Raw genomic sequence first — 115,343 nt, 5'->3', positions numbered from 1 at the left:
AGAGGACCGACATGGCGCGGGTGTGCCAGCCGACCATCAGCAGCGCGGCAGAGAGCAGAGCAACCGCGTACACGATCTCGAACCAGGCCGTGCTGTCCGACCACATGAGCGCGGTGAAGGCTTGATTGCCCGATATGAGCTGCTGCGCCATGTCCCAGCTCCATGGCGCGTCGGGTCCGTACATCTCGTGGCGGTGCGGCAGTTCGCGCAGCAGGAACAGCAGATAGGTGGCGGAGAAACCGATGCGGATGACAGCGCTCTGGTACGGGCCCAGTGCCGAGGATGTAATGCGCTGGATGCCGCGGGCGAGCTTGCGGTCGAAGGTGAACGTACTCACTTGTCCGCCCCCTTGGCGTTCTCGGGGAGGTCGGCGGAAGTTACGGTCCACCACGGCAGCACCCGGTAGGACGGCTTCGTGCTGATCTTCTCCTCGCTCCATTCGGGCGCCGCGATGGACCGCACCTCGGAACGGATCTGGATGCGCTCGATGGTGCCGCCGTAGTCGTGTTCGCTGAGACGCAGCATCGCAATGCGGCGGATGTAGCGCTCGGAGAGCTCACCGCGCAGGCCATTCGCCCGGTTCTCGTTGTCATGGGAACTGAGATAGAAGTCCCAGCTGCGACGGAGTTCGTTCTGATGGACGTGGCTGGGAAGCGGATTGCCGCGTATCGCCTTGCCGTCCTCACCGGAAAGGCTCATCCAGGGGGTGGTGCGGCGGCCGTCGGCTCCGACTATCTCGGCTCGTACATGGACGGCCACGTTCTGCTGAAGCGGGTTCGGGGCGAAGAGCTTCCAGTTCTGCTCGAACTCGGGATAGATCCAGTCGTCGACCGCTTCGCCGTGCTGCTTGGTCAGTGTGTTGGAGGGTGCGACGTGCAAAAACACCATGGCCAGCTGAATGCAGACCACCAGCCCGATGACCGACAGTGCGATCGCTGCAACGATCTGATACGGAATTGACAGGGCAGCCATGCCGACACGGGTGCCTGGACCCGGCCCCCGACCGGCGTCGGACGCCGCGTCCTCGCACTGTCCCGGCCCTGGCCCGACACCCCCCTTCCCGCTCCCGCTCCAGACACCCCTGTCGTCGTACGAATCCATCCCGCCCCGATCCCCGTCGATCCCCGGTGAGTTATCCACAGGGTTGACACCCTACGGGCCACCGACCCACCATTGAACACATTGAACCGAACGATCGGTCGGTCGGTAGGGAGTCCGGGATGACGGCAGTGACTGCGGACCAGACAGCGCAGGCAGGAGCAGGCAGGCCCGAAGGGGCGGACGAGGCCCTGGAGGCAGCTTTCGATGCCGCGGTGGCGGCGGACGAGCGCATCGAGCCGCGTGACTGGATGCCGGATGCGTACCGTGCCTCACTGGTCAGGCAAATGGCCCAGCATGCCCACTCCGAAATCATCGGAATGCAGCCGGAGGCCAACTGGATCTCGCGAGCCCCCTCGCTTCGCCGCAAAGCGATCCTGATGGCCAAGGTGCAGGACGAGGCGGGACACGGCCTCTATCTGTACAGCGCCGCAGAGACCCTCGGCACCGGCCGCGAGGAGCTGCTCGACAAGCTCCACGCAGGCCGCCAGAGGTATTCATCGATCTTCAATTACCCGACGCTGACCTGGGCGGACGTCGGCGCGATCGGCTGGCTCGTGGACGGCGCCGCGATCACCAACCAGGTACCGCTCTGCCGCTGCTCCTACGGCCCGTACGCCCGGGCGATGGTCCGTATCTGCAAGGAGGAGTCCTTCCACCAGCGTCAGGGTTACGAGCTGCTGCTCACCCTCAGCCGCGGCACCCCGGCGCAGCGCGAGATGGCACAGGACGCGGTGAACCGCTGGTGGTGGCCGTCCCTGATGATGTTCGGTCCGCCGGACGACGCATCGGCCCACTCGGCGCAGTCGATGGCCTGGAAGATCAAGCGGCACTCCAACGACGAGCTGCGGCAGCGCTTCGTGGATATCTGTGTCCCACAGGCCGAGATGCTGGGGCTGACCCTCCCGGACCCGGATCTCCGGTGGAACGAGGAGCGTGGTCAGCACGACTTCGGGGCGATCGACTGGCAGGAGTTCCAGGAGGTCCTCAAAGGCAACGGCCCATGCAACGAGCAACGCCTCACCCAGCGCCGCCGGGCGCACGAGGAGGGCTTCTGGGTCCGGGACGCGGCGGTTGCGTACGCCGAGAAGCACGCAGCAGTACGGAACGGGGAGGCGACAGCGTGAGCAGTTCGACCGAATGGCCGCTGTGGGAGGTGTTCGTGCGTTCACGCCGCGGGCTGTCCCACACCCACGCGGGCAGCCTGCATGCCCCGGACGCGGAAATGGCCCTGCGCAACGCGCGCGATCTGTACACGCGCCGTTCCGAGGGCGTCTCCATCTGGGTAGTCCCGTCCACACAGGTCACGGCCTCCTCGCCGGACGAGAAGGACTCCTTCTTCGAGCCGGCCGGTGACAAGCCGTACCGACACCCGACGTTCTACGAGATCCCGGAAGGGGTGAAGCACCTGTGACCGCAGCCCTCGCCCTGGGCGACGACGCGCTGGTGCTCTCGCATCGGCTGGGGGAGTGGGCGGGCCATGCCCCCGTGCTGGAAGAGGAAGTGGCCCTGGCCAACATCGCCCTGGACCTGTTGGGGCAGGCCCGGGTGCTGCTCTCCCTCGTCGGGGACGAGGACGAGCTGGCGTATCTGCGCGAGGAGCGCGCCTTCCGCAACGTCCAACTGGTCGAGCAGCCGAACGGCGACTTTGCCCACACCATCGCCCGCCAGCTCTACTTCTCCACCTACCAGCGACTGCTCTACGAGCAGCTGGAGGCCGGTGAGAGTCCATTCGCCGGGCTGGCGGCGAAGGCGGTCAAAGAGGTCGCCTACCACCAGGACCACGCGGAGCACTGGACGCTACGGCTCGGCGACGGCACGGCCGAGAGCCATGAGCGGATGCAGCGCGGGGCCGACGCCCTGTGGCGGTTCACCGGCGAGCTGTTCCAGCCCGTCGAGGGCATGGAGATCGACTGGCAGTCGCTGCACAGCGACTGGCTGGAGTCCGTCACCGCAGTGCTGCGGCAAGCCACGCTGACTGTGCCGGCCGGCCCGCAGTCCGGAGCGTGGAGGGCGGGGGCGGGACGCCAGGGCATCCACACCGAACCATTCGGCTGGATGATCGCCGAGATGCAGCACCTGCATCGCAGCCACCCGGGGGCGTCATGGTGACCGAAACGCTCCTGGAGGAGGAACTGCACCGATTGGCAGGCTCCGTACCTGATCCCGAACTGCCCGTGCTGACCCTGGACGAGCTGGGGGTGCTCCGTGGCGTGGACGTGGTGGCGCCAGGCAAGGTCACCGTGCGTCTCACCCCGACCTACACCGGCTGCCCGGCGATCGAGGCCATGTCTGCCGACATCGAGCGGGTGCTGCACGACCACGGCATACCGGAGGTCTCCGTGGTCACCGTGCTCTCGCCTGCCTGGTCCACGGACCACATCAGCGCGGAAGGACGGCGCAAGCTGGCCGAGTTCGGCATCGCGCCCCCGCGTCCGCACGACGCCACGGCCTCCGCAGGCGGCCCGGTGCCGCTCACGCTCTCGGTCCGCTGCCCGCACTGCGGCTCGACCGATACGGAGCTGCTGAGCCGGTTCTCCTCCACTGCATGCAAGGCACTGCGCCGCTGTGTGACGTGTCGTGAACCGTTCGACCACTTCAAGGAGTTGTAGATGTTCCATCCGCTCCGGGTCCGCGCGATCGAACGGCTCACGGACGATTCGGTGGCCGTCGCCCTCGCCGTGCCGCCCGAGCTGCACGAGACCTTCCGCCACAAGCCCGGCCAGCACCTCAATGTGCGCTACACCGTCAATGGCGAGGAGATCCGCCGCTCGTACTCGATCTGTTCCCCGGCCGTCGAGGAACAGTCGGATCCGGTGCTACGGGTGGGCATTCGCCTCGTCGACGGCGGCGCGTTCTCCACGTACGCGCTGAAGGAACTCGCCGTCGGCGACCTGATCGAGGCAATGCCTCCGATGGGCCGCTTCGTGCTCACGCCCCGCGCCGGACATTTCGCGGCGATCGTCGGGGGCAGCGGGATCACCCCAGTGCTGTCGATCGCGGCGACACTGCTTGCGCGGGAGCCCGGCGCCAGTTTCTGTCTGATCCGCAGCGACCGGACGGCAGTGTCGACAATGTTCCTGGACGAGGTCGCCGACCTCAAGGACCGCTATCCGGACCGGTTCCAGCTGGTCACAGCGCTCTCCCGGGAAGAGCAGCAGGCAGGTCTCCCGTCCGGTCGGCTGGACGGGAACCGGCTCACCGAGCTGCTGCCCGCGCTACTACCGGTACCAGAGGTAGACGGCTGGTATCTGTGCGGGCCGTTCGGACTGGTACAGACCGCCGAGCGCGCACTGCGTGGCCTCGGCGTCGACCGGGCCCGTATCCACCAGGAGATCTTCCATGTGGACGACGCCCCGAACGCACCTGCCCGCACCCGGGCCGAAACGCCTGCTCACAGCAGCCTCACCGCGACCCTGGACGGCCGCTCCGGGACATGGCCGGTGCAGGAGGGCGAATCGCTGCTGGAGACCGTGCTGCGCAGCCGCTCCGACGCGCCGTACGCCTGCAAGGGCGGTGTGTGCGGGACCTGCCGGGCATTCCTGGTCTCCGGCGAGGTACGGATGGACCGCAACTTCGCGCTGGAGCCCGAGGAAACGGGCGCCGGCTATGTGCTGGCGTGCCAGTCGCATCCCATCACTCCCGAGGTGGAACTCGACTTCGACCGCTGACCGCACCCCTTCTCGCCCACCCCACCTCCCATTCCTCCACCTCGCCTCCCACGCCTCCTGCTACGCCCTCTCTCTGTTCCTTCCTTCTGTTCCCTTCTCATAGAACCTGTTCTATCTTGACGAACCATCAGGTCGGGGTACGGAAGCCAGTGGTTGGCAGGAGGCCAGGGCAGTGGACTTCACCTTCACCGAGGAACAGCAGGCAGCCACTGAGGCAGCGAGAGCGGTCTTCTCGGGCGTTGTGCCCGACGGGGTGCCCAGCCCCGCTCTCGTGCCGGGAGCGGTGGCCGAGGACATCGACCGGCCCCTGTGGGCCAGGCTCGCCTCAGGCGACCTACTGAGTCTGACGCTGTCGCCGGAGCACGGCGGGGCCGGCCTGGATCTCGTCGCGCTCTGTCTGGTGCTGCGCGAGTCCGCAAAGGTACTTGCGCGGGTGCCGCTGCTGGAGACGTACGCGGTCGCAATGGCACTCCAGCGCTACGGCGACGCGAGGCTGGCCGCCGAGTTGCTGCCGCGGGTCGGCCGGGGCGAGCTGGTCCTCACCGTCGGGGCCAACGGCAGCACCGGTCACGATCCGGCCGAGCTGGCCGTCACTGCCCGCCGGGAAGCCCACGCGAAGAGCAACCGGCCTGGCGAAGCCGACGGTGACGCTGCGGGCTGGGTGCTCGACGGGGTGCAGTCAGGAGTGCCGTGGGCGCAGGCCGCGGACTGGATCGCGGTTCCCGCCCACACGGGCAAGGGCCAGGCCGTTGTGGCCCTGATCCGGCCCACCCACGACGGCGTCACTCTGGCCGAGCAGGTCTCCACCAGCGGTGAGCTGTTCGCCGAGCTCCGGCTGGATTCGGTACGGATCGACAGCAATGCTCTGATCGACACCGCCGGGGCCTGGGAGTGGCTGCGCGCCCTGCTTACCACCGGAACGTGCGCGCTCGCCCTGGGCCTGGGCGAGGCCGTGCTCACCATGACGAGCGAATACACCGGCAAGCGCGAGCAATTCGGCTTTCCCGTCGCGACCTTCCAGTCCGTCGCCGTACAGACCGCGGACCGTTACATCGACCTGCGCGCCATGGAGGTGACGCTCTGGCAGGCGGCCTGGCGGATCTCCACCGGGGCCGGCGGCGCACTGCCCGCCGAGGGCGACACTGCCGTGGCGAAGATCTGGGCGTCGGATGGTGTCCGCCGGGTCGTGCAGACGGCACAGCATCTGCACGGCGGCTTCGGCGCGGACACCGACTACCCGCTGCACCGCTTCCATGCCTGGGCGAAGCAGATCGAGCTCTCCCTCGGCCCGGCAGCAGCACACGAGCAGGCATTGGGCGACCTATTGGCCACGCATCTCCTCAGCTGACACCGGCCAGCCCCTCGACCAACACGGGCCGAGCGGCAGCCCCAGCATCCCAGCAGCCGAGCAGCCTCCGGGCCCAGCGGCCACCGACAGCCTCTCAGCCTCAGAGCACGAAAGGCGGGTTGCCGTTGTCGGTGACCATCGGACGTCCGGCACCGTCCCAGGCGAGCATCCCGCCGTCCAGGTTCACGGCGTCGATGCCCTGCTGCACCAGGTACTGGGTGACCTGGGCGGACCGGCCACCGACCCGGCACATCACATGCACGCGCCGACCGTCCTCGGCGGCTTCGGCCAGCTCACCGAAACGGCCCCTCAAGTCACTCATCGGAATGTGCAGGGCGCCTGCGACATGCCCGGCCGCCCATTCGTCGTCCTCCCGGACGTCCAGCACAAAGCCGTCCGACGGAACCGCCGCGACGTCCACCGAGGGCAGCGGGGCGAAATTCATGGGTCATGCCTTCTCTCGTATGTACGCTCCAGAGTCACCAGGAACGCTACTGCACCAGACCTGCCAGCTCCGCCTCACGCTGAGCGACCTCGCCCAGCAGCTGATCGGCGATCTCGTCGAGCAGCCCGTCCGGATCGTCGGGCGCCATCCGCAGCATGGCCCCGATCGCGCTCTCCTCGAGTTCCTGGGCGAGCACCGTCAGAAGTTCCTTGCGCTGGGTCAGCCAGTTCAGCCGGGCATAGAGCTCCTCACTCTCGCTGAGCTCCGTCTCCGGCACCACCGGCCCCGCCGCCCACTCCTGCGCCAGCTCCATGAGCAGCGCCTCGTCCCCGCGCCCATAAGCAGCGTTGACGCGGGTGATGAACTCTTCCCGCCGTGCCCGCTCTGTCTCGTCCTGCGCCAGATCCGGGTGGGCCTTGCGCGCCAGCTCGCGGTAGAGCTTGCGCGCCTCCTCGGTCGGCCGGACCCGCTTGGGCGGCTGGACCGGCTGCTCGGTCAGCATCGCCGCCGCCTCGGGAGACAGCCCGTCGGAGTCGATCCAGTCATGGAACAGCTCGTCGACGCCAGGCATCGGCATCACGATCGCCCGGGCCTCCTGCGCCTTGCGGAGGTCTTCGGGGTCACCGGTCCTGACGGCCCGGGCTTCCGCGATCTGCGCATCGAGCTCATCCAGGCGGGCGTACATCGGCCCGAGCTTCTGGTGGTGCAACCGGGAGAAGTTCTCGACCTCGACCCGGAAGGTCTCCACCGCGATCTCGAACTCGATCAGCGCCTGCTCCGCCACCCGCACAGCCCTCGCAAGCCGAGCCTCGGGCCGAGCCCCCTCAGCAGCCCCTTCGGCGGCGTCGGTCTCCGAACCGGCGCCAGCATCGGCACCGGCCGCCCCTCCGTGCTGCGCATCCTGCTCGTGCTGCCGGTCGTTTTCCTGCCGGTCATCGTCGTTCCGGGTGGTAGGCACCCCGGCGGCTTCGTGGGTCACTCGTCCAGCGTATGGCCACCGCCCACGCCCTGCGGACACGCGGTCGCCTCAATGCCCCTCACACGCCCGGTTCGGCGGCTATCCGCCCCGAACCGACGGCCCGCACCAGCTCCGCGTGGTCTGCCTCAGTACGGTCCGCGTACGTCACCGCGAACGCCGCCACCGCCTCGTCCAGCTCTTCGTTCTTGCCGCAGTAGCCCGCGATCAGCCGCGGATCGGCACTGTGCGCATGGGCCCGAGCCAGCAGCGCACCGGTCATCCGGCTGTAGTCGTCGACCTCGTCAGCTGCCAGGGCCGCCGGATCCACACTGCCCTTGCGGTTTCTGAACTGCCGCACCTGGAACGGGCGCCCGTCGACGGTGGCCCAACCCAGCAGGATGTCGCTGACGACCTGCATCCGCTTCTGCCCGAGCACCACCCGGCGCCCCTCGTGCGAAACCTCCGGCACATCGAACCCGACAGCCGGGAGGTAGGGCGCCAGCACTGAGGGCCGCGCCTCCTTCACCTGCAGCACCAAGGGCTCGCCGAGGTGATCGAGCAGGAGCACCACATACGACCGGGTGCCGACGCTCCCCGTGCCGACCACCCGGAACGCCACGTCCTGGATCGCGTATCTGGCGAGGAGCGGTACCCGGTCCTCCGAGATCGTGCCCAGATAGTCACCGAGTCCCGCCGCCACAGCGGCGGCCTCCTCGTCCGGCACCCGCCGCAGCACCGGTGGCGCGTCCACGAAGCGGCGTCCGCCGTCCCCGGAATCCTTGGTGGATTTGGCCGCGAAGCGGGCGCTGGTGTTGTTACGGGCCTTCTCCGAGACCCGCTCCAGGGTGCCGAGCAGATCCCGCGCATCCGTGTGCGAGACCAACTCCTCGTCCGCGATGGCGTTCCAGGCATCGAGCGCGGGCAGTTTGGCCAGCAGCCGCATCGTCCGCCGGTATGCGCCCACTGTGTCGTATGCGCCCTGGCGGCAGGAGTCCTCGTCCGCCCCAGCCTCGCGCCCGGCGAGCACGAGCGAGGTGGCGAGGCGCTTGAGGTCCCATTCCCAGGGGCCGAACACGGTCTCGTCGAAATCGTTCAGATCGATGACCAAGCTGCCACGCGCATCGCCGTACAGCCCGAAATTGGCCGCGTGCGCATCGCCACAGAGCTGGGCGCCCACCCCGCTGACCGGTGTGCCCACCAGGTCATGGGCCATCAGCCCGGCCGAGCCACGCAGAAACGCGAACGGTGTGGCTGCCATCCGCCCCACCCGGATCGGGGCGAGACCGGGCACCCTGCCCCGGCTCGACTCCTCGACCGCCAGCACGGCATCGGGCCGCCCGGCCGGAAGGTCAAGGGCGGAGTGAGAGGCCCTGGGCACCCTCTCCCGCAGCGCCTTGCCCGCCTTCCTGGGCGACTGCAGCTCACTCTTGCCCGCCACAGTCGCCCGGCGCGCGAATCCGGGTACGACCGGAATGCGCGGATCACCTGTCACAGCCCGCTGAACCGGCATTGTCGCTTCGATTTCACCCATGGCGCGCAGTCTCTCTCCCCTCACTCTCGCCCTGCGTTCCTGACCCCATGCCCTGTCGCAGATCAATTGCGACGAAGGTACCGTCGTCCGCCGAAAGCCGTCTGCCCCTGTGGAAATCCTCACGACTTGTGGACAACGCCCTGCCCCTGTCAGCACACCGAAGGCCCGACCCGGCAGAACATCCTCCGGCCCGCCACGACCAGCGCGACGGCCAGGACGCATCCACGGACTCCCGCCCGCCCCGGCATCCGGTACATCCCAGCAGAGGCCGCCGGAGGTCAGATACGTCAATGTCAGCGCCGCCTCTGTCAGGCCTGGCGTGAGCAGCACCCCGGCGAGCTCATTCCGCTCACCGACACCTCAAGGCCCCCATAAACCCCTTAAGCCCCATAGGCCTCACACCACCCTGAGAGACCAAAAATCCGGTGTTTCACGTGAAACCAAACCCGGGAACGGAGAAGCCCCACAGGCCGTTGGCCTGTGGGGCTTCTCTCTTGTGCGCGAGGGGGGATTTGAACCCCCACGTCCCTAAGGACACTGGCACCTGAAGCCAGCGCGTCTGCCGTTCCGCCACTCGCGCAAGAGTGGTGTTTCCAGACTCTCTCACCGCTTGGTGTGAGCGCCTGGCGACATCCGGAAGATTAGCACGCTGGACAGGGTGGATTCACATCCGTTGTTTCACCGAACGCCTGGCGGGAACCGGGAACGTCAGATGGCCGCCCCCACTCCTCCTCAGTGCACCCCAGGTGCGGGACACTGTCAGGAGGCCGCCTCTACGATCCCTGTGAGAGGTGACACTCATCCACAGGGCAGACAAGGGGAACCAGCCGTTTTCCCCATGCGTGGATACGATCAGTAAGCAGTACAGGGACGACTACAACGGAGGAGGTGCCCCATGGGAGTCATGAAGCGTTTCGAGCAGCGTCTCGAAGGTCTGGTCAATGGCACCTTCGCCAAGGTCTTCAAATCCGAGGTCCAGCCGGTCGAGATCGCGGGAGCCCTCCAGCGCGAGTGCGACAACAACGCAACGATCTGGAACCGTGAGCGGACCGTCGTCCCCAACGACTTCATCGTCGAACTCAGCACCCCGGACTACGAGCGACTCAGCCCGTACTCCGGCCAGTTGGGCGACGAGCTCTCCGGCCTGGTCCGCGACTACGCCAAGCAGCAGCGGTACACCTTCATGGGGCCTATCAAGGTCCATCTGGAGAAAGCCGACGACCTCGACACCGGGCTCTACCGGGTGCGCAGCCGCACCCTGGCGTCGAGTTCGTCACAGCAGCAGGCCCCCCAGGGCCGGCAAGAACCGCAGAGCCACCCTGGACAGCACGGCCAGCCCCCCTACCCGGGCCCGGGGCGGCCACCGCAGCCCACCGGCGGCTACGGCTACCCGCCCAGCTCCGCCCCGCCCATGCCTTCGGCCCCGCCGCCAGGCGCGGGCAGGCCCGGAGCGCCCAGTACCGACCGAAACCCACCGACCGGACCCGGCCCCCTGCCGAACGCGCAGGTGCGGCGCTGGATCGAGATCAACGGCACCCGCCATCAGATCTCCCGCCCGACGCTGGTGCTGGGACGCAGTACCGACGCCGACGTGCGGATCGACGACCCCGGCGTATCGCGTCGGCACTGTGAGATCCGGACCGGAACGCCCTCGACGATCCAGGATCTCGGGTCCACCAACGGCATCGTGGTAGACGGGCAACACACAACCCGCGCTACGCTCCGCGACGGCTCGCGGATCGTCGTGGGCAGCACCACCATCGTTTACCGGCAAGCCGAGGGGTGAAGCGGGGGCAATGTCAGAGCTGACCCTGACGGTCATGCAGCTAGGTTTCCTGGCTGTTCTGTGGCTGTTCGTGATCGTGGCCGTCCAGGTCATCCGCAGCGACCTGTTCGGAACGCGCGTCACGCAGCGCGGCTCACGCCGCACTGCGACCGACGCACGGCCGCCACAGGCACGCCAGAGTGCCGCGGCACCGCCGCAGCAACGCCAGCAGTCCGGCCGCCAGCGCCGGGGGGCACCCACAAAGCTGGTCGTCTCCGAGGGCACCCTCACCGGCACCACGGTGGCGCTCCAGGGACAGACCATCACGCTGGGCCGGGCCCACGACTCAACGATCGTCCTGGACGACGACTACGCGTCCAGCAGGCATGCCAGGATCTACCCCGACCGTGACGGTCAGTGGATCGTCGAGGATCTCGGGTCCACCAACGGCACGTATCTCGACCGGACCCGACTCACCACCCCGACACCTGTTCCGCTGGGCGCGCCGATCCGGATCGGCAAGACCGTCATCGAGCTGCGGAAGTAGTACGACAATGAGCGAGCGGAGCGAGCGAGCCGCGGCGGTCCGGGCAACGGACCCGGACCGGCTCCCGACCGGAGGGTGGGCAGTGTGGCTCGAGACCGGCTGTACCCCGAGCCGACAGGCGAGGTGCGCATGAGTCTTTCCTTGCGCTTCGCCGCCGGATCGCACAAGGGCATGATCCGGGAAGGCAACGAGGACTCCGGCTACGCCGGTCCGCGCCTTCTCGCCATCGCCGACGGCATGGGCGGCCAGGCAGCCGGCGAGGTCGCCAGCTCCGAGGTGATCTCCACACTCGTCCAGCTCGACGACGACGTCCCGGGTTCGGACATCCTCACTTCGCTCGGTACGGCGGTCCAGCGGGCCAACGACCAGCTGCGCATGATGGTCGAGGAGGACCCCCAGCTGGAGGGCATGGGCACCACGCTCACCGCCCTGCTCTGGACCGGCCAGCGCCTCGGTCTCGTCCATGTCGGGGACTCCCGCGCGTATCTGCTGCGCGACGGCGCACTCACCCAGATCACCCAGGACCACACCTGGGTACAGCGGCTGGTCGACGAGGGCCGGATCACCGAGGAAGAGGCCACCACCCACCCGCAGCGCGCCCTTCTGATGCGTGCGCTGGGCAGTGGCGACCACGTCGAACCTGATCTCTCCATTCGTGAGGTCCGAGTCGGCGACCGCTATCTGATCTGCTCCGACGGGCTCTCCGGCGTCGTCTCCCACCAGACGATGGAAGAGGCCCTCGCCAGCTACCAGCGCCCCCAGGAGACCATCCAGGAGCTGATCCAGCTCGCCCTGCGCGGCGGTGGTCCGGACAACATCACCTGCATCGTCGCCGACGTCCTCGACGTCGACAGCAATGACACCCTGGCCGGACAGCTCAACGACACCCCGGTCATCGTCGGTGCGGTCGCAGAGAACCAGGCCGCCCAGCTGACCGCCGCCGAAACCACAGCCGCCATGCAGACCCCTGCCGGACGAGCGGCCGGCCTCGGCCGCCCCGTTCCGCCGCCCGCAGGTGGCTTCGGCCCACCCGGAAGCGGCGACGGCGTCGGCTACGACGGAATGCCGGACGGCTCCTTCGACGCGTACACCGACGAGGACTTCATCAAGCCCGGCGGCGGCCGCAAGTGGCTCAAAAGATCCTTCTTCATCGTCCTGACGCTCGCCGTCATCGGCGGCGCCGTGTACGGCGGCTACCGCTGGACCCAGAACCAGTTCTACGTCGGTGCGAATAACGAACATGTCGCGCTGTACCGCGGCCTCAGCCAGGACCTCGCCTGGGTCTCGCTCTCGAAGGTCGAGAAGGACCACCCCGAGATCGAACTCAAGTACCTCCCGCCCTACCAGCGCAAGCAGGTCGAGGCGACCATCGCGGAGGGCAACCTCACCTCCGCACGCGAGAAGATCGACGAACTCGCGCTCCAGGCCTCCGCCTGCAAGAAGGACGCCCAGCGACGCGCGGCCGAGCAAGCCCGCTCCGACGAGGGCCAAGCCGGCGGTACGGGTGCGGAGACCACCGGGAATTCCGCCACGTCCAACACCACCAAGACCAAGCCGACCACATCGACCCCCACTCCTGGTCCCAGCCTCTCGGAGGAAGAGAAAAAGCTGGTCCCGCAGTGCGGTAAGCAGTAGCCGTAGGGGGCCTTCAGCACCATGAGCGTTGTCACCAACACGACCACGATCGGCGCGATCGAAGCACCGAGCCGGCGCAACACCGAACTGATGATGATGGTCTTCGCCGTCGCCATCTCCGTATTCGCGTACGCCAATGTGGGCCTCGCCCTCCATGGCGAACTGCCGTCCGGCATGCTCGGATACGGACTGGGGCTCGCGCTGCTCGCAGCCGTTGCACATCTCGCGGTCCGCAGATTCGCGCCGTATGCGGACCCGCTGCTGCTGCCGCTCGCCACCCTGCTCAACGGCCTGGGCCTGGCCATCATCTGGCGTCTGGACCAGTCCGAGAGGTTCCAGTCGCTGGAGACCTTCGCGCCTGCCGCATCCAAGCAACTGATGTTCTCAGCGGTCGGCGTCGGGCTACTCGTCGTCGTACTGGTGGCCCTCAAGGATCACCGCATCCTGCAGCGCTACACCTACATCTCCATGGTCGTCGCGCTGATCCTGCTGATCCTGCCGATGTTCTTCCCCGCCGTGAACGGCGCCAAGATCTGGATCACCATCCCGGGTATCGGCACCATCCAGCCCGGCGAGTTCGCGAAGATCATCATCGCCGTATTCTTCGCGGGCTATCTGATGGTCAAGCGCGACGCACTCGCTCTGGCCAGCCGCCGATTCATGGGGCTGTACCTGCCGCGTGGCCGTGACCTCGGACCGATCCTCATGGTCTGGGCCTTCTCCATCCTGATCCTGGTCTTCGAAACCGACCTGGGCTCCTCCCTGCTGTTCTTCGGCATGTTCGTCGTGATGCTCTACGTGGCCACCGAACGCACCAGCTGGATCGTCTTCGGTCTGCTGATGTCCGCAGTCGGCGCCATCGGTGTCGCCTCGTTCGAACCGCACGTCCAGCAGCGTGTCACCGCCTGGCTCGACCCCTTCGCAGGCTGGGGCAAGGAGGCCGCGAGCGAGCAGATGGCCAAGTCCCTGATGGCCTTCGGCTCCGGCGGCATGTTTGGCACCGGACTCGGCCAGGGCAACTCCGACCTGATCGGCTTCGCTGCGAACTCCGACTTCATCCTCGCCACCGTCGGCGAGGAGCTCGGCCTCGCCGGAATGATGGCGATTCTCCTCATCTACGGTCTGATCATCGAGCGCGGCGTCCGTACCGCCCTCGCCGCCCGCGACCCCTTCGGCAAGCTCCTCGCAATCGGCCTCTCCAGCTCCTTCGCCATTCAGGTCTTCGTCGTTGCCGGCGGCGTCATGGGACTCATCCCGCTCACAGGCATGACCATGCCGTTCCTCGCGGCGGGCGGGTCGTCAGTGATCGCCAACTGGGCCCTGATCGGCATCCTGCTCCGCATCAGTGACACCGCGCGACGCCCCGCGCCGGCCCCGGCACCGTCACCCGACGCCGAGATGACCCAGGTGGTCCGACCGTGAACAAACCCGTTCGCAGCATCGCGGTCTTCTGCGGGCTGCTCGTCTTCGCGCTCCTGATCCGCGTCAACTGGCTGCAGTACGTGCGAGCCGACGAACTGAACGCGAATGAACACAACCGTCGCGTACAGATTGAGCGGTACGCACATGAGCGCGGCGACATCATCGTCGACGGCAACCCGGTCACCGGGTCGGTCGAGACCACGGACAGCGACTTCAAGTACAAGAGGGTCTGGAAGGACGGCCCCATGTGGGCGCCCGTAACCGGCTACTCCTCGCAGGCGTTCGATGCATCGCAGTTGGAGAAGCTCGAGGACGGAATCCTCACCGGCAACAGCGACCAGCTGTTCTTCGACCGCACGCTGTCACTCTTCACCGGTGAGAAGAAGACCGGCGGCAACGTCGTCACCACCCTCAACAGCGCCGCCCAGAAGGCCGCCTTCGACGGACTCGGCGACAAGAAGGGTGCCGTGGCCGCGATCGACCCGCAGACCGGCGCCATCCTGTCTCTGGTCAGCACTCCCTCCTACGACCCTTCGGTATTCGCGGGCAATTCCCTCAAGGACGCCGACGCCCGGCAACAGCTTCTGGAGGACAAGGACAAGCCGATGCTCAACCGGGCATTGCGCGAGACCTACCCCCCAGGATCAACCTTCAAGGTCGTCACCGCCGCGGCCGCGCTGGAGAACGGGCTGTACACCAGCATCGACGAGCCCACCAAGTCACCGCTGCCCTACCGGCTCCCGCTGACCACCGGCAACCTGGAGAACGAGGGCAACATCCCGTGCGAGAACGCTTCGCTCCGGGAAGCGCTGCGGTGGTCCTGCAACACCGTCTTCGGCAAGATCAGCGACGACCTCGGCAACGAGAAGATGATCGAGCAGGCCAACAAGTTTGGCTTCAACAAGGAAATCTTCACCCCGGTACGCGCCGACGCCAGCGTCTACCCCAAGGACAACCGGCCGCAGAACGCCATGGCCGGCATCGGTCAGGCGTCCAACCGCGCCACCCCGCTCCAGATGGCCATGGTCGCCGCCGCGGTCGCCAACGACGGCAAGCTGATGCAGCCGTACATGGTCGCCGAACGCCAGGCGCCCAACCTCGACGTCATCTACACCCACAAAAAGGAGCAGTTCAGCCAGCCCCTCTCGGCTGAGAACGCGCAGAAACTCCAGCAGATGATGGAGACCGTCGTCGAGACCGGCACCGGGCAGAAGGCCAAGATCCCCAACGCCACCGTCGGCGGCAAGACGGGTACGGCCCAGCACGGTCTCAACAACAGCGAGAAGCCGTACGCCTGGTTCATCTCCTATGCGAAGACGGACAGCGGCTCCCCGGTCGCCGTCGCCGTTGTCGTCGAGGACGGCCAGGCCAACCGTGACGACATCTCCGGCGGCGGTCTGGCCGCGCCTATCGCAAAGTCTGTAATGAAGGCGGTCATCGACAGTGAGAAGTGACACACATCACATCGGGCGCCATACCTGCACATTGGGATACCGGTCAGATATCAGGTCCGGACTCCGGGCCGATCAGGTAATGCGCGGCCGGTAGCGTATGCGCCAGCAGCACACCGCCGGACCGCACACCGGTGCGGTCGGGACTGACGGAGAGGGCTGGAACAGTTATGGAAGAGCCGCGTCGCCTCGGCGGCCGGTACGAGCTGGGCTCGGTGCTCGGCCGTGGTGGCATGGCCGAGGTCTACCTCGCACACGACACCCGGCTCGGCCGCACCGTAGCTGTGAAGACGTTGCGGGCCGATCTGGCCCGCGACCCGTCCTTCCAGGCCCGGTTCCGCCGTGAGGCCCAGTCCGCCGCCTCGCTCAACCACCCGGCGATCGTCGCTGTCTATGACACCGGTGAGGATTACGTCGACGGGGTCTCCATCCCGTACATCGTGATGGAGTACGTCGACGGGTCAACGCTCAGGGAACTTCTGCACTCCGGCCGCAAACTGCTGCCCGAGCGCACCCTGGAGATGACCGTCGGCATCCTCCAAGCGCTGGAGTACTCGCACCGCGCAGGCATCGTCCACCGCGACATCAAGCCGGCGAACGTCATGCTGACGCGCACCGGCCAGGTCAAGGTCATGGACTTCGGCATCGCCCGCGCCATGGGTGACTCCGGTATGACGATGACCCAGACCGCGGCCGTCATCGGCACCGCCCAGTACCTCTCCCCGGAGCAGGCCAAGGGCGAGCAGGTCGACGCGCGCTCCGACCTGTACTCGACCGGCTGCCTGCTCTACGAGCTGCTGACGGTCCGACCGCCGTTCATCGGGGACTCACCCGTCGCGGTCGCCTACCAGCACGTACGGGAAGAGCCGCAGAAGCCCAGCGACTTCGACCCCGAGATCACGCCCGAGATGGACGCGATCGTGTTGAAGGCCCTGGTCAAGGACCCCGACTACCGCTACCAGTCGGCCGACGAGATGCGCGCTGACATCGAGGCCTGCCTCGATGGCCAGCCGGTCGCCGCCACCGCGGCAATGGGTGTGCCCGGTTACGACGGTTACGGCAACGACCAGGCCACCACCATGCTGCGCGCCACGGACCAGAACGGCGCGCCCACGTCCATGCTGCCGCCGGTCAACCCGGACGACGGCGGCTACGGCTACGACGACCGCCCGGACCGCCGCCGCCAGAAGAAGAACAACATCTCGACGATCCTGCTGATCGTCGCGGGCATCCTGGTGCTCATCGGCGCGATTCTGATCGGCCGGTCGGTGTTCAGCGAAACCAACAGCAGCAGCGACACGGTCGATGTGCCGAGCATGGTCGGCTCGACCGTTAGCGAAGCACAGAAACTCGCGGAAAACTCCGGCGTCATTCTCAAGGTCGGCTCGCGCGAACCCTGCGAGGACCAGCCCAAGGGCAAGATCTGCAGCCAGAACCCGACCGCCGACGGCAAGATGGCGGAGAGAGAGACCGTCACGGTCGTCGTCTCCACCGGTGCGCCGAAGGTCGAGGTCCCGGACGTCGTGGAGAAGACCGAGGAGACTGCCCGAAAAGAGCTCGAGGACAAGGGCTTCACGGTGAACGTCACCGCGGTCGAGTCCGAAAAGACCGCGGGTAGGGTCATCAAACAGGACCCTGAGGGCAACACGAAGGCCGAGAAGAACTCCGAGGTCACGATCACGGTCGCCAAGCAGGCCACCCAGAAGGTGCCGCCCGTGGTCGACCGGGACTACGACGCTGCGGTGGCTCAGCTCAACGGCCTAGGCTTCACCAACATCTCCAGGACCGACGTCGATTCGGACAAGCCCGCGAACCAGGTGATCAGCCAGACTCCGCCCGGCAACTCGATGCAGCCGCCGACGACCCAGATCGTGCTGACGGTCTCGAAGGGCCCGCAGCAGCAGCCGCAGGTCGCGGTTCCCGAAGTCAGGGCCAAAAAGGTTTCCGAGGCCAAGCAGATGCTCGCCCAGGCCGGCTTCACGAATATCCAGTTCGCGAACGGCAGCTCCCAGGACGACAACGCCATCGTCGCCGGCATCGACCCTCAGCCGGGTACCCAGGTGGACCCGGCGAACACTCCCATCACACTCACGACGGTGGGTGGCAACGGAAACGGAAACGGAAACGACAAATTCTTCGGCGGCCCGTCCGGCTCACGGGACTGACCCCGAACCGCACCACCCATCGGGCCTCGGTCACCACAACGGTGACCGAGGCCCTTTGCTGTGTCCGCCGCACCACCCGGTATACGGCACATTCAGCCCTAAACTGATCGTGTCTTCATACGCACTGATTCGTTGGACCGGTGCGGTGGCGTGGGGTCCAGGCCCCACTCCCTGACCCAGATCACAACCCCAGACAGGCCCCAGTGCCGCGACCAGCACGGTTTGCCGCGGAGTTCGGCGTGACAGCCTGCCACGCTAACGCAGCTCTGCCGGCTTCGTACGGTCCTTGTCCACTTTCTCCGTACGCACCAGCTCGCCCCACACGATGTAGCGGTACTTCGACGTGTAGACCGGTGTGCAGGTCGTCAACGTGATGTAGCGGCCGGGCTCCTTCGCTCCCGATCCCTTCGGTACCGCCTGCAGCACATCGACGTTGTACTTCGACGTCTGGGGAAGCTCCTTGAAGACCTTGTAGACGTACCAGGTGTCCCTGGTCTCGAAGACGACCGCGTCCCCCGTCTTCACCTTGTCGATGTTGTGGAACTTGGCACCGTGCCCGTCTCGGTGTGCCGCCAGGGTGAAGTTGCCCTTCTGGTCCGAGGGGAGAGCCGACTTCACCGGGTCCGTGTAATAGCCCGCGATGCCGTCGTTGAGGTTCTCGGTGTCGGTGCCTTTCTTGACCAGCACCTCGCCGTTCTTCATCGCCGGAACGTGCAAGAAGCCGATGCCGTCCTTGGTGTCCAGCGCGCCCGGTCCGCTCGCCCAGCGGTGGCGGACAGTGTGGCCCTGTTCGGTGGCTTCGCGATCGGCGAGCACATTTGTCCACCAGAGGGAGTAGACGACGAAGAGACCCAGCACCACGCCTGCGGTGATCAGCAGTTCGCCGAAAACACTGACCGCGGTCGCGACGGGATGGCGGCCGCTGCGCCGCGGCGGGGGCGCAAACTCACCGATTCGCTCTTCGTACTCGGCCCTCGCTGTCACCGCACCCCTCCCTGTCGTGATGATGTTTCAGCCGACGAGCGCGTCGGGCTTCCCCTTGCTGCGTGGGCGTTCGTCGACCATCTTGCCCCAGACGATCAAGCGGTACGTACTTGTGAATTCCGGCGTACAGGTCGTCAGCGTGATGTACCGCCCCGGCTCGGTGAACCCCGAACCGGGCGGCACCGGGCCGATCACCGAGACATTGGACGGCGATGTCTGCGGAAGGGTTTTCGTCGCCTCGTACGTGTAGTACGCACTCTGCGTCTCGACCACGATCAGGTCACCGGGGTGGAGCTGGTTGATATAGCGGAACGGCTCGCCGTGCGTGTTGCGGTGGCCCGCCAGCGCGAAGTTGCCCTGCTTGGCCGACGGCATCGCGGTGCGGAGCGCGCCCTCGCCGTAGTGGCCGACCATGCCTCGGTCGAGGACCTTCTCCTTGCTGATGCCCTCGGCGATCGGAGCGACCACGTCCAGTTTGGGGATGTGGATGATGGCGAATCCCTGCCCCGCTTCGAACACACCCGGATCGCGGTCGCCCTTCGCCCAGTCGTCCTGGATCTTGTGCGTCTCCTTGCCGGTGTACTGGACGGCGCGCACATTCGTCCACCACAGCTGGTACGTGACGAAGAGCAGCATGGTCACGCCGAGGGTGATGAACAGTTCCCCGACGACCCTGCTGGCAACAACAGCCGGGCTGTCCTTGGCAGCGCGCGCCGCACGCCGTGCCTCGACGCGTGACATCGGCCTCGCGGTCGGCGCCGCGGCTGACGCCGTTGTCTCCGGCCGCGGTTCGGTGCGTCGGCGGCCACGCCCCTTGGCAGCGCGTCGGCGCTCGGCGCGGCCTCCGGTGCGTGGTTCCGTATCGGCCCGGTCGGGCCCCGTGCCCGGTTCTGCGAAGCTCTCCGTATCGCTCGCCGACCCCGTACCCGACTCCAGCTCCGGCTCGGAATTCGGCTGCCGGGTCGTCACCACCCGGTCGACCAGAGGCCGGAGGTTCGCCGTCCGAAGACCGACCGTCTCGTCATCGAGCGGGAAGGAATGGGTGACGGGTTGCGCCCAGTGCGTCGGCGCGGGCGTCGGCGCGGGCGTCGGCGCGGGCGTCTGATGCCTATACCAGTCCCGTTCGAATCCCTCGGGGTCGTACCACTCCCGCAGAGTCTCCTCGGGCTTCTGCTCCCCTTGTGGCGGCTGCGCCTGCGGGGGCTGATCCGGCGCCCTGTGCAGCCCCCGTCCTCGCGCCTGCCTCTGTTCCTGCCCCGCCGCCGGCTCCTCCGACGGGATGTTGCCCGCCCGGAACCACGGCGAGGCATGCTGCCCCGGCAGCGGATCGTTCAGCGGATCCGCCAGTTGATCGACCGCCGCCTCGAACGCGCCCGCGGTCTCGTACGCTCCTTGCTCGTACGGGCCGTCCTGTCCGGCGTCGTATTCGGGGCGGAGTGCGGTCACGCGACGGCCTTGCCCACCACCGGTGCGAGCCCCGCCGACCTCGCGACGGCTCCTGTGTCGCCACACTGTGCCAGCCAGTTGGCCAGCATCAGATGGCCGTGCTCGGTCAGCACCGACTCCGGGTGGAACTGCACGCCCTCCACTGCCAGTTCGCGGTGGCGCAGCCCCATGATGATGCCGTCGGCGGTGCGCGCGGTCACTTCCAGTTCCGGTGGAACTGTGTCGGGTTCGGCGGCGAGCGAGTGGTAGCGGGTCGCGGTGAAGGGGGACGGCAGACCGGTGAAGACCCCGGTGCCCTTGTGGGTCACCAGCGAGGTCTTGCCGTGCAGCAGCTCGGGGGCGCGGTCCACCACACCGCCGTACGCCACCGCCATCGACTGCATCCCGAGGCAGACCCCGAAGACCGGAACGCCCGTGGCCGCGCAGTGACGCACCATCTCGACGCAGACGCCTGCCTGCTCCGGGGTGCCGGGGCCGGGTGACAGCAGCACGCCGTCGAAGCCGTCCTGGGCGTGTGCCGTGGTCACCTCGTCGTTGCGCAGCACTTCACACTCGGCGCCGAGCTGGTAGAGGTACTGGACGAGGTTGAAAACAAAGCTGTCGTAGTTGTCCACGACAAGGATGCGGGCACTCACTGGCCGGCCCCCGATCCGGTCGAGCCGTCGACCGTCGCCTCGCCGAACGGAAGCAGAGGCTCCGCCCATGGGAAGACGTACTGGAAGAGCGCATAGACGACAGCCAGCACCAGCACCAGCGAGATGAGCGAACGCACCCATGTGTTGCCCGGCAGATGCCGCCAGATCCAGCCGTACATGCTGTCCCCTCCATTCGGTACGGGACCAGACTAAAGGGCCGGGGCAGGAGCGTGGGTCAGCTGTGGAAAGCTGCCGGTTTGCCATCGGTCACAGGCTGGGTCGCATCGAGGTGCGCCCAGGCGATCAGGCGGTGGCTGCTGCCCCATTCAGGGTCGCAGGTGGTCAGCGTCAGATAACGGCCGGGCCCGTCGAAGCCGGACTTGCGGGGGACGGGGTCGATGACCCCGATGTCGCTCGGCAGCGTCCGGTAAGGCTTCTTGTCGATGCGGTACGTGAACCACGTCTCCCCGTCCGTCAGCACCACCGCGTCTCCCGGGCGCAGTTTCGGGAAGTCCTTGAACGGGTCCCCGTATGTGCGACGGTGTCCGGCCACCGCGAAATTGCCCTTCGCGCCGAGGCGGGCGGTCCCGGTGTAGTGGCCGAGCCCCTTCTGCAGGGTCCTGACTTCGGTGTTCTCCAGGACGGGCCACTCCCAGCGCTTGCCGAAGCGGGGTATGTACAGCATCGCGAACGGCTTGCCGTCCCGGTACGCCACGGGCGCGGTGGGCGCCGACGGCGTCGGGGATGTGTGCGGCGCGGGTGCGGACACCGTTCCCTGCGCCCACTGGTCGCGCAGGGAATCGATCTGTCCCTCGGTCGCGCCGGCGGCCTTCACTCCGGTCCAGAACAGCACATACACCACAAAGAGCATGATCAGGGCACCGGCAGTGATGCAGAGTTCACTGAACGTCCTCACGATCAGTCGCACCGACACCCCGTCGGCCTCCCCACAGCTGCTCGCTACTTCACCGGCTCCGCATAGTGGAGATCCACTGTGCCCGAGTAGCCGGGAAGAGTCACCGCCTCGTGCTCGTCGACTTTCCAGCCGAGCCCGTACGCCTTCACATACAGCAGGTAGTTGCTGATCGCCGGGGAGTTGTCGAGTGCCTGCTTGAGCCTGGCCGGGTCACCCACAGCGGTGATCTTGTACGGCGGGGAGTAGACCCGGCCCTGGAGGATCAGGGTGTTGCCGACGCAGCGCACCGCGCTGGTGGAGATCAGCCGCTGGTCCATGACCTGGATGCCCTGGGCGCCCCCCTGCCAGAGGGCGTTGACGACTGCCTGCAGGTCCTGCTGGTGAATGACCAGGTCATTGGGTTGCGGATCGGGGTAGCCGGGGCTGGCGGTGGCGTTGGGCGGGGCGTCGTCGAGCGTGACGGCCACGGACCGGCCCGAGAGCTTTGTCGTGCCCGCGGCCCGCTCCAACTCCTTGAGCCGGGCGTCCTCCGCCTGGGTACTGCCGTCGTCACGCCGGGCGAGGGTGTCGATGTCCTCGCGCACGGATGCGTTGGCCTCGTCCAGCTGTGCGTTCTTGCCGCTGCGCTGCTGGATGAGGTCGGAGAGCTTGAGCAACGAGGAGTCGGTGCGGATATTGGTGCCCTTGGCCGTGTTGGCGCTGGTGACGAAGATCAGTCCGGCGAGGGCGAAGACGGCAGCGGTGAACACCCGGCCCGGGTGGCGGAAGATGCGCTGGACCGGCCCTTGGGGGAAGTCGGCAGAATTGCTCAACGTACCCTTATCTCCTTCGGCGCCACGGAAGCACTACGCTAACGGAGACCCGGGGGAGGCAGGATTCCCCCTCGCGCCCTGCCCCGGCGCCAGCCACAGTTCCCTGCGCGGTCACGCAGCGCATCGACAGGAGAGTTGCTCGTGCCGAAGTCACGTATCCGCAAGAAGGCCGACTTCACGCCCCCTCCGACGAAGCAGGCAGCCAACGTAAAGCTGACCAGCCACAGCTGGGTGGCGCCGGTGATGCTGTCGCTCTTCCTGATCGGTCTGGCCTGGATCGTCGTTTTCTATGTGACCGACGGTTATCTGCCGATCACGTCACTGGGGAACTGGAACATCGTCGTCGGCTTCGGCTTCATCGCCGGCGGCTTCGGTGTCTCCACGCAGTGGAGGTAGCACCGCCGGGCACGTGATCCCACAGCAGAGCCCGGCCCTGCAACCCTTGCCCCGAGTTACCCACAGAGTTATCCACAGGCAGGGGAAAAGGTCAGACGATCTGTGGATAACTCCCTGGCTGTTGACGCCGATGTGACTGCAGCCTCCCTCATCGAGGGCTGGCACGCCCCTTGTCTCTGCTGGAAAAACCCAGTTCAGCGACAAGGGGCACAGCTGTTCCCACAGAATGCACAAGATCCCGCACGCGCTGTGGACAACTGACTGAGGGAGCACCCAGGGAGCGCCCAGGGAGCAGTCGTCCCGCTCAGGTCAGCGCGGCTGTTCTGGCGATGACGATGCCGACCACAGCCACCAGGACCAGGGCGCAGGTGCCGTACTGCACCAACGCGCGCCGCTCACGAGGTGCGTGCACCATGGCGATCGCGATCAGCGTGCCCGCGATCAGACCACCGACATGTGCCTGCCAGGCAATTCCGCCCCAGGGGTTGAAGGTGATGACCAGGTTCACCGCAAGGAGCACCAGGACCGGGCGCATGTCGTAGTTGAGCCGTCGCATGAGTACGGCGGTGGCACCCAGCAGGCCGAAGATCGCTCCGGAGGCTCCGAGCGAGCCCTGTACAGGCGCGGAGAGCCAGTAGGTGAGGGCACCGCCCGCCAGGCCGGAGAGCATGTAGAGCGTGAGATAGCGGGCACGGCCGAGCGCCGCCTCCAGCGGCCCGCCGAGCCACCACAGACCCAGCATGTTGAACACGATGTGCCACATCTCCTGATGCAGGAACATCGACGTCACCAGCCGGTACCACTGGCCCTCGGCGACGCCTTCCAGCGGACCGCCGAGCTCGGTCGTGGCGCGGCCGAGCAGCATCAGCTCGTCGATCAGCGCGCCGTTCACCTGCACAGCGATGTACACGGCGACATTGATACCGAGAAGGATCTTGGTGATGAGCCGGGGATCGGCCGTGATGCTGCCGCCCGCGAGGGTGCGCGGCCGACTGGCGGCCGGGCCGTGTCCCGTACCGGATCCCTGGCGGACACAGTCCGGGCACTGGAAGCCGACCGCGGCGTTGACCATGCACTCGGGGCAGATCGGTCGGTCGCAGCGGGTGCAACGGATGTGCGTCCCACGACCGGGGTGGCGGTAGCAGCTGAGCGAGCCGTCCGTGGTGGCGGACCGATCCTGGTCTTGCGGCGGCTGCTGGTCCATCGGTCCCATCGCTTCCCGGTCCCCTCGGTGCTCGTCGTGGCGGCAGCACGCACAACGCAGCCCTGCTCGTCCGCTATCTAACGTACGGACGAGCAGGGCGGTTGGTTCCCCGAAAGGACAATCAGAGTGTGATCACTTATTTACCACTAGTGATCATCGGTTCTCGATGACGACCGACTCGATCACGACGTCCTGAAGCGGACGGTCGGTGCGGGCGTTGGTCTTGGTGGCCGCGATGGCGTCCACGACCTTCTTGCTGGCGGGGTCGACGACCTCACCGAAGATGGTGTGCTTGCCGGTCAGCCAGGCTGTCGGCGAAACGGTCACGAAGAACTGCGAGCCGTTGGTGCCCGGGCCGGCGTTGGCCATGGCCAGCAGGTACGGCTTGTTGAAGCTGAGGTCGGGGTGGAACTCGTCACCGAACTCGTACCCCGGGCCACCGGTGCCGTTGCCCAGCGGGTCGCCGCCCTGGATCATGAAGCCACTGATGACACGGTGGAAGACGGTGCCGTCGTACAGCCTGTCCGTGGACTTCTTGCCGGTCTCGGGATGCGTCCACTCGCGCTCACCCTTGGCGAGCTCGACGAAGTTCTTGACCGTCTTTGGCGCGTGGTTCGGCAGGAGCCGGATCTCGATGTCGCCCTGATTGGTCTTCAAGGTGGCGTAAAGCTGCTCAGCCACGATCTGCCTTCCGTAAGTCTTCAGTGTCGTTCAGTAACGTCAAGTCTTCAGTGACGTTCACCGATCCTCGCACGGACCGTCCGCTCCGTCGCCCGGCCGCCACCGCCGACGCACTGCACTCACCCTTCTCGCCTGATTCCGCGCCCGTGCGCCGAGGCCGCTTTCGCCCACTCACCAGCGACTTCCCCCAAACTCTCACGCCCGCCCACGGGAACAAATGCAGCCAAGTGCGTGACGAACCGGCGTGGGCTGAACCGAACCGTGGCATTGTCGTCGAAAAGATACCTTTTCACCGTATTGCCGGAAGACATCACCAATGAACTGAATAACCCGGATGCCCGCCCCGCATGCCATACAGGCCCACGGCAGGCATGATCTCGAAATGGGTGGAAAGGCGGAGTATCTACCCGCCACCAAGGAGGAGGATCCCGTGACCCGCATCGACAGCGTGCGCGCCGCAACCGACTCGGCGAAGGACACCATGCAGCACGCCGCGGAAGTGGTGGCGCCCTACGCCGGCACGGCCAAGGACCAGGCCGCACATCTTGCGTACGAGACCCGCACGCGGCTCGCGCCGAAGGTGTCGAAGGCAGCCCAGCAGGCCCGCGTCCAATACGACGCGCATCTCGCACCACGTATCGAACTGGCCCGTTCTCATGTACCCCCCAAGGTCGACGAGGCCGCCCAGCGCGCCGCGCTCCGCACCCGCCGGGCCGCCCGTACCGCCGCGGACTACACCGTGCCGCGCGTCGAGCACGCGAGGGCCATCGCCCAGCCCATGGCCGAGGAGGCCTCGGCCCGCAGCGCCGCCGCGCTGGCCGCGCTGCGCAGTCAGGTCACGGCGAAGGAGATCAAGCAGCTGGCCAGAAAGCACGAGCGGCGGGCGAAGGCCGGGCGGCTGTTCAAGAGGTTCGTCGTGGTCGGCGTCGTGGCGGGCGCTGCCTACGCCGCCTGGAGGTGGTGGGACAAGCAGGCCAACCCGGACTGGCTGGTCGAACCGCCCGCTCCCACGGAGGTCTCCGACCGCGCGCCCCTGTCCTCGGTCGACGGCAGTGGTCCGAGCTCCCTCGACCCGGAGTCCCAGACGGAGACCAAGCGGACGGACGGCCCGGAAGGCGTGGACGGCACCGATCTCGACGACCGCCGCTGAACAGCCCACACGACGAACGGGCGCTGGAGGACCTGAGGTCTTCCAGCGCCCGTTCTGTCATCAGTGGAGCCTAGGAGATTCGAACTCCTGACATCTGCCTTGCAAAGGCAGCGCTCTACCAACTGAGCTAAGGCCCCGAAAAAGCGGACAGCACCGGACGCTTCAGCGTCTCGGCAACCGCCGCAGACCAGAGTACCGGGTACCCCCCGGAATCTCGCAATAAAGATGGGGACTCCCGGTCGGCAACCGCTCTCCGTAAGATGCTCGACGAGGTTCGCAGCAGCGAAGCCGCAGCGAAGGGGAGACGCCATGGATGCAGCTCAGCAAGAGGCAACAGCAAGAGCCAGGGAGCTTCAGCGCAGTTGGTACGGAGAACCTCTCGGGGCGCTCTTCCGCCGGCTGATCGATGATCTCGGCCTGAACCAGGCCCGGCTCGCTGCGGTCCTCGGGCTGTCCGCCCCCATGCTCTCCCAGCTGATGAGCGGCCAGCGGGCGAAGATCGGCAATCCTGCGGTCGTCCAGCGTGTCCAGGCTCTGCAGGAACTCGCCGGTCAAGTCGCCGACGGCAGCGTCAGCGCGGGAGAGGCCACCGACCGCATGGAAGAGATCAAGAAGTCCCAGGGCGGCTCCGTCCTCACCGGCACCAGCCAGACCGCCAACACCGGCGGCGCCCCGACCGTCCGGCGTGTGGTGCGTGAGATCCAGTCGCTGCTGCGGTCGGTCGCGGCCGCCGGCGACATCATCGATGCCGCCGACTCCCTCGCCCCGACCCACCCGGAACTGGCAGAGTTCCTCAAGGTGTACGGCGCAGGGCGCACTGCGGACGCGGTGGCGCACTACGAGGGAAACCAGAGCTAGTGCCGCGACCGGCAAGGTTTGCCCGTCAAGGAGCGGCGGCTGGTGCGTGTGATCGCAAGGCGGCCAGAAGCCCTTGTAGCGGAGCTACATGGGCTTGTGGCCAACGCCGCGAGCGCGCGTACCGGCCGCCGCTCCTTGACGGGCAAACCTTTGCCGGTCGCGGCACTAGGGCCTGTCCCTCCCATGCCGCTACCCGAGAACCGGGCACGAGCCGAAGAAGGAACTGGGAGCGGGCGCAGCGCAATGGGTGAGGTCTTCGCCGGTCGGTACGAACTGATCGATCCGATCGGACGTGGTGGGGTCGGCGCCGTCTGGCGTACCTGGGACCACCGGCGCCGCCGCTATGTGGCGGCCAAGGTCCTCCAGCAGAGCGACGCACATACGTTGCTGCGCTTCGTCCGCGAGCAGGCGCTACGGATCGAGCATCCGCATGTGCTCGCCCCGGCCAGCTGGGCCGCGGATGACGACAAGGTCCTATTCACCATGGATCTGGTGAGCGGCGGTTCGCTGGCGCATGTCATCGGCGACTATGGACCGCTGCCCCCTCGTTTCGTCTGCACGCTGCTCGATCAGCTGCTGTCCGGACTGTCGACGGTGCATGCGGAAGGCGTGGTGCACCGGGACATCAAACCCGCCAACATCCTGATGGAGGCCACCGGCACCGGACGGCCGCATCTGCGGCTGTCCGACTTCGGTATCTCCATGCGCAAGGGCGAGCCGCGGCTCACCGAGACCAACTACGTGGTGGGAACGCCCGGTTACTTCGCGCCCGAGCAGATGATGGGCGCGGAACCCGATTTCCCCGCGGACCTCTTCGCAGTCGGACTGGTCGCGCTGTATCTGCTGCACGGGAAGAAGCCGGACGCGCAGGCCCTCATCGAGTACTTCGCCTCGCACGGCACTCCCGGCGCCCCGGAGGGGATTCCTGAGCCGCTGTGGCAGGTCCTTGCGGGGCTGCTGCAACCGGATCCCCAGGCCCGTTTCCGTACGGCCACGGGCGCGCGCAAGGCGCTGACGGCCGCGGTCGACATGCTGCCCGAGCCCGGCGCCGACGACGAGCCGGTGGAGGTCTTCGACCAACTCGGGCCACTGCCCGCCGGCTTCGGCCCCGCCGGACCGATCAAGGCCCCCCGGGCGGTCGCACAGGACGCGCGGCCCGCACAGACGGACCAGGCAGCCCAGCAGCCCGTACAGCGGCCCTACACCCAGCCGCCGGTCCCGATGTCGGAAACGGGCAGCTTCCGCCTCCCGCCACCTCCGCAGCAGCCCACACCGGCGGAGCCGGCCACGCCCCCCACACCGATCCCGGCGCACACGGCCGCCCCCTTCCCCACGCGCGTGCCGGATCCTTCGCAGGCACCCACGGCCGCGGCGCAGCACGAACCGGCTCTCACCCGTGCGTACACCGCCGGGCAGCCGCAGGTCCCCACTCCCGGAGCAGGGGTTTCCCCGCACCTCTCGGCCGATTTTCCCGCGCACGCACCGCAGAAGCGTCCGGGACCGCCCCCGACGGTAGCGGTCCCGGTCCTGCTGGTGGCACTGATCTGTTTCGCCGTGGGCATCTGGGCGCTGACCCAGAGCTAAGCACGGCCGACCGGAGCCCCAGTCGTACGCGGCAGCGGCTCCGGCCCCGGCTACCAGGCCTGCGGAGGTCCTCCGTGCGGCGGCTGCCCGCCCCCGGCCTGGCCTCCCGCAACCGGACCGTTCGAACCGATCGGGGCCACCGGGGCGGTCACCGCGCGGCGCCGTGCCAGCAGCGTCCACACACCCAGCCCGAGCACCAGCACCGCGCCCACGCCGATCCCGGCCACGCCGACCGTCCTCATGGTGTCGCTCCTGGCCGCCTCGGGGCCGCTCTGGCCGCTCCTCGCCATGTCCCTGTCGTGCTGTGTGACCGAGAAGTTCCCGGCATCCCCCGCGTACGGCGACTTCCCCGCCGTCCCCTCGACCTTGATCCTGAGGGTCAGCGGTATCGCCTTGTCGCCGTACGACTTCGCGACCTCGGGGCTGAGGGACACCGACAGGTAGTACCAGCCGGCAAACCGCATGGCACTGACACTGCTGGTGGACTCGTAGCGGTTCTCGTACGCCACCGGAGGCAGCGGGTCCAGCGACACGGACGCGGGCTTGCCGGAGTACGACAGCGGCGACGCGTCATCGACATGGCCGTGCGCCGGATTGTCCAGAGACATCGCGAGCGCGTTGCCGATGTATTCGTCCGAGGCGTTGTTGTTGCTCAGGTCGGCGGTGGCGAAGATCTGCTGGCCCCAGTCCACCGGTACCTGGTAGAAGCGGGTCTGCCCGGGTGCGATGTTGTCGTGCCACTCGCCGGTTTCCAGGCTGGTCGCGTCGAAGTAGCTGGTACCGCCCGACCGCTTCTGCGGGGCTGCGGTGGGCGGCACGGGCGACGCCGACGGCCAGTTCTCCGGCGCCTGGGTCGGCATCGAACTGCCCGACTTCAGCTGCGGCTCCGACGCGTACCGCAGTTCCAGGTCCCACTCGTCGGGTGCCGAGGTGGCCTTGCTCTCCCGCTCGATCAGGACGTTGTACGTTCCGGCTTCCTGACAGGTGCTGCTGTCCTTCTCCATGATCCGGTAGGCGTACGCCGCGATCGGACGCGGAAATTCCGCCGACTCGAACCGCGCATCCTCCGAACTGCACTGCCTGTCCGCACTGTCCCTGATGCTGACCGTGATGCCGTCCCCGTAGGCGACCTGGCCGCCGCCCTTGGGCACGGCCACCGCCGAGACGTAGGCGTTCGTCTTCTCGTCGAGGTCCAGACGGTAGTAGAGCTTCTCGCCTCGCTTGATCGAGCTCTTGTGGACCGATCCGGGCGTGAGCGCAGACGCCTCGGTGCTGGTCTCCGTCCCGCTGACCTTCTTCGCCTCAGGATCGAAGGTGTACGCAGCGGGCTCCTCGGCCGCGTAAGCCTGCCCCGGCAGCGCCACCACCGCGCACATCGCCGCGACCGTGGCCAGCGCCACCCGGCCCCCGTTGCGCTGCCTCATCACGCGCTTCCCCTCGTCGTCTCCGTGGCCCGCCTGCGACTCCCCCGTACGAAGACGAGCCCCGCGATCAACACCACCACGGCGCCCGCCCCGGCAGCGGCCGCAATGCCGGTCCATCCTGCCCCGCCCGTACCACTGCTGTCTTCGGCACCGCGCGAATTGCCCTTCTTGTCTGCCCTCTTGGCTACGGCAGAAGCACGGTGGTGCCCGGGGCCGGCCGGCTTTTGCCGAGCTGCTCGGCGACCTCGCAGGCTGCGGCGCACGGGTGAAGGCACGGGACCACCACCGTCGTACCGCAGCTGCGGGGGGCACAGGTGTCACGGTCCCGCAACAGCACGAAGCCCCGGCCGCTCAGCGACCGGGGCCCGTAATCAGGCTGTTCTGTCTCACACACCCGAACCTGAAGGCACGGAGTCAGTCGCCTCCGTCCACAGATCCTGCTCGGCGCGATCCGCCTGGATCTGGCGGTACACGAGGAGCCCGCCGATGGCGGCCAGTGCGACCAGGAGAAGCTTCTTCACCGCGCGACCTCGTCTTTCCTTGACGTAGGGGACTTCTGCCGCCCGACTATACACACCGGCCGATATCGATCGGTGACCTACCTGCGGCCCAACTGCTGCCAGGGAGGAGAGAGCGATCACCAAAGAGCGCTCCGAGGGTCGTCCCGGCCAAAGGACCCGGCCGGGACGATCGCCCCCGCACAAGCCCGTCAAGGCCGGTTGAACCATACGAGTGGTGTTCATCTGAAGATCGGCGGATCGGTGGCGTCGGTCCACGAAATCGCGAGCCACATCCACATCATCGGGAAGGTAAGCAAACCGGACTACCCGAAAGCGAGGGGTCATGAGCACCTTCAAGGCCAAGAACATCTGGACCGCCTTCGTCACCGCCTTCTTCGCACTCCTCGCCGCACTGGGGCTCATGAACACCCCGGCGGCGGCCACGGAGTCGAGCACCACGGAGCCGACCACCACGAACCATGTGCACACGGGTGCGACCGCGGCAACCGCGACCACCCCGTCGGTGCGATGGACCCTTCCGCGTGACAGGGCGCTGCCACCCACGATGAAGCAGCGCATCCGCGCCGAGGCTCACGGCTCCTCACCCGCCACCCGGCATCTGTCCGCAGACACGACGGACGCCATGGCGGCCAGGAACACCGCCCGCGCCGCCTACGGGGCCCCGGCAGGGGACACATCCCTCCTCCCACCATGAGAGCCGCGTAACTGACGCACAGAGCCCCCGGGGCCGGTTCACGCCGACCGGGGGCTTCTTCATGCGCTCAAGCCCGGCCACGCACGCACATCCGGGAACACGCCGCACCGGCCACACGCAGAAGGTCCGGTACCTCCGAAGAGATACCGGACCTTCAACTGTCACTGTGGGGCTAACAGGATTTGAACCTGTGGCCTCATCCTTATCAGGGATGCGCTCTAACCAACTGAGCTATAGCCCCGCCGCGCTGTGCGCTGACTTCTGAAGATTAGCGCACGTCGGGGCCAGTCCCAAAATCGATACCCGGTGCCCTACTCGTCCTCGGCCAGTGTGAGCTCGATACCGCCCACAAAGCCCGCCGACAAGTTGTAGATGAAGGAGCCCAGCGTCGCCAGCGCGGTCGCCAGAACCACATCGATCACAGCGATGACCGAGGTGAAGATGAGGACCCGCGGCAGCGACAGGAACGACTGGAGATCGAAGCCGTTGTTCTCGTTCGAGCCGGTGGCCTCGCTGATCGTGCTGCCCACGGTGGAGAAGACGCCCATCGCATCCATGACCATCCACAGCACCGCGGCCGCCACCACCGTGCAGATGCCGAGCGCGATGGAGAGCAGGAAGCTGACCTTCATCACCGACCACGGGTCGGCCTTGGCCACCCGCAGGCGCGCCTTGCGGGTACGCGGAGTGGTCCGCGCCCCTGTCCGCGGCCGCCGGGCCGCCTGCGCGGCGTCGGCGCCCTGCGTACCCTGCGGCCGGCCGCCCTGCCCCTCGCCCGCGGGCGAGGGGTATGCCTGCGGCGGATGGTACGGCCCGCTCGCCTTCTCCGATGCGGGCTCGCGCTCACCCGGCAACGGCCCGGTCGCGGAACCTTCGTACTGGGGCCGAGGCCCCCGGGTGTCCGTCACAGTGCCCCCTTGGGAGTCCGTGGCAGGGCCACGGGCACCGTTCGCTCCAGCTCCGGAAGCGGCCGAACCGGCGCCCGTGGCTCCACTCACGCTCTTTACTCCTCGTGCTCATCCCCAGCCGAAGGCGGCGTGCCTTCGACATTGCCCTCAACCGTGCTCTCGACAGCTTCTGCCGTCGCGGCCTCGGCGTCCTCGGACCCCTCGACCTCTTCGGCCTCGCGGCCGGCTTCGGCGTTACGAGCGATACCGACGACGGCATCGCGCTTGCCCAGATTGATCAGTTGGACGCCCATGGTGTCACGGCCCGTCTCCCTGACTTCACTGACCCGTGTACGAATCACACCACCGCCGAGCGTGATGGCAAGGATCTCGTCCGTCTCCTCGACCACCAGCGCACCGACCAGCGAGCCTCTGTCCTCCACGATCTTGGCAGCCTTGATGCCCAGGCCGCCACGACCCTGAACTCGGTACTCGTCGACCGGAGTTCGCTTCGCGTACCCCCCATCGGTGGCAGTGAACACGAACGTACCTGGCCGGACAACATTCATCGAGAGCAGTTCGTCGCCTTCGCGGAAACTCATGCCCTTGACGCCCGAAGTGGCACGGCCCATCGGGCGCAGCGCCTCGTCCGTCGCAGTGAACCGGATCGACTGGGCCTTCTTGCTGATGAGCAGCAGATCGTCCTCCGCCGACACCAGCTCCGCACCGATCAGCTCATCGGCCGTGCCTTCGGCACCATCGGCCAACTCCCGGAGGTTGATGGCGATGACACCACCGGAACGCGGCGAATCGTAGTCCTTCAGCGCGGTCTTCTTCACGAGACCGCCCTTCGTGGCCAGGATCAGATAAGGCGCGGCCTCGTAGTCACGGATCGCCAGGATCTGGGCGATCTGCTCGTCCGGCTGGAAGGCCAGCAGGTTGGCGACATGCTGACCACGGGCGTCGCGGCCGGCGTCCGGAAGCTCGTACGCCTTCGCCCTGTACACCCGGCCCTTGTTGGTGAAGAACAGCAGCCAGTGGTGCGTCGTCGACACGAAGAAGTGGTCGACGATGTCGTCTTCCTTGAGCTTCGTACCGCGCACGCCCTTGCCGCCGCGCTTCTGCGAGCGGTAGTCGTCCGTCTTCGTACGCTTCACATAGCCGCCACGCGTGATCGTGACGACGATGTCCTCCTCGGCGATCAGGTCCTCGATGGACATGTCGCCCTCGAAGGGCACCAGCTTGGAACGCCGGTCGTCGCCGAACTTCTCGACGAGCGCGCCGAGTTCCTCACTGACGATCTGACGCTGTCGCTCCGGCGACACCAGGATCGCGTTGTACTCGTTGATCTTCGCCTGGAGCTCGTCGTGCTCGGCGGTGATCTTCTGGCGCTCCAGCGCGGCCAGCCGGCGCAGCTGCATCTCCAGGATCGCGTTCGCCTGGAGCTCGTCGATCTCCAGCAGGCCCATCAGGCCCTCACGCGCCACCTCGACCGTCTGGCTGCGCCGGATGAGGGCGATGACCTCGTCGATCGCGTCCAGCGCCTTGAGCAGACCACGCAGGATGTGCGCCCGCTCCTCGGCCTTGCGCAGACGGAACCTCGTACGCCGGACAATGACCTCGATCTGGTGCGTCACCCAGTGGCGGATGAACGCGTCGATCGAGAGGGTGCGCGGCACACCGTCGACCAGCGCCAGCATGTTGGCGCCGAAGTTGGTCTGCAGATCGGTGTGCTTGTACAGGTTGTTCAGAACGACCTTGGCGACCGCGTCCCGCTTCAGTACGACGACCAGACGCTGCCCCGTACGCGACGAGGTCTCGTCACGGACGTCCGCGATCCCGCCGACCTTGCCGTCCTTGACCAGGTCGGCGATCTTCTGCGCCAGGTTGTCGGGGTTGGTCTGGTACGGAAGCTCCGTGACGACCAGGCACTGCCGGTTCTGGACCTCCTCGACCGCGACGACCGCACGCATCGTGATCGAGCCACGGCCGGTGCGGTACGCCTCCTCGATGCCCTTGCGGCCCACGACAAGCGCACCCGTCGGGAAGTCCGGGCCCTTGATCCGCTCGATCAGAGCGTCCAGCAGCTCCTCCTGCGAGGCCTCCGGGTGCTCCAGGTACCACTGCGCACCGGCCGCGACCTCACGCAGGTTGTGCGGCGGAATGTTGGTCGCCATACCGACCGCGATACCCGCGGAGCCGTTGACCAGCAGATTCGGGAAGCGCGCCGGCAGAACCGTCGGCTCCTGGTTGCGGCCGTCGTAGTTGTCCTGGAAGTCGACGGTCTCCTCGTCGATGTCCCGGACCATCTCCATGGACAGCGGCATCATCTTGCACTCGGTGTACCGCATGGCGGCGGCCGGGTCGTTGCCCGGAGAACCGAAATTGCCGTTGGAGTCCACCAGCGGCATGCGCATCGACCACGGCTGTGCCAGTCGCACCAGTGCGTCGTAGATCGACGAGTCACCGTGCGGGTGGTACGTACCCATGACGTCACCGACGACACGGGCACACTTGTAGAAGCCCTTCTCGGGCCGGTAACCGCCGTCGTACATCGCGTACAGCACCCGGCGGTGGACGGGCTTGAGACCGTCCCGCACGTCAGGCAGCGCACGCGAGACGATCACGGACATCGCGTAGTCGAGGTAGGAGCGCTGCATCTCCGTCTCGAGCCCCACGGGCTCGACACGCATGCCCACACCGGCGGCGGATTCCTCTTCAGGTGTCACAGGGGTGTTCTCGTCGGCCATTGCTGGTCAAAGTCCTTTCGAGCGGCGGCTTACTGATACGCCGACTCAGATGTCGAGGAAGCGGACGTCCTTGGCGTTGCGCTGGATGAACGAGCGCCGCGCCTCGACGTCCTCGCCCATCAGCACCGAGAAGAGGTCGTCGGCCTGCGCCGCGTCGTCCAGCGTGACCTGGCCGAGGACCCGGTGGTCGACGTCCATCGTGGTGACGCGCAGCTCCTCGGCGTTCATCTCGCCGAGACCCTTGAAGCGCTGGATCGAGTCTTCCTTGATCCGCTTGCCGTTCTGCTTGCCCAGTTCGACCAGGGCGTCGCGCTCCCGGTCCGAGTACGCGTACTCGAAGTCGTCCCGGCCCCACTTGATCTTGTAGAGCGGTGGGCGGGAAAGGAACACGTGCCCGGCCTCGACCAGCGGACGCATGAAGCGGAAGAGGAACGTCAGCAGCAGGGTATTGATGTGCTGGCCGTCGACGTCGGCGTCCGCCATCAAGATGATCTTGTGATAGCGGAGCTTCTCGATGTCGAAGTCCTCGTGGACCCCGGTACCGAAGGCCGAGATCAGCGCCTGGACCTCGGTGTTCTGCAGGATCTTGTCGACCCGGGCCTTCTCGACGTTCAGGATCTTGCCGCGGATCGGCAGGATCGCCTGGTACATCGGGTTACGGCCGGACTTCGCCGAACCACCGGCGGAGTCGCCCTCGACGATGAAGATCTCGCACTTCGTCGGCTCGTTGGACTGGCAGTCACTCAGCTTGCCCGGCAGCGAGGCACTCTCCAGAAGCCCCTTGCGACGGGTCAGATCACGCGCCTTGCGGGCCGCGACACGGGCCGTGGCCGCCGCGATCCCCTTGCGGATGATGTCGGCCGCCTCATTGGGATTGCGGTCGAACCAGTCCGTGAGCTGCTCGTGGACGACCTTCTGGACGAAGGTCTTCGCCTCCGTGTTGCCCAGCTTGGTCTTCGTCTGGCCCTCGAACTGCGGCTCGCCCAGCTTCACCGAGATGATCGCCGTCAGACCCTCGCGGATGTCGTCACCCGTGAGGTTGTCGTCCTTCTCGCGCAGCAGCTTCTTCTCGCGCGCGTACTTGTTGACCAGCGTGGTCAACGCGGCGCGGAAGCCTTCCTCGTGCGTACCGCCCTCATGCGTGTGGATCGTGTTGGCGAAGGAGTACACGCCCTCGCTGTACTGCGTGTTCCACTGCATCGCGATCTCGGCCGAGAGAAGGCGCTCCTTGTCCTCGGCCTCGATGTCGATCACCGACTGGTGAATGACATCGCCCTTGCGGGAGTTGAGGTACTTCACGAAGTCGACGATGCCGCCCTCGTAGTGGTACGTGACCGTGCGGGCCTGCTGCTCCTCGGCGGCCTCGGCCACCTCGGCGACGTCCGCGCCCAGCGTCGCCTTCGCCGACTCGCGCTCGTCGGTGAGCTTGATCGTCAGGCCCTTGTTGAGGAACGCCATCTCCTGGAAGCGGCGCGACAGGGTCTCGAAGGAGTACTCGGTCGTCTCGAAGATGTCCCCGTCGGCCCAGAAGGTGACGGACGTGCCCGTCTCGTCGGTGGCCTCGTTGCGGGCCAGCGGAGCGGTGGGCACACCGAGCTTGTAGTCCTGGGTCCAGCGGTAACCGTCCGTCCGGACCTCGACCGAGACCCGCGACGACAGCGCGTTGACCACGGAGACACCGACACCGTGCAGACCGCCGGAGACGGCGTAGCCGCCGCCGCCGAACTTGCCGCCGGCGTGCAGCACCGTCAGCACGACCTCGACCGCGGGCTTCTTCTCCGACGGCACGATGCCGACCGGGATGCCTCGGCCGTTGTCGATCACACGGACCCCGCCGTCGGGGAGGATCGTGACGTCGATCGTGTCCGCATGCCCGGCCATCGCCTCGTCGACCGAGTTGTCCACGACCTCTTGTACGAGGTGGTGGAGGCCGCGCTCACCGGTGGAACCGATGTACATGCCAGGTCGCTTGCGGACTGCGTCCAGGCCCTCGAGGACGGTGATCGCGCTGGCGTCGTACGAGGCTGTGGCCTCGCCGGACACCGATGCCTCGCCCGAAGCGTTCAGCTCGCCGCTCTCACCAGGTGTGGATGGAATGTTCTCGTTGGGGTTGCCGGAATCGGCCACGAAGCGCCCTCTCTGGCACAAGCACAGGCCGTTCTCCGGACAGGTCGGGAGCGGCTGCGTCGTTCGGCTTGTATCGACGACTCCCGCGAAGATGCGGGATTGGACACCAGTCTACCGGTAGCGCCGACACGAATGGGGGTTTGCGGGCACCTGAGTACGCATGTGCCGCCCTGAATGAGCGCCTGACGACTCCCCATATTCAGGAAGGGCCCCCAAGAGGCTCACGCGGGCATTGAGCGCTTCGGCCTGTCAACCTCCCGCTACCGTGAGGGACGCCCCGCTCTCCCCGCATGATTTAAATCACTAAATACCGACACAATATGGACACGGCGGACAGTGCCGCCGAGGGAACAACACAGGGCCAGGACTGAATCCGAAACACAGGACCGCACACGCGGAAGTAGGAAGAAGGCCAGCTCAGAGGCCTCAGAGGCTGTCGGGTGGCCTCTCAGCCGTACGTATCGCCAGGACCGATGCTCCCCGGCGCCCGCAGCGGACCGAACCTGCGCTGGGGACCCCCCGGCCCCAACACTTTGATCAGCCGCACCGTGCCATGCCCCAGCTCCGCGTTCAGCCGGGCCACCAGTTGGGGCGCCAGCAACCGCAGCTGCGTCGCCCACGCCGTCGAATCGCACTGCACCGTCAGCACCCGCTCGTCCGGATCCTCGTCATACCGCAACGGCACACAGTGATTGGCCAGATTTTCACCGACGATCTGAGGCCAGCGCCCCATCACCCCGCCCACCGCCGCAGGCGTCTCCCAGCCGCGCTCAGTGATCAGACGATTGATCGCAGCACCCAGCGGCAACGGATCACGCCCATCCGCCCGCGCCCCCGAACGCAGCCCACCACCCCGCCTGGCCTGCTTCTTCTGCTGCGCCGCAGCACCACGCGCCCGCGCCTGCTCCTTGGCCGCACGCAATGCCACCCGCGCCAGATCGACACCCGACGGCTCTGGCTGCATGCCTTCCACCGGCCGCACCTGCGGCTGCTCCGCAGAAGCCCCGGACGCCTCACCACGGCCGCTCACAGCCGCTCCACCTCACCCGCGGACACCGCATACCGCGTCCCCGTCAGCACACCCGGAACATCGTCGTCCACCGCAGCCGTCACCAGCACCTGCTCGCCCGGAGCCACCAACTCCGCCAACCGCTCACGACGACGCGCATCCAGCTCGGCAAAGACATCGTCCAGCACCAGCACCGGCTCATTGCCCTCGCTGCGCAGCAAATCGTACGAAGCCAGCCGCAGCGCCAACGCATACGACCAGGACTCACCATGGCTCGCGTACCCCTTGGCCGGCATCCCACGCAACCCCAGCAACAGATCATCACGGTGCGGACCGACCAACGTCACACCCCGCTCGATCTCCTGCTTACGCACATCCACCAGGGCCGCGATCAGCTGCTCGTACAGCTCCTCACGCGTACGCGCCGAATCCGCACCCGCACCGACCGAACTCCGGTACTCCAACGCCACCGGACCACCGCCCGGCGCCACATCCCCATAAGCCTTGTCAGCCAGCGGCTGCAACGCAGCGATCAGATCCAGCCGCTGCGCCAGCAGCTCCGCCCCCACTCGGCCCAGATGCTGGTCCCACACATCGAGCGTGGACAGATCCATCGACCGGCCACCGTGCCTGCGCGCCATCGCCGCCGACTTCAGCAGGGTGTTGCGCTGCTTCAGCACCCGCTCGTAGTCCGAACGCACCCCCGCCATCCGCGGCGAACGCGCTGTGATCAGCTCGTCGAGAAAACGCCGACGCTCCCCGGGGTCTCCCTTGACCAGCGCCAGATCCTCCGGCGCGAACAGCACCGTACGTATGATTCCCAGCACATCACGCGGCCTGACCTGCGACGATCTACTGATCCGGGCCCGATTGGCCTTGCCCGGATTGAGCTCCAGCTCGACCAGCTGCGAACGCTCGCCCTGCGTCACGGCAGCCCGGATGACAGCCCGGTCCGCGCCCATCCGCACCAGCGGCGCATCGGAGGAGACCCGATGGCTGCCGAGCGTCGCAAGGTAGCCGACGGCCTCCACCAGATTCGTCTTGCCCTGGCCGTTGGCCCCCACGAAAGCGGTGACGCCCGGATCAAGAGGTACCTCGACCCGGGCGTACGAGCGGAAGTCGGCCAGCGAGAGATGCGTGACATGCATGGGTGTGCGCCGACCTTCCCGGCTTCCGGCTCCGTGCTCCGTAGTTACGGGTCGGGCGCCTTGGCCCGGCCCGCTCCTCGTTGCGGCTACTTCTTGTTCTCGACCGCGTGGCCACCGAACTGGTTGCGCAGCGCGGCGATCATCTTCATCTGCGGGGAGTCGTCCTGCCGCGAGGCGAAACGCGCGAAGAGCGACGCCGTGATCGCGGGCAGCGGCACCGCGTTGTCGATCGCGGCCTCCACCGTCCAGCGGCCCTCACCGGAGTCGGCGGCGAAACCACGGAGCTTGTCGAGGTGCTCGTCGTCGTCCAGCGCGTTGACCGCCAGGTCGAGCAGCCAGGAACGGATGACCGTGCCCTCCTGCCAGGAGCGGAAGACCTCGCGCACATCGGTGACGGAGTCGACCTTCTCCAGCAGCTCCCAGCCCTCGGCGTAGGCCTGCATCATGGCGTACTCGATGCCGTTGTGGACCATCTTCGCGAAGTGGCCGGCGCCGACCTTGCCCGCGTGGACGGAACCGAAGTCGCCCTCCGGCTTCAGCGCGTCGAAGACCGGCTGGACCTTCGCCACGTTCTCGGCGTCGCCGCCGTACATCAGGGCGTAGCCGTTCTCCAGACCCCAGACGCCGCCGGAGACCCCGCAGTCCACGAAGCCGATGCCCTTGATGCCCAGCTCGACCGCGTGCTTCTCGTCGTCCGTCCAGCGGGAGTTTCCGCCGTCCACGACGATGTCACCGGGCGAGAGGAGCCCGGCCAACTCGTCGATGGTGGCCTGGGTCGGGGCGCCGGCAGGGACCATCACCCAGACGACCCGGGGGCCCTTCAGCTTGCCCACAAGCTCTTCGAGGCTGTGGACATCGGAGACGTCCGGGTTGCGGTCGTAACCGATGACGGTGTGGCCTGCGCGGCGGATGCGTTCGCGCATGTTGCCGCCCATCTTGCCGAGGCCGACGAGACCGAGCTCCATCAGAGATTCCTTAAGCGTTGTGCCGATTCGTACCCAAGACCGAGCCTACGCCCGGCCGGGAACAGCACGACGGGCATGCTCGGCGCTGAGCGTGCCCGTCGGGAGCTGCCGTTGCAGGGCCGATGGCCGGATCAGCCGGAGAGGCGGACCGGCATGATCAGGTACTTGTACGCGTCATCCGCCTCGGCATCCACGGCCGGACGGCCACTGAGCAGCGCAGGCTTGGTGGACGTCGTGAACGAGAGCTGGGCGACCGGGGAATCGATCGCGCTCAGCCCGTCCAGCAGGAAGGTCGGGTTGAAGGCGATCGAGATGTCGTCGCCCTCAAGCACCGCGTCGACCCGCTCCACAGCCTGTGCATCGTCGCTGGAACCCGCCTCCAGGATCAGCACACCCTGCTCGAAGCTGAGCCGCACCGGAGTGTTCCGCTCGGCGACGAGAGCCACACGCTTGACAGCCTCGACGAACGGAGCGGTCTCGATGACCGCGACCGAATTGAACTCGGTGGGAAACAGCGTCCGGTACTTCGGCAGATCGCCTTCGAGCAGTCGCGTGGTCGTACGCCGGCCCGCGCCCTCGAAACCGATCAGGCCCTCACCGGCACCCGAGCCGGACAGCGCCAGAGTCACTGTGTCACCGGTGGTCAGAGCCTTGGCGGTGTCCAGCAGCGTCTTGGCGGGCACCAGGGCGACAGCCGAGGCATCCGGGTTCTCCGGCTTCCAGAGGAACTCACGGACCGCGAAGCGGTAGCGGTCGGTGGAGGCCAGGGTGACGGTCTCGCCCTCGATCTCGATCCGCACACCGGTCAGGACCGGCAGCGTGTCGTCACGGCCTGCGGCGATGGCGACCTGGGCGGCGGCTGAGGCGAAGACCTCACCCGAGACCGTGCCGGTCGCGGTCGGCATCTCCGGCAGCGCCGGGTATTCCTCCACAGGAAGGGTGTGGAGTGTGAATCGCGAGGAGCCGCAGACCACGGTGGCCCGCACACCGTCTGTGGAGATCTCCACCGGGCGGTTGGGAAGGGCGCGGCAGATGTCGGCGAGCAGCCGGCCGGAGACCAGCACCGTGCCGTCCTCCTCGACCTCGGCATCCACCGAGACCCGGGCCGAGACCTCGTAGTCGAAGCTGGAGAGGCTGAGGGCGCCGTCCTCAGCCTTCAGCAGCAGGCCCGCAAGAACGGGCGCCGGCGGACGGGCCGGGAGACTACGGGCCACCCAGGCCACAGCCTCCGCGAGTACATCGCGCTCCACCCGGATCTTCACCGGAACCGCCTCCTGCTGTTGCTCGCTCGCCCTGCTGGCCTTCGTCGTCTGATCGGGTCTCCCGCCAATGGCAGCAGGAGGACGCCGGGGACCAGTCTGACGTACGGCACCGACACTCGGTGCTGCTCGGGGTCAAGTCGCGACAAGAGGTTCGGAGAGCTCCGGCCCCGAGTTGTGCACAGGCCCCACTTCGAAGCGGATTCCGGGCTAACTCTAGGTGGCAGTAGTAGTAGGGCCTGTGGAAACCGTGGATAACGTCGTTTTCGCAGGTCAGACCCAGTTTTTTGTCCACCGACCCTGTGGGTGGCACCGGTGGACAACCCGGCGCTTCTGTGGACACACGAAAGTTTTGCACACCCGATGCACAGGACAGGGGGGTTTCTCCCCAGGGCTGTCCCCAGCTTTACCCAGGTTCCCCACAGCCCAACCGGACCTCGTGGTGTGACGCCTTTCACTCGGCGCAGTGAAAGGCTGTGTTGCGTTGCCGAACAGTGGACAGAGGTGTGGAGAAGCCTGACGAAGCTGGGGACAACACGGCCCGGGCTGTGGGCCGACGGTGGACAACATCGTCGGCTCCCTGTGGGCGAACATTTTGTCCACAGGCTGTGGATTGTTGTTGACCACAAATCCCCAGGCCCTTGACCTGGCCTGATGGAGTATCGGCAGTCACCCCTGTGGAAGCAATATGGACAACTTCCCGATCCCCAGGCTGTGGAGGGGAAAATCTTCCCAGATCTGTGGAGAAGTGACGGCTGACGCCGGGTATTCGAACACCGCGACTGCATCGGAGCCTCGGAGAGCGGGGTCGGAGGGGACTTCCGAGGCTCCGGGAGGGCTCGGGAAGAGCGCCGGGATGCCTTCGAGAGGGTTCCGCGGCGTCACCGGGAGGCTCCGGGGGACGCCTTCTGGAAAGGCTTCGGGCAAACCTTGGACAACGAAGAAGGGCGCCTGGGAACCCTGCGAGGGTTCCCAGGCGCCCTTTCGACGCGTACAGAGCGTGTGCCGGTGGTCCGTCAGCCGTTCTTGATGCGGTTGGTGAGCTCGGTGACCTGGTTGTAGATGGAGCGTCGTTCCGCCATCAGCGCGCGGATCTTCCGGTCCGCGTGCATCACCGTCGTATGGTCGCGGCCACCGAACTGCGCACCGATCTTCGGCAGCGAGAGATCGGTCAGCTCCCGGCAGAGGTACATGGCGATCTGGCGGGCCGTCACCAGCACGCGGCTGCGCGAGGTTCCGCAGAGATCGTCGACCGCCAGACCGAAGTAGTCCGCAGTCGCCGCCATGATGGCCGTCGCCGTGATCTCCGGAGCCGAGTCCTCACCACCCGGGATCAGATCCTTCAGCACATGCTCGGTCAGCCCGAGGTCCACCGGCTGGCGGTTGAGACTGGCGAAGGCCGTGACCCGGATCAGCGCCCCCTCCAGCTCCCTGATGTTCCGGGAGATGCGGGACGCGATGAACTCCAGTACCTCCGGCGGGGCGTTGAGCTGCTCCTGCACCGCCTTCTTACGGAGGATCGCGATCCGCGTCTCCAGTTCTGGTGGCTGCACATCGGTGGTCAGACCCCACTCGAAACGGTTCCGCAACCGGTCCTCCAGGGTCACCAACTGCTTGGGTGGCCGGTCCGAGGACAGCACGATCTGCTTGTTGGCGTTGTGGAGCGTATTGAAGGTGTGGAAGAACTCCTCCTGTGTCGACTCCTTGCTCGCCAGGAACTGGATGTCGTCGACCAGCAGGATGTCCACATCGCGGTAGCGCTTGCGGAAGGTGTCGCCCTTGCCGTCGCGGATGGAGTTGATGAACTCGTTGGTGAACTCCTCGGAGCTCACGTACCGCACCCGGGTGCCCGGGTAGAGACTGCGGGCGTAGTGCCCGATGGCGTGCAGCAGGTGGGTCTTGCCGAGTCCGGACTCCCCATAGACGAAGAGCGGGTTGTACGCCTTGGCGGGTGCTTCGGCAACGGCGACCGCTGCGGCGTGCGCGAATCGGTTGGATGCACCGATGACGAAGGTGTCGAACAGGTACTTCGGATTCAGCCGGGCAGCCGGCTCGCCGGGGCCCGGCGAGGAAGCGGGCTGTGCGCCCATCGGCCCGGTGGCGCCGCCGGGCCGTCCGGTGCCGGCCCCGCCAGGGCGGTGCTGGGGCTGGGTGTCCTGCATGTCGTGGCGCTCGGGGCGCTGCTGCTCGTAACTCTGGTGCTCGGGCGACTGCGACCTGTAGTCGTGCTGCGGCAACTGAGGGCGGCCGCCTGCGTACGGCTCGCGCCACTGCTCCGCCGAGGTGTCGCGGTCCTGGAATCCGCCGAGCCGGGGCTGCTGCCAGGAGAGGTCCTCCTGGGTGCGCGGCCACGCACCGGGGTCCGGGCGCTGCTGCTGGTAGTCGGGGTAGGCCGGCCGGGCGGTCGGCATGCCGTCGTCGGAGGGTCGGTGTCCGTATCCGTCGTACGCGTCGTTGTGCTGACGCTCATCGTGCTGCGGTCCCTGGTAGCGGTGCTGCTGATGCTGCTGGGACTGGTGCATCGGAGGCGCGGGTGGGCTCGGAGGTTCGCCCGCGGAATCGTCGACGGTGATCGCGATGCGGATCGGGCGGCCGCATTCGCGGCTCAGCGTCTCGCTGATGAGCGGCGCGAGCCGGCCTTCCAGGACTCGCTTGCCCCATTCATTGGGGACGGCGAGCAGTGCCGTGTCGGCGACCAGCGCGAGCGGCTGGCAGCGCTCGACCCACTGCTTGTCCTTCGGCTCGATGCCCTGCTGGCCCTCCTCGAGCAGTTGCTCCAGTACTCGCGGCCACACTGCGGCAAGATCGGCAGGTACATCAGCCACAAGGCACGCTCTCTCGCTGGTCCCACGAATGTGTGGTTCTCGGGACGGGGTGGGTCGGGATGGGTGAGGACCGGCAGGCAGGAAGAAAAAGAACCGGAGTCGAGCCACGGTAGTCAGGCCGACCCGCGTGGTTCAAGTCGTTGTCCACAGGCTGTGCACGGCGGGGGTGCTCTGGAGTCGGTTTGACCGGATGGCGTAGCCGCGCGTACCGTGACCAGGTCGAGTTGTCGATGGCTGCTGCCGCCTGCCTCCGATGGGCAAAGATCACGATCTGTGATTGTGAAGCGGTGCACTAGAGCGTTTACGCGAGTCTCTCGTGGGCGCACGGTGACAGCCAGGCGATGTCCCGCCAACACACGAGTCATTTCTGGAGCCCCCGAGTGAGCAAGCGCACCTTCCAGCCGAACAACCGTCGTCGCGCGAAGACCCACGGCTTCCGGCTGCGTATGCGCACCCGTGCCGGCCGCGCGATCCTCGCGTCCCGCCGTGGCAAGGGTCGCGCCAACCTGTCCGCCTGATCGCTTACAGGTCATGACGTGCTGCCTACCGAGAATCGGCTGAGGCGGCGCGAGGACTTCGCGACCGCAGTACGTCGAGGACGCCGGGCCGGTCGCCCGCTACTCGTTGTTCATCTACGCAGCGGTGCAACGGACCCGCACGTGACTGGGGAGAACGCTCCCCCGCCGCGTGCGGGTTTCGTTGTCAGCAAAGCTGTGGGTGGAGCGGTTGTGCGCACAGCGGTGAAGCGCAGGCTTCGCCATCTGGTCCGCGCGCGGCTGGCCCTGCTGCCCCCCGGTAGCCTGGTTGTCGTACGAGCGCTGCCCGGAGCGGGCGACGCCGATCATCAACAGCTGGCCCGAGACCTGGACGCCGCTCTGCAGCGGCTGCTGGGAGGGGGCGCGCGATGAAGTACCCGCTGCTAGCTCTTATCAAGCTGTATCAGTGGACGATCAGCCCACTTCTCGGGCCTGTCTGCCGTTACTACCCGTCGTGTTCCCACTATGGATATACGGCGATCGACCGCCACGGAGCGATCAAGGGAACTGCGCTGACGGCCTGGCGCATCCTGCGGTGCAATCCGTGGTCACCCGGCGGCGTGGACCACGTTCCACCACGTAAACGTCCGCGTTGGCACGAACTGTTGCGTAATGCCATGCGCGGCAGCAAGGGCGGGGACTCCGCCGCTGATGTGCCTCCCGGGGGGGCGGTTTCCGAACCTCCGAGCCCGGCCGCAGAGACTTCGCCCAATGCTCAAGGAGCCTGATTAGTGGACGCGATTGCCAGTCTGTTCAGCATTATCACCTGGCCTGTTTCATGGATCATCGTCCAGTTCCACAGTTTGTACGGAGCGATCTTCGGCGATGACACGGGCTGGGCCTGGGGCCTGTCCATCGTGTCCCTGGTGGTCCTGATCCGGATCTGCCTGATCCCGCTTTTCGTCAAGCAGATCAAGTCGACCCGGAACATGCAGGTGCTCCAGCCGAAGATGAAGGCGATCCAGGAGCGCTACAAGAGCGACAAGCAGCGTCAGTCCGAAGAGATGATGAAGCTGTACAAGGAGACGGGCACCAACCCGCTCTCCTCGTGCCTTCCCATCCTGGCGCAGTCGCCGTTCTTCTTCGCCTTGTATCACGTGCTCTCGGCCATCGCCTCGGGCCAGACGATCGGTGTCATCGATCAGGCGCTGCTCGACAGCGCCCGTCAGGCACACATCTTCGGTGCTCCGCTCGCTGCCAAGTTCGTGGACACCGAAGCGAAGGTCGAGGCACTCGGCGCCTCGCTGACCGACGTGCGGATCGTCACCGCGGTCATGATCGTGATGATGTCGGCGTCGCAGTTCTTCACTCAGCGCCAGCTGATGACGAAGAACGTCGACCTGACGGTCAAGACGCCGTTCATGCAGCAGCAGAAGATGCTGATGTACATCTTCCCGGTGATGTTCGCCGTCATGGGTGTCAACTTCCCCGTCGGTGTCCTCGTCTACTGGCTGACCACCAACGTCTGGACCATGGGTCAGCAGATGTACGTGATCAACCAGAACCCGACCCCTGGCAGCAAGGCGCAGGACCAGTACCTGGGACGTCTGCTGAAGAGCGTCGCTGCTCACGGTGAGATTCGGGGCAGGACCAGGCGCAATATGGTCAAGCGGATCGTGTCCAAGGGCCCGGATCGCAATGACATCGAGCGGAAGTTCATCACGGGACTGGCCAAGCTGGGCTTCGCCGCCCAGGAGGACGGCACGGTGATCAAGAGCGACACGGCTCTTGCCGAGTCCGAGGGCGGAGCGCAGCGGCGTCAACAGCCCAAGCGTCAGACCAAGGCCCAGCGTCAGACCGGTGCAGCCCAGCAGACGGGAGCCAAGGGCACCGACTCCACCGAGTCGGGTTCCAAGGCCTCTCTGCAGAAGCAGGGCACATCGCAGGACGATAAGCCCAAGCCGGCGAGTAAGCCCGCGTCCGGCTCCTCACGCCAAGCCAAGTCCGGACAGCGCAAGGGCCCGCAGCGGCCCAAGCACCCGTCCAAGAAGTAAGAAGGAGTCCATCCGTGACGGAAGGCACCACCTCCACGGCCGCTGAGGGCAGCGACACCTTGACCCGCCTTGAGCAGGAGGGCGAAATCGCAGCAGACTACCTCGAGGGCCTGCTCGACATCGCAGATCTCGACGGCGACATCGACATGGACGTCGAGGCGGACCGGGCCGCGGTCTCGATCATTAGCGACTCGGCACGTGATCTGCAGAAGCTCGTGGGCCGCGACGGTGAGGTGCTGGAGGCGCTTCAGGAGCTGACGCGGCTTGCTGTGCACCGGGAGACCGGTGACCGCAGTCGGCTGATGCTGGACATCGCAGGCTTCCGGGCCAAGAAGCGGGCTGAGCTCGCCGAGCTGGGCGCCAAGGCCGCGAACGAGGTCAAGAGCACCGGTGAGCCGGTGAAGCTGGACCCGATGACGCCGTTCGAACGCAAGGTTGTGCACGATGCGGTCGCGGCCGCTGGTCTGCGCAGCGAGTCCGAAGGCGAGGAGCCGCAGCGCTTCGTCGTCGTTCTCCCGGCCTGACCGGACCCTTGTTCTGTCGGCCCCGTCTGTTCGCAGGCGGGGCCGATCCTTATCAGCCTGATAGTCAGCCACCCACAGCGCGATAGTGCGGTATGGAAGGACGGTTCCCGTGACGGCGGAAGTGGAGCTTCCCCAGGCCCCCGAAGGGGCGCGGGCAGTTTTCGGCGAGTTCTTCCCGGAGGCTGTCCGGTACGCGGAACTACTGGCGGATGCCGGGGTGAAACGGGGGCTGATCGGCCCGCGTGAGGTGCCGCGGCTGTGGGAGCGGCATCTGCTGAACTGTGCGGTGCTCTCCGAGGTCGTGCCTGAAGGCGTCACAGTCTGCGATGTGGGCTCCGGCGCGGGCCTTCCCGGTATCCCGCTGGCGCTGGTGCGGCCAGATCTCAAGATCACCTTGCTGGAGCCCCTGCTTCGGCGGACGAATTTCCTCCAGGAAGTCGTCGAACTGTTGGGCCTGGAGCACGTGACGGTGGTGCGTGGTCGGGCCGAGGAGGTTCTTGGGACGCTTCAGCCGGTTCACGTTGTGACGGCTCGGGCCGTGGCACCGCTCGACCGGCTGGCCGGCTGGGGGGTTCCGCTGCTACGTCCGTACGGAGAGATGCTGGCGCTCAAGGGGGACACGGCCGAGGAGGAGATTGTCGGCGCGCGTGCGGCCTTGAGCAAGCTCGGTGTGGTGGAGACCGAGGTGTTGCACGTCGGAGAGGGCATTGTTGATCCGATGTCCACGGTGGTGCGTGTGGTGGTCGGGGAGAGTCCGGGCGGTGTGAGGTTCGCGGCCAAGAGAGCCAAGGCCGCGAGGACGAGCCGTACGAGGCGTCGCCGCTGACACGTCCGCCGCGCTGCGAAATCGACCGTTACATGTGGTTCGCATCACCTGTCGGTGATGCTCCCGACAAGCAGCCATACATGCCCCATGCGGAGTGTCGTGCCCCTGTAGCTAGGCTGCAGGGGCATCGTGTTTCACGTGAAACGTCGCTCTCTGTTGCATGGGATCATCAGCCGCGGTCGCGCGGCTGCCGCGCCGCGGCATCGCAGGCCCGTTGGGGCTATGGAGTTGTCCACAGAAGTGGATTCATCCACAGAAGAGCGGGCCTCGCTGGTTCACGACACCGAAAGCATGGCAGGCTCTGCTCATTGCGAGTCTGAAGTCGAGGAGAGTGAATCCTTGCGGTCCGACGCCAACACCGCGGGACCGATGACCGAACCGGTCCCCGGTCCCCGAACCGAATCGGCGAGGGACGGTGTTTCACGTGAAACACCGCCGCCGATGGATGACACACCCATCGGTCGCGCGGCCCAGCTGGCGGTCGAGGCCCTGGGCCGCGCAGGCGACGGCATGCCCCGGCCTGACCGGACGCGCGTCATGGTGGTGGCCAACCAGAAGGGAGGGGTGGGCAAGACGACCACGACGGTCAACCTTGCCGCCTCGCTGGCGCTTCACGGCGCACGTGTTCTGGTGGTCGACCTTGACCCGCAGGGGAACGCCTCTACGGCTCTGGGGATTGATCACCATGCGGAAGTCCCCTCCATCTATGACGTCCTGGTGGAGAGCAGGCCGCTCTCCGAGGTGGTTCAGCCCGTCCCGGATGTCGAAGGGCTCTTCTGCGCCCCCGCCACCATCGATCTCGCCGGGGCGGAGATCGAGCTGGTGTCGCTGGTGGCGCGGGAGAGTCGACTACAGCGGGCGATCCAGGCGTATGAGCAGCCGTTGGACTACATCCTGATCGACTGCCCGCCTTCGCTTGGCCTGCTGACCGTCAATGCCATGGTCGCCGGTGCCGAGGTGCTGATCCCTATTCAGTGTGAGTACTACGCGCTGGAAGGGTTGGGGCAGTTGCTGCGCAATGTGGACCTGGTGCGCGGGCATCTCAATCCCGGTCTTCATGTGTCGACGATTCTGCTCACCATGTACGACGGCAGGACCAGGCTCGCTTCGCAGGTTGCGGAGGAGGTGCGCAGTCACTTCGGCAAGGAGGTGCTGCGGACGAGTATTCCGCGTTCGGTGCGGATTTCGGAGGCACCGAGCTATGGGCAGACTGTGCTGACTTACGACCCGGGTTCGAGTGGGTCGCTGTCATACCTAGAAGCGGCGCGTGAGATCGCCCTGCGGGGTGTCGGAGTGCAGTACGAGGCCCAGCATGCCCACACGGGCAATGGGAACAGCCAGCAGAGCATTTCGGAGGGGATCCAGTGAGTGAGCGTCGAAGAGGGTTGGGGCGTGGGCTAGGTGCCCTGATCCCCGCCGCTCCGCAGGAGAAGCAGGTGCCGCACCCGGGCTCGGCCTCTCCTGGGGCGGGTCCTGTTATGACGACAGAGCGGGGTGTGGCTGCTGCGAAGGTGGCCACTCTTGCGTCCGCTCCGGTTGTGCCGGAGCCGAGTGCGCGGGTTTCGGAGCCCGAAGCAGCTGCAGAATCTGCGGGAGCCGCAGGAGCGTACTTTGCCGAGGTTCTTCTCGGCTCCATCACCCCGAATCCTCGCCAGCCCCGTGAGGTGTTCGATGAGGACGCGCTTGCCGAGTTGGTGACGTCCATCAAGGAGGTGGGTCTTCTCCAGCCCGTTGTGGTGCGGAAGGCGGGGCCCGAGCGCTATGAGCTCATTATGGGTGAGCGGCGCTGGAGGGCCTGCCGTGAGGCGGGGCTGGAGCGGATCCCGGCCATCGTCCGGGCCACGGACGACGAGAAGCTTCTCTTGGACGCGCTGCTGGAAAACCTTCACCGGGCTCAGCTGAACCCGTTGGAGGAGGCAGCCGCGTACGACCAGCTGCTCAAGGACTTCAAGTGCACGCATGACCAGCTGGCCGACCGGATCGGGCGTTCCCGCCCGCAGGTGTCCAACACGCTGCGACTGCTGAGGCTGTCGCCTCCGGTGCAGCGGAGGGTCGCGGCCGGTGTGCTGTCGGCCGGTCATGCGCGGGCGCTGCTGTCTGTGGACGACTCGGAGGAGCAGGACAGGCTGGCACATCGCATTGTGGCCGAGGGGCTGTCGGTGCGTGCGGTCGAAGAGATTGTGACCCTCATGGGCTCCGGGCCCACGAGCGCTGCCAAGGCCAAGGGGCCGCGGGCCGGCGGCCGGGTGTCGCCTGCGCTGTCCGATCTTGCTTCCCGGCTCTCGGACCGCTTCGAGACCAGGGTGAAGGTCGACCTCGGACAGAAGAAGGGAAAGATCGTCGTCGAGTTCGCGTCGATGGAGGATCTGGACCGCATTCTCGGCAGCCTGGCACCGGGCGAGTCGCGTGTTCTGGATCGGGGCCCCTCTCAGGACCCTGCCGAGGGTGACGAGGACTGACCTCTGCCCGATGGGCTGGGGGCGGGCTGTGTTCCGATGGATACCGGAACACGGTCCGCCCTTTGCTTTCTCTCGGTGTCGGCTTCAGCTCTGGGTGGATACGATGCGTTCTGGTATGGCACATCCGGCTTGAGCCACCTCAGCGGAGGGAGGGCCATGCGATCGGTGAGCCGCAGCCGACTGGTGACAGTGGGGCTCGGCCCAGGGGCTGTCGGAGGGTTCGTCGGCAGCCTGCTCCCTGAACGGAGTGCACTGACTGTCGCAGGTGATGCGGCGGGCGAAGGAAGCGAGGAACAGCCTTCATGGGGCGTCGGCTCGTACCGCTCACACTGGACAACCTTTCCGATCTCCCCAGGCGTTGCCGCTCGTGTGTCTTCTGGGAGCTTGACCCGGTCAGCGGGGAAGCTGCAGTAAAGGCGGGAACACCCGAGCTGGAGAAAGAGGCATGGATCTCGGCCGTTCTGCTGGAGTGGGGATCGTGCGGCCGCGTTGTCTATGTCGACGATGTGCCGGCGGGGTTCGTTCTCTATGCACCGCCTGCCTACGTACCGCGCTCGACGGCTTTTCCGACGAGCCCCGTCTCCCCTGATGCCGTGCAGTTGATGACTGCCTGGATCGTGCCGGGATATCAGGGGCAGGGGCTGGGCCGGGTCATGGTGCAGACCGTCGCCAAAGACCTGCTGCGTCGGGGATGCAGGGCGATTGAGGCTTTCGGCGACGCCCGATGGAAGGAGCCTGCCTGTGTGCTTCCCGCGGATCATCTCCTTGCTGTCGGCTTCAAGACCGTACGGCCGCATCCCGTTCATCCGCGGCTGAGACTAGAACTGCGTTCGACGCTCTCCTGGAAGGAGGACGTCGAGCTGGCACTGGACCGGTTGCTGGGTGCCGTCCAGAAGGAGCCGGCGCTGCGGCCGCTGTGATCCGAGAGTCCACGACAACGTGAAACGGGTCCATCCCCCGGGGGATGGACCCGTTTCACGTGAAACAGCGGACCACGGTCCTACTCGCCGATGAAGCCTTCGAGGTCGCGGAGAATCGCGGCCTTCGGCTTGGCGCCGACGATGGTCTTGGCGACCTCGCCGCCCTGGTAGACGTTCAGGGTTGGGATGGACATGACGCCGTACCTGGCGGCCGTGGCCGGGTTCTCGTCGATGTTGAGCTTCACGATCTCGATCTGGTCGCCGTGCTCAGCAGCGATGGCCTCCAGGGACGGCGCGATCTGGCGGCACGGACCGCACCACGCGGCCCAGAAGTCCACCAGCACAGGCTTGTCGCTCTTCAGGACGACCTCGTCGAAGGAGTCGTCGGTCACGTTCTTCAGGGCGCCGGCCACGGCGGCCTCCTTAACTTCTTGGGGTGTGGGGTAAAAGGCGTGGATCAGACGGTGGCCGCTGCGGCCTTCTCGTCGTCGGCGAGCGCAGCGAGGAAGCGCTCGGCGTCGAGAGCGGCCGCGCAGCCCGTGCCAGCAGCGGTGATGGCCTGCCGGTAAGTGTGGTCGACGACGTCACCGGCGCCGAAAACACCGGTCAGGTTGGTGCGCGTCGAGGGAGCTTCGACCATGAGGTAGCCCTCTTCGTCAAGGTCGAGCTGGCCCTTGAAGAGCTCGGTGCGCGGGTCGTGGCCCACTGCGATGAACAAGCCGGTCACCGCGAGCTCGGACATCTCGCCGGTCTTGGTGTTCCGAAGGGTCAGGCCGGACAGCTTCTGCTCGCCGTGCACTCCGGCAACCTCACTGTCCCAGGCGAACTTGATCTTCGGGTCCGCGAACGCTCGGTCCTGCATGGCCTTGGAGGCACGCAGCGAGTCGCGGCGATGGACGACGGTGACCGACTTCGCGAAGCGGGAGAGGAAGGTTGCCTCCTCCATCGCCGTGTCGCCGCCGCCGACCACGGCGATGTCCTGGTCCTTGAAGAAGAAGCCGTCACAGGTGGCGCACCAGGAGACGCCGCGTCCGGAGAGGGCATCCTCGTTGGGCAGGCCGAGCTTGCGGTGCTGTGAGCCGGTCGTCACGATGACGGCCTTGGCGCGGTGCACTGTGCCAGCCGTGTCGGTGACCGTCTTGACGTCTCCGGTGAGGTCCACGGAGACGACATCGTCCGGCACGAGCTCGGCGCCGAAGCGTTCGGCCTGGGCGCGCATGTTGTCCATGAGCTCCGGGCCCATGATCCCGTCCTGGAAGCCCGGGAAGTTCTCCACGTCGGTGGTGTTCATCAGCGCACCGCCCGCGGTGACGGCGCCCTCGAACACCAGCGGCTTCAGCGAGGCGCGTGCGGTGTAAAGGGCGGCGGTGTAGCCCGCGGGGCCGGAGCCGATGATGATCACATTACGGACGTCGCTCACGGGTCTCTTCCTCGTCTCTGCAGACTGCCTACTGTCCACGCCTACTGGGGTCGGTTCAACGACTCTCACCCCACCCAACGGATCCTACGGGGGATGCATTCCCGACGTGCCGAGGCGGCGTCCGGCGCGACTCTCAGGGGCGTGCGTAGGCGTGGGTCAGCAGTAGCTTCCCCTTGGCGGTGGGACCTTGCCGGATGCAGGCCGCGTCGACGACATACGCCTGGACGCGGGTCGGGTCGGAGGAGTGGGGCAGTACGACGAGGAAGGCATCCGAGCCTTCGTAGGTGCCTTCCTCCATGGCGAGGGCCGCAGTCTTCCGCCCGATGCCCTGCTTCACGCAGCTCGGGACAGACACGACGGGTGCGCGCAATGGCGTTTGAGATGACTCGGACGCGAGAGAGTCGCTCTTGGGCGTCGATTGCGCTTCGACGGATGGCGCCTGCTTCTCAGCGCCGACAGCGTCTGAACCCGATCGCTTCGTGCCGGCACTCAGAAGGAGCGTTTGCACCCGGCCTTCTAGCGTGGACTCCGAGAAGGCTGCGGCGTCTTTTGCCGCTGAGCTGGAGCCGTGGTCCGACGCCTTGAGGGCGGCGTCCTCCTGGGACGGCTGGACGTTCTGCAGCACGAAGACGCTCACACCGACCACGGCTGCACCGAGAGCGGCGCCGAGTACGGCTGTGCGGCGGCGCCGCCGGACCGGTCGGCGGCCGGGGCCGGTGGTCGCCCTGGGATGCCCTGCGGGGCGGTTCGAGGAACTGGGCTCTGAGTCCGGCTTCTGTGCCGGGGGCAGTTCTGTTTCACGTGAAACATGCGCCGATTCAGCGGGCGCCGTGGTGCTGAGGGCTTCGGCGGCGAGCGCGGCGTCGATGCGGCCTGCGACGTCATCGGGCATGTGCCGTGGCGCGGGCACAGTGCCGAGCAGCTCGCGGATCTCCATGAGTGAGGCGTGGACATCGCCGCAGAGTTCGCAGTCATCCACGTGGCTGCGTACCTCTGCTGCACGTGATGGCGGGAGCAGCCCTTCTGTGAGGTCGGAGATCTCCGAGACATCCGGGTGCTGGGTCGTGTGGTTCGTTGACGTCATGTGCGCCCACCTCCGCCCTTCACTGCAGCAGCATCGCTTGTCCCCGCATCCCTCGGCCCTGATGGGGGTGGGACGGATGCGCGTGGTGTCCGGTTCCTTCCCACGCTGGGTTCACCGGCTTCTGTGCCCTTGCTGCGGAGGTGGGTGAGCAGAGGGGCCAGCCTGGCTCTGCCTCGTGCACAGCGGCTCTTCACGGTGCCTGTCGGCACACCGAGGATGCGGGCCGCCTCGGCCACGGGGTAGCCCTGCATGTCCACGAGGACAAGTGCGGCACGTTGCTCGGCAGGCAGCGTGGCGAGTGCGGCCAGGAGCTCGCGGTGCAGGTCTCGACGCTCCGCCGGTGCCTCCGCGGACTCGTGCGGCTCAAGGAGCTGCTCTAACCGTTCGGTGTCGTCGATCGGTGAGGTCTTGCGGGTGGCCGCCTTGCGGACCCGGTCGAGGCAGGCATTGACCGTGATGCGGTGCAGCCATGTGGTGACGGCGGACTGACCGCGGAAGGTGTGGGCGGCCCGGAAGGCGGAGACCAAGGCATCCTGGACGGCGTCGGCGGCTTCCTCGCGGTCCCCCAGGGTCCGGAATGCCACGGCCCACAGCCGGTCGCGGTGGCGCCGTACGAGCTCGCCAAAGGCGTCGGGATCCCCAGCGACGTGGCGGGATATGAGAGAAGTGTCTGTAGATCTGGAATCAACAAACTCATTATCCATATATATCCCCCTAATCTGCGCTCAGGCGACACGCGTGTGCCGTCAATTGAGGCCCCCCTCTGGTCGACATAGCTTCAGAGTATCGCTAAGGGCTGTCCCGTAATCCCTGACGGGCGCGCGACGACAGCTACGGCACCTCGCCGCGTTGTCGGAATGTTCGCATACGTCCAATATGTGGACGTCCCTCCGCCTTGCGATGCACCGCATCTGACGCCGCGGGCTGATCCACCACGGATTACGGGACAGCCCTTAGGTCGGCATGCATCACAGCCAGATTCCGGGCAAATACGGAAGCGAAATCCGCGTAAAGTTCTCACTTAATTCTGAAGGGGGACTCTTCTTCGGCGCGTGAAATCCTCGGCCTGAGGGGCTCGCGGCATTGACCTCGATTCGTCAGTGCCCGCGATTGCCTGATCGGGTTGCTGCTTAATTCCGTTTGTTCTGTGTGATCGCGGGCGGGGCCTTGGCTGCGCCGGGGTTCCACGGCACCCGGAGGTCGGTGTAGACATGGCAATCCACACCGAACCCGGAAGGCCCTCATCCGTTCAAGATCCCTCAGCCGAGATCTCGCTCACCTGTCCACAACCCCCTGGACAGAACAGCCGAACAAACCCCGGTGGTGCAGGCCGAGTTATTCGGCCTCGCTCAGGTTCGTCGCGCCGAGCACGATGGCTACCACATCCTCCACGCCGCCGCCCGCCTCGTGAGAGGCCGACGTAAACGGCGCCTGAAACTCCCCGATACCTGACTGTGCGTGCAACGTCAGCCCGTAAATTTCACATCAGTAATGCCTTGTTTGTAGCCTGCGTCGCTGTACCGGTCGCCAGGTGAATTCGGCATATCGGTAAGCCATACGAGAAGAAATTTTGTTTCTGTCGACTTCTCTGTCTGCAGTTTTGCCTCCGTGCCAGTTGTTTTGGTTGTTGCGATTTTCTTCATCGAAGAAAGCGGTGCTGACGAGTTGAGGGAGTCGGCTGCATAGAGCGAGACCGTCGTGTGATCACCTCCGAATTGAAGTTTTATGGAGGCCGTTGACACGGGTTGAGTAGATTGAAGTTCGTATAGGATTCCGACTCCCTGTTTGAAGGGGGCCAGATTGGGGCCGTCTATGTAGCTTTTGGACCGCCAATATGTGGAGCTGTCTCCGTCATAGGTCAGGCCGACATCCTCGGGATGCTGTGCTTTTCCGTCCGGAAAATACTCGGCCGCGTTCTTGATCGTGAGAGGTTGGCCCGTGGGCTCACTCTTGTTGTCGCCGTTCTCCGGGGTGGTCTGCGTGGTGTCCTCAGTCCCGGAGTCGTTTCTGTGGTCGATGAGTGTCTCGGCGAGCTGCCAGCTGCCGAGGCCCAGGGCGGCAATGAGCAGCGCGGAAACCGTCCACTTGAGGACCTTGCCGGTGCGACTCTGGAGAGGGGCCGGAGGCACGGTGACCACGGGCTGCGTGGCGGAGCCAGGGCCTGTGGGCGGGCGTCCGTAGGTGCCCTGCTGGTAGGTCGTGCGCTGGTACTCCGGGGGCGCCGTGAAAGCGGGCTCCGGAGGGCGGATGCGAGGCATCGCGGCAATGGCCTTGGCCAGCTCGTCCGGGGTGGTGCACGGCTGCTCCTGGCGGGAGGCAGTGGCGCCGTCATTGGCGAGCGCGCGCATGGCGAGTTCGGAGAGGCCGCGGTGAACACCGGCCCGCACCTGGTCGGGGGCGATCAGCCCCACTCCCTTGGGCAGCCCGGGCAGGCCGTAGGCATCGGTCTCGTAGGGCCAGCGCTGCGTCAACGCGGCGTAGAGAAGAGCACCGATAGCCTCGGTGTCCGCACGCTGCGGCCCGTCGGCGGTGATGCCTCGCAGGGCTGCGTTCACCGCGAGGCCGCGGATCCGGTACTGCCCGGTCGAACTCCGCAGCACCGCGCCCGGGGTCAGCCGCAGATGCGCGAGACCTTCTCGATGCGCGGCTGCCATGGCCTGGGTGACCTGGCTGACGAGCTGGTATGCGTCGTGCGCGTCCATCGGCCCGGAGGCCAGCAGGGAGGTGAGCTCGGTGGCGTCAGGGAGCCACTCATGGACGACGTAGACGAGGTCGTCCTCCTCCACCGCGTCGAGTACCTGCACGAAGCGCGGGTCGCCGAGCAGGGCGGAGGAGCGGGCTGCGGCCAGCACGGAGCGGGCTCGGGGGTGGCCGGCGGGGAGCAGATGCACGCCCACCGCGCGGCGCAGCTTCTCGTCCACAGCGCGCCAGCTGCTGAATCCGTCCAGACGGGTGACGCACTCTTCGAGCCGGTAGCGTTTGGCGAGTTTGTGCCCGCTGTGCAGATCCGGGGTCGGCAGGGTGGCCTCGGCGCTGATGCGTTCACCGTCCGTGTCCTGCGGCTTTGTGCCCGTTGTGTCCTGAGCTTCTGCCGTCCCGTCGGTCGTGGCCTCGTCCGCCTTGGCGGCCAGCGGTTCATCACCGCTGTTGTCGGCCACGTCGACGGCAGCCGTGCTACGTTCCGCCACCGTCGTTCCTGCCTCCCCATCCGTTGCGCGATGCCAGCCAGCTCTGCACAGTTACGCCAATTGTGCCCACACTCCGGCGCTATGCACGACACGCAGAGGGCGGTGATGGTTGTGCGGCCGCTGATCCTCAGCGCCCGAGCCGCCCTCGCACCATGCCGACCATGCCGTTGATCTCCGCGATCCGCATCCGCTTGGCTGCGACGAAAAAGACGCCCAGCAGAACGGCCCCACCGCAGATCAGCGCGACGAGTGACCCGAAGGCGCCTTCGCCGAGGCCTCTGAGAACAGCGAAGCCGACGCCGCCGCCAAGCACCGCTGCCGGGATGGCAGCCAGGCACAGACGGGCGTAGGTGCGTACGACGTTGGCGCCGTCCAGATCGCCGCCCAGCCGGTTGCGCAGCCGTCGCCAGGCGACGCCCACGCCGACGGCGTAGGCGAGTCCGTACGAGGCAGCCATGCCGACCACGGCCCACTGGGCCGGCAGCACCACATAGCAGAGAGCCGAGGCGGCCGCGTTGACCGCGGCGACGATGACCGTGTTGTAGAAGGGCGTCCGGGTGTCCTCGTAGGCGTAGAAGCCTCGTAGCACCACGTACTGCACGGAGTACGGGATCAGGCCGAGACCGAATGCCATGAGGATGAAGCCCATGGAGCGGGCGGCTTCGGTGCCCGCGGAGGCGTACAGCAGGGTGCACATCGGCAGGCCGAGAGCGAGGAACATGAAGGCTACCGGCACGATCGCCACGGCCGAGTTCCGCAGCCCCTGAGAGATGTCGTCGCGGACGGCGCCCGGGTCGTTGTCGTGGGCGGCGCGGGAGATGCGGGGTAGCAGTGCCGCCATGACCGACACGGTGATGATCGCCTGCGGCATGCCCCAGATGAGCTGGGCGTTGGAGTACGCGAGGAAGCCGGTGCCGTCCTTGCCGGACAGTTTGCCTGCCGAGGTCGCGAGCTGAGTGACGACGATCACGCCTGCCTGGTTGGCCAGGACGAACAGGACGGTCCACTTGGCCAGCTTGATCGTTTTGCCGAGCCCGTGTCCCTTCCAGTCGAAGCGTGGGCGGAAGCGGAATCCGGCCTCACGCAGATACGGGACCATGGCCAGGGCCTGGACGACCAGACCGAGCAGTGTGCCGATGCCCAGGAGCCGGACGCCCTCCGGCGGGATCGTCTCGACCCCCATGTGGGATTCGGCGGAGGTGCCGTAGACCCAGATGAACATGCCGAACGTGAAGATCATGACGATGTTGTTGAGGACCGGGGTCCACATCATTGCGCCGAACCTGCCACGGGCATTGAGGATCTGCCCCATCACGACATGCACGCCCATGAAGAAGATGGTCGGCAGGCAGTACCGGGCGAACGTCACGGCGACGCTGTTGGCGGCCTCGTCCTGGGCGATTGTCGGCGACATCATGTGGATCAGCCATGGCGCGGCGAACACCGCGATGGCGACGATCACACCGAGGGCGACCATCACGAGCGTCAGCAGCCGGTTGGCGTAGGCCTCGCCGCCGTCCTCGTCGTCCTTCATGGAACGGACCAGCTGGGGAACGAAGACCGAGTTCAGCCCGCCGCCGACGGTGAGGATGTAGATCATCGTCGGCAGGGTGTACGCGATGGTGAAGCTGTCGCCGAGCAGTGCCGCACCGAGTGCGGCAGTGATCACGAGGCTGCGGACGAATCCGGTGAGCCGGGACACGAGCGTGCCGGCTGCCATCACTGCACTGGACTTCAGAAGTCCGGAGGCCCGCCCACCGGACTTGGGCGGTTTGGGCGCCGGCTCGGGCTCGGACGGAACGGGAGGGGATCCTGTCGGGCCCTCCTGGTCCCGGAGCAGGTGCGCGAAGGCGTCCGGCTGTCCGCGGTCCTGGGACGTCTGGCTGACGAGATCGTCCACACCGACGAACTGGGTGGTCGCCGGGGCATCGCCGTACGGGAGGTGTCGCGACGGCCCGTCGGGCTCGGGCGGCGGGGTCTGCGCCCAGATACGGGGATCGGGTGCGTGCTGCGCCGCGGGCGGCTGCTGGGAGAGCGGCTGCGGCTGCTGGTAGGCGCCAGGGGGCGGCGGCGGGTGCGCGGCGCGGTCGTACAGCGCCTCGGTCACCGGGTCCTGGACGGACAGATCCTGGGCCCGGTAGGGATCGTGGTCGTACGCGGCCTGCAGGTACGGATCGGGCGTCGGCGGAACCTGGCCCGGCCCAGGAGGCGTAGGGGACCCGCCGGAGGACCCGGCTCCGCCCGCACCCTGACCGCGGTCACCGTCATACGGCGCGTTCATCGAAACCCCACCTCATTGTCCCCGGCCGACCGGCCACGACAGACATCGCTCAACGTTTCACTTTCTCACCCGGGCCGGACGGCTCCGCGCTCCCCGGACCGGTGTCCGGGGTGGGGTCACTCGGCTGCTCGGGTTCACCGCCGTTGTCCCCGTTCGCGCCGTCGGCGTTGGCCCGCTTGCGCTGGGTGTACATCCTGATGCCTGCGAGGACCAGAAGCAGCAGCCCGCCGGCGATCACCAGCAGGACGGTCGGGGTGAGCTCGGAGACCTTCACGGTGAAGTTCATCTCTCCGCCGTAGGGCGTGCCGTCCTCGGTGTAGAGCTGTGCCGTCATCTGCACCTGGCCATTGATGTTGGCCTCGGCGTCGAACTTCACGGACTGGCTGTGGCCTCCGGCAATACTGATCGGCTGCTCCGCCACAGCCCCGCCGTCGTTCAGCTTGAGCCGGGTCGCGTTTTCCGACTTGAGGCGGAGGACCAGATGGTCCACTCCCTGCAACAGACTGTTCTGCACGGTCACCGGGATCGTGGCGCTGCGGCCGGACAGGGTGACGTCCGACTTCGAGATGAGCTGAACCTCGTTGATGAGGCCCTGCAGATAGGTGCGTACCGAGTCCCGGTACTGCTCGGCCTCCGGCGGCCTGCCACGCCATGACGTCGAAATGGACCGGTTGACCGCGTTGCCGAAGGGGGTCACCACCCGCTCGGGCTGGGTGAGGATGACCTGGAAGTTGTTGAGCGAGGCCTGGATGGACTTGATGTCCTGGAATGCCTGGGTGGGCAGCTCCTGGCTGCGGAGCTTCTTCGGGTACTGCGATGTCCCGGGGATGCTTGTCGTCGCGTCCGCGTCAGGCTTCTCCTCGGCCGCGTCCACGAGCCCGAGGGGCTTTGTCCAGCGTTCGTCATCGAGGGCGTGCAGGGCCGCGGCCATCGACTGGGCCTGGGTAACTGTCGGCATCCGCTGTGGGGCGACGACGATGCTTCGTTCCGTATCCGTGTCCTGTTGGCTCAGAGCGAGGGTCTGAGCGAGGAAATTCTGCACGGCGAGGGTGGAGTTCTCCGCCTTCGACATATCGCCCTGGAAGGCCGTGGAGAGCTGGGCGTCGGAGACCACCGCGGTGGTGCCGCCGCCGATCGGCCGGGCGGCGGTCGGTGTGTACGGCAGGCCGCCGGTCTCCTGGAGGCTGTCGCTGCGGGCGATCACGTTGTGCGCGCCCGCCGAAGTGGCGACATCGACGACCGACGGGTCGATCGCCCCGTCGACGGGCCAAGCGAAGTCGGTCGACGGCTTCACGTGCAGGATGGTTTGTACCGTCGTCCCGGCCATCTCGGTGGCGGTCTGCAGGTGGCTGAGAGTGCCCGACACGTTCTTGCCACGGTGCGCGATGGACGCCAGATCGGGATCGGCGAACGGCAGCGCGATCACCTCGCTGTCCGACACCGCGGCTTCCAGTGAGGTGAGCCACTGCTTGGCGAGGGCCTGGTTCTCCTTGCTCCCCGCGACGGTGGTGTCGCCGGACTTGACGCGATAGTTCCTCGCCATCGCATCGACGCTGGCCAGCAGATCCGGGTCGATGACCCACGTCACGGGCAGCTGACTGCCCAGTGAGACCAGCTGTTCGAGGCGTCCGCCCGGAGCGAGTTCGGCGGCCAGGTCGTCGTCCGCGAACACAGGCGTCTGCTGATCGTCGGAGGCTGTCTCGGCAGTGACATGGGGCGATGCGATCAGCGGCCAGAGGTAGGTGACCTTCGTCTTGGAGTCACGCTCCTTTTCCTGCCAGGGCAGGAAGGTGCGCTGGATCCCCAGCACCTGTTCGTTCGGGGCCAGGGAGGTCTGCCCCGACACCGAGACACCGAGCTGGTAGACGCCGTCGTCGCCGAGACCCAGTTTGCCGACCGGTACGGAGAGTGTGAAGTCCTGGCTTATCCCGGGAGGAAGCTTTGCGAACTTCACCGTGTACTTGCCGCCGAGCGGGGCGGGGTCGCTGCCGAGGACGTAGCCGGTGCGCTTGGCAGCGGTGTCGATCGATGTCCTGTCGGAGAGCTTCGGGCCCACTCGCAAGTCGACCTTCGCCTGCCTGATCGCGTCCTTGCCTCTGTTGGTCACGGTGCCGGAGACGGTCAGGGTGTCACCCTTCACCGGTGCGCTCGGAGCGACGGTGTTCAGGGACACATCGACTGTTTCGGAGCCGGTGGGGGCCTTGGCGGCCCCGTCGGCCTGTGCGGTGGGCGCGGCCGGTCCGGCCAGCAGAACTACGGCGAGCTGCGCCCCGATGATCAAGGAGGCTGTGCGCCGCAGCCACCGGCGGGCAGGAGAGGGACCGATCCCCTGAATGTCTGCCGCCTTGGCCACGCGCCTACCCGTCCCTCGTCGTTGTCAGCTGCTGTCGATGATTGTCGGTTGCTGCGTCCCCGCATGGTAACGATGTGCGCGGGTGCCAAGTGCTAAGGAGTCCGCTACACGATCGGAAGAGTCTCGCAGGGCGGGACGAAACCAGGACCACCGGGCCGGTCCGGGCACGTACCCTTTTCTGTTGTGTCGAATGCCAATGAAGACAGCTCCCGTGCCCTGACCCAGGTGCAGCACCGCGCAGTCAGTGAACTGCTGCGGGTGTCCCCGGTCGCCGACGACCTGGCCCGTCGTTTCCAGGATGCCGGATTCAGTCTCGCCCTTGTCGGCGGCTCGGTCCGGGACGCGCTTCTCGGCAGGCTCGGGAACGACCTGGACTTCACGACCGATGCCCGCCCCGAGGCGGTACTGAAGATCGTCCGGCCGTGGGCCGACTCGGTATGGGAGGTCGGGATCGCCTTCGGCACCGTGGGCGTCCAGAAGGACGGCTACCAGATCGAAGTCACCACATACAGGTCGGAGGCGTACGACAGGACCTCGCGCAAGCCCGAGGTGTCCTACGGCGATTCCATCGAGGAAGACCTTGTCCGTCGTGACTTCACGGTCAACGCGATGGCCGTAGCGCTTCCGCAGAAGGACTTCATCGATCCTCACGGCGGTCTTGAGGACTTGGCCGAGCGTGTACTGCGCACTCCCGGCGCACCCGAGGAGTCGTTCTCCGACGATCCGCTACGCATGCTGCGTGCTGCTCGCTTCGCCGCGCAGCTGGGCTTCGATATCGCCCCCGATGTGATCATGGCGATGACTGAAATGGCCGGGCGCATCGAGATCGTCTCTGCCGAGCGGGTCAGGGAGGAGCTCAACAAGCTGTTGCTCTCCGCTAATCCCCGCAAGGGTCTGGCGCTGCTCGTCGACACGGGGCTGGCGCAGCAGGTGCTGCCTGAGCTCCCCGCTCTGCGCCTGGAAAGTGACGAGCATCACCGTCACAAAGATGTCTACGAGCACTCGCTGACTGTTCTGGAGCAGGCGATCGGCCTGGAGGAGGACGGCCCTGATCTAGTTTTGCGCCTTGCTGCTCTCCTCCATGACATCGGCAAGCCGAGGACGCGGCGCTTCGAGAAAGACGGGCGCGTCTCGTTCCATCACCACGAGGTGGTGGGCGCCAAGATGGTCAAGAAGCGGATGGCCGCGCTCAAGTACTCCAACGACATGGTCAAGGACGTCGCGAAGCTCGTGGAGCTTCATCTGCGCTTCCACGGTTACGGCGACGGTGAATGGACCGACTCCGCGGTGCGCCGGTATGTGCGTGATGCCGGGCCCCTGCTGGGGCGACTGCACAAGCTGACCCGCTCGGACTGCACCACGCGGAACAAGCGCAAGGCCGCTGCACTCTCGCGGACCTACGACGGGCTTGAGGAGCGCATTGTGCAGCTGCAGGAGCAGGAGGAGCTGGATGCCATCCGGCCCGACCTTGACGGCAACGAGATCATGAAGACCCTGGGGGTCGGTCCTGGGCCGGTGGTCGGTAAAGCCTACGCGTTTCTGCTGGAGCTGCGGCTGGAGCACGGGCCGATGGAGCATGATGCGGCGGTCGAGAAGCTCAGGAAGTGGTGGGCCGCGCAGAACTGAGGTTGCTGGTCGTTCGACCGGCAAGGGTGAGGAACGGGTCGCGGTCCTGTTTCACGTGAAACAGGACCTGATACGTGCGAGGGGCGCTGTTTCACGTGAAACAGCGCCCCTCGCACGTATCGCGCACGCTAGAGCGCCCTACCGACGCGGCTCCACCGGAACAGCAGTACGGCGATGACTGCATAGAGCACGGCTACCCCGATCACCACCGCGAACGACTGCCCATCGGGGGGCAGCAGCAGGGCAGAGACTGCGGCAGCGCCCACGAATGCCACGTTGAACAGCACGTCGTAGAGGGAGAAGATCCGGCCGCGGAAGCCGTCGTCCACCGAGCTCTGCACCACCGTGTCCGTTGCGATCTTCGCCCCCTGAGTGAACAGTCCGAGAGTGAACGCCATGGCGAGTGTTGGTACGGGGACGAACCACAGCCCCAGCGCGGGTTCAAGGACGGCAGCCGCCGCCGCGCACACCCCCATCCAGCGGAACCGGCCGAGCCGCCCCACAGTCCAAGGTGTCACCACGGACGCCGCGAAGAAGCCCGCACCGGAGCTCGCCACAGCCAGTCCGAGGAGGGCCAGGCCTTCGGATTCGCTGTCGGACCAGGCGTACCGGCACAACATCAGCACCATCACCGTCAGCATCCCGTAGCAGAAGCGGATCACGGTCATGGCCGCCAGTGCCCGGGTTGCTTGCTTCCGTTCCGCCAGATGGCGCAGCCCGTCAATGAGCCCCCGTGCGGTGATGACCAGAGCCTTCCTCAGTCGGACGCGGTGCCCTTCCTGATCTGGTCCGAGAAGCCCGATGGCAAGGCTCAGGGATGTCAGCGCCGAAGCGAGGTAGAGAGCTGCGCCCAGCAGTACCACCGCTGCATCGGAGTCGGCGAGTACCAGCCGCACGATGAAGGCGAGGCCGCCGCCGGCCGTGGCGGCGAGAGTGCCCGCGGTCGGTGAGAGCGAGTTCGCCAGCACGAGTCGGTCGCTGTCGACGACACGCGGCAGCGCGGCCGAGAGCCCGGCCAGCACAAAGCGGTTGACCGCGGTGACGCACAGCGCCGAGGCGTAGAAGAGCCAGTCGGGTGCAGAGCCGAGGATCAGGAGCGCGGTGCAGCAGGCGAGTGCGGCGCGCAGCAGGTTGCCGTACAGAAGAACCTGACGGCGTGGCCAGCGGTCCAGCAGTACGCCGGCAAAGGGGCCGATGAGCGAGTACGGCAGTAGCAGCACGGCCATGGCGGAGGCGATAGCGCCCGCCGACGCCTGTTTCTCCGGGGAGAAGACGACGTGAGCCGCCAGCGCCACCTGGTAGACGCCGTCAGCCGACTGGGAGAGGAGTCGTACGGCGAGTAGACGACGGAAGTTCCGCAGGCGCAGAAGTACGCGCAGATCACCTACGACAGGCATGTGGTCAAGGGTCACATACGTTGAGGGTCCCCGGGCGGATTGCCCGGGGACCCTCAACAGCGCGAAAGTAAAGGAGCGTTGCCGCTCATCACCGAGTCGCGCCGACGCACCGTGTCCGGTCGCGTCAGTTGGCGACCTCGCCCTTGATGAACTTCTCGACGTTTTCGCGGGCCTCGTCGTCGAAGTACTGGACCGGCGGGGACTTCATGAAGTACGAGGACGCGGACAGGATCGGGCCACCGATGCCGCGGTCCTTGGCGATCTTCGCGGCGCGGAGGGCGTCGATGATGACACCGGCGGAGTTCGGGGAGTCCCAGACCTCGAGCTTGTACTCCAGGTTCAGCGGAACGTCACCGAAGGCGCGGCCCTCGAGGCGCACGTACGCCCACTTGCGGTCGTCCAGCCAGGCCACGTAGTCCGAAGGACCGATGTGGACGTTGTTCGCACCGAGCTCGCGGTCACGGATCTGGGAGGTGACGGCCTGCGTCTTGGAGATCTTCTTGGACTCCAGGCGCTCACGTTCGAGCATGTTCTTGAAGTCCATGTTGCCGCCGACGTTCAGCTGCATCGTGCGGTCCAGGATGACGCCCCGGTCCTCGAAGAGCTTCGCCATCACGCGGTGCGTGATGGTGGCACCGACCTGCGACTTGATGTCGTCGCCGACGATCGGGACACCGGCCTCGGTGAACTTGTCCGCCCACTCCTTGGTACCGGCGATGAAGACCGGGAGAGCGTTGACGAACGCTACCTTGGCGTCGATGGCGCACTGCGCGTAGAACTTCGCAGCAACTTCGGATCCGACCGGCAGGTAGCAGACGAGGACGTCGACCTTACGGTCCTTGAGGACCTGGACGATGTCGACCGGGGCCTCGGCCGACTCCTCGATGGTCTGGCGGTAGTACTTGCCCAGCCCGTCATGGGTGTGGCCGCGCTGGACGGTGACGCCGGCGTTCGGCACGTCGCAGAGCTTGATGGTGTTGTTCTCGCTGGCACCGATGGCGTCCGCGAGGTCGAGGCCGACCTTCTTCGCGTCGACGTCGAAGGCGGCGACGAACTCGACGTCCCGCACGTGGTAGTCGCCGAACTGGACGTGCATCAGGCCGGGCACCTTGCCGGCCGGATCGGCGTCCTTGTAGTACTCGACGCCTTGGACCAACGAGGCGGCGCAGTTGCCCACGCCGACGATGGCTACGCGAACCGAACCCATTCCGGTTGCTCCCTGTGTGTAATGGATGTTCCCGATGAAGCCCCGCGGGTCTGCGGGGACTTCACTTTGAGGTGTCGTCGGACGGATCCGGCGGGGTGATACCCCGGTGCCGGGGCAGGCCGTCCGTCTCTCCTGCTGTGTTCTGCTGAGCTTCGCTCCCCGGCGAGGATCGTCGCTGATCCCGTCCCGACCGCTCACTCTCGATGAGCTCGTTCAGCCAGCGCACTTCGCGCTCCACGGACTCCATGCCGTGTCGCTGCAGCTCAAGTGTGTAGTCGTCGAGGCGCTCGCGGGTGCGGACCAGAGAGGCCCGCATCTTCTCCAGGCGCTCCTCCAGTCGGCTGCGCCGGCCTTCCAGCACCCGCATCCGCACCTCGTGCTCCGTCTGCCCAAAGAAGGCGAAACGGGCTGCGAAGTGCTCGTCCTCCCAGGAGTCGGGGCCGGTATGCGAGAGCAGATCCTCGAAGTGCTCCTTACCTTCTGCCGTCAGCCGGTAGACGATCTTGGCGCGGCGCCCGGCCAGTGAGGAGGTGGGGGCGACCGCACGGCCGGTAGTAGGTGGAAGGTCGGCCGGGGCGCTTCCCGGCTCCTCGATCAACCAGCCATTGGCGACCAGCGTCTTGAGGCAGGGGTAGAGGGTGCCGTAGCTGAAGGCGCGGAAGATTCCCAACGAGGTGTTGAGGCGTTTGCGCAGCTCGTACCCGTGCATCGGGGACTCGCGGAGCAGACCGAGAACGGCGAATTCGAGGATGCCTGAGCGTCTGCTCAATTTCGCCTCCTCCTTCTCCGAGTGCTCCTGCGGAGCCCTGTGCCGAGCTGATGTACCGAGCTGATGTATCGACTCGATACATCACGACGATAGATCGGTCCTCGCGCTGCGACAAGAGGGGACATCGTGAACGGCGTCACATCGTGAATTCATAGGCGCCGACTTGCGTCGTTTGGGGTGAAGTTCGGCCCTAGAAGGGTTTTGACCGTGCGTAGTCTGTGCGGCATACAGACCACCGGGAACCGTGAGGCGCCTGTGCACGTCAGTCTTCGCGGACTAGTCGGATGCGCTGCGGATGAGCCTTTCGCAGGGCTGGTCCGTAATTCGGGGGGACCGGATCTCAACTGCCGCTTCCAGGCGTTCTCGCCTGCCCGAGGAGTAGTCGTTCCATGAGCGAGCACCGTCGCAAAACGCCGCAACCGCAAGGTGGTGGGCGTGCAGCGGCCAGACGAGCTGCCCAGCAGTCCTCAGGACGCCGCGCCGCTCCATCACGCGGAGTAACTTCTGAGTCACCGTCCGATTCGCATGGCGGGGACAGCCCGTACGGCGGACGCGCCGAGGCCAGACGGGCCGCCCAGCGCGGCGGCGGGAGCCGTGGTGGTGGCGGTGGTGGGCGTCGTCGCGGTGGTGGCGGCAGCGGACACGAGGGCCCGGGCAGGGGGCGTGGCCGCGGGAGTCAGCGTCCTGTCAAGAAGCGCTTCATCGACTACCCGCGCGCCGGGAAGTACGGCGTGCAGCGCTGGGTGCCGTCGTGGAAGCTCGTCTCCAGCCTCTGCATCGGCTTTCTCGGCCTGCTCATGGGCCTGGCCGGCATCGCGTACGCGTGGGTTGACACGCCCAAGGTGAACGCCACCGCGGAAGCGCAGAACAACGTCTATTTCTGGGACGACGGCACGCAGATGGTCGCCACGGGCGGTGAGGTCAACCGCCAGATCATCGGTTACGAACAGATCCCCGAAGCCATGCGGAACGCGGTCATCTCGGCCGAGAACAAGTCCTTCATGCACGACAGGGGCATCGACCCCATGGGCATCGCCCGTGCTCTGTTCAACATGGCGACCGGCGGCGCGACCCAGGGCGGATCGACGATCACCCAGCAGTACGTGAAGAACTCCTACCTGTCCCAGGAACAGACCCTGAGCCGGAAGATCCAGGAACTCTTCATCACGCTCAAGGTCACCAACGAGATGGACAAGAAGGACATCATCCGTGACTACCTGAACATCTCTTCCTACGGGCGAGGTGCCTACGGGATCCAGGCGGCGGCCCGTACGTATTACAACAAGGACGCCAAGGACCTGAACCCGAGCGAGTGTGCGTTCCTGGCCACGCTGCTCAAGGGTGCTACCTACTACGACCCGGCGGGCGTCCCCGAGGTGGATCCGGAGGAGGCCACCCAGGCGAAGAACACCGAACGGGCCAAGGAGCGGTGGGAGTGGATCCTCGACGAAGAGGTGAAGGACAAGCACCTCTCGCAGGCGGAGCGCGACAAGTACACCGAGTTCCCGATGCCCGTTCCACCGAAGAAGAGCGCCCAGCTGGGCGGTCAGACCGGCTACCTGGTCGACCTCGCCAAGTCGTACGCCCTGAACAACGTCGAGGGTATGACGGCGGACAAGCTGGCCCAGGGCGGCTACGAGATCCACACCACGTTCAACAAGGAGAAGGTCAAGGAACTCGACGCCGCGGTCCAGAAGGTCTACGACGACAAGATCGATCCGAAGAAGCGTCCTGAGACGGATACTCACGTCCAGTTCGGCGGCGGGTCGGTGGATCCCGAGACCGGTGCCATCGTGGCGATCTACGGCGGTCAGGACGCGACCAAGCACTACACCAACAACGCCAACCCCACAGGTGCACAGGTCGGTTCGACCTTCAAGCCGTTCGTGCTGGCGGCGGCGATGGAGTACGGCAAGCGCGACCCCTCGCTCGGGCCGGACCAGGGTCTGTCGGAGCGTGAGAAGGTCTCGCCGCTGAGCATCTACAACGCCGACGACAAGTTGAAGATCAAGGAATACAACGGCCAGATCTGGACCGACGAGAACGGTAATCAGTGGCTGCAGGCCAACGACGGCCATGAGTCGAAGGGCAACATCACCCTTCGTGAGGCCATGCAGGTGTCCGCCAACTCCCCGTACGTACAGCTCGGCATGGATGTCGGCACCGACAAGGTGAAGGACATCGCCATCGCCGCGGGGCTCAAGGACGACGAGAGCATGGCGGATTCGCATGTGCCGTCGTTCTCCATCGGTACGTCCTCGCCCAGTGCGATCCGTATGGCCGGTGCGTACGCGACCTTCGCCGACAGCGGACAGCAGCGCGAGCCCTACTCGGTCAACGAGGTGAAGCTCAAGGGCGAAACCATCTACCGGCACAAGCAGGCCCCCAAGCGCGCCTTCGGGTCCGATGTCGCCGACAACGTCACCGACGTCCTGAAGAATGTCGTCGAAAAGGGAACCGGTACCCCTGCGCAACTCCCCGGCCGCGACGTGGCGGGCAAGACGGGTACGACGGACGACAACAAGTCGGCCTGGTTCGTCGGCTACACCCCGCAGCTGTCCACGGCCATCAGCATGTACCGCCTGGACGACGACGAGAAGAACACGAACCGTAAGTTCGAGAAGATGTATGGCACGGGTGGTGAGAAGACGATCCACGGTGCCTCGTTCCCGGCCCAGATCTGGCACGACTACATGGCGGAAGCGATGCGGGGGGAGAAGGTCATGACCTTCCCGGAGCCGGTGCCGATCGGTGAAACGGTCTACGGTGGCGGCGCGCAGAGCCCCAAGCCGTCGCCCACTGCGGTGGAGTCGCCGTCGCCGTCGCCGTCGCTGACCACGTCGCCGTCCGCGTCGCCCTCGATGAGCGCCTCCCCGTCGCCTGACCCCAGCGACACCTGTGCCGCATGGGACTGGGACTGTCTGAACGACAACGGCGGGAACGGTAACGGCGGGAATGGTAATGGGGGAGCCGGCGGTTCCAGCGCCAGCCCGACGACATCCAACTCGCCACCGGGCGGCGGTAATGGCAACGGCAACGGCAACGGCAATAGCGGCGCATTCTTCGGGGGTCCGGCCGGTTAACGCCCGTTTGGCCGGGTAGACCGGCGATCCGGCCGACCGGACCTGGTCATGAGGGCCGCCGCACCACATGGTGCGGCGGCCCTCGTCGTTCCCACAGTCCCGTACGGCAGGATGAGCGGCATGCCAAGCGCAGAAGACATGAGTGTGGACCAGGAACGGCCCGTCGTACGGCCCACGCACGAGGACGAGATCGCCGAGGCAGGCAGCGAGCTGATCGGCGGCCGGTCGGGGCGCTGGACACGGCTCGGCAGCACGGCACTCACGCCCGTGGGCATCATCGCGCTGGTGGCCATCGGGATGTTCGCGCTGGGCATGGTGCAGAAGCTGCCCTGTTACAACTGGGCGTGGTTCAGGGGCGCCGGTTCGCAGTACACGCACGCCTGCTACTCGGACATTCCGCATCTCTATGTCGGGCGTGGTTTCTCCGAAGGTCTCGTGCCGTACTTCGACAAGCTGCCCGGCGACATGCAGTACCTGGAGTACCCCGTCCTGACGGGCGTGTTCATGCAGATCGCGTCCTGGCTGACACCGGGCGGATCCATTCAGCACCGTGAGCAGATGTACTGGATGGTCAACGCCGGCATGTTGATGATCTGCGCCGTGATCATCGCCGTCTGTGTCGCCCGTACACACCGGCGGCGCCCCTGGGACGGACTGCTGGTCGCCCTCGCGCCCGCCTTCGCGCTCACTGCGACGATCAACTGGGACTTGCTGGCTGTCGCGCTGACGGCCGCGGCGATGCTCATGTGGTCCCGGGGGCGGGTGCTGGCGTTCGGCATTCTCATCGGGCTTGCCACGGCCGCCAAGCTCTATCCCGTGTTCCTGCTGGGGCCGGTCTTCGTGCTGTGCTGGCGGGCGGGCAAATGGCGGGAGTTCGCCATGGCGACGCTCGGCGCGGCGGCGTCCTGGCTGGTGGTGAATCTGCCGGTGATGATCTTCGCACCAGAGGGGTGGAAGAAGTTCTATACGTTCAGCGAGGAACGGGGCATCGACTTCGGCTCCTTCTGGCTGATCATCACACAACGCACCGGAGAGGCCATCGAGGTCTCGACCGTCAACACCGTCTCGACTCTGTTGGCTGTCCTGTTGTGCGCAGCCATCGGTGCGCTGACGCTGATGGCACCGCGCAGGCCGCGCTTCCCGCAGCTGGCTTTTCTCGTCGTTGCCGTGTTCATCCTCGTCAACAAGGTCTATTCGCCGCAGTACGTGCTGTGGCTGATTCCCCTGGCTGCCCTGGCGAGGCCGCGCTGGCGCGACTTCCTGATCTGGCAGGCATGCGAGGTCATGTACTTCCTGGGCATCTGGATGTACCTCGCGTACACGACGAGCGGGGACAAGCACCAGGGGCTGCCCACGGAGGGGTATCAGCTGGCGATCATCCTGCATCTGCTGGGCACGCTGTACCTCTGCGCCGTTGTCGTACGAGACATCCTCATGCCGGAGCGGGACGTCGTACGACGAGACGGGTCGGACGATCCGTCCGGCGGGGTGCTCGACAGGGCCGGGGACGTATTCGTGCTGGGGCGGGCGGCGCGTCAGCCGCGGCATGCCGTGCCCGCCGCCGAAGGGCCGCGGGTGGAATGGGGCGCGGCGCACGGACCGGCTGCCGACTGAGACGGGTCTCTCCAGGGGGCCGGGGCCCTCTGGAGAGTGTGCCGGTGCCTTCTTACCGGTCGACGAGGCGGTCGAACTGGGTGGTCGTGTGGCGCAGATGGGCCACCAGCTCGTCTCCGACCTTCGGCTCCTGCGCGTCCGAGGGAACGAACAGGATCGACACCTGCATGTGCGGCGGTTCGGCGAACCAGCGCTGCTTGCCGGCCCAGACGAACGGCGACAGGTTGCGATTGACGGTGGCCAGGCCCGCGCGGGCTACACCCTTGGCGCGCGGCATCACACCGTGCAGGGCCTTCGGGGCCTCCAGGCCCACACCGTGCGACGTACCGCCGGCGACGACCACCAGCCAGCCGTCCGAGGCGGCCTTCTGCTGGCGGTAGCCGAAACGGTCACCCTTGTCGACACGCGTGACGTCCAGAACGGCGCCCCGGTACTCCGTCGCGTCATGGTCGCCGAGCCACAGCCGGGTACCGATCCGGGCGCGGAAACGGGTCTGCGGGAACTGCTGCTGGAGCCGGCCCAGCTCCTCGGCGCGCAGATGGCTGACGAACATGGTGTGCAGCGGCAGCCGGGCGGCGCGCAGCCGGTCCATCCAGCCGATGACTTCCTCGACCGCGTCCGAGCCGTCGGTGCGGTCCAGCGGCAGGTGCAGGGCGAAGCCTTCGAGGCGTACGTCCTCGATGGCGGCGTGCAGCTGCCCGAGCTCCTCCTCCTTGACACCGTGGCGCTTCATCGAGCTCATGCACTCGATGACGACCCGTGCGCCCACCAGGGCGTGCACGCCGTCCACGGAGGAGACGGACCGGATGACACGGTCGGGCAGCGGCACCGGCTCCTCGCCCCGACGGAACGGGGTGAGGACCAGCAGATCGCCGCTGAACCAGTCCTTGATGCGGGCCGCCTCATAGGTGGTGCCGACGGCCAGCATGTCGGAGCCGAAGCGGATGGCCTCGTCGGCCAGCCGCTCGTGACCGAAGCCGTATCCGTTGCCCTTGCAGACCGGGACGAGGCCGGGGAACTGGTCGAGGACGGACTTTTGGTGCGCCCGCCAGCGCGCGGTGTCGACGTAGAGGGAGAGCGCCATGGCCGGTCCGGAACCCTTCTGGTGGCTGCGGTGTGTCGGAGGTGTGCGGATTGAAACGAATGAAGCCGGTTTCGTCAGGGGGACGACGCGTATCAGCGGCGCGACATGTAGATGTCGAGCGCCTTGTGCAGCAGCTTGTTGAGCGGGAAGTCCCACTCGCCGATGTACTCGACGGCTTCGCCACCGGTACCGACCTTGAATTGGATCAGACCGAAGAGGTGGTCCGTCTCGTCGAGCGAGTCACTGATACCGCGCAGGTCGTAGACGGTTGCGCCCATAGCGTACGAGTCGCGCAGCATGCGCCACTGCATCGCGTTCGAGGGCCGGACCTCGCGCCCGATGTTGTCGGACGCGCCGTACGAGTACCAGACGTGGCCACCGACGACGAGCATCGTCGCCGCGGACAGGTTCACGCCGTTGTGCCGCGCGAAATAGAGCCGCATGCGGTTGGGGTCCTCGGTGTTGAGCACCGTCCACATGCGCTGGAAATAGGAGAGCGGGCGCGGCCGGAAGCGGTCGCGGACCGCGGTGATCTCGTACAGCCGCTGCCATTCGGCGAGGTCCTCGTAACTGCCCTGGACGACCTCGACGCCGGCCTTCTCGGCCTTCTTGATGTTACGTCGCCACAGCTGGTTGAAGCCCTTGAGGACATCTTCGAGCGACCGGTTGGCCAGCGGGACCTGGAAGACATAGCGCGGCTGTACGTCACCGAATCCGGCGCCGCCGTCCTCGCCCTGCTGCCACCCCATCTTCCGCAGCCGGTCCGCGACTTCGAAGGCGCGCGGTTCGATGTGGGTGGCCTCGACATCGCGCAGGCGCTTCACATCGGGGTCCTGGATACCGGACTTGATGGCAGCCGCGTCCCAGCGCCGAATGACGACCGGCGGGCCCATCTTCACGGAGAAGGCGCCTTGCTGCTTGAGATGCGCCAACATCGGCTGCAGCCAGTCGTCCAGGTTGGGGGCGTGCCAGTTGATGACCGGGCCCTCGGGAAGGTACGCGAGGTACCGCTTGATCTTGGGCAGCTGGCGGTACAGCACCAGACCGGCACCGACCAACTCGCCGCTCTTGTCGAACCATCCCAGGTTCTCCGAGCGCCATTCGGTCTTCACATCAGCCCACGCCGGGACCTGGCAGTGACTCGCCGCAGGCAGACTCTGGATGTACGCCAGATGCTGCTCTCGGCTGATGGTCCTCAGGGTCAGGCTCATGCGGGGCGCTCCTCGGCAGGTGTGTCCCCATCGGTCAGGGGCTCCGGCTCTCGCGCCGAAGCCTACTGCGACCGGGGAGCGCTCCGTCTGGCCCTGTGGGACCTCGCCGGTCCGTTCCGCCGGGACCCGGAACGGCCTCGCCTTTGTACGGGTACGGCGCCAGGCCCTTGTACGGGGTCCTCGCGCCAGGCCCGTGCGGTCCGGCAGCGTCTGTCTCGAATCAGCCCACCACGCCGCCGAAGAGGCCGCCGTGGGCCATGCCCAGGAAGAACCCGATGGCGGATGCGCCCATGCCGACGATCAGCGGGAATCTCTCGCGCGTGGTGAGCGAGACGTACTGCCCGTACGCAGCCGTGAGGATCCCGATGAGTCCGGCCCACGAACTGATCAGATGCAGGTTGTGGAACATCGCCGTCACGAAGGCGAGGGCACCGAGGACCAGAGTCACCGCCACCAGGGTTTGCTGGAGTGGATGACGCTTGCCGTCCGTGGCGAGAAGAGAGACGGGAGGGCGGGGTCGAACTGTCTGCGCCATGGAGCACCTCCTGGCCGAAAGGCGGCGCATCGTGGCGCCGCTCACACCCGATGCGTACAGATTGCGTCCCCTGAGCACCGGATTTCAACCGGAAGCCGGTGTGCGGGTAGTCTGTAACATCTGCACCGGTGTCTGCCCAGGCCAGCGCTCAGCCCCTCTCGACAGAGGGCGCTGTCAGTGGCGGCTGCTTTACTCGGAGACACTGTTGCTTACGCATCACGACCCTCCTGCCACGGAACGACCGTGGCCGCTGAGTCCAAAGGAGGTGGGTTCCACATGCGTCACTACGAGGTGATGGTCATCCTCGACCCCGATCTCGAGGAGCGCGCTGTCTCCCCGCTGATCGAGAACTTCCTCTCCGTCGTCCGTGAGGGCAACGGGAAGGTTGAGAAGGTCGACACCTGGGGCCGTCGTCGTCTCGCTTACGAGATCAAGAAGAAGCCCGAGGGCATCTACTCGGTCATCGACTTGCAGGCCGAGCCTGCGGTCGTCAAGGAGCTCGACCGCCAGATGAACCTGAACGAGTCGGTCCTCCGGACCAAGGTCCTCCGTCCCGAGGTCCACTGAGCATCTAGCTCAGCGGTCATCGGGTTCGAGTAGCAGCAAGCAGCCAGAAGCAATCCCCGCCGAGAGGTTCACCATGGCAGGCGAGACCGTCATCACGGTCGTCGGCAATCTCGTCGACGACCCCGAGCTGCGCTTCACCCCGTCCGGTGCGGCGGTCGCGAAGTTCCGTGTCGCGTCCACTCCCCGCATCTTTGACCGGCAGACCAATGAGTGGAAGGACGGCGAAGGCCTGTTCCTCACCTGCTCGGTCTGGCGGCAGGCGGCGGAGAACGTCGCCGAGTCGCTCCAGCGAGGCATGCGCGTTGTCGTGCAGGGCCGGCTGAAGCAGCGGTCGTACGAAGACCGCGAGGGCGTCAAGCGCACGGTCTACGAGCTGGACGTCGAGGAAGTCGGCCCCAGCCTCAAGAACGCCACGGCCAAGGTCACCAAGACCACCGGTCGCGGTGGTCAGGGCGGCCAGGGTGGATACGGCGGTGGTCAGCAGGGCGGCGGCAACTGGGGCGGCGGCCCCGGTGGCGGTGGCCAGCAGGGTGGTGGCGGCGCTCCCGCCGACGACCCGTGGGCCACGAGCGCGCCTGCCGGCGGCCAGCAGGGCGGCGGAGGTGGTTGGGGCGGAAGCTCCGGCGGCTCTGGCGGCTACTCGGACGAGCCTCCCTTCTAGGGCAGCTCGTACTCCCACTTCTTGATCACACAGGAGAAACACCATGGCGAAGCCGCCTGTGCGCAAGCCTAAGAAGAAGGTCTGCGCGTTCTGCAAGGACAAGACCCAGTACGTGGACTACAAGGACACGAACATGCTGCGGAAGTTCATTTCCGACCGTGGCAAGATCCGTGCCCGCCGCGTGACCGGCAACTGCACGCAGCACCAGCGTGACGTCGCCACGGCAGTCAAGAACAGCCGTGAGATGGCGCTGCTGCCCTACACGTCCACCGCGCGATAAGGGAAGGGTGACTGAATCATGAAGATCATCCTCACCCACGAGGTCTCCGGCCTCGGTGCTGCGGGCGACGTCGTCGACGTCAGGGACGGGTACGCCCGTAACTACCTGGTTCCGCGTGGCTTCGCCATCCGCTGGACCAAGGGTGGCGAGAAGGACGTGGCGCAGATCCGCCGCGCCCGCAAGATCCACGAGATTGCCACGATCGAGCAGGCCAACGAGATCAAGACCAAGCTCGAGGCCGTGAAGGTCCGTCTGGCCGTTCGCTCCGGCGACGCCGGCCGTCTCTTCGGCTCCGTGACCCCGGCCGACATCGCCTCGGCGATCAAGGCTGCCGGTGGCCCCGAGGTCGACAAGCGTCGCGTCGAGCTCGGCTCGCCGATCAAGACGCTCGGCGGACACCAGGTGTCCGTGCGTCTGCACCCCGAGGTTGCCGCGAAGCTCGGCATCGAGGTCGTTGCTGCCTAAGGGCACAGCTCACTAGAGCAGGTGTAGGGCCGTACCCCGCGTGGTACGGCCCTTTGCCGTTTCACGTGAAACGGGACCGCTGGCCGGTGGCTCAGCGGGTGGCTCCGGTGACGAGCCACTTGCCCGATCGTGTGCGCAGCCAGAGCGTCACCATGCGGACGGTCATCATCAAGGCCATAGCCCACCACAGCGCGGTCAGGCCGCCGCCGAACGTCGGCACCAGCAGGGCGACCGGGGCGAAGACGGCCAGAGTGACGAGCATGGCCCAGGCCAGATACCGCCCGTCTCCGGCACCCATCAGCACTCCGTCCAAAACGAAGACCACGCCGGCGATCGGCTGGGACAGCGCCACCACCAGCAGTGCCGGGAACAGAGTGTCCCGAACGGACTGGTCGCCGGTGAACAGGGGCACGAACAGCGGTCGAGCAAGGACGATCAGTGCTGCGAACACCACCCCGGAAGCGATGCCCCACTGGACCATGCGGAGGCACGCCTCACGTGCGCCCTTGGTGTCACCGGCTCCCAAGTAGCGGCCGATGATCGCCTGCCCTGCAATGGCGATGGCGTCGAGGGCGAATGCCATCAGGTTCCAGAGGGAGAGGATGATCTGGTGCGCGGCGATCTCAGTGTCGCCGAGGCGGGCAGCGACGGCTGTGGCGATCATCAGCACGGCACGGAGCGACAGTGTACGGACCAGCAGTGGAACGCCTGCCTGGGCGCTGGTCTTGATGCCTGTGGCGTCGGGCCACAGTGAGGCGCCGTGCCGACGTGCTCCCCGTACCACCACAATGAGATAGGCGGCGGCCATGGCGATCTGTGCGATCACAGTGCCCCAGGCCGATCCGGCGATACCGAGCCCGGCGCCGTAGACGAGCCCTGCATTGAGGGCTCCGTTGGCCGCGAAACCTCCGATGGCGACATAGAGCGGGGTTCGGGTGTCCTGCAGGCCACGGAGTACCCCGGTCGCGGCCATCACCACGAGCATGGCCGGGATGCCGAGGCTGGAGATCCTCAGATACGTGGTGGCGTAGGGGGCGGCGGTGTCGGAGGCACCGAAGACGTCTACGAGCCAGGGCGCTGTGGGGAGCGCGATGGCGATGACGAAGATGCCGAGCAGTAGGGCCAGCCAGATGCCGTCCATGCCCTGCCGGATCGCGGAGGCCAGATCGCCCGCTCCGACCTGCCGCGCCACTGCCGCGGTGGTGCCGTACGCGAGAAAGACGAAGACGCTGACGGCGGTGGTCAGCAAGGCGGCGGCGACGGCCAGGCCAGCCAGCTGCGGTGTGCCGAGATGGCCGACGATGGCGCTGTCGACCATCACGAAGAGCGGCTCGGCGATGAGCGCGCCGAAGGCGGGGACGGCGAGCGAGATGATCTCGCGGTCGTGCCGTCGACGACTGGGCGGCGAGGGCGCCGTGGCCTGGATCATGGGGGCCAATCTAATCTTCCACAGGTAATAGATGCAATAGATGAGGAGTCCTTACATTCGCTGCGGATCGACATTCTCCCTTGCGCTGTTTGTCGTGATCTTGTGCTGGCCCGGAAAGTTTTTCTCCCCCACAGCCCGTGGACGGAGAAAGGCCAGGTCAGGGCCCTGGTGATGGGGGTGCTATGAGTTTGTCCACAGTACTGTCCCCCGCTCCGTGCACAGGTTCCGCAGAGTTCTCCACAGCATCTGGTCCGTCGTCCACATGCCCTGTGGATAACCAGATTGGCTGACGGTGCTGAGCGGCCTACCGTGGTCCGGCGCCCGCACCCCGTTCCGGCCCTGGAACCCCGCAGAACTCGACGTGCCGCAACCGGAGTCGGGCGTCTTGTTTGTCGGTGCTGTGTCGTAAGAAAGATTGGCACGGCGAGGTCCGCGGAGCGGACGGGAGGAGGCGGCCGGTGAGCATTTCCGAGCCTTTGGACGACCCCTGGGCCGACACCGGTCCCAGTGACCGTCTGCCTGTTTCCCGCCAGCGCCGCGGCGAAGGCCGGGACCGCGGCGAGCAGCACGAACGCGGCAGGGAGAGCGGTGGATGGGAGGGCGGTTCTTCCGGTTTCGAGCGGGTACCGCCTCAGGACCTTGATGCCGAGCAGTCGGTTCTCGGCGGCATGCTCCTGTCCAAGGACGCCATCGCCGACGTTGTGGAGATCATCAAGGGACACGACTTCTACCGTCCCGCGCACGAGACCGTCTACCAGGCGATCCTTGACCTCTATGCCAAGGGCGAGCCGGCCGACCCGATCACGGTGGCGGCCGAACTGGTCAAACGCGGCGAGATCACCAAGGTGGGCGGAGCTCCGTATCTGCACACCCTCGTCCAGTCCGTGCCAACCGCGGCCAATGCTTCGTACTACGCGGAGATCGTCCACGAGCGGGCGGTCCTCAGGCGGCTCGTCGAAGCCGGGACGAAGATCACGCAGATGGGGTACGCGGCCGACGGCGATGTCGACGACATCGTGAACTCCGCGCAGGCCGAGATCTACGCCGTCACCGAGCAGCGCACCAGCGAGGACTACCTGCCGCTCGGCGACATCATGGAAGGCGCTCTCGACGAGATTGAGGCGATCGGTTCGCGCAGCGGTGAGATGACCGGGGTGCCGACCGGCTTCACCGACCTCGACGCCCTGACGAACGGACTGCACCCGGGCCAGATGGTCGTCATCGCGGCCCGTCCCGCCATGGGTAAGTCCACGCTGGCACTGGACTTCGCACGGGCCTGTTCGATCAAGAGTAACCTGCCGAGCGTGATCTTCTCCCTCGAAATGGGGCGCAACGAGATCGCGATGCGACTGCTCTCGGCCGAGGCCCGGGTGGCGCTGCACCACATGCGTTCCGGCACCATGACCGACGAGGACTGGACGCGGCTGGCCCGCCGGATGCCGGATGTCTCGTCCGCCCCCCTCTACATCGACGACTCCCCGAACCTCTCCATGATGGAGATCCGGGCGAAGTGCCGTCGCCTCAAGCAGCGCAACGACCTCAAGCTCGTAGTCATCGACTATCTGCAGCTGATGCAGTCCGGCGGCTCGAAGCGTGCCGAAAGTCGGCAGCAGGAGGTCTCGGACATGTCCCGAAACCTCAAGCTGCTGGCGAAGGAGCTGCAGCTCCCGGTCATCGCGCTCTCCCAGCTGAACCGTGGCCCCGAGCAGCGCACGGATAAGAAGCCGATGGTCTCCGACCTGCGTGAATCCGGATCCATCGAGCAGGACGCCGACATGGTGATCCTGCTGCACCGCGAGGACGCATACGAGAAGGAGTCCCCCCGCGCCGGCGAGGCCGACCTGATCGTGGCCAAGCACCGTAACGGCCCGACGGCGACGATCACGGTGGCCTTCCAGGGCCACTACTCGCGCTTCGTGGACATGGCACAGACCTGAGCGGAAGCTTTGTAGGGTCTCAAATTTCATGTCGGAGTCTCACGGTCGACGTCGGATAGAAGTCGGATCCGACACCGAGCTGAGATTCGCAGGTCGCTGCCGTACCTCATTCGAGTACGGCATCCCGCTCCGCGAGAGCCCTCAGGATTACAAGCGCCGCGGCACTGTCGATCGGGACTGGCTCATCGAACAGTACGTCCACCGCCGCCGATCCCTGCCGGACCTCGCGCGCGAAACCGGCATGAGCACCGCGAACATGGCCCGCTGGGCCCACACCCACAACATTCCTTTCTGACCACGCGGCGGAGCCAGCCACAACACCGGCCTTCGCACCGCCGACGAAGCCGAGGCACTTCCCGCAGTTCTCCGCAAAGCCCTCACTCGAGTACGACAGCAGGTTCGGGATCACAGCCGAGCTGCCCGTCTCGGAATGGGGAGGCCACGACCCCGAACAACTCACCTCCGAGGAGTTCGAAGAAGTTTGGGGGTTTGCCCGTCGCTAGATCGCATCCCGCCCCAGCTGACCTCTCGGCACCGCGGAGACTTGTTGGCATCATCGCGGCATGACCCCGACCCTTCCCCACACTGTCCGAGCCGTCGACACCGCCCAGCTCCTGGAGCTGGCCCAAGAGGCCGCCATGCACAGCTTCAGTCAGCGGCTCCCGGTCGACTGGCTCCGAGAGCACCTTGCCGGGGAGGCGACGCACTACCTGTTCCCGACGCTCGTGCAGCGGCTCACGCACCGTCCCGAGATGCCGCTGCAGTGGAGGTGCCAGCAACTGCTGACCGTCAACACCGGCGAACAGATCCGGGGTCTGCTCGACGTCCTTCCTGACACCTTCGACAAGATCCCGGAGACCTTGGACACGGCCTCCAAAAAGGACATCGTCAGCCGCATCGAGCGAGCAGTAACCGTGCGCGAGTGGATGGAACGGATGGGTGCCGAAGCAGGTTCGTGACGCCCCTGGGCAGCGGTGCAGCCTGCTGGACAGTCTGAGGAAATGACATCGATCTGAGACAGCCGCCGGCCAGCATGTCCTGAGGCTGGAGACGGACATCCAGGTCACAGCGTCGGCGCATGACACCGAAAGTGAGAACCTACAAGCTTTGTGGGATCCCAGTTCTCGTGTCCTTTTCCCACTCGCGACGTCCATTGCGTGGCCAAAAAAGGACAGGGCAACGGGATTCATGCTGTCCTGTCGCGCTGATGCGGTCAGATTCTCACTCGGTCTCACATGACCTTGCAGTCCCTAACCGGATCGTGTTCTGAGCGGCGACCGCCTTGAGGAAAACACTGGCGGCGGCGAAGCCCGGGCAGAAAACTCTCAGCGTGACACTTCATACGAACGAGATCCTTGTGGATGAGTCGGTCGTCGGGTCGCTGCTGCGGGAACAGCAACCGGAATGGTCCGCCCTTCCCATCTCACCGGCCGGTGAGGGCACCGACAACAGGATGTACCGGCTCGGCGACCAGCTACTCATGCGGCTGCCGCGCACCCCGGACAACGCGAAGGCCGTACGGAAAGAGCAGACATGGCTGCCGCGGCTGGCGCCACACCTTCCCTGTCGCATTCCGGAACTAGTGCACGCAGGCACCCCGAGCTCCGCATTCCCGCTCGCCTGGTCGGTGTACCGCTGGATCGACGGCGATGAAGCCGGCCTGGGATCGGTCACCGATTGGCCCGCCTTCGGGGCCGACCTGGCGGTGATCGTGCAGAGCCTTCACTCCATTCCCCTCATGGGAGCCACTCGGCGGGGCGAGCTCAGCTGGTACCGCGGAGGTGGCCTGCAAGCTTGTGACCGGTGGATCAACGAGTGCTTCGACAACTGCCGGACGATCGAGGGCCTCGACCTCGACATCGCGCACCTGCGACACCTGTGGCAGAGTGCGCTCGCATTGCCCGAGCCATCCGGCCATCAGGTGTGGCTCCACGGAGACCTCAAACCCAGCAACCTTCTGGTACAGCAGGGAAAGCTGCACGCGGTCATCGACTTCGGAGCTCTCTCAGTCGGCTTCCCCGACGCCGAGCACTCGCCTCTGTGGGACCTTCCACCTGGGGCCCGACAGGCATACTGGGATGCCATAAGTCTCGACGACGTGACCTGGCTGCGTGCCCGGGCTTGGGCCATCGGCGTCGGAGTCAGCGGAGTGTCGTACTACTGGGTCACCTATCCCGCCTTCGTCAACGAATGCCTGTTGCGTCTCCGAGCGATCCTGGAGGCTGCTGGCGAGCGGTGAACCAGTCCCGGATGGGGCCTCACCATGAGATCTGGTTCCGCAAAAGCCAACTCGTTTGAGAATGACATCCGCCTCCGTTCCCAAACCACCTGTCAACCCCACAGGTTGGAGATGGGAATTGGGACGCACTTCCGGCTGGCCGGCGAGACGGTCGAGGTCGTGGAGTTCGCCAGCCTGGCCACGGGCATGGAGGTCGTCCTCAAGGACGGGCGCGACCGACTGTCCCGGATGTCGCTGCGCGAGCTGTTGACCTCCGATCGCGCCGAGCTGATCGACGACGGAACGGGCCCTTCCTCCGTCGATGACGGGGACGTCGCAGCCGTGGTGCTGAACCGGCTGACCAAGGACTAGAAGGAGGATCTCCTGGAGCGGGCCGAGCATGTACGGGAGATGCTGACAGGCTACCGCTCCGGCAGCGAGGACCTTGCCCGGCCGGAGGAGCCGCGTCCCCAGTACGCCCTGGGCTTGCCGCTGCAGACCCGCAGACAGCGGGCGCATGACACGGGGGTGAGACAGCCTAAGAACCCGCTGGTCACAGAGGTGCCCTATGCCACGGGCGGCGAGATCCTGCAAGCGTGTGGTCGCGGCGGTCCCGGAGATCCTTGCGGAGGAAAAGACAATGCAGTGAGGTCACCGAGTTCTCGCTGCCGCCAGACTGGCGGCCTTGGTAGCGCGTTGAGCGAAGACGTCCTCACGGCGGTCTGCCATCTGCCGCAGCGCGTCTTTGCGATCCCGCTTGGAGAGCCGGTCGAGATAGGTGTGACCGAAGAGGTGGTCGGTCTCGTGTTGCAGACACCGGGCGAAGTAACCCGTTCCTTCAATGACGAGGGGGTTGCCGTCCTTGTCGAGCCCGCGAGCGACAGCACGATCGGTACGGGGAACCGCCATGCCTGCACCAGGTACGGACAGGCAGCCCTCGAAGTCGTCAATGAGTCGGCGGCTACCCGGATCGGGCAGGACCAGAACCGGGTTGATGATGTGGCCGACATGCCGGATCCCATAGTCGTCCGGGCAGTCATACACGAACAGCCGCAGGTCGACGCCAACCTGGTTGGCGGCCAGGCCGGCACCGTCAGCCACATACATGGTCAGGAACATGTCGTCGATTAACGCCGACAACTCCGGGGTTCCGAACTCGGATACCTCCCGGCACGGATGGCTCAGGATCTCCTCACCGACCACCGTGACCCTGCGAACCGAACCGCGTTCCACCTCCGGTGGCAGTGCCGGATAGGTGTTCACTGGGCGGCCTTGCACACGGACTCGCCGGTCGACGGGACGGGACCGCTCGTGACGAACAGACATGGCTGTCTCCCTTTTGCGTGCGCCACAGATGCCGCGGAGGTCACCGCAGCTGATACCTCCAGCAAGGACTACTGCTTGCCAAAGCCTTTGCAAAGTAGCAGACTTTGCAAAGTGACTGAAGATGACGTCAACACCCCGGACGACCAGACAGCTGGCCTCAGCGAAGAATTGCGCGAGCATGAAGTCCGCACAGCCTTGCTGGACCTACTTGCTGAAGTTGGCACCGTCACGGCGACCGAAGCCGCCTCCCGGCTGGGCTACAGCTCTGGGCTCTGCTCATTCCACCTGCGGCAGCTCGCACGTCACGGATACATCGAAGAGGCCCCCCACAACGGAGGCCGCGCACGTCCCTGGCGTCTGAAGCAGCACGCCCCCGCCGCCGACGGCCCTATGGAACAGCAGTTCGGCGACTTGGCCCGCGGGCTGGAGGACGAGAGCTGGCAGCGATGGCTGATCCAGCGAGACGAGGCGCCGTCCGAATGGCGCCATGACGAAGCCTTCAGCGCCGTCGCCTACCTGACACCTGAAGAGATGAGCCGGGTTGCGGACGTGATCCGACGGGCCCTCGCGCCCTACGAGGATCGCGAACAACGCCCCCTGGCCCGGCCCGACGGCGCTCGACCTGTGGCCCTCATCACCCGGCTGTTTCCCCTGCTTCCCCACACAGCGGACGGCGCGGACCAGGACTGAGGAGCCGTCGGGCGTTTCGCACTTGCTTGAGGAAATGACACGGACCTGAGAGAGCAGGCAGGTGACACGACGTGAGACAGCTTTAAAAAGTCCAGGTCACTGCGGCTGCCGCCGACGATGGCGGGGCGTGGTCCAGGTGCTGTGAAATGGGTTCGCTACAGCTTGGGTTCTGCGGGTAGTTGTTGAGAATGACCTCTCCATCTGAACAGTTGCTCCCCGGTACGCAGCGCGCTCTGCTGCACCGCATCGCCACCGCACAGTCGGAAGGCCGGGCGCCCTCGCTCGTCGCCGCGGTACAGAGGCACGGGCAGGCCGTCTGGAGTGGCTCCCGCAGCTGCGTGGACGGCCATGCACCCGATGCTGACACCCAGTTCAGGATCGGCTCAATCACCAAAACCTTCACGGCAGTGCTGGTCCTGCGGCTGCGCGACGAGGGACTTCTGGATCTGGATGACCCGCTGGAGAAGCATCTGCCCGGCACGGGCGTCGGTGGAGTCACTGTCCACCAACTCCTGGGCCACAGCGCGGGACTGGGCGCCGAGTCACCCGCACCCTGGTGGGAGAGGACCCCGGGCACACTGCGGCCCGAGCTTGCCGATGTACTCGGCGAGCAGACGCGGATGCACACTCCAGGCCGCCGTCACCACTACTCGAACCCGGGCTACACACTGCTGGGCACACTGGTCGAGAAGGTGCGCGCGGCGAGCTGGGCGGAGGTGCTTGATCGCGAGATCCTGGAACCGCTGGGCATGCACCGCACGAGCCCCCAGCCGCAGGCACCGCACGCAGGCGGCTGGGCCGTGCATCCCTGGGCCGATGTCATGCTGCCCGAACCGACCGAGGATCTTGGACTGATGGCCCCAGCCGGCCAGCTGTGGTCGACCACCGGTGACCTCCTCCGCTTTGCGGCCTTCCTCGCAGAGGGGGACGACCGGGTGCTCTGTTCCGCCTCCGTGGAGCAGATGCGTGAACCGGCCGCGCCAACGGAGTCCGGTAACTGGGAGTCACATTACGGTCTGGGTCTTCAGCTCGTTCGGAGAGACGGCCGCACGCTCTTCGGGCACACAGGCTCGCTGCCTGGCTTCCTGGCCGCCCTGTGGTTCAGCATCGAGGACGATGTGACGTCCGTCGTTCTCACGAACACCACGTCGGGGCTGATGGCCGGTGGCGTCGCCGCAGACCTCGTGAAGATCGTCGCCGAGGCCGAGCCCCACATTCCGGAGCCCTGGCGCCCGCTGCCCGAGGTGGACACGGAGCTTCTCGCGCTGGCTGGCCCCTGGTACTGGGGCACAAACACGAACATCCTGCGACTGACTTCGGACGGTGGGCTGGACCTTCAGCCCCTGCCGGGCAATGGTCGCGGCGCACGTTTCACCGCACAGCCCGACGGCACCTGGATCGGTCTCAATGGCTATTACGCGGGGGAGACGCTGCGTATCGTCCGGAACGGCGACGGCAGTGTGAACCATCTCGACGTGGGGTCGTTCGTCTTCACGCGGGAGCCGTACGACCCTGCGGCGGCCGTTCCCGGCGGTGTGGACGAGGGCGGGTGGCGGGGCCTCGGAGCCTGAGCACCACGTTTCACGTGAAACGGGCAGATAGCGCGGCCGACTCAGGCCGTCAACTCCCGTTCCAGTGAGGTACGGAAGCGCGGAGTGATCCGTGCTTGGCCCACCCATTGCGACAGCCGGGATGCTTCCGCCTCGACCATGGCGGTGGCATCCCGGCCGATGTCGGACAGCAGCCGCCAGACCGGCTGCCCGAGCCTGATCCTGCGTTGTTCGTCACTGATGCGGCGCACAGACAACTCCCCGGACTCAAGACTGCGATCAGAGCGCGAGCTTGAAGCCCACGTGGCTGGCGGTGAAACCGAGCCGCTCGTAGAAGCGATGAGCATCGGTCCGGGTCGCATCGGACGTCAACTGGACCAGCCGGCAGTCCTGGCGCCGGGATTCGTCCACGGCCCATTCGATCAGCTGGGTGCCGAGGCCGCTGCCGCGCTCGTCGGTGTGGATACGGACGCCTTCGATGACCGAGCGGGTCGAGCCGCGCCGGGAGAGTCCGGGGATTACCGTCAGCTGCAGGGTTCCGACGACGCGGCCCTCGCGCACGGCGACGACCAGGCGTTGGTTCGGGTCGTCGGTCAGCCGCCGGAATGCGGCGTGGTACGCAGTGAGGTCGTCCGGCGACTCCCGCTGTGCACCTAGCGGATCGTCGGCGAGCATGGCCACGATCGCGGGAATGTCTGCGAGGGCCGCGGGGCGTATTGCCAGATCGCTCATGATCGGCAGAGTACGCAGATCGCGCGGACAGCGCGGGGATTCGCCCGTTCTGCTCGGGGACCTCTTACGGCCTGGTGCACGATAGAGAGTGGATCAGGCCGTTAGCGACCGAAGAGGGCGGCTCACGCGACCTGTACGGGGGTCTTCAGCGGGGTCTTCAGCCCTTCGACCGCCCTGACAAGCGGGGCCAGCTCGGGATTCTTGGCGGCTTCGTCGAGTGCGGCACGCAGCGCGGTGTCATTGGTCGGCTGGGCCTCGGCGAGCAGGGTGAGGCCGGCCTCGGTGACATCGGTGTAGATGCCGCGGCGATCGGTGTCGCAGAGATACCGGGTCAGCAGTCCGCGGTCCTCGAGGCGGGTGACCAGACGAGTCGTGGCGCTCTGGCTGAGCACGACGGCGTCCGCGACCTGCTTCATCTGTAGATGACCGCCGGGACCGTGGTGCTGCCTGCTCAGAACATCGAGCAGGGAGTACTCCCGCACGCTGAGACCGTGCCCGGTCTGCAGCGCCCGCTCGACGCGGGCCTCGATCTTCCCGTGAAGCGAGGAGAGGGCGCACCAGCCCTGGGAGAGGGCGGTCAGTGCGGGGTCTGTAGCTGTCATGGGGTCTCTCCTCCGTCTCGGAGTTGCTTGCATCCAGGATAGGCGACGTCCGCAATAGCGCGCGTTTGCAACTATACTGTGAGCGTCTGCAATTATTGTGTATGCCTGTAAGGTGCAGGCGCAATCTTCAGGGGAGTGAAACCCATGCCGCTCGCGCTGCTCGCCCTTGCCGTTGGGGCTTTCGGTATCGGGACCACCGAGTTCGTGATCATGGGGTTGCTCCCCGACGTTGCTGCGGACTTCCAGGTCTCGATCCCGACCGCAGGATTCCTCGTCACCGGATATGCCCTCGGTGTCGTACTTGGCGCACCGCTGATGACTGTCCTCGGCACCCGCGTCAGCCGTAAGCGCATGCTCATGCTGCTGATGGGGCTGCTCGTCGTGGGCAACCTAGTCTCCGCAGTCGCCCCGGTCTTCGGTGTGATGGTCGCCGGCCGCGTGATCGCCTCGCTTGCCCACGGTGCCTTCTTCGGCATCGGATCGGTTGTGGCGGCCGATCTGGTCGCTCCGCAGAAGAAGGCCGGCGCGATCGCCACGATGTTCACGGGCCTCACCGTCGCCAATGTCGTCGGCGTACCGCTGGGCACCTACATCGGACAGAGTGCCGGCTGGCGGACCACTTTCTTCGTCGTTGCCGGGCTCGGTGTCATCGGCCTTCTCGGTGTGGCCAGGCTCGTCCCCGAACAGCCCCGGCCAGAGGGCGTACGGCTCCGCCGCGAGCTGGCAGCGTTCCGCAATGTGCAGGTCCTGCTCGCCATGGCAATGACCGTGCTGGGCTTCGGCGGAGTCTTCGCCGCGATCACCTACATCACCCCGATGATGATCGAGACCGCCGGATACTCCGCTTCCTCCGTCACCTGGCTCCTGGTCCTCTTCGGGCTGGGCATGGTGGGCGGTAACCTGCTCGGCGGCAAGTTCGCCGACCGCCATCTGATGCCGATGCTGAATGTGTCGCTGGGCGCCCTCGCAGTGGTCCTGTCCCTGTTCACCCTGACCGCCCACAACAAGATCGCAGCGGCCTTCACCATAGTGCTGATCGGGGGTTTGGGCTTCGCCACAGTGGCGCCGCTGCAGAAGCGGGTACTCGACCAGGCAGCCGGTGCTCCAACCCTCGCCTCCGCCGTCAACATCGGTGCCTTCAACCTTGGCAACGCGCTGTCGGCATGGCTCGGTGGCCTCGTCATCGCAGCCGGCCTCGGCTACACCGCACCCAACTGGGTCGGCGCCGCTATGACAGCCTCCGCCCTGGTCCTCGCGGTCGTCTCCAGCGTTCTGGAACGTCGCAGCACGATCTCCCGGGGCCGACTTGTCGCCCAGCACAGCCCTGAACCGGTGGCGTCCCCCGCGCCCCAGCGCTGACCACCCAGCCCTGAACCCGCAAACGGCGGCCGGGTCAGCCCAGGTCGGGCGCGTGCATCGCCCGTACGCCCTCGATATTGCCGTCCAGGTAGTGCCGCAGCGACAGTGGTACGAGATGAACGCCGGCGATTCCCATCCGGCTGAACGGCACGCGTACGACGTCGTACCCCCCGCAGGGATCCTCGATCTCGGGGCCGTGGCGCCGGGACAGGTCCATCGACTCCAGTCGGCAGACGAAGAAGTGCTGGACTTTGACGCCCTTCACTCCGCCGCCCTCGATGTGCTCCACGGTGTCGACGAAACAGGGGACCACATCGGTGATCTTGGCGCCGAGCTCCTCGTCCACCTCACGGTGCAGGGCGTCGACGACGGTTGAGTCCTCGGGTTCGACCCCGCCGCCCGGCGTGAGCCAGTACGGATCCACTCCGGGCTTGGTGCGCTTGATGAGGATGAGGTCGTTGCCGTCGAGCAGGATGGCGCGTGCGGTGCGCTTGACCACAGGACGTTCGGTCATGGCAAGAGAGTGGCCCGCGGAACCGGTTCTGAAACACCTGACCCGCGCCGGACCGCCCTGCGCTCACCAGTCGGCGGCAGCGCGCAGCAGCCACTCGTGAGCCCGCGCGATGTGCGGCAGCGCGAGCGTGCCGGTCCGCACGGCGAGGAAATAGGTGCGCAGCGGAGGTACGGGAGGATTGAGGAGCGCCACCACCTCGCCCCGTTCCAGCGCCCGCTCGCACAGATAGCGCGGAAGTACGGAGAGCCCGGCGCCCGCTGCGGTGCATTCCAGGACCGCCCGGAGATCCGGTGCTATGACGGTTCCCGCGACGGCGGGCCGGCTGTCGAAGACGGCGGCCCAGTAGCGGGAGACGAGCGGCAGGCTCTCGTGCACCTCCACGACCGGCAGCTGGTCCAGCACCACGGGCCCCTTGTGCCGCAAGGCCCCGGGCCTTAGGCGCCCGGCCCAGCGCGGCGCGGCGATCAGCACATGTTCTTCGTCGCAGAGCGGAGTGGCGGTGAGTAGCCCGCCGCGCGGACGGGCCGTCGCAATGGCCAGATCATGATGTCCAGCGGCCAGCCCCTCCAGCGTCTCCTCGGCGCCAGTGAAGAACGAACTGCGCAGAGCCAGGCCCTGGGCGATGAGAGGGGTGAGCGCCGGCAGCGCGCGCATCGATGTGAACTCCGGCGGACCGGCCAGATGTAATGTCCGTATGCCGGACTCCTCATCGAGCTCGGTCTCGGCGATTTCGATCAGCGCGTCCAGATGGGGCGCTGCCCGGTGCGCGAGTTCGTCGCCGATGGTCGTCGGGGTCACGCCGCGGGCCCTGCGCAGGAAGAGGGGACGGCCCAGCTGCCGCTCCAGGGTGCGGATCTGCGCGGTGACCGCGGGCTGGGAGAGGCCGAGCAGGGCAGCAGCCCTGGTGAAGGAACCGGCCCGGTGCACCGTGACGAATGTGCGCAGCAGGGCCAGGTCCATGTCCTGCACCCTCCCACCGTCGCGACACTTCGGACCCGTACAACTATAAATATGTCGATAGGTCGCTGCCGCTCATGTGATTGGACACTGACGGAGAGTCAATTAGCCTTGTTCAGGCGGTTCTCCACGTGAGGAACCGGGACGGTCCGAGCCGCGAGGGGGGGAGGCTCGGACCGTCCATATCACTGATCGGCTCAACTCTCGCCCAGCGCCGCGTCCAGTGCTCGTTCCACGTCGGCCACCAGGTCGTCCGGGCTCTCGGCACCGACCGAGAAACGGACGAAGCCCTCCGGTACCGCGTCACCGCCCCAGCGTGCCCGCCGCTCAGCGGTGGAGCGCACACCACCGAAACTCGTCGCGTCGTCGACCAGCCGCAGCTCGGTCAGAAAGCGCTCGGCCCGCTCGCGGTCGGGCAGCACGAACGACACCACGGAGCCGAAGCGCCGCATCTGACGCACGGCGTTCGGATACGAAGGGTCGGTGGGCAGGCCGGGGTACCGCAGCCCGGTCACCTCCTGGCGCTTGAGCAGCGCCTCGGCCAGGGTCAGGGCGGTGGTGCACTGCCGGTCGATCCGCAGCTCCAGCGTGGCCAGCGATCGGTGCGCGAGCCAGGCCTCCATCGGTCCCGGAATCGCGCCGACGACCTTGCGCCAGCGCCGTACACGCGCTGCCAGCTCGGGATCGCGGCAGGTCACATGGCCGAGCAGGATGTCTCCGTGCCCGGTCATGCCCTTGGTGTCACTGGCCACCGAGAAGTCAGCCCCCAGCTCCAGCGGGCGCTGGCCGAGCGGTGTGGCGAGGGTGTTGTCGACAGCCACCAGAGTGCCGGCCGCATGTGCGGCCTCGGCGAGCCGGCGCACGTCGCAGACATCGAGCCCGGGATTGGACGGTGTCTCGATCCACAGCAGCTTGGCGCCTTCGAGGACTGCCAGCTGGGCATCGCCGCCGGTCGGCGCGGTCCGCACCTCGACGCCGTACGCCTCCAGCTGCTCGCGCACCAGCGGCAGCGCCTGATATCCGTCGTCGGGCAGCACGACCACATCGCCGGTGCGTGCCTGGGACAACAGCACGGCCGACAGCGCCCCCATCCCGGAGGCGAAGACGGTGGTCTCGACCGGCTCCCCCGGCGCCTCCAGCTCGTTGATGGCGCGTTCCAGATGCGTCCAGGTCGGATTGGTGTCCCGGCCGTAGGTGTACGGGCCGGTCGGTTCACCGGAGAGATGGAAGTGCGCGGCGAAGACCGGTCCGGGCAGAGCGGGCTCGAACTGCTCCGGTTCGGGCAGCCCGGCCCGTAGCGCCCGGGTGCCGTCACTCATGGTGTTCATACCGCTTCCTCACTGTCAGTCCTCGTCGGGCAGGACTACGTTCAGTGCCCACGACACGATCGAGATGATCAGACCGCCGAGTACGGCGGTCCAGAAGCCATCGACATGGAAGCTCAGGTTGAACTGACCGGCCAGCCAGGAGGTCAACAGCAGCATGAGCGCGTTGACCACCAGGGTGATCAGCCCCAGCGTGAGGATGAAGAGCGGCAGGGTGAGCAGCTTCACAATGGGCTTGACCACAAAGTTCACCAGGCCGAAGAGCAGGGCGACCACGATCAGTGTGAGTGCCTTGCGCCCGGTGCTGCCGCCGCTCAGCGTGATGTCCTGGAGCAGCCAGATGGCCACGGCCAGCGCACCTGCGTTGGCGATCGTCTTGACTACGAAATTCTTCATGTGTCTGATCGTGGCAGACACGGTCGGTGGCGGACACCGGTCAGGACAGAGGCAAGGGGCGGACAGGCCATGAAGGCATTCAGACTGGACGAGCTGGAGGCGGAACGGGCCGCCAACGACGGCGCGTATCTGCAGTTCGTAAAGGAACGCAACATGTCCGTCGGCCTGTACGCACTGGATGCCGGCGCGCTCGACCCGCAGCAGCCGCACGAGGAGGACGAGGTCTACTTCATCGTCAGCGGCCGCGCCTCGATCACAGTCGGCATGGAAACCACGCAGGTGGGCAGAGGAAGCGTGGTGTACGTACCCGCCGGTGCGGCCCACAAGTTCCACCACATCACCGAGGACCTGCGGGTCATGGTGGTCTTCTCCCCGCCGGAGAGCTGAGCCGCTCCGGCGGAGGACCGAGCTTCGGTCTCAGGGATCCCTAGGGGGTCGATCAGGGGACTGCAAGGGCTGCGGAACCTCCACCGGCCCCCTTTGCGCCTCTAGCATCGAAGTATCGAAACAGGAACTCACAGAGACGAGGCAAGGACGATGGCCGTGCGGGAGATATTCGCGGGGATGCCCTGGTGGGTGAAGTGGATCGCGGTGCCGGTCATCGCGATCGTCGTGTTCGGCGGTTTGATCGCCAGCGTGGTCGGGTTCGTGATCGGTCTGCTCTTCAAGGTTCTGCTCTTCGTGATCCTGGTCGGCGGACTCGTCTTCGTCGTACGCAAGTTCATGTCGTCCTCTTCCTCGCGCAGCGACTGGTAGGACGATCGGAAGCCGGCCTTGCAATCGAAGCCGCATGACGCCGCTCGCTGATTCGCTCCCTATCGTGGGGGAGGTCGTTAGGCCAGCTGAGCTAAGTGCAAGACGAAACGACCCCCCTTGCGGATGCGGCCGATATGGTGGCAGTCCGCTGCCACCACCTGGGAATTAACTGTCCGTCGCCACCCTGACCAGTGGTTTGTATGGTGTTCGGCCTCCGGAGCCCAGTCAAGCGGCGGTCTGTGGGGGTGGCCCCCACAGATGGGCTGACCGCCCGTCACCATGCCTGGGGGTGACCGTTGACCACGGCATCGAGCACAGCTGTCCCGACGCTGATCGGTTCGGTCCAGCGAGCGCTGAGGCTGCTGGAAGCTGTGAGCGCCCATCGAGATGGGGCGCCGGCGAAACAGCTGGCCAGGGAAGCGGGCCTTCCCCTTCCCACTGCCTACCATCTGCTACGCACCCTGACCCATGAGGGCTATCTCCGCCGGGAGAACGGCGTGTTCTTCTTCGGGACCGCCGCTGAGCGCCTGGTCGGCGAGGGTTCGCCGCAGAATCGTCGCAGCAGAATGACCGAGTCGCTGAGGCGCTGGCGCGACACCATCGGTGCACCGGTGTACTGCGCCGTCTACCGCGAGGGTGAGATCGAACTCATCGCGGTCGCCGACAACCCCGCCACGCCCGCGGTGGACGAGTGGGCATCCTTTCGGGAGACCGGGCACGCCCATGCGATCGGCCAGTGTCTACTGAGCCGGCTCGATGAGAAGGCCCGCGAGGACCATCTTGACCGGCACCCTGTGCGGCCGCTGACCCGCTACTCGGTGAGGGACCGCCCAGCGTTTCTTGAGCGATTGCGGTCGTTGGAACGGATTGAACCTGTCATCGAACGACAGGAGTACGCCTTGGGGACGGTCTGTGCGGCCATCCCGATCACGGCCGGATTCACCGCTGCCGCGATGGCGATTTCGGTACCCCTGGAGCAGGAATGTCGGCTACTCCCCGCGGTCGAACAACTACGTAGCGAAGTTGCCGCCCTCTTGCGCTCATTCGTGTTCTCTATCAGTATCTGAAAAATCACTCCTTGTGATCTGCTATCGCGTGCACCACGATGGCGTCAATAGGGCCATGGGGGATCATTCCTGGCCAGATTCATCTACTGCGGGGTTGGACGATGCGCGAGTCGGTTCAAGCTGAGGTCATGATGAGCTTCCTCGTCTCCGAGGAGCTCTCTTTCCGGATCCCGGTGGAGCTCCGGTATGAAGTGTGCGATCCGTATGCGATCCGGATGACCTTCCATCTGCCCGGCGACGCCCCCGTCACCTGGGCATTCGGCCGTGAGCTGCTGCTCGACGGCCTCAACAGCCCCAGTGGCGACGGCGATGTGCATATCGGGCCCACGGAGCCCGAGGGGCTGTCCGACGTGCATATCCGACTTCAGGTGGGCACGGATCGCGCGCTCTTCAGGGCCGGTACGGCACCGCTTGTGGCCTTTCTCGACCGGACGGACAAACTCGTGCCCCTCGGGCAGGAGTGCACGCTGGGTGACTTCGAGGGCAACCTGGAAGAGGCCCTGGGCCGGATCCTCGCCGAGGAACAGAACGCCGGCTGAAGAGCACGGCGCCGCCGACCCGCCCGCCGGTCGAACGCAACACCTGCCGAATAGGCGAATCGCTCTCCGTATGGCGGCGTTCAAGGCTTCGTCCTGCGGCGACGGCCCTTCCCGGTCCGTACGGGTGCCGAAGCTCCGGCTTCCGCGCCGCCCCCTGTGCGGTCCGCGGAGACGACCAGCGCAGCGAGCACCGTCGTCACCGGCACCGAGGCGACCAGCCCGATCGAACCCACCAGCGTTCGTACGATCTCCTCCGCCACCAGCTCGCTGTTGGCCACCGTCCCCACGCTGCTCTGGGCAATCGAGAACAGCAGCAGCAGCGGCAGTGCGGCGCCCGCGTAGGCGAGCACCAGCGTATTGACGACCGAGGCGATGTGATCGCGCCCGATCCTGATCCCTGCCCGGTAGAGACCCCGAGCACCCATCGTCGGGTTCGCCTGGTGCAGCTCCCAGACCGCCGATGTCTGGGTGACCGTCACATCGTCGAGCACCCCGAGCGAGCCGATGATGACACCGGCCAGCAGCAGACCGCTCATGTCGATGTGCGGGTACAGGCCGTGGATGAGACCGGTGCTGTCGTCGGTGTTGCCGGTCAGGCTCGCCCAGCCGATGAATTGCGATCCGAGCAGACCGATCAGCAGCAATGAGATCAGTGTCCCGATCACCGCGACCGACGTGCGGGCGGTCAGACCGTGGCACATGTAGAGCGCGATCAGCATGATGGCACTGGCGCCGACCACCGCGACGAGCAGTGGATTCGAGCCCTGGAGGATGGCCGGGAGGATGAACAGGGCCAGCACGGTGAACGACAGGGCGAGCGCGACCAGTGCCATCACCCCGCGCATCCTGCCCACCGCGATCACGGCCAGGGCGAAGATCCCGGCCAGCAGCGTCATCGGGAACTTCCGGTTCACATCCGTCACCGAGTACTGCAGATCATGGGGTGCGTCGGGGGCGTACGCCACGACCACGTCCTGCTCCTCGTGCAACTGACGGGGGGCGTCGGGCTGGACGATTTCGACGAAGGTCCGGCCCTTGTCGTGACCGGTCGTCACCTCGACGGTAGCCTTCGCGCACAGCCCGGGCCCGCTCCCCGGCGGTGGGGTGGTCTCGCCGCTGATGGGCGTCTGGGTGGCGTTCACGTCCTTGCAGTCCACCTTGTCGATATTCACCACCTTTCCCTGCTGGGTCTGCTGGTCAAAGCCGACACCGGTCCGCTCGTGCGGCGGCGCGCCACCAGGCCAGAGCGCCACCAGGCCGACGACGACCGCGGCGGCGAATGGGATGAGCACGGCCGCGATGACCTTGCGCAGATGCTTGGAGACGGGCGCGGCAGGGCCATGGCTGTGCGAGTGGCCGTGTTGCTGGCTCTGCGGATCGGCGCCGGCATGGGGGGACGTCACCGGCTGATCATCGCAAGAAGAGGGCCCTCTGTTCATTACGGCTGACAGGGCGCTAGCGTGGGGGAACCTTTGCACACGCGGGAGCTCGGAGCACCGGGCTGAGAGGGCGCTGATATCCGTACGTCTGTACGGGAGAGGCTGCGCCGACCGCCGAACCTGTTACCGGGTAATGCCGGCGTAGGGAGTAGGTCTCATGACCACATCGGACGCACGCACGCCTGCCTCGAGCCAGCGCGACGAGGCCGGGAAGTCCATCGGCTGGCACAAGGGATACGTCCAGGGCTCACGCCCGGACATCCGGGTACCAGTCCGTCAGGTGCACCTCACCAACGGCAAGGACGTGACGCTGTACGACACGTCGGGGCCGTACACCGATCCCACCACCGAGACCGATGTCCGTCGTGGGCTCGTACCGCTGCGGGCGAACTGGATCAGCGCGCGCGGCGACACCGAGGAGTACCCGGGCCGCCCCGTCCGCCCCGAGGACGACGGGCTCAAGCACACCTCGCCGCGAATGGGGTCTCCCCTGCTCGAGCGAAGCCGAGCGCTTGGGGAAGGGCTGCGCAACCTCGACGCGGTCTTCCCCGGCCGCCCGCGCCTGCCCCGTCGCAGCCGGGACGGGCAGCCGGTGACCCAGCTTGCGTACGCACGCCGGGGTGAGATCACCCCGGAGATGGAGTACGTGGCGATCCGGGAGAACGTCGAACCCGAGGTGGTGCGCGAGGAGATCGCCGCGGGCCGGGCCGTGCTGCCGGCCAACGTCAACCACCCCGAGATCGAACCGATGATCATCGGCAAGCGGTTCCTGGTGAAGGTCAATGCCAACATCGGCAACTCCGCGGTGACGTCCTCCATCGAGGAGGAGGTGGAGAAGATGACATGGGCGACGCGCTGGGGCGCCGACACCGTCATGGACCTTTCCACCGGCCGCAACATCCACACCACCCGTGAGTGGGTTCTGCGCAACTCCCCCGTGCCGATCGGCACCGTTCCCCTCTACCAGGCCCTCGAAAAGGTCGACGGCCGGGCCGAGGAGCTGACTTGGGAGATCTACAAGGACACCGTCATCGAGCAGGCCGAGCAGGGCGTCGACTACATGACGGTCCACGCCGGCGTGCGCCTGCCGTATGTCCCGCTGACCGCCAGCCGCAAGACCGGCATCGTCTCCCGCGGCGGCTCGATCATGGCGGCGTGGTGCCTCGCGCACCACAAGGAGTCGTTCCTGTACGAGCACTTCGAGGAGCTCTGCGAGATCCTCGCCGCGTACGACGTGACGTACTCGCTGGGCGACGGGCTGCGCCCCGGCTCGATCGCCGACGCCAACGACGAGGCCCAGTTCGCTGAATTGCGCACGCTCGGTGAACTGAACACGATCGCCAAGCGGTTCGGCGTCCAGACCATGATCGAGGGCCCGGGCCATGTCCCGATGCACAAGATCAAGGAGAACATCGACCTCCAGCAGGAGATCTGCGAGGAGGCGCCCTTCTACACGCTCGGCCCGCTGACCACCGATGTCGCCCCGGCGTACGACCACATCACCTCGGGCATCGGTGCAGCGATGATCGCCTGGTGGGGCACGGCGATGCTCTGCTACGTCACGCCCAAGGAGCACCTCGGTCTGCCCAACCGGGACGATGTGAAGACCGGCGTCATCACGTACAAAATCGCGGCCCATGCGGCGGACCTCGCCAAGGGGCACCCGGGGGCGCAGAACTGGGACGACGCGCTTTCCGACGCCCGTTTCGAATTCCGCTGGGAGGACCAGTTCAATCTGGCTCTCGACCCGGTCACGGCACGGGAGTTCCACGATGAGACGCTGCCGGCCGAGCCGGCGAAGACGGCGCACTTCTGTTCGATGTGCGGCCCGAAGTTCTGTTCGATGAAGATCTCCCAGGACATCCGTCGTGAACACGGCGGTTCCCAGGCAGAGATCGACGCGGGCATGACGGAGAAGTCAAAGGAGTTTGCGGCGGGCGGCAACCGGGTCTATCTGCCGATCGCGGACTGAGCCCGTCCGACGGCGTGGATGAGTGGCGGAGGTTTGCCGCATACCTTCGCCACTCATCGGCTGCTCTCTGTGAGTGCACAAGGGGATCCGAACGGTCAGCGCCGAGGCCATAAAAGGGATGCCTGTAAGAAAACCAGGGCATTGGCGCGCCCGAAGGTCTGGGACTCCTGACCCACGCTGGTTCCGGCATGTGGGCCGTGGTTGACGAAGGGCCGTACCGGCGTCCTTGGGGGAGGCCGGACCCGGTCAGTCCGGTTCGTGCTCGGGGCCGCCGAAGTCGGGGCTGGTGAAGTCCGGGCTGGTGAATGTCGGGCGGGGGCCCGCTGCCGGGCCGTCGTCCGGGCTGGAGAAGTCCGGCCGGCTGTAGCCGATCTTCGGGATGCGGTTCGCCGAACGATGCGGTGTGCGCGACGCGGGGCCGGCGTCGGGGTCGGCGAGCGCGTCCCGCAGGAACGGCAGGATGCCGCGCTCCAGCAGTGCGTGGCGCCATGCCTCTCTGGCGCGCGCCACATCCTCCGGCAGCTCGTTGTCGGAATCCTCGGCGGGCTGCGACGTCGACCCGTTGCGCAGCGCGGTGATGAGCAGTCCGACGGCCGCGGCCAGGATGGCGGCGGCCATGACCGCTGCGAAGAACCAGCCTGCGGCGACCATCGTGGCGGCGAAGGACGGTGGCGGACTGAGCAGCCTCAGCAGATAGCCGGACAACAGGAATATGAACGCGGCCGTCCCGGCCAGCACGGGCGCCAGGACCGTGACGACGGCTCCTATGCCTGCGCCCGACTGGTTCGGACTGCCCCCGGACCCCGGGCCCGACTCATGGTCCGCCCCTTCGGCCGGCCCGCGCAGCTCCTCGCGGGCCTTCACATAGTGGTCGTACTCGGTGGCTGCCGTCTCGGTGATCAGCGCCGTGGCGTCCAGCGCCATGGTGCGCAGCTGCACGGCGTTGAGCCGCTCGCCGACCGCGGCCAGATCCGGTCGTTCGTGGGCGTGACGCAGTGCGTCGTCGAGGATCCGCTCGTACTCGGGGCGGTCCTCGGCCAGCAGGTGCGGAGCGCTTTTCATGTGCATCCCCCGATGCTCCGTAGGGCCTGAGTACCCGCTTGGGCCGGGCAGTTGGGCGGAAACGGAGGAGAGCCTGCTACTGATACGCCGATGGTAGAGCGCTCACGGCACGGGGTGACAGGGGGTTTCCGGAAATAGGCCCAGCGGTCGGCGTGGTCAGGTCGTGGATGCGTCTTCCCAGAAGAACGTCAGTCATGCAGGGGCAGTTGGGCGACCAGTAGCTTTCCGGCCATGGTCACTCCGCCGTCCATGGCGATGGCCAGCCCGTCCGCGTACACGTGCGGGCCTTCGACCACGGGGCCGGAGCCGTCCTCGCCGTCCTCCGAGCCGACCTCGCCGAGAAGGTACGGAATGGGGCTGTGACCATGGACGATGCGCTGCCCCCCGTAGGCCGACATCAGCTCCCGGACGGCCTGTGGCCCCGCCTCGTCGCGGAAGGCGAACCGCTTGGTGAGCTTCCGGAAGAGGTCCCAGCACTCATCGGCGTCGTTACGAGTGAGAATGGCGTGCACGGTGTCGTTGACGTCCTCGATGGTGGCGCCGTAGTCGAGGTACGCCGTCGTGTCGGAGTGCATCAGCAGATGCCCGTCCTCCTCGACGATCGCGTCGAGCCGGGACATCCACTGGAGGTGGACGTCCTGAAGACGCTCCATGTCGTTCTTCTGGCCGCCGTTGAGCAGCCACGCGGCCTGGAAGGTGGCGGTGCCCGCGCCGGAGTTCACCGGGGTGTCCCCGAACCGCTTGGCGCCGATGAGCAGCAGTTCGTGATTGCCCATAAGGGCCTTGCAGTAGCCGCCGGCGGCCGCGGCCTCGGCGGAGAGGCGCATGACGAGGTCGATGACGCCGATGCCGTCGGGGCCCCGGTCGGTGAAGTCACCGAGGAACCAGAGCCGGGTATTGCCCGCGGACCAGTTGCCCTCGGCGTCGATGAGGCCCTGTTCGGCGAGCGCGGCGTGGAGTTCATCCAGATAGCCGTGGACATCGCCGACGACGTACAGCGGTCCGAGTCCCGGGTCCGGGGTGGGCCGCGGGTCGGGGACGGCCCGCACCTGGACGGTGTCACCGCGATTGATCACGGGAAGGTCGCGCTCGGTGGGTGTGTACCCCTCCGGCAGCTCGTCTCCCGGAACGGCATTACCCGGGTGTGGCGGTGAAGGCGGTACCGGGGTCTGCGCATAGGGCGGTACGCGGAAGTCACGCAACGTCGCAGTCCGCACCACGGGTTCCTGACCGGCCCCCTGTGTCATCGACCCCTCCACCACCGTCGCGCCGCCGTACACCTGACGGGCCCTGCTGGTCGGGGCGGTCCGCGGTGTCGTGCGCCCATCATAGGAATGCGGATCGTGCTGTGTGACGCACCAGGGGTGGTGAATCCGGGCGCACATCGGGTTCACCGACCGTTTGGTCCGAATTGACCTGATCAATCCCCGGCGGGGGAGCGCGGTGCGCTGACCGTGGTGCGGGGCGGACGACGTTGCGAGGATGTCCGGATGATGAGCTCTGTCGGTATGACCTGCTCCACTGGTCCGTCGTGATCCTCGCCTTCGATGGCGTCGATCAGGAGCTGGACGACCGCCGTGCCGATTCTGCGCGGCTTGAGCGAGAGCGTGGTGATGGGGGGCTCGGTCGTCGCGTACACGGTGGACTCGCTGCAGCAGACCAGCAGAAGGTCCTCGGGGACGCGCAGACCGTACCGGCGGGCGGCCGCCAGCAGATCGGTGCCGTTGGGGTCGAAGAGCCCGTAGACGGCGTCGGGCCGGTCCGGGCGGGCGAGCAGCCGGTCGGCGGCGACCGCGCCCGCGCACGGGTCGTGGGCGGGGTAGGACTCGTACACCGGGTCCTGGCCCACGCGCTCGCACCAATGAAGGTACGCGGTGGTGGAGAGGCGGGTGTACGTGTCGGTGGTGGTGCCGGTGAGCAGGCCGATGCGGCGGGCCCCGGCGGCGGCGAGATGGTCGAGGAGGTCGAGCACGGCGGCCCGGTGGTCGTTGTCGACCCAGGCGGTGACCGGGAGGGTGCCGGCCGGCCGTCCGTCCGAGACGACGGGCAGTCCCTGGCGTACGAGCTCCGTGACGACCGGGTCCTGGTCGGAGGGGTCGATCACGACGGTGCCGTCGAGCGCGACGTTCGACCAGACGTCGTGGCGTGAGGTGGCGGGCAGGATGACGAGGGCGTAGCCGCGGGCGAGCGCGGCGGATGTGGCCGCTCTGGCCATCTCGGCGAAGTAGGCGAATTCGGTGAAGGTGAAAGGTTCGTCCCCGTAGGTCGTCACGGTCAGGCCGATGAGGCCGGACTTGCCGGTACGGAGGGTTCGGGCCGCGGCGGATGGGCGGTAGCCCAGGCGCTCTGCGACCTCGCGGACATGTCGGCGGGTGGCGTCCGGGAGCCTGCCCTTGCCGTTGAGCGCGTCGGAGACGGTCGTGATGGAGACCCCGGCTGCGGCGGCCACATCCCGGATTCCTGCTCGTCCTTGCCGGCCGCCGCGCCGGGGTGTCTCCGTCCGGCTCACCTGGTGCTTCCCTGCTGCTGTCATGGCGAGCCGATAGTAGGGCTCGGACGGGAGGTTGACCTGGTCGCATATTCGCTCGTTGACAGGCACGTTTCTGCATGATCAGTAAGTGTCAAATGCCTGGCAAACCAAGGGTGTTGGAGGGGTTTGCCATAGTGTGTCATGCATCGAAATTGATGGGCCTAGTAAATGACCGATGTTTCGAAGAGGCCTCATCTCACCTCTTCGAGGGACGCGCGCCACGGAGTGGGCCACCGGCGCACGTCAGGGAGGGAAGCGCCCCCCATTCCCGGTAGCACCGGAGGAGTGGACGCTGTGGCCATTCGCAGCAGCGCCCAATCCTCATAAGGTGAGCAGTATTGATGTGTACAGACGGTCGAGGAGGACCTGCGGTGAGCGAGACGAGCCCCAAGCTGCGCGCCGAGCTGGACGGCGTTCCCGCCTACGTACCGGGCAGGCCGGCTGCCGCCGGCGGACCGGTTGCGTTCAAGCTGTCCTCCAACGAGAACCCGTATCCGCCGTTGCCCGGGGTGATGGAGTCCGCCCTGGCCGCGGCTGCGAACTTCAACCGCTACCCGGACATGGCCTGCACCGGTCTGATGAACGAGCTGGCCGACCGATTCGGTGTGCCCGTCTCGCACCTCGCCACCGGAACCGGCTCGGTCGGTGTGGCGCAGCAACTGCTCCAGGCCACCTCGGGCCCGGGCGACGAGGTCATCTATGCCTGGCGCTCCTTCGAGGCTTACCCGATCATCACGCAGGTCAGTGGTGCGACCTCGGTGAAGGTTCCGCTGACCGACGATGAGGTGCACGACCTCGACGCGATGGCGGACGCGATCACGGACCGCACCCGGATGATCTTCGTCTGCAACCCGAACAACCCGACCGGCACCGTGGTGCGCCGGGCCGAGCTGGAGCGGTTCCTGGACCGGGTGCCGCGCGATGTCCTGGTGGTGCTCGACGAGGCGTACAGGGAGTTCATACGCGACATCGAGGTGCCGGACGGTATCGAGATCTACCGGGACCGGCCCAATGTGGCGGTGCTGCGGACTTTCTCCAAGGCGTATGGCCTGGCCGGTCTGCGGGTCGGTTTCGCCGTGGCCCACGAGCCGGTGGCGGCCGCGCTGCGCAAGACGGCGGTGCCCTTCGGGGTCAGCCAGCTCGCGCAGGACGCGGCGGTGGCTTCGCTGCGCGCCGAGGACGAGCTCCTGGGGCGGGTCGGCTCCTTGGTGTGCGAGCGCGACCGGGTGCAGCGGACCCTGGCGGACCAGGGGTGGACCGTGCCGGAGTCCCAGGCGAATTTCGTCTGGCTGCGGCTCGGGGACCGTACCGCCGACTTCGCCGCGGTGTGCGAGCGGGCCGGCGTGGTGATCAGGCCATTCGCGGGCGAGGGTGTGCGGGTCTCGATCGGGGAGGACGAGGCGAACGACCTGTTCCTGAAGGTGGCGGAGTCGTACCGCAAGGAGCTGTAGAGCGGCGCAGGCCGCCTGCGCACATCAGAAGGCCAAGGGCCCCGTACCTCGTTCGCCGAGGTGCGGGGCCCTTGCGTTGGAGGTCTGAGAAACGTCTGGAACGCAGCGCTCCTGGTTGTCTGTTTCGGGGGGATTGATCGGAACATCCCAAGAGGGGTACCCCGCCCGAACGTCCCGAAAGTCTGTGCGTCATAATTGCTTGTGAATGTGAACTCGTTCACAATCACATCCTGTTTCCTCCCGTCATCAGTCGGATTTAAAGGGCAAACTGCCGCTGTGGCTACGGCGACGTAAGGAGAAGACGACGTGGAGCTAGCTCTGGCGCCGGAGACCCTGGCGCGATGGCAGTTCGGTATCACCACCGTCTACCACTTCCTGTTCGTCCCACTGACGATCTCTCTTGCCGCGCTCACCGCCGGCCTGCAGACCGCCTGGGTGCGCACCAACAACGAGAAGTACCTCAGAGCGACGAAGTTCTGGGGCAAGCTCTTCCTGATCAACATCGCCATGGGTGTCGTCACCGGCATCGTCCAGGAGTTCCAGTTCGGTATGAACTGGTCCGACTACTCGCGGTTCGTCGGTGACATCTTCGGTGCCCCGCTCGCCTTCGAAGCACTGATCGCCTTCTTCTTCGAGTCCACCTTCATCGGGTTGTGGATCTTCGGCTGGGACAAGCTGCCGAAGAAGATCCATCTCGCCTGTATATGGATGGTCTCCATCGGGACCCTCCTGTCCGCGTACTTCATCCTGGCGGCCAACTCCTGGATGCAGCACCCGGTCGGCTACGAGATCAACGAGGAGCGCGGCCGTGCCGAGCTCACCGACTTCTGGCAGGTCCTCACCCAGAACACCGCGGTCGCTCAGTTCTTCCACACCATCACCGCCGCCTTCCTGGTCGGAGGCGCTTTCATGGTCGGCATCGCCGCTTTCCACCTGGCGCGCAAGAAGCACATTCCGGTGATGCGGACCTCGCTGCGGCTCGGACTGGTCACCGTGGCGATCGCCGGTCTGCTCACCGCCGTCAGCGGTGACACGCTTGCCAAGGTCATGTTCAAGCAGCAGCCGATGAAGATGGCCTCCGCCGAGGCGCTCTGGGAGGGGGAGGATGGGGCTCCCTTCTCGCTCTTCGCGGTCGGTGATGTGTCCGAGGGCCACAACACCGTGGAGGTCTCCATACCCGGGGTGCTGTCCTTCCTTGCGGACGGCGACTTCGACTCGTACGTCCCCGGCATCAACGACCTCAACGAGGCCGCGCAGGAGAAGTACGGCCCCGGCGACTACCGGCCCAACATCGCGGTCGCCTTCTGGAGCTTCCGCTGGATGATCGGCTTCGGGATGGCGTCCTTCGCCCTCGGCCTCCTCGGACTGTGGCTGACGAGGCGGAAGTTCCTGCTGCCGCAGGCGATGCGGACCGGTGAGGACGAAGTGCCCCATCTGGTCCTCTTCAGGAAGAAGGCCCTCAGTCCGAAGCTCACCAAGTGCTATTGGATCCTCGCGCTCTGGACGCTGCTCTTCCCGCTGATCGCCAACTCCTGGGGCTGGATCTTCACCGAGATGGGCCGCCAGCCCTGGGCCGTCTACGGAGTGTTCCAGACCCGCGACGCGGTCTCCCCCGGCGTCTCGCAGGGCGAGGTGATCACCTCGTTGATCTTCTTCACCCTGCTCTACGCCACGCTCGCGGTGATCGAGGTCAAGCTGCTCGTGAAGTACATCAAGGCCGGACCGCCGGAGCTCACGGAGTCCGATCTCAACCCGCCCAGCAAGATCGGCGGCGACCACGAAGACGCCGACCGGCCGATGGCCTTCTCCTACTGAGAGCAGAGGAGCTGAGAGATGGAACTCCACGACGTCTGGTTCGTACTGATCGCCGTCCTCTGGATCGGCTACTTCTTCCTGGAGGGATTCGATTTCGGGATCGGTGTCCTCACCAAGCTGCTGGCCCGAGACCGCAAGGAGCGGCGGGTTCTGATCAACACGATCGGGCCCGTCTGGGACGGCAACGAGGTGTGGCTGCTCTCCGCGGGCGGTGCGACCTTCGCCGCCTTTCCGGAGTGGTACGCCACTCTGTTCTCCGGCTTCTACCTGCCGCTGCTGATCATCCTGGGCTGCTTGATCGTGCGGGGTGTCGCCTTCGAGTACCGGGCGAAGCGACCTGAGGAGCGGTGGCAGACCAACTGGGAACACGCGATCTTCTGGACCTCGCTCATCCCCGCAGTGCTCTGGGGCGTGGCCTTCGGGAACATCGTGCGCGGCGTGAAGATCGACGCCGACATGGAGTACGTGGGCAACTTCTGGGACCTGCTCAACCCGTACGCCATCCTCGGCGGACTGGTCACGCTCTCCCTCTTCACCTTCCATGGTGCTGTGTTCGCGGGGCTGAAGACCGTCGGGGACATCCGGGAGCGGGCGCGTAAGCTGGCGCTCAAGCTGGGGCCGGTCACCGCGGTGCTCGCACTCGGCTTCCTGATCTGGACCCAGATCGACACCGGTGACGGCTGGAGCCTGCTGGCGATGATCATCGCCGCGATGGCGTTGGTCGGCGCGATCGGCGCCATCGCGGCAGGACGCGAGGGCTGGTCGTTCGCGCTCTCCGGGGTGACCATCGCGGCCGCGGTGGCGATGCTCTTCCTGGCGCTCTTCCCGAACGTCATGCCGTCTTCGCTGAACGACGCCTGGAGCCTCACGGTCACGAATGCCTCGTCCACCCCTTATACGCTGAAGATTATGACCTGGTGCGCGGGGATCGTGACCCCCCTCGTCCTGCTCTACCAGGGCTGGACGTACTGGGTGTTCCGTAAGCGCATCGGTACGCAGCACATCGCCGAAGCGCACTGAGCGCACCTGGGCCTGTCCGGCCCTGACCCTCCGGGCAGGCCCTGCCCTGGTCCACCGACCGAGCTCACTGGGGGCTGTTTCACGTGAAACCGATCGACCCGCGCTTGCTCCGCTACGCCCGCGCCACCCGCCGCTTCCTGGCGGCCGTGGTGGTACTCGGAGCTGTCGGGGCGGCGCTGGTCATCGCCCAGGCCATGCTCATCGCCGAAGTGGTGGTGGGCGGGTTCGAGGACGGACTGACCGTCTCCGGGCTGCGGACCCCACTGATCCTGCTCGCGACGGTCGCGCTCGGCCGGGCTCTGGTCTCCTGGCTGACCGAACAGGCCGCGTACCGGGCCGCCGCGGCGGTCAAGTCCGAACTCCGCGGCCGGCTGCTGGAGCGGGCCGCGGCGCTCGGTCCTGGCTGGCTGAACGGTCAGCGAACCGGCTCCCTGGTGGCGCTCGCCACCCGCGGTGTCGACGCGCTCGACGACTACTTCGCGCGCTATCTTCCGCAGCTCGGGCTCGCGGTGGTCGTGCCGGTGGCGGTCCTTGCCAGGATCGTCACCGAGGACTGGGTCTCGGCAGTGATCATCGTGGTCACGCTGCCCCTCATCCCGCTCTTCATGGTCCTGATCGGCTGGGCCACCCGGTCGCGAATGGACCGCCAGTGGCGGCTGTTGTCCCGGCTCTCGGGGCACTTCCTCGATGTGGTCGCCGGACTGCCGACGCTGAAGGTCTTCGGCCGGGCCAAGGCGCAGGCCGAAGCCATCCGCACCATCACCTCGCAGTACCGGCGGGCCACGCTGCGGACGCTGCGGATCGCGTTCTTGTCGTCCTTCGCTCTGGAGCTGTTGGCGACCCTGTCGGTGGCCCTTGTCGCCGTCACCATCGGCATGAGGCTCGTGAACGGCGGACTCGACCTCTATACCGGCCTGGTGGTGCTGGTCCTGGCGCCCGAGGCATATCTGCCGATCCGCCAGGTCGGCGCGCAATACCACGCGGCCGCCGAGGGGCTGTCGGCCGCGGAGGAGATCTTCTCGGTCCTGGAGACCGAGCCCCGGCCGGGCGGCACTGCGGACATTCCGGAGTCGCTGCGGCTGGAGCTGGAAGGGGTGACCGTACGGCACGAGGGCCGTACCGAACCTTCGCTGGACAGAGCCTCGTTGGTGGTGAACGAGGGGGAGACCGTTGCCCTGGTCGGCCCGAGCGGTGTCGGGAAGTCCACTCTGCTCGATGTGGTGCTGGGATTCACGGCACCCGACGAGGGGCGCGTACGGATCGGCGGCGTCGATCTGGCGACGCTGGCACCCGAGCGCTGGCGGGAACGGATTGCCTGGGTGCCGCAGCGCCCGTATCTCTTCGCGGGAACGATCGCGGAGAACGTACGGCTGGCACGGCCGGACGCGGACGACGACGCGGTGATGGCGGCGCTGCGGGACGCGGGGGCATACGACTTCGTGGCGGAACTGCCGGACGGCGCGCAGATGCTCCTCGGTGAGGATGGTGTGGGCCTCTCCGCCGGCCAGCGCCAGCGCCTCGCGCTCGCGCGGGCCTTCCTCGCCGACCGGCCGCTGCTGCTGCTCGACGAGCCGACCGCGAGCCTGGACGGCGAGACGGAAGCGGGCATCGTCGAGGCGGTACGGAGGCTGGCCGCGGGGCGGACCGTGCTGCTGGTCGTGCACCGCCCGGCGCTGCTCTCAGTGGCCGACCGGGTGGTGACACTGGAACCGGGCGTGACACTCCGGCCGGAGAAGCCCGAGGCGTCCGCCGCGGTGCCACGGCCGACGAGCGCACCCGCCGACGAAAGTGACGCGGTGTCGGAGCCCGAGGCGCTGCGGGAAACCGCCGCCCGCTCGGGTCGTGTCCTGTCCCGGGTCAGGGAAGCCGCAGGGGCGCAGCGCGGACAGATGGCACTCGCGCTACTGCTGGGAAGCCTCGCCCTGGGCTCGGCCGTCGGGCTCATGGCCGTCTCCGGCTGGCTGATCTCCCGAGCCTCTGAACAACCTCCGGTGCTCTATCTGATGGTCGCCGTGACCGCGACCCGTGCCTTCGGCATCGGCCGGGCCGTCTTCCGCTACGCCGAGCGCGTGGTGTCGCACGACGCCGTGCTCAAGATGCTCGCCGAGCTGCGCGTCGCGGTCTACCAAGGGCTGGAGCGCATCGCGCCGGCCGGTCTGCGCCGCACCCGTCGCGGGGACCTGCTCTCCCGGCTCGTCGCCGATGTCGACGCCTTGCAGGACTACTGGCTGCGCTGGCTTCTGCCTGCCGGGACCGCCGTGGTCGTGGGGGCGGCGACCGCCGGATTCGTCGGCTGGCTGCTGCCCGCGGCAGGCGTAGTGCTGGCCGCAGGGCTTCTGCTGGCCGGAGCGGGAGTGCCGTTGATCAGCGGCGCCTGCTCCCGCCACGCGGAACGCCAACTCGCTCCCGCTCGTGCCGATCTGGCCACCCGGATCACGGACCTGCTCGGCGGGACCGCGGAACTGACCGTTGCGGGCGCCCTGCCGGCCCGCTCGGAGCGGACCCGGGAGGCCGACGGCGTCCTGACCCGCATCGCCGCCCGCGCGGCCGCGGCCACCGCGCTCGGTGGCGGTCTCACCACTCTGATCGGCGGTCTCACCGTCGTCGCCACCGCACTCGTCGCCCTCCCCGCCGTGCACGACGGGCGGCTTGAGGGCGTGGAGCTCGCGGTGGTGGTACTCACGCCGCTGGCCGCCTTCGAGGCCGTGACCGGTCTGCCGCTTGCCGTGCAGCACCGACAGCGGGTCAAGCGGAGTGCGGAGCGGGTGTACGAGGTGCTGGACGCCCCGCTGCCCGTGCGTGAACCCGGCAGCCCGGCCGAGACACCCGAATCGCCCTTCCCGCTGGAGGTACAGGGGCTGTCGGCCCGGTACGCGGGAGCGGAGCGGGACGCCCTGGACTCCGTCGACCTGAGGCTGACGGCCGGCCGGCGCATAGCCGTGGTCGGGCCCTCCGGCTCGGGCAAGACGACCCTCGCGCAGGTCCTGCTTCGCTTTCTGGACGCACGGGCGGGGACGTACCGGATCGGCGGTGTCGAGGCCTCCGCACTGGAGGGGGAGACGGTCCGGCAGTTCGTCGGGCTGTGCGCCCAGGACGCCCATATCTTCGACAGTTCCATCCGGGAGAACCTCCGCCTGGCCAGTACTGATGCGACGGACGAAGAACTGCGGGCCGCTCTCGACCGGGCACGGTTGCTCGACTGGGCCGAGGCGCTGCCCGACGGGCTCGACACCCTCGTCGGCGAACACGGCGCACGCCTCTCCGGCGGCCAGCGCCAGCGCCTCGCCCTGGCCCGGGCGATCCTCGCCGACTTTCCCGTACTCGTTCTGGACGAGCCCGCGGAACATCTCGATCTGGAAACCGCGGACGCCCTGACCGCAGACCTGCTGGCCGCCACCCAGGGGCGGACGACGGTACTGATCACTCACCGCCTCCAAGGGCTCGAAGCTGTCGACGAGCTGGTGGTGCTGGATGCCGGCCGGGTAGTGCAGCGGGGACCGTACGCCGATCTCGCCGCTGAGGAGGGGACGTTGCGCCGGATGCTGGAGCGCGAGCAGGAGACCGTACGGGTGCTCGAAGAAGCCGTTGGCGTACGGGCATGAGCCGGGCGGCACGATAGCCGACTTTCCTCCCCAATAGGTACTAACTACTCTCGGGGTATGCCAGAGCAGGACCCGAAGGACTCACTCGAAGCCGCGACACAGGCGACCCGCAGCCTCCAGGGCCTGTCCACCGAACTCACGGCCCGTGTACCGCAGCTGCTGGAAGCCATGCGTTCTGTCGGCACGGGCCTCGAACTGCACTCCACCCTCGACCGGATCTGCGAGACGGCGGCGGAACTCGCCCACTCCCGCTACGCCGCCATCGGCGTCGTCGACGAGAAGGGTGTGGGGCTCTCCGATTTCGTCACGTACGGAGTTTCGGACGCGGTGGCGCACGAGATCGGCCGCCGCCCCGACGGGCACCGGGGACTGCTCGGCGCACTGATCCACGACCCGGTACCGGTGAAGCTGGCCGATCTGACGGCTGATCCGAGATTCGCCGGCTTCCCGCCCGGCCATCCCCCGATGCGGAGCTTCCTCGGCGTCCCGATCCGGGTACAGGGGGAGATCTTCGGAAATCTTTATCTGGCCGAGAAGGGCGACGGAGGCGAGTTCAACGACTACGACCTGCACATGGTGCGGGTGCTCGCCACCGAGGCCGGGATCGCCATAGGCAACGCCCGGCTGTACGAGGCGGCACGCCAGCGCGAGCGGTGGATCGACGGCTCGGTGGCCGTGACGACCGCCCTGCTGTCCGGCGGTGACGCCGATGACGCGCTCTCCGTCGTCGCCGAACAGGCCCGCCATCTCGCCGCGTCCGCCGCCGGGATCGTGCTGCTGCCCACCGAGGAGGGCGGCCTGGAGATGGTCGCCGTCTCTGCGGACAACCCCTCCGCCCACTTGGGGGTGATCATCGGGCCGGAGAGCCCGGTGGCGGCGAAGCTCCTGGGCGGCGAGGCGGTCTTCGTGGACGACTCGGCCACCGATTCCCGCATGATCTCCACGCTGGCCCATCAGTTCGGCCCCAGCATGCTGCTGCCCCTGCATAGCGGTGGACGGGTGCTGGGCGCGCTCGCCACCCCTCGCGCCCGGGGCGAGAGGCCGTTCACGGAGACGGAACGGACCCTCGCCACCCAGTTTGCCTCGCAGGCCGCACTTGCGCTGATGATGGCCGAGGCGCAGCGGGACCGGGAGCGACTCGCGGTGTATGAGGACCGTGACCGGATCGCCCGCGATCTGCATGACCTGGTCATCCAGCGGCTGTTCGCCACCGGGATGATGCTGGAGAGCGCCCAGCGCCGGTCGGTCGTGCCCGAGGTGCAGACGGGTGTCGGCCGGGCGGTCGACGAGCTGGACGTGACCATCCAGGAGATCCGTACCGCGATCTTCGCATTGCAGCAGGAACCGGCCGAGGCGCCGTCCGGGCTGCGCACCCGTGTGCTGCGCGAGATCAACATGGCCGCGGTCCCGCTGGGATTCAAGCCCTCGCACCGCTTCATCGGCCCGGTCGACTCGCTGGTCGGCGAGCTGACCGGCAAGAACCTGATCGCTGCGCTGCGGGAGGCGCTGTCCAATGCCTTCCGGCATGCCGAGGCGTCGTTGATCGACGTGGTCGTCGATGCGACCGCCACGCTCCCCGACGGGAGGGACGCGGTGCGGCTGTCGGTCGCCGACGACGGGGTGGGCGTCCCGGAGGGCGGCCGGCGCAGCGGGCTGCGGAATCTGGCGCGCCGGGCTGAATCCCTTGGCGGTGCGAGCTGGTTCGGGCCCGGCATCGGGGAGGACGGGGGCGGCACGACGGTGGTGTGGGAAGCGCCGATCTGAGAGCGGTCGGGCTCTCAGGGGCGCTGCCGGGCGCGGACCTCAGCGTGTCGCGTCGGACGCACGGCGCTCGGCGAGGATCCGCTCGATGACAACCGCGACGCCGTCGTCTCCGTTGGTGGCGGTCCGGCCGGAGGCGGCGGCGAGCGCGGCCGGGTGGGCGTTGCCCATCGCGTACGACGTGCCCGCCCACCGCAGCATCTCCACGTCGTTCGGCATGTCGCCGAAGGCGACGACCTCGGCGGGTGAGATGCCGCGCTCGGCGCAGCAGAGCGCCAGGGTGCTTGCCTTGGAGACTCCGAGGCCACTGACTTCGAGCAGGGCCGTTGGGCTGGACCGGGTGAAGGATGCCCGGTCGCCTGCTGCCGTACGGGCCAGGGCGAGGAAGTCGTCCGGGGCCAGTTCGGCGTGGTGGGCGAGGAGCTTCAGCACGGGGGCGCCGATGCCTGGCGTCTCCTCGTGGAGCAGCTTCTCGGCGATGGCGACGGTGGCGCCCGGGTCCAGGTGCAAGGGCGGGTAGGCCGGCTCGTAGTGGATGCCGGTGGTCAGTTCGACTGCGAAGGAGGTGCCGGGGGCGGCGGCGCGCAGTGTGTGCACGACGTCGAGGGCGATGCCGCGCTCCAGCGGGAGGACCTTGACCAGCTTGCCGTCCGCGTGAAGATCCGCGACCGCGGCGCCGTTCGCGCAGATCGCCAGGCCGTGGCCGTGAACATGGTCGCTGACGACGTCCATCCAGCGGGCCGGGCGTCCGGTGACGAAGAAGACCTCGATACCGGCTTCCTCGGCTGCGGCGAGCGCGGCGATCGTACGGTCCGAGACGGTCTTGTCGTCGCGCAGCAGAGTGCCGTCCAGGTCGGTGGCGATCAGCCGGGGAGCGGCAGGCGAAGGCGAGTCGGTAGCTGAGGTCACGCGCCCATTCTCGCGTACGAAGGCGCACGGGCGTGCAGAGGGGCGCACGCATCAGGATGTGAGCCCCTGACCAGGGGAACACGCCTGGCGTACATGCCAGCGGTCCCGAGCGGTCGTGCCGGTCCGATCGGCGGCCGAGCCGGGTTTGTCAACGGCCGAGCTGGGCCAGGCCCTCAGTAGCTACGCGTTCGAATACCTTCTCGTCCGCCGCGAAGTCGGAGTCCGGGATCGGCCAGTGAATGACGATCTCCGTGAAGCCCAGCGCGAAGTGGGTGCCCGCGAAATCCACGAAGGCGTCGAAGGAGTCCAGCGGACGGTCCGGCGTGAAACCGGTGAGAAGGATCTTGTCCAGCTCGGCGACATCCCGGCCGACGGACTCGCAGGCCGTGCCCAGCTTGGTGAGCTGCCCGCGGATGGCCTGGACGGACTGCTCCGGGGTGCCCGCTTCGTACAGCTTCGGGTCGCCCGTGGTGACCCAGGCCTGGCCGTACCGCGCGGCGAGCCTCATTCCGCGTGGCCCGGTGGCGGCCACTGCGAACGGCAGTCGCGGCTGCTGCACGCAGCCGGGGATGTTCCGGGCCTCGTTCGCCGCGTAGAACCGGCCTTCGTACGTCACCGAGGGCTCCCGCAGCAGCTGGTCGAGCAGCGGTACGAACTCGTCGAAGTGGTCGGCGCGCTCGCGCGGCGTCCACGCCCTCTCGTCGCTCCGGCGCAGCGTCGTGGCATCGAAGCCGTTGCCGCCGGCGCCGATGCCGAGGGTGATGCGTCCGTCGGAGACGTCGTCCAGCGTGATGAGGTCCTTGGCGAGCGTGACGGGGTGCCGGAAGTTGGGGGAGGTGACGAGGGTGCCCAAGCGCATACCCTGCGTTACTGTCGCCGCCGCTGTCAGTGTGGGCACCGCCCCGAACCACGGTCCGTCGCGGAAGCTCCGCCAGGAGAGGTGGTCGTAGGTGTACGCGGTGTGGAAGCCCAGTTCCTCGGCCCGCTGCCACTTCCCGCGGCCGCTTTCGTGCCAGTGGTCGACGGGAAGGATCACGGTACTCAGACGCAGACTCATGCCCTGAGCCTACGTCCGTCGGATCAACGGTCGGACCTTCGTTTCGGTTTGCCAGCCGTACCGGTGCGGACGCATCTGGTCGCCCGTGTGGCTCTGCCGTGACCACTGGCGCCGAGAATGGTCCTTGATGAGGACCTCTGTCCAGCCGGCGGAGCAGGTCGCCAGGGTTTGGCGCCGGCCGCCTCCGGACTGTCATGACCGTTACTTCCTGGTGTGTGACCAGACCGTGGTGAGCGCAGCACCGGCCCCGGCGGGACCGGCCGTGGGATCAGTCGCGGAAACGCAGGAACACGGGCGGTACGGCAGCGGTGAGCCAGACTCCGTTGGCGCTGACGTAGAACGTGTGGCCCGCGCGGTGCATCGCGGCCGCGTCTACCGACAGGATGACGGGGCGGCCGCGCCGGGCGCCGACCCGGGACGCCGTCTCGCGGTCGGGCGAGAGGTGGACGTGAGTGCGGTTCATAGGGCTCAGGCCCTCGCTGCGGATCGCGTCCAGCGCGCGGCTCACCGTGCCGTGGTACAGGTACGAGGGCGGCTCGGCCGGCGGGAGAGCGAGATCGACCGGAACGGTGTGGCCCTGGCTTGCACGGATGCGGCCGTCCTTGACGGCGAAGCGCTGCTTGTCGTTGACCGCGACGACGTGGTCGAGTTCGGCCCGGGTGACGGGGAAGTTGTTGCGGGCCGTGGCGCGCAACAGTTCTTCGATCGTCACCCAGCCGTTTGCGTCGAGCGTGATTCCGATCCGCTCCGGCTGATGCCGGAGATGCTTGGAGAGGTACTTGGACACCTTGACGGTGCGTCTGTCGTCCATCCCGTCAGAGTGGCCCCGGCGGTTGCTCACTCGCATCCTGATTTCACCCCGATTCACTGCCGCAATTTTATTCGCTGTAGCAATTTTCCGTTCAGAGGTTTGATCCACAGGTAACGCAGGTTATCCACAGGTCAATTGGCGATTCTGTGGACAAGACCCCGAGGAGTCACCCGGTTTGGTCAATGTCGGGTAGTTCGCCGGTAGATGGCGTAAGCGCATTCAATGTCCTTGATTGCACCTCACGTTCTGCCGCCGCCGCGACAAACGCGGACACGTTTTCCGGACCAACCAGCCGTTGCACGGCGCGGATTGTTTCCGACGGCAGATCCACCTGACGCTTCGCGGATATCGAAGTGTCCGAGGTGAGCCGGGCGTCAACGCCAAGATGGTGCTGCAGATGCCGGGTGGCGAACGCGCTTATGGCACGGGCAAGTTCGGCGTCAATCGTCTGCTGAGCGAGCGGACGCAGCCTGCGCACCATGGCGGCCGTTTCCGCCGGGTCCGAGTCCGTAGGCGGGTGATGACCGAAACAGCCCGCGAAGACGTGCTCCGTGGCGAAATTCAGAAAGCGCGCGGCGATCTGCTCGACCTCGCCGCGAAGGTCCCTCAGATGTCCCGAGATTGCACTGAGCGGTACACCAGCTGCGCACAACGCAACTGCCACTGCAAGTTCTTGAGGGCTCGGAACCAGGAACTCGTCGTGCCGGCCCGGGATGCGTTCGAGTACGCCGAGCTCCACCGCCTCGGCGACCGCCTCGTCGTCCGTGCTGCCGCCGAACTTGGTGTTCAGCTCGGCCAGGGTGATCCTGTCGGCCCGCTCGTCCGTCCAGGGGCCGTGCTCCTCGGCGACGAACCCGAGCACCCCGCCCAGACCGCGGCCCGTGTCCCAAGCCTCCAGGAGTTCCTTGATGCTGGCCAGGGTGTAGCCGCGATCCAGCAGATCGGCGATCTGCCTGAGCCGGGTGAGGTGGGTGTCCTGGTACACATTGGCCCGGCCGCGCCGTTCCGGCGTCGGCAGCAGACCGCGGTCCTGGTAGGCGCGGATCGTACGGACCGTGGCACCGCTCGCATGCGCCAGGTCCTCGATCCGGTACTCGGCGGCGGATCGGCCGGCCACCGCCGACGGCTGCCCGGGGCCGCTCACAGCGGCGGCTTCAGCCGGGCGATCCCGCGCAGCGCGCCGGGGCTGAACCGGTGGTACGGCCTGGTGCGCGGTATCCAGTGCGGTACCCAGTGCTTGCCCGGAAGGGAGCGGCGTACCAACTGCGTCGCCCATAGGCTCAGTTGGGCGTACAGCTTCTCCGACGGAAAGGTGTCGCCGGTCGGCGTGATCGGCTGGACCGGTACATGCGCATAGCTGAACGAGGCCAGGCGTTGTACGTCTCTGAACCCCCGCAGCTCCGGGGCCTGTTCGTCCTTCACTGCCGAGGTCATGCCACCGTCCGTTCCCTGCCGCGTGCGGTAAGCGCTCGTAAACGTGACACTGATGAATGTGACAATGCGCGGCGACTGCGTCAAGAGGTGAGCCGAGGCCTGTGGACAACTCGGAGAGACCCCTTCCTTCGGCTTTCGGGCTCCTCCCCGTGGTGGCCCCCCCTACGGGTCCGTACGCCTGGAGGCTGACGCGGATCCAGCCGCCAGGGCTGACGAGCGGTGTGGTCCGCGCCACTATCTTCGAAGGCGTGACTGTGATCGCGACCGAAAGCCTGAGCAAGCGGTTCCCCCGGGTGACCGCGCTTGACCGGCTCTCCTTGGACATCGGACCCGGTGTGACCGGCCTGGTGGGTTCCAATGGAGCCGGCAAGTCCACATTGATCAAGATCCTGCTGGGTCTGTCCCCTGCCACCGAAGGCCGGGCCGCGGTGCTCGGACTCGACGTCGCCACCCATGGCGCCGCCATCCGGGAACGGGTCGGCTACATGCCCGAACACGACTGTCTGCCGCCGGACATCTCGGCCACCGAGTTCGTCGTCCACATGGCGCGGATGTCCGGACTGCCGCCGACGGCAGCGCGCGAGCGCACCGCCGACACGCTGCGCCACGTCGGTCTGTACGAGGAGCGCTACCGCCCCATCGGCGGCTATTCGACCGGCATGAAGCAGCGTGTGAAACTGGCCCAGGC

106 protein-coding genes, 3 tRNA genes and 1 pseudogene (2 of these 110 running past the window's edge) are annotated in these 115,343 nt (G+C 66.8%); 51 read left to right on the top strand and 59 right to left on the bottom strand.

All coding sequences use genetic code 11. The annotated features are described in order from the left end of the window. Both ABT115_RS03315 and ABT115_RS03310 read right to left on the bottom strand, forming a co-directional pair. Positions 1–337: the start of an HTTM domain-containing protein gene (locus tag ABT115_RS03315; RefSeq protein WP_502969016.1), read on the bottom strand. Its footprint begins 926 nt before the window's first position; 337 of the gene's 1,263 nt are visible here — the first part of the coding sequence; its start codon is at positions 335–337; its stop codon lies beyond the left edge, outside the window. Further along, the gene (locus ABT115_RS03310; RefSeq protein ID WP_351783483.1) at positions 334–1,101 is read right to left on the bottom strand and encodes a DUF5819 family protein; all 768 of its coding nucleotides are present in this window, start codon (positions 1,099–1,101) and stop codon (positions 334–336) included. Before ABT115_RS03310 ends, ABT115_RS03315 begins: the two co-directional genes overlap by 4 nt. A gap of 119 nt (positions 1,102–1,220) precedes the next feature. Here ABT115_RS03310 and paaA point away from each other — a divergent pair, with 119 nt between their 5' ends. The 6 genes from paaA to ABT115_RS03280 all read left to right on the top strand — a co-directional run bounded on the left by paaA (position 1,221) and on the right by ABT115_RS03280 (position 6,117). Next, positions 1,221–2,225, top strand: coding sequence for a 1,2-phenylacetyl-CoA epoxidase subunit PaaA (gene paaA / locus ABT115_RS03305; protein ID WP_351783481.1), 1,005 nt, complete (start codon positions 1,221–1,223; stop codon positions 2,223–2,225). Then, positions 2,222–2,512: a 1,2-phenylacetyl-CoA epoxidase subunit PaaB gene (gene paaB / locus ABT115_RS03300; RefSeq protein ID WP_266416914.1), complete on the top strand. Its 291-nt coding sequence runs from the start codon at positions 2,222–2,224 to the stop codon at positions 2,510–2,512. Before paaA ends, paaB begins: the two co-directional genes overlap by 4 nt. Then, the gene (gene paaC, locus ABT115_RS03295) at positions 2,509–3,210 is read left to right on the top strand and encodes a 1,2-phenylacetyl-CoA epoxidase subunit PaaC (RefSeq protein ID WP_351783478.1); all 702 of its coding nucleotides are present in this window, start codon (positions 2,509–2,511) and stop codon (positions 3,208–3,210) included. The genes paaB and paaC overlap by 4 nt, the downstream gene beginning before the upstream one ends. After that, the gene (paaD, locus tag ABT115_RS03290) at positions 3,204–3,710 is read left to right on the top strand and encodes a 1,2-phenylacetyl-CoA epoxidase subunit PaaD (RefSeq protein ID WP_351783476.1); all 507 of its coding nucleotides are present in this window, start codon (positions 3,204–3,206) and stop codon (positions 3,708–3,710) included. The genes paaC and paaD overlap by 7 nt, the downstream gene beginning before the upstream one ends. Continuing rightward, positions 3,711–4,769 carry a 2Fe-2S iron-sulfur cluster-binding protein gene (locus ABT115_RS03285; RefSeq protein ID WP_351783474.1) on the top strand — a complete coding sequence of 353 codons (1,059 nt, stop codon included), beginning with the start codon at positions 3,711–3,713 and terminating at the stop codon, positions 4,767–4,769. It abuts the gene before it with no gap. Positions 4,770–4,941: 172 nt separating this feature from the next. Beyond that, positions 4,942–6,117, top strand: coding sequence for an acyl-CoA dehydrogenase family protein (locus tag ABT115_RS03280; protein ID WP_351783472.1), 1,176 nt, complete (start codon positions 4,942–4,944; stop codon positions 6,115–6,117). 100 nt (positions 6,118–6,217) lie between these two features. On the opposite strand, the gene ABT115_RS03275 is transcribed toward ABT115_RS03280, so the two are convergent. From ABT115_RS03275 to ABT115_RS03260, 4 genes are all read right to left on the bottom strand, one after another. After that, complete coding sequence (locus tag ABT115_RS03275; protein ID WP_351783470.1) at positions 6,218–6,562, bottom strand: rhodanese-like domain-containing protein; 345 nt, start codon at positions 6,560–6,562, stop codon at positions 6,218–6,220. Between the two features lie 46 nt (positions 6,563–6,608). Beyond that, on the bottom strand, positions 6,609–7,541 hold the full coding sequence (locus tag ABT115_RS03270; protein ID WP_351783468.1) for a J domain-containing protein: 933 nt from the start codon (positions 7,539–7,541) through the stop codon (positions 6,609–6,611). 58 nt (positions 7,542–7,599) lie between these two features. Beyond that, the gene (locus ABT115_RS03265; protein WP_351783466.1) at positions 7,600–9,051 is read right to left on the bottom strand and encodes a DUF2252 domain-containing protein; all 1,452 of its coding nucleotides are present in this window, start codon (positions 9,049–9,051) and stop codon (positions 7,600–7,602) included. Positions 9,052–9,548: 497 nt separating this feature from the next. Beyond that, positions 9,549–9,631 (bottom strand) — tRNA-Leu (locus ABT115_RS03260). A 315-nt stretch (positions 9,632–9,946) separates the two neighbouring features. Here ABT115_RS03260 and ABT115_RS03255 point away from each other — a divergent pair. From ABT115_RS03255 to pknB, 6 genes are all read left to right on the top strand, one after another. Beyond that, complete coding sequence (locus ABT115_RS03255; protein WP_351783464.1) at positions 9,947–10,837, top strand: FHA domain-containing protein; 891 nt, start codon at positions 9,947–9,949, stop codon at positions 10,835–10,837. Positions 10,838–10,847: 10 nt separating this feature from the next. Then, the gene (locus tag ABT115_RS03250) at positions 10,848–11,363 is read left to right on the top strand and encodes an FHA domain-containing protein FhaB/FipA (RefSeq protein ID WP_351783462.1); all 516 of its coding nucleotides are present in this window, start codon (positions 10,848–10,850) and stop codon (positions 11,361–11,363) included. 129 nt (positions 11,364–11,492) lie between these two features. After that, positions 11,493–12,998, top strand: coding sequence for a Stp1/IreP family PP2C-type Ser/Thr phosphatase (locus ABT115_RS03245; protein ID WP_351783460.1), 1,506 nt, complete (start codon positions 11,493–11,495; stop codon positions 12,996–12,998). Between the two features lie 21 nt (positions 12,999–13,019). Beyond that, the gene (locus tag ABT115_RS03240) at positions 13,020–14,420 is read left to right on the top strand and encodes an FtsW/RodA/SpoVE family cell cycle protein (protein ID WP_351783458.1); all 1,401 of its coding nucleotides are present in this window, start codon (positions 13,020–13,022) and stop codon (positions 14,418–14,420) included. Further along, the gene (locus ABT115_RS03235) at positions 14,417–15,874 is read left to right on the top strand and encodes a penicillin-binding transpeptidase domain-containing protein (RefSeq protein WP_351783456.1); all 1,458 of its coding nucleotides are present in this window, start codon (positions 14,417–14,419) and stop codon (positions 15,872–15,874) included. The genes ABT115_RS03240 and ABT115_RS03235 overlap by 4 nt, the downstream gene beginning before the upstream one ends. 167 nt (positions 15,875–16,041) lie before the next feature. After that, positions 16,042–18,036 (top strand): Stk1 family PASTA domain-containing Ser/Thr kinase, encoded by a 1,995-nt coding sequence (pknB, locus tag ABT115_RS03230; RefSeq protein WP_351783454.1) that lies wholly within the window; start codon positions 16,042–16,044, stop codon positions 18,034–18,036. A gap of 255 nt (positions 18,037–18,291) precedes the next feature. Here the strand turns inward: pknB and ABT115_RS03225 are convergent, their stop codons facing one another. The 6 genes from ABT115_RS03225 to ABT115_RS03200 are packed head-to-tail and all read right to left on the bottom strand — an operon-like array spanning position 18,292 to position 22,829. After that, positions 18,292–19,020, bottom strand: a complete 729-nt coding sequence (locus ABT115_RS03225) for a class E sortase (protein WP_351783452.1) — start codon at positions 19,018–19,020, stop codon at positions 18,292–18,294. Between the two features lie 27 nt (positions 19,021–19,047). Continuing rightward, on the bottom strand, positions 19,048–20,466 hold the full coding sequence (locus tag ABT115_RS03220; RefSeq protein WP_351783450.1) for a class E sortase: 1,419 nt from the start codon (positions 20,464–20,466) through the stop codon (positions 19,048–19,050). Beyond that, positions 20,463–21,101 carry an aminodeoxychorismate/anthranilate synthase component II gene (locus ABT115_RS03215; RefSeq protein WP_351783448.1) on the bottom strand — a complete coding sequence of 213 codons (639 nt, stop codon included), beginning with the start codon at positions 21,099–21,101 and terminating at the stop codon, positions 20,463–20,465. Before ABT115_RS03215 ends, ABT115_RS03220 begins: the two co-directional genes overlap by 4 nt. Continuing rightward, on the bottom strand, positions 21,098–21,280 hold the full coding sequence (locus ABT115_RS03210) for a hypothetical protein (RefSeq protein ID WP_351783446.1): 183 nt from the start codon (positions 21,278–21,280) through the stop codon (positions 21,098–21,100). Before ABT115_RS03210 ends, ABT115_RS03215 begins: the two co-directional genes overlap by 4 nt. A gap of 56 nt (positions 21,281–21,336) precedes the next feature. Next, the gene (locus ABT115_RS03205; protein WP_351783444.1) at positions 21,337–22,035 is read right to left on the bottom strand and encodes a class E sortase; all 699 of its coding nucleotides are present in this window, start codon (positions 22,033–22,035) and stop codon (positions 21,337–21,339) included. 26 nt (positions 22,036–22,061) lie between these two features. Next, on the bottom strand, positions 22,062–22,829 hold the full coding sequence (locus ABT115_RS03200; protein WP_351783442.1) for a DUF881 domain-containing protein: 768 nt from the start codon (positions 22,827–22,829) through the stop codon (positions 22,062–22,064). A 141-nt stretch (positions 22,830–22,970) separates the two neighbouring features. On the opposite strand from ABT115_RS03200, the gene crgA reads away from it, so the two are divergent. Next, positions 22,971–23,225, top strand: a complete 255-nt coding sequence (gene crgA, locus ABT115_RS03195) for a cell division protein CrgA (RefSeq protein WP_351783440.1) — start codon at positions 22,971–22,973, stop codon at positions 23,223–23,225. Positions 23,226–23,529: 304 nt separating this feature from the next. Here the strand turns inward: crgA and ABT115_RS03190 are convergent, their stop codons facing one another. After that, positions 23,530–24,429: a rhomboid family intramembrane serine protease gene (locus ABT115_RS03190; RefSeq protein ID WP_351783613.1), complete on the bottom strand. Its 900-nt coding sequence runs from the start codon at positions 24,427–24,429 to the stop codon at positions 23,530–23,532. Between the two features lie 153 nt (positions 24,430–24,582). Continuing rightward, positions 24,583–25,110 (bottom strand): peptidylprolyl isomerase, encoded by a 528-nt coding sequence (locus tag ABT115_RS03185; RefSeq protein WP_351783438.1) that lies wholly within the window; start codon positions 25,108–25,110, stop codon positions 24,583–24,585. A gap of 430 nt (positions 25,111–25,540) precedes the next feature. On the opposite strand from ABT115_RS03185, the gene ABT115_RS03180 reads away from it, so the two are divergent. Then, on the top strand, positions 25,541–26,260 hold the full coding sequence (locus tag ABT115_RS03180; protein WP_351783436.1) for a DUF5324 family protein: 720 nt from the start codon (positions 25,541–25,543) through the stop codon (positions 26,258–26,260). Positions 26,261–26,324: 64 nt separating this feature from the next. On the opposite strand, the gene ABT115_RS03175 is transcribed toward ABT115_RS03180, so the two are convergent. Continuing rightward, positions 26,325–26,397, bottom strand: a tRNA-Ala gene (locus ABT115_RS03175). 172 nt (positions 26,398–26,569) lie between these two features. On the opposite strand from ABT115_RS03175, the gene ABT115_RS03170 reads away from it, so the two are divergent. Then, positions 26,570–27,118: a helix-turn-helix domain-containing protein gene (locus ABT115_RS03170; RefSeq protein ID WP_351783434.1), complete on the top strand. Its 549-nt coding sequence runs from the start codon at positions 26,570–26,572 to the stop codon at positions 27,116–27,118. Positions 27,119–27,361: 243 nt separating this feature from the next. Beyond that, positions 27,362–28,702 carry a serine/threonine protein kinase gene (locus ABT115_RS03165; protein WP_351783432.1) on the top strand — a complete coding sequence of 447 codons (1,341 nt, stop codon included), beginning with the start codon at positions 27,362–27,364 and terminating at the stop codon, positions 28,700–28,702. Positions 28,703–28,752: 50 nt separating this feature from the next. Here ABT115_RS03165 and ABT115_RS03160 read toward each other — a convergent pair whose 3' ends face one another. Together ABT115_RS03160 and ABT115_RS03155 are read right to left on the bottom strand one after the other, a co-directional pair. Further along, on the bottom strand, positions 28,753–30,126 hold the full coding sequence (locus tag ABT115_RS03160; protein ID WP_351783430.1) for a hypothetical protein: 1,374 nt from the start codon (positions 30,124–30,126) through the stop codon (positions 28,753–28,755). A 386-nt stretch (positions 30,127–30,512) separates the two neighbouring features. Continuing rightward, the gene (locus ABT115_RS03155; RefSeq protein WP_208809277.1) at positions 30,513–30,647 is read right to left on the bottom strand and encodes a DLW-39 family protein; all 135 of its coding nucleotides are present in this window, start codon (positions 30,645–30,647) and stop codon (positions 30,513–30,515) included. 322 nt (positions 30,648–30,969) lie between these two features. Between ABT115_RS03155 and ABT115_RS03150 the strand changes: the two genes are divergently transcribed. Then, positions 30,970–31,341 carry a DUF6344 domain-containing protein gene (locus ABT115_RS03150; protein ID WP_351783428.1) on the top strand — a complete coding sequence of 124 codons (372 nt, stop codon included), beginning with the start codon at positions 30,970–30,972 and terminating at the stop codon, positions 31,339–31,341. A 167-nt stretch (positions 31,342–31,508) separates the two neighbouring features. Here ABT115_RS03150 and ABT115_RS03145 read toward each other — a convergent pair. The 9 genes from ABT115_RS03145 to dnaA all read right to left on the bottom strand — a co-directional run bounded on the left by ABT115_RS03145 (position 31,509) and on the right by dnaA (position 44,311). After that, positions 31,509–31,582: transfer RNA gene (locus ABT115_RS03145), tRNA-Ile, on the bottom strand. Positions 31,583–31,652: 70 nt separating this feature from the next. Next, positions 31,653–32,249, bottom strand: coding sequence for a DUF3566 domain-containing protein (locus ABT115_RS03140; RefSeq protein ID WP_351783426.1), 597 nt, complete (start codon positions 32,247–32,249; stop codon positions 31,653–31,655). Between the two features lie 95 nt (positions 32,250–32,344). Continuing rightward, a complete protein-coding gene (gene gyrA, locus ABT115_RS03135) occupies positions 32,345–34,978 on the bottom strand; it encodes a DNA gyrase subunit A (RefSeq protein WP_351783423.1) in 2,634 nt (877 codons plus the stop codon). Between the two features lie 45 nt (positions 34,979–35,023). Further along, positions 35,024–37,105: a DNA topoisomerase (ATP-hydrolyzing) subunit B gene (gene gyrB, locus ABT115_RS03130; protein ID WP_351783421.1), complete on the bottom strand. Its 2,082-nt coding sequence runs from the start codon at positions 37,103–37,105 to the stop codon at positions 35,024–35,026. Positions 37,106–37,553: 448 nt separating this feature from the next. Next, entirely contained in the window at positions 37,554–38,135 is a 582-nt protein-coding gene (locus ABT115_RS03125; RefSeq protein WP_502969015.1) for a DciA family protein, read from the bottom strand. Then, positions 38,132–39,262: a DNA replication/repair protein RecF gene (gene recF, locus ABT115_RS03120; protein ID WP_351783419.1), complete on the bottom strand. Its 1,131-nt coding sequence runs from the start codon at positions 39,260–39,262 to the stop codon at positions 38,132–38,134. The genes ABT115_RS03125 and recF overlap by 4 nt, the downstream gene beginning before the upstream one ends. A gap of 86 nt (positions 39,263–39,348) precedes the next feature. Next, positions 39,349–40,227, bottom strand: coding sequence for a phosphogluconate dehydrogenase (NAD(+)-dependent, decarboxylating) (gene gnd, locus ABT115_RS03115; protein WP_093895043.1), 879 nt, complete (start codon positions 40,225–40,227; stop codon positions 39,349–39,351). A 131-nt stretch (positions 40,228–40,358) separates the two neighbouring features. Then, on the bottom strand, positions 40,359–41,489 hold the full coding sequence (gene dnaN / locus ABT115_RS03110) for a DNA polymerase III subunit beta (protein WP_351783417.1): 1,131 nt from the start codon (positions 41,487–41,489) through the stop codon (positions 40,359–40,361). Between the two features lie 1,013 nt (positions 41,490–42,502). Continuing rightward, positions 42,503–44,311, bottom strand: a complete 1,809-nt coding sequence (gene dnaA, locus ABT115_RS03105; protein ID WP_351783415.1) for a chromosomal replication initiator protein DnaA — start codon at positions 44,309–44,311, stop codon at positions 42,503–42,505. Between the two features lie 380 nt (positions 44,312–44,691). Between dnaA and rpmH the strand changes: the two genes are divergently transcribed. The 9 genes from rpmH to ABT115_RS03060 all read left to right on the top strand — a co-directional run bounded on the left by rpmH (position 44,692) and on the right by ABT115_RS03060 (position 51,570). Further along, positions 44,692–44,829 (top strand): 50S ribosomal protein L34, encoded by a 138-nt coding sequence (rpmH, locus tag ABT115_RS03100; protein ID WP_030930485.1) that lies wholly within the window; start codon positions 44,692–44,694, stop codon positions 44,827–44,829. 18 nt (positions 44,830–44,847) lie between these two features. Beyond that, positions 44,848–45,219: a ribonuclease P protein component gene (gene rnpA, locus ABT115_RS03095; protein ID WP_351783412.1), complete on the top strand. Its 372-nt coding sequence runs from the start codon at positions 44,848–44,850 to the stop codon at positions 45,217–45,219. Next, entirely contained in the window at positions 45,216–45,575 is a 360-nt protein-coding gene (gene yidD / locus ABT115_RS03090; RefSeq protein WP_351783410.1) for a membrane protein insertion efficiency factor YidD, read from the top strand. The genes rnpA and yidD overlap by 4 nt, the downstream gene beginning before the upstream one ends. A 3-nt stretch (positions 45,576–45,578) precedes the next feature. Then, complete coding sequence (gene yidC / locus ABT115_RS03085; protein WP_351783408.1) at positions 45,579–46,841, top strand: membrane protein insertase YidC; 1,263 nt, start codon at positions 45,579–45,581, stop codon at positions 46,839–46,841. A gap of 14 nt (positions 46,842–46,855) precedes the next feature. After that, the gene (locus ABT115_RS03080; RefSeq protein ID WP_351783406.1) at positions 46,856–47,365 is read left to right on the top strand and encodes a Jag family protein; all 510 of its coding nucleotides are present in this window, start codon (positions 46,856–46,858) and stop codon (positions 47,363–47,365) included. Between the two features lie 109 nt (positions 47,366–47,474). Beyond that, complete coding sequence (gene rsmG, locus ABT115_RS03075) at positions 47,475–48,191, top strand: 16S rRNA (guanine(527)-N(7))-methyltransferase RsmG (protein ID WP_351783404.1); 717 nt, start codon at positions 47,475–47,477, stop codon at positions 48,189–48,191. A gap of 291 nt (positions 48,192–48,482) precedes the next feature. Then, positions 48,483–49,559: a ParA family protein gene (locus tag ABT115_RS03070; RefSeq protein ID WP_351783609.1), complete on the top strand. Its 1,077-nt coding sequence runs from the start codon at positions 48,483–48,485 to the stop codon at positions 49,557–49,559. Then, a complete protein-coding gene (locus ABT115_RS03065; protein ID WP_351783402.1) occupies positions 49,556–50,650 on the top strand; it encodes a ParB/RepB/Spo0J family partition protein in 1,095 nt (364 codons plus the stop codon). The genes ABT115_RS03070 and ABT115_RS03065 overlap by 4 nt, the downstream gene beginning before the upstream one ends. A 302-nt stretch (positions 50,651–50,952) precedes the next feature. Beyond that, on the top strand, positions 50,953–51,570 hold the full coding sequence (locus ABT115_RS03060) for a GNAT family N-acetyltransferase (protein ID WP_351783400.1): 618 nt from the start codon (positions 50,953–50,955) through the stop codon (positions 51,568–51,570). An 80-nt stretch (positions 51,571–51,650) separates the two neighbouring features. Here ABT115_RS03060 and trxA read toward each other — a convergent pair whose 3' ends face one another. The 7 genes from trxA to ABT115_RS03025 all read right to left on the bottom strand — a co-directional run bounded on the left by trxA (position 51,651) and on the right by ABT115_RS03025 (position 61,896). Beyond that, positions 51,651–51,983, bottom strand: coding sequence for a thioredoxin (gene trxA, locus ABT115_RS03055; RefSeq protein WP_351783398.1), 333 nt, complete (start codon positions 51,981–51,983; stop codon positions 51,651–51,653). Positions 51,984–52,027: 44 nt separating this feature from the next. After that, a complete protein-coding gene (trxB, locus tag ABT115_RS03050) occupies positions 52,028–52,990 on the bottom strand; it encodes a thioredoxin-disulfide reductase (protein WP_351783396.1) in 963 nt (320 codons plus the stop codon). A 133-nt stretch (positions 52,991–53,123) separates the two neighbouring features. Then, positions 53,124–54,074: an anti-sigma factor family protein gene (locus tag ABT115_RS03045; RefSeq protein ID WP_351783394.1), complete on the bottom strand. Its 951-nt coding sequence runs from the start codon at positions 54,072–54,074 to the stop codon at positions 53,124–53,126. Beyond that, complete coding sequence (gene sigM, locus ABT115_RS03040; protein WP_351783392.1) at positions 54,071–54,778, bottom strand: RNA polymerase sigma factor SigM; 708 nt, start codon at positions 54,776–54,778, stop codon at positions 54,071–54,073. Before sigM ends, ABT115_RS03045 begins: the two co-directional genes overlap by 4 nt. A 762-nt stretch (positions 54,779–55,540) precedes the next feature. Beyond that, positions 55,541–57,262: a protein kinase family protein gene (locus ABT115_RS03035; RefSeq protein WP_351783390.1), complete on the bottom strand. Its 1,722-nt coding sequence runs from the start codon at positions 57,260–57,262 to the stop codon at positions 55,541–55,543. Between the two features lie 127 nt (positions 57,263–57,389). Continuing rightward, positions 57,390–59,543, bottom strand: a complete 2,154-nt coding sequence (gene murJ, locus ABT115_RS03030) for a murein biosynthesis integral membrane protein MurJ (RefSeq protein WP_351783388.1) — start codon at positions 59,541–59,543, stop codon at positions 57,390–57,392. Positions 59,544–59,592: 49 nt separating this feature from the next. Beyond that, positions 59,593–61,896 (bottom strand): DUF6049 family protein, encoded by a 2,304-nt coding sequence (locus tag ABT115_RS03025; RefSeq protein WP_351783386.1) that lies wholly within the window; start codon positions 61,894–61,896, stop codon positions 59,593–59,595. Between the two features lie 183 nt (positions 61,897–62,079). Here ABT115_RS03025 and ABT115_RS03020 point away from each other — a divergent pair, with 183 nt between their 5' ends. Further along, a complete protein-coding gene (locus tag ABT115_RS03020) occupies positions 62,080–63,522 on the top strand; it encodes a CCA tRNA nucleotidyltransferase (protein WP_351783384.1) in 1,443 nt (480 codons plus the stop codon). Positions 63,523–63,650: 128 nt separating this feature from the next. Here the strand turns inward: ABT115_RS03020 and ABT115_RS03015 are convergent, their stop codons facing one another. The 4 genes from ABT115_RS03015 to ABT115_RS03000 all read right to left on the bottom strand — a co-directional run bounded on the left by ABT115_RS03015 (position 63,651) and on the right by ABT115_RS03000 (position 67,539). Further along, positions 63,651–64,919 carry an MFS transporter gene (locus tag ABT115_RS03015; protein WP_351783382.1) on the bottom strand — a complete coding sequence of 423 codons (1,269 nt, stop codon included), beginning with the start codon at positions 64,917–64,919 and terminating at the stop codon, positions 63,651–63,653. A gap of 124 nt (positions 64,920–65,043) precedes the next feature. Then, positions 65,044–66,126, bottom strand: a complete 1,083-nt coding sequence (locus ABT115_RS03010) for an inositol-3-phosphate synthase (protein WP_351783380.1) — start codon at positions 66,124–66,126, stop codon at positions 65,044–65,046. 61 nt (positions 66,127–66,187) lie between these two features. Then, positions 66,188–66,895, bottom strand: a complete 708-nt coding sequence (locus tag ABT115_RS03005; protein ID WP_351783378.1) for a PadR family transcriptional regulator — start codon at positions 66,893–66,895, stop codon at positions 66,188–66,190. Positions 66,896–67,404: 509 nt separating this feature from the next. Continuing rightward, complete coding sequence (locus ABT115_RS03000) at positions 67,405–67,539, bottom strand: hypothetical protein (protein WP_351783376.1); 135 nt, start codon at positions 67,537–67,539, stop codon at positions 67,405–67,407. Positions 67,540–67,692: 153 nt separating this feature from the next. Here ABT115_RS03000 and ABT115_RS02995 point away from each other — a divergent pair, with 153 nt between their 5' ends. Both ABT115_RS02995 and ABT115_RS02990 read left to right on the top strand, forming a co-directional pair. Then, entirely contained in the window at positions 67,693–69,978 is a 2,286-nt protein-coding gene (locus ABT115_RS02995; protein WP_351783607.1) for a transglycosylase domain-containing protein, read from the top strand. Between the two features lie 120 nt (positions 69,979–70,098). Next, positions 70,099–71,592 (top strand): glycosyltransferase family 87 protein, encoded by a 1,494-nt coding sequence (locus ABT115_RS02990; RefSeq protein ID WP_351783374.1) that lies wholly within the window; start codon positions 70,099–70,101, stop codon positions 71,590–71,592. 52 nt (positions 71,593–71,644) lie between these two features. Here the strand turns inward: ABT115_RS02990 and ABT115_RS02985 are convergent, their stop codons facing one another. From ABT115_RS02985 to ABT115_RS02975, 3 genes are all read right to left on the bottom strand, one after another. Beyond that, positions 71,645–72,676, bottom strand: a complete 1,032-nt coding sequence (locus tag ABT115_RS02985) for an alanine racemase (protein WP_351783372.1) — start codon at positions 72,674–72,676, stop codon at positions 71,645–71,647. A gap of 92 nt (positions 72,677–72,768) precedes the next feature. After that, positions 72,769–73,887 (bottom strand): lipid II:glycine glycyltransferase FemX, encoded by a 1,119-nt coding sequence (locus ABT115_RS02980; RefSeq protein ID WP_351783370.1) that lies wholly within the window; start codon positions 73,885–73,887, stop codon positions 72,769–72,771. A 220-nt stretch (positions 73,888–74,107) separates the two neighbouring features. Beyond that, a complete protein-coding gene (locus ABT115_RS02975) occupies positions 74,108–74,422 on the bottom strand; it encodes a hypothetical protein (RefSeq protein ID WP_351783368.1) in 315 nt (104 codons plus the stop codon). A 276-nt stretch (positions 74,423–74,698) separates the two neighbouring features. Here ABT115_RS02975 and rpsF point away from each other — a divergent pair, with 276 nt between their 5' ends. The 4 genes from rpsF (at position 74,699) to rplI (ending at position 76,395) form a co-directional block, all read left to right on the top strand. Then, a complete protein-coding gene (gene rpsF / locus ABT115_RS02970) occupies positions 74,699–74,989 on the top strand; it encodes a 30S ribosomal protein S6 (RefSeq protein WP_006126011.1) in 291 nt (96 codons plus the stop codon). Positions 74,990–75,062: 73 nt separating this feature from the next. Next, entirely contained in the window at positions 75,063–75,650 is a 588-nt protein-coding gene (locus ABT115_RS02965) for a single-stranded DNA-binding protein (protein ID WP_351783365.1), read from the top strand. A 43-nt stretch (positions 75,651–75,693) separates the two neighbouring features. Continuing rightward, on the top strand, positions 75,694–75,930 hold the full coding sequence (rpsR, locus tag ABT115_RS02960) for a 30S ribosomal protein S18 (RefSeq protein WP_003967857.1): 237 nt from the start codon (positions 75,694–75,696) through the stop codon (positions 75,928–75,930). Positions 75,931–75,948: 18 nt separating this feature from the next. Beyond that, the gene (gene rplI / locus ABT115_RS02955) at positions 75,949–76,395 is read left to right on the top strand and encodes a 50S ribosomal protein L9 (protein ID WP_351783363.1); all 447 of its coding nucleotides are present in this window, start codon (positions 75,949–75,951) and stop codon (positions 76,393–76,395) included. A gap of 91 nt (positions 76,396–76,486) precedes the next feature. Here rplI and ABT115_RS02950 read toward each other — a convergent pair whose 3' ends face one another. Then, positions 76,487–77,824: an MATE family efflux transporter gene (locus ABT115_RS02950; protein ID WP_351783361.1), complete on the bottom strand. Its 1,338-nt coding sequence runs from the start codon at positions 77,822–77,824 to the stop codon at positions 76,487–76,489. 458 nt (positions 77,825–78,282) lie between these two features. On the opposite strand from ABT115_RS02950, the gene dnaB reads away from it, so the two are divergent. Next, positions 78,283–79,761, top strand: a complete 1,479-nt coding sequence (dnaB, locus tag ABT115_RS02945) for a replicative DNA helicase (RefSeq protein ID WP_351783359.1) — start codon at positions 78,283–78,285, stop codon at positions 79,759–79,761. Between the two features lie 106 nt (positions 79,762–79,867). Here the strand turns inward: dnaB and ABT115_RS02940 are convergent, their stop codons facing one another. Further along, positions 79,868–80,170: a hypothetical protein gene (locus ABT115_RS02940; protein WP_351783357.1), complete on the bottom strand. Its 303-nt coding sequence runs from the start codon at positions 80,168–80,170 to the stop codon at positions 79,868–79,870. Between the two features lie 154 nt (positions 80,171–80,324). Here ABT115_RS02940 and ABT115_RS02935 point away from each other — a divergent pair, with 154 nt between their 5' ends. The 3 genes from ABT115_RS02935 to ABT115_RS02925 all read left to right on the top strand — a co-directional run bounded on the left by ABT115_RS02935 (position 80,325) and on the right by ABT115_RS02925 (position 82,351). Further along, positions 80,325–80,720 (top strand): hypothetical protein, encoded by a 396-nt coding sequence (locus tag ABT115_RS02935; protein WP_351783355.1) that lies wholly within the window; start codon positions 80,325–80,327, stop codon positions 80,718–80,720. A 371-nt stretch (positions 80,721–81,091) separates the two neighbouring features. Next, positions 81,092–82,000 carry an aminoglycoside phosphotransferase family protein gene (locus ABT115_RS02930; protein ID WP_351783352.1) on the top strand — a complete coding sequence of 303 codons (909 nt, stop codon included), beginning with the start codon at positions 81,092–81,094 and terminating at the stop codon, positions 81,998–82,000. 111 nt (positions 82,001–82,111) lie between these two features. Next, positions 82,112–82,351, top strand: a complete 240-nt coding sequence (locus tag ABT115_RS02925) for a hypothetical protein (RefSeq protein WP_351783351.1) — start codon at positions 82,112–82,114, stop codon at positions 82,349–82,351. Positions 82,352–82,630: 279 nt separating this feature from the next. Here ABT115_RS02925 and def read toward each other — a convergent pair whose 3' ends face one another. Continuing rightward, positions 82,631–83,305 (bottom strand): peptide deformylase, encoded by a 675-nt coding sequence (gene def / locus ABT115_RS02920; RefSeq protein ID WP_351783349.1) that lies wholly within the window; start codon positions 83,303–83,305, stop codon positions 82,631–82,633. A gap of 111 nt (positions 83,306–83,416) precedes the next feature. Between def and ABT115_RS02915 the strand changes: the two genes are divergently transcribed. Then, positions 83,417–83,995: a winged helix-turn-helix domain-containing protein gene (locus tag ABT115_RS02915; protein WP_351783347.1), complete on the top strand. Its 579-nt coding sequence runs from the start codon at positions 83,417–83,419 to the stop codon at positions 83,993–83,995. 188 nt (positions 83,996–84,183) lie between these two features. After that, positions 84,184–85,566, top strand: coding sequence for a serine hydrolase domain-containing protein (locus tag ABT115_RS02910; protein ID WP_351783345.1), 1,383 nt, complete (start codon positions 84,184–84,186; stop codon positions 85,564–85,566). A gap of 41 nt (positions 85,567–85,607) precedes the next feature. Here ABT115_RS02910 and ABT115_RS02905 read toward each other — a convergent pair. The 3 genes and pseudogenes from ABT115_RS02905 to ABT115_RS02895 form a co-directional block, all read right to left on the bottom strand. After that, a pseudogene (locus ABT115_RS02905) lies at positions 85,608–85,757 on the bottom strand (winged helix DNA-binding domain-containing protein); the annotation flags it as partial. A 67-nt stretch (positions 85,758–85,824) separates the two neighbouring features. Continuing rightward, positions 85,825–86,277: a GNAT family N-acetyltransferase gene (locus tag ABT115_RS02900; protein ID WP_351783343.1), complete on the bottom strand. Its 453-nt coding sequence runs from the start codon at positions 86,275–86,277 to the stop codon at positions 85,825–85,827. A 122-nt stretch (positions 86,278–86,399) separates the two neighbouring features. Next, positions 86,400–86,879: a MarR family winged helix-turn-helix transcriptional regulator gene (locus tag ABT115_RS02895; protein WP_351783341.1), complete on the bottom strand. Its 480-nt coding sequence runs from the start codon at positions 86,877–86,879 to the stop codon at positions 86,400–86,402. A 144-nt stretch (positions 86,880–87,023) separates the two neighbouring features. Here ABT115_RS02895 and ABT115_RS02890 point away from each other — a divergent pair, with 144 nt between their 5' ends. Further along, on the top strand, positions 87,024–88,238 hold the full coding sequence (locus tag ABT115_RS02890) for an MFS transporter (RefSeq protein WP_351783339.1): 1,215 nt from the start codon (positions 87,024–87,026) through the stop codon (positions 88,236–88,238). Between the two features lie 34 nt (positions 88,239–88,272). Here the strand turns inward: ABT115_RS02890 and ABT115_RS02885 are convergent, their stop codons facing one another. From ABT115_RS02885 to ABT115_RS02870, 4 genes are all read right to left on the bottom strand, one after another. Continuing rightward, positions 88,273–88,752 carry an NUDIX domain-containing protein gene (locus ABT115_RS02885; RefSeq protein WP_351783337.1) on the bottom strand — a complete coding sequence of 160 codons (480 nt, stop codon included), beginning with the start codon at positions 88,750–88,752 and terminating at the stop codon, positions 88,273–88,275. A gap of 63 nt (positions 88,753–88,815) precedes the next feature. Then, positions 88,816–89,712, bottom strand: a complete 897-nt coding sequence (locus tag ABT115_RS02880) for a LysR family transcriptional regulator (protein ID WP_351783605.1) — start codon at positions 89,710–89,712, stop codon at positions 88,816–88,818. A 194-nt stretch (positions 89,713–89,906) separates the two neighbouring features. Next, on the bottom strand, positions 89,907–91,037 hold the full coding sequence (locus ABT115_RS02875) for a cystathionine gamma-lyase (RefSeq protein WP_351783335.1): 1,131 nt from the start codon (positions 91,035–91,037) through the stop codon (positions 89,907–89,909). A 15-nt stretch (positions 91,038–91,052) separates the two neighbouring features. After that, entirely contained in the window at positions 91,053–91,430 is a 378-nt protein-coding gene (locus tag ABT115_RS02870) for a phage holin family protein (RefSeq protein ID WP_351783333.1), read from the bottom strand. Positions 91,431–91,499: 69 nt separating this feature from the next. Here ABT115_RS02870 and ABT115_RS02865 point away from each other — a divergent pair, with 69 nt between their 5' ends. The 4 genes from ABT115_RS02865 to ABT115_RS02850 all read left to right on the top strand — a co-directional run bounded on the left by ABT115_RS02865 (position 91,500) and on the right by ABT115_RS02850 (position 93,792). Then, positions 91,500–91,817, top strand: a complete 318-nt coding sequence (locus tag ABT115_RS02865; protein ID WP_351783331.1) for a cupin domain-containing protein — start codon at positions 91,500–91,502, stop codon at positions 91,815–91,817. Between the two features lie 156 nt (positions 91,818–91,973). Then, a complete protein-coding gene (locus ABT115_RS02860) occupies positions 91,974–92,186 on the top strand; it encodes a DUF5326 family protein (RefSeq protein ID WP_351396291.1) in 213 nt (70 codons plus the stop codon). 296 nt (positions 92,187–92,482) lie between these two features. Further along, positions 92,483–93,253, top strand: coding sequence for an IclR family transcriptional regulator (locus ABT115_RS02855; protein WP_351783329.1), 771 nt, complete (start codon positions 92,483–92,485; stop codon positions 93,251–93,253). A gap of 101 nt (positions 93,254–93,354) precedes the next feature. Further along, complete coding sequence (locus ABT115_RS02850) at positions 93,355–93,792, top strand: SsgA family sporulation/cell division regulator (protein ID WP_093895105.1); 438 nt, start codon at positions 93,355–93,357, stop codon at positions 93,790–93,792. 80 nt (positions 93,793–93,872) lie between these two features. Here ABT115_RS02850 and ABT115_RS02845 read toward each other — a convergent pair whose 3' ends face one another. Next, positions 93,873–95,231: a YibE/F family protein gene (locus ABT115_RS02845; RefSeq protein WP_502969014.1), complete on the bottom strand. Its 1,359-nt coding sequence runs from the start codon at positions 95,229–95,231 to the stop codon at positions 93,873–93,875. 157 nt (positions 95,232–95,388) lie between these two features. Between ABT115_RS02845 and thiC the strand changes: the two genes are divergently transcribed. Beyond that, on the top strand, positions 95,389–97,203 hold the full coding sequence (gene thiC / locus ABT115_RS02840; RefSeq protein WP_351783325.1) for a phosphomethylpyrimidine synthase ThiC: 1,815 nt from the start codon (positions 95,389–95,391) through the stop codon (positions 97,201–97,203). Positions 97,204–97,449: 246 nt separating this feature from the next. Here the strand turns inward: thiC and ABT115_RS02835 are convergent, their stop codons facing one another. The 3 genes from ABT115_RS02835 to ABT115_RS02825 form a co-directional block, all read right to left on the bottom strand. Next, the gene (locus ABT115_RS02835) at positions 97,450–98,271 is read right to left on the bottom strand and encodes a hypothetical protein (protein WP_351783323.1); all 822 of its coding nucleotides are present in this window, start codon (positions 98,269–98,271) and stop codon (positions 97,450–97,452) included. Between the two features lie 182 nt (positions 98,272–98,453). Continuing rightward, on the bottom strand, positions 98,454–99,512 hold the full coding sequence (locus tag ABT115_RS02830; protein WP_351783321.1) for a metallophosphoesterase: 1,059 nt from the start codon (positions 99,510–99,512) through the stop codon (positions 98,454–98,456). A gap of 173 nt (positions 99,513–99,685) precedes the next feature. Beyond that, positions 99,686–100,798: a LacI family DNA-binding transcriptional regulator gene (locus tag ABT115_RS02825; RefSeq protein WP_351783603.1), complete on the bottom strand. Its 1,113-nt coding sequence runs from the start codon at positions 100,796–100,798 to the stop codon at positions 99,686–99,688. A gap of 368 nt (positions 100,799–101,166) precedes the next feature. On the opposite strand from ABT115_RS02825, the gene hisC reads away from it, so the two are divergent. The 5 genes from hisC to ABT115_RS02800 all read left to right on the top strand — a co-directional run bounded on the left by hisC (position 101,167) and on the right by ABT115_RS02800 (position 110,447). After that, a complete protein-coding gene (gene hisC / locus ABT115_RS02820; protein WP_351783319.1) occupies positions 101,167–102,246 on the top strand; it encodes a histidinol-phosphate transaminase in 1,080 nt (359 codons plus the stop codon). A gap of 306 nt (positions 102,247–102,552) precedes the next feature. After that, a complete protein-coding gene (locus ABT115_RS02815; protein WP_351783317.1) occupies positions 102,553–104,061 on the top strand; it encodes a cytochrome ubiquinol oxidase subunit I in 1,509 nt (502 codons plus the stop codon). Positions 104,062–104,079: 18 nt separating this feature from the next. Then, positions 104,080–105,081, top strand: coding sequence for a cytochrome d ubiquinol oxidase subunit II (gene cydB / locus ABT115_RS02810; protein ID WP_351783315.1), 1,002 nt, complete (start codon positions 104,080–104,082; stop codon positions 105,079–105,081). Between the two features lie 83 nt (positions 105,082–105,164). Then, entirely contained in the window at positions 105,165–108,683 is a 3,519-nt protein-coding gene (gene cydD, locus ABT115_RS02805) for a thiol reductant ABC exporter subunit CydD (protein ID WP_351783313.1), read from the top strand. A gap of 57 nt (positions 108,684–108,740) precedes the next feature. Continuing rightward, the gene (locus ABT115_RS02800; RefSeq protein ID WP_351783311.1) at positions 108,741–110,447 is read left to right on the top strand and encodes a GAF domain-containing sensor histidine kinase; all 1,707 of its coding nucleotides are present in this window, start codon (positions 108,741–108,743) and stop codon (positions 110,445–110,447) included. Between the two features lie 39 nt (positions 110,448–110,486). Here the strand turns inward: ABT115_RS02800 and ABT115_RS02795 are convergent, their stop codons facing one another. From ABT115_RS02795 to ABT115_RS02775, 5 genes are all read right to left on the bottom strand, one after another. Continuing rightward, on the bottom strand, positions 110,487–111,353 hold the full coding sequence (locus tag ABT115_RS02795; protein WP_351783309.1) for a Cof-type HAD-IIB family hydrolase: 867 nt from the start codon (positions 111,351–111,353) through the stop codon (positions 110,487–110,489). A 148-nt stretch (positions 111,354–111,501) separates the two neighbouring features. Then, positions 111,502–112,410, bottom strand: coding sequence for an LLM class flavin-dependent oxidoreductase (locus ABT115_RS02790; protein ID WP_351783307.1), 909 nt, complete (start codon positions 112,408–112,410; stop codon positions 111,502–111,504). A gap of 268 nt (positions 112,411–112,678) precedes the next feature. Continuing rightward, positions 112,679–113,221, bottom strand: a complete 543-nt coding sequence (locus ABT115_RS02785) for an RNA 2'-phosphotransferase (protein ID WP_351783305.1) — start codon at positions 113,219–113,221, stop codon at positions 112,679–112,681. A 166-nt stretch (positions 113,222–113,387) separates the two neighbouring features. Beyond that, entirely contained in the window at positions 113,388–114,338 is a 951-nt protein-coding gene (locus ABT115_RS02780) for a MerR family transcriptional regulator (RefSeq protein ID WP_351783303.1), read from the bottom strand. A gap of 23 nt (positions 114,339–114,361) precedes the next feature. After that, entirely contained in the window at positions 114,362–114,655 is a 294-nt protein-coding gene (locus tag ABT115_RS02775) for a hypothetical protein (RefSeq protein ID WP_351783629.1), read from the bottom strand. A gap of 254 nt (positions 114,656–114,909) precedes the next feature. On the opposite strand from ABT115_RS02775, the gene ABT115_RS02770 reads away from it, so the two are divergent. Then, positions 114,910–115,343, top strand: partial view of an ABC transporter ATP-binding protein gene (locus ABT115_RS02770; protein WP_351783601.1) — the beginning only. It continues 595 nt past the right edge of the window; only the first 434 of its 1,029 coding nucleotides appear in the window; its start codon is at positions 114,910–114,912; its stop codon lies beyond the right edge, outside the window.

The sequence above is a fragment of the Streptomyces sp. NPDC001832 genome, from assembly GCF_040297265.1.
Taxonomy (GTDB): domain Bacteria; phylum Actinomycetota; class Actinomycetes; order Streptomycetales; family Streptomycetaceae; genus Streptomyces.
This window is presented reverse-complemented; position numbering and strand designations above follow the sequence as displayed.

Bases quoted from the DNA above. Each gene is read 5' to 3' on its own strand.
- ABT115_RS03310 (WP_351783483.1), bottom strand. From the start codon at position 1,101: ATGGATTCGTACGACGACAGGGGTGTCTGGAGCGGGAGCGGGAAGGGG.
- paaA (WP_351783481.1), top strand. From the start codon at position 1,221: ATGACGGCAGTGACTGCGGACCAGACAGCGCAGGCAGGAGCAGGCAGG.
- paaD (WP_351783476.1), top strand. From the start codon at position 3,204: ATGGTGACCGAAACGCTCCTGGAGGAGGAACTGCACCGATTGGCAGGC.
- ABT115_RS03285 (WP_351783474.1), top strand. From the start codon at position 3,711: ATGTTCCATCCGCTCCGGGTCCGCGCGATCGAACGGCTCACGGACGAT.
- ABT115_RS03275 (WP_351783470.1), bottom strand. From the start codon at position 6,562: ATGAATTTCGCCCCGCTGCCCTCGGTGGACGTCGCGGCGGTTCCGTCG.
- ABT115_RS03265 (WP_351783466.1), bottom strand. From the start codon at position 9,051: ATGGGTGAAATCGAAGCGACAATGCCGGTTCAGCGGGCTGTGACAGGT.
- ABT115_RS03255 (WP_351783464.1), top strand. From the start codon at position 9,947: ATGGGAGTCATGAAGCGTTTCGAGCAGCGTCTCGAAGGTCTGGTCAAT.
- ABT115_RS03250 (WP_351783462.1), top strand. From the start codon at position 10,848: ATGTCAGAGCTGACCCTGACGGTCATGCAGCTAGGTTTCCTGGCTGTT.
- ABT115_RS03245 (WP_351783460.1), top strand. From the start codon at position 11,493: ATGAGTCTTTCCTTGCGCTTCGCCGCCGGATCGCACAAGGGCATGATC.
- ABT115_RS03240 (WP_351783458.1), top strand. From the start codon at position 13,020: ATGAGCGTTGTCACCAACACGACCACGATCGGCGCGATCGAAGCACCG.
- pknB (WP_351783454.1), top strand. From the start codon at position 16,042: ATGGAAGAGCCGCGTCGCCTCGGCGGCCGGTACGAGCTGGGCTCGGTG.
- ABT115_RS03210 (WP_351783446.1), bottom strand. From the start codon at position 21,280: ATGTACGGCTGGATCTGGCGGCATCTGCCGGGCAACACATGGGTGCGT.
- ABT115_RS03190 (WP_351783613.1), bottom strand. From the start codon at position 24,429: ATGGACCAGCAGCCGCCGCAAGACCAGGATCGGTCCGCCACCACGGAC.
- ABT115_RS03170 (WP_351783434.1), top strand. From the start codon at position 26,570: ATGGATGCAGCTCAGCAAGAGGCAACAGCAAGAGCCAGGGAGCTTCAG.
- ABT115_RS03165 (WP_351783432.1), top strand. From the start codon at position 27,362: ATGGGTGAGGTCTTCGCCGGTCGGTACGAACTGATCGATCCGATCGGA.
- ABT115_RS03160 (WP_351783430.1), bottom strand. From the start codon at position 30,126: ATGAGGCAGCGCAACGGGGGCCGGGTGGCGCTGGCCACGGTCGCGGCG.
- ABT115_RS03150 (WP_351783428.1), top strand. From the start codon at position 30,970: ATGAGCACCTTCAAGGCCAAGAACATCTGGACCGCCTTCGTCACCGCC.
- gyrA (WP_351783423.1), bottom strand. From the start codon at position 34,978: ATGGCCGACGAGAACACCCCTGTGACACCTGAAGAGGAATCCGCCGCC.
- recF (WP_351783419.1), bottom strand. From the start codon at position 39,262: ATGCATGTCACGCATCTCTCGCTGGCCGACTTCCGCTCGTACGCCCGG.
- gnd (WP_093895043.1), bottom strand. From the start codon at position 40,227: ATGGAGCTCGGTCTCGTCGGCCTCGGCAAGATGGGCGGCAACATGCGC.
- yidD (WP_351783410.1), top strand. From the start codon at position 45,216: ATGAAGTACCCGCTGCTAGCTCTTATCAAGCTGTATCAGTGGACGATC.
- ABT115_RS03070 (WP_351783609.1), top strand. From the start codon at position 48,483: ATGGCAGGCTCTGCTCATTGCGAGTCTGAAGTCGAGGAGAGTGAATCC.
- ABT115_RS03060 (WP_351783400.1), top strand. From the start codon at position 50,953: ATGGGGCGTCGGCTCGTACCGCTCACACTGGACAACCTTTCCGATCTC.
- ABT115_RS03045 (WP_351783394.1), bottom strand. From the start codon at position 54,074: ATGACGTCAACGAACCACACGACCCAGCACCCGGATGTCTCGGAGATC.
- sigM (WP_351783392.1), bottom strand. From the start codon at position 54,778: ATGGATAATGAGTTTGTTGATTCCAGATCTACAGACACTTCTCTCATA.
- murJ (WP_351783388.1), bottom strand. From the start codon at position 59,543: ATGAACGCGCCGTATGACGGTGACCGCGGTCAGGGTGCGGGCGGAGCC.
- ABT115_RS03015 (WP_351783382.1), bottom strand. From the start codon at position 64,919: ATGCCTGTCGTAGGTGATCTGCGCGTACTTCTGCGCCTGCGGAACTTC.
- ABT115_RS03010 (WP_351783380.1), bottom strand. From the start codon at position 66,126: ATGGGTTCGGTTCGCGTAGCCATCGTCGGCGTGGGCAACTGCGCCGCC.
- ABT115_RS02995 (WP_351783607.1), top strand. From the start codon at position 67,693: ATGGGCCTGGCCGGCATCGCGTACGCGTGGGTTGACACGCCCAAGGTG.
- ABT115_RS02990 (WP_351783374.1), top strand. From the start codon at position 70,099: ATGCCAAGCGCAGAAGACATGAGTGTGGACCAGGAACGGCCCGTCGTA.
- ABT115_RS02985 (WP_351783372.1), bottom strand. From the start codon at position 72,676: ATGGCGCTCTCCCTCTACGTCGACACCGCGCGCTGGCGGGCGCACCAA.
- ABT115_RS02980 (WP_351783370.1), bottom strand. From the start codon at position 73,887: ATGAGCCTGACCCTGAGGACCATCAGCCGAGAGCAGCATCTGGCGTAC.
- ABT115_RS02975 (WP_351783368.1), bottom strand. From the start codon at position 74,422: ATGGCGCAGACAGTTCGACCCCGCCCTCCCGTCTCTCTTCTCGCCACG.
- rpsF (WP_006126011.1), top strand. From the start codon at position 74,699: ATGCGTCACTACGAGGTGATGGTCATCCTCGACCCCGATCTCGAGGAG.
- ABT115_RS02965 (WP_351783365.1), top strand. From the start codon at position 75,063: ATGGCAGGCGAGACCGTCATCACGGTCGTCGGCAATCTCGTCGACGAC.
- rpsR (WP_003967857.1), top strand. From the start codon at position 75,694: ATGGCGAAGCCGCCTGTGCGCAAGCCTAAGAAGAAGGTCTGCGCGTTC.
- rplI (WP_351783363.1), top strand. From the start codon at position 75,949: ATGAAGATCATCCTCACCCACGAGGTCTCCGGCCTCGGTGCTGCGGGC.
- ABT115_RS02950 (WP_351783361.1), bottom strand. From the start codon at position 77,824: ATGATCCAGGCCACGGCGCCCTCGCCGCCCAGTCGTCGACGGCACGAC.
- ABT115_RS02935 (WP_351783355.1), top strand. From the start codon at position 80,325: ATGACCCCGACCCTTCCCCACACTGTCCGAGCCGTCGACACCGCCCAG.
- ABT115_RS02925 (WP_351783351.1), top strand. From the start codon at position 82,112: ATGGGAATTGGGACGCACTTCCGGCTGGCCGGCGAGACGGTCGAGGTC.
- def (WP_351783349.1), bottom strand. From the start codon at position 83,305: ATGTCTGTTCGTCACGAGCGGTCCCGTCCCGTCGACCGGCGAGTCCGT.
- ABT115_RS02910 (WP_351783345.1), top strand. From the start codon at position 84,184: ATGACCTCTCCATCTGAACAGTTGCTCCCCGGTACGCAGCGCGCTCTG.
- ABT115_RS02900 (WP_351783343.1), bottom strand. From the start codon at position 86,277: ATGAGCGATCTGGCAATACGCCCCGCGGCCCTCGCAGACATTCCCGCG.
- ABT115_RS02895 (WP_351783341.1), bottom strand. From the start codon at position 86,879: ATGACAGCTACAGACCCCGCACTGACCGCCCTCTCCCAGGGCTGGTGC.
- ABT115_RS02890 (WP_351783339.1), top strand. From the start codon at position 87,024: ATGCCGCTCGCGCTGCTCGCCCTTGCCGTTGGGGCTTTCGGTATCGGG.
- ABT115_RS02885 (WP_351783337.1), bottom strand. From the start codon at position 88,752: ATGACCGAACGTCCTGTGGTCAAGCGCACCGCACGCGCCATCCTGCTC.
- ABT115_RS02880 (WP_351783605.1), bottom strand. From the start codon at position 89,712: ATGGACCTGGCCCTGCTGCGCACATTCGTCACGGTGCACCGGGCCGGT.
- ABT115_RS02875 (WP_351783335.1), bottom strand. From the start codon at position 91,037: ATGAACACCATGAGTGACGGCACCCGGGCGCTACGGGCCGGGCTGCCC.
- ABT115_RS02870 (WP_351783333.1), bottom strand. From the start codon at position 91,430: ATGAAGAATTTCGTAGTCAAGACGATCGCCAACGCAGGTGCGCTGGCC.
- ABT115_RS02865 (WP_351783331.1), top strand. From the start codon at position 91,500: ATGAAGGCATTCAGACTGGACGAGCTGGAGGCGGAACGGGCCGCCAAC.
- ABT115_RS02850 (WP_093895105.1), top strand. From the start codon at position 93,355: ATGCGCGAGTCGGTTCAAGCTGAGGTCATGATGAGCTTCCTCGTCTCC.
- ABT115_RS02845 (WP_502969014.1), bottom strand. From the start codon at position 95,231: ATGAACAGAGGGCCCTCTTCTTGCGATGATCAGCCGGTGACGTCCCCC.
- thiC (WP_351783325.1), top strand. From the start codon at position 95,389: ATGACCACATCGGACGCACGCACGCCTGCCTCGAGCCAGCGCGACGAG.
- ABT115_RS02835 (WP_351783323.1), bottom strand. From the start codon at position 98,271: ATGCACATGAAAAGCGCTCCGCACCTGCTGGCCGAGGACCGCCCCGAG.
- ABT115_RS02830 (WP_351783321.1), bottom strand. From the start codon at position 99,512: ATGACACAGGGGGCCGGTCAGGAACCCGTGGTGCGGACTGCGACGTTG.
- ABT115_RS02825 (WP_351783603.1), bottom strand. From the start codon at position 100,798: ATGACAGCAGCAGGGAAGCACCAGGTGAGCCGGACGGAGACACCCCGG.
- cydB (WP_351783315.1), top strand. From the start codon at position 104,080: ATGGAACTCCACGACGTCTGGTTCGTACTGATCGCCGTCCTCTGGATC.
- ABT115_RS02800 (WP_351783311.1), top strand. From the start codon at position 108,741: ATGCCAGAGCAGGACCCGAAGGACTCACTCGAAGCCGCGACACAGGCG.
- ABT115_RS02790 (WP_351783307.1), bottom strand. From the start codon at position 112,410: ATGAGTCTGCGTCTGAGTACCGTGATCCTTCCCGTCGACCACTGGCAC.
- ABT115_RS02785 (WP_351783305.1), bottom strand. From the start codon at position 113,221: ATGGACGACAGACGCACCGTCAAGGTGTCCAAGTACCTCTCCAAGCAT.
- ABT115_RS02775 (WP_351783629.1), bottom strand. From the start codon at position 114,655: ATGACCTCGGCAGTGAAGGACGAACAGGCCCCGGAGCTGCGGGGGTTC.